115 protein-coding genes, 3 tRNA genes, 1 other RNA gene, 1 pseudogene, 1 riboswitch and 1 other annotated feature (1 of these 122 running past the window's edge) are annotated in these 115343 nt (G+C 31.7%); of the genes and pseudogenes, 16 read left to right on the top strand and 104 right to left on the bottom strand.

The features are described 5' to 3' along the window. The 19 genes and pseudogenes from ybeY to gpr all read right to left on the bottom strand — a co-directional run. A protein-coding gene (gene ybeY / locus I6U51_RS03270; protein WP_211141164.1) for an rRNA maturation RNase YbeY crosses the window boundary here: on the bottom strand, nucleotides 1–471 show its 5' portion. 30 nt of this gene lie to the left of the window's left edge; 471 of the gene's 501 nt are visible here — the first part of the coding sequence; it begins with the start codon at nucleotides 469–471; its stop codon lies beyond the left edge, outside the window. Nucleotides 472–486: 15 nt separating this feature from the next. Continuing rightward, on the bottom strand, nucleotides 487–2568 hold the full coding sequence (locus tag I6U51_RS03265) for an HD family phosphohydrolase (protein WP_211141163.1): 2082 nt from the start codon (nucleotides 2566–2568) through the stop codon (nucleotides 487–489). Between the two features lie 31 nt (nucleotides 2569–2599). Further along, nucleotides 2600–3784 (bottom strand): sporulation protein YqfD, encoded by a 1185-nt coding sequence (gene yqfD, locus I6U51_RS03260; RefSeq protein ID WP_246517052.1) that lies wholly within the window; start codon nucleotides 3782–3784, stop codon nucleotides 2600–2602. After that, nucleotides 3777–4061, bottom strand: a complete 285-nt coding sequence (gene yqfC, locus I6U51_RS03255; protein WP_211141161.1) for a sporulation protein YqfC — start codon at nucleotides 4059–4061, stop codon at nucleotides 3777–3779. Before yqfC ends, yqfD begins: the two co-directional genes overlap by 8 nt. Nucleotides 4062–4152: 91 nt before the next feature. Beyond that, nucleotides 4153–4598: pseudogene (locus tag I6U51_RS03250) on the bottom strand (GatB/YqeY domain-containing protein). 28 nt (nucleotides 4599–4626) lie between these two features. Then, on the bottom strand, nucleotides 4627–4803 hold the full coding sequence (gene rpsU, locus I6U51_RS03245) for a 30S ribosomal protein S21 (RefSeq protein WP_066618478.1): 177 nt from the start codon (nucleotides 4801–4803) through the stop codon (nucleotides 4627–4629). A gap of 393 nt (nucleotides 4804–5196) precedes the next feature. Next, nucleotides 5197–5541: a histidine triad nucleotide-binding protein gene (locus I6U51_RS03240; RefSeq protein WP_211141160.1), complete on the bottom strand. Its 345-nt coding sequence runs from the start codon at nucleotides 5539–5541 to the stop codon at nucleotides 5197–5199. A 114-nt stretch (nucleotides 5542–5655) separates the two neighbouring features. Next, nucleotides 5656–6957 (bottom strand): tRNA (N(6)-L-threonylcarbamoyladenosine(37)-C(2))-methylthiotransferase MtaB, encoded by a 1302-nt coding sequence (mtaB, locus tag I6U51_RS03235; RefSeq protein ID WP_211141159.1) that lies wholly within the window; start codon nucleotides 6955–6957, stop codon nucleotides 5656–5658. Nucleotides 6958–7034: 77 nt separating this feature from the next. Next, on the bottom strand, nucleotides 7035–7793 hold the full coding sequence (locus I6U51_RS03230; RefSeq protein ID WP_211141158.1) for a 16S rRNA (uracil(1498)-N(3))-methyltransferase: 759 nt from the start codon (nucleotides 7791–7793) through the stop codon (nucleotides 7035–7037). 21 nt (nucleotides 7794–7814) lie between these two features. Then, nucleotides 7815–8750: a 50S ribosomal protein L11 methyltransferase gene (gene prmA, locus I6U51_RS03225; protein ID WP_211141157.1), complete on the bottom strand. Its 936-nt coding sequence runs from the start codon at nucleotides 8748–8750 to the stop codon at nucleotides 7815–7817. A gap of 431 nt (nucleotides 8751–9181) precedes the next feature. Then, nucleotides 9182–10312, bottom strand: a complete 1131-nt coding sequence (gene dnaJ / locus I6U51_RS03220; RefSeq protein WP_211141156.1) for a molecular chaperone DnaJ — start codon at nucleotides 10310–10312, stop codon at nucleotides 9182–9184. A 297-nt stretch (nucleotides 10313–10609) separates the two neighbouring features. Next, nucleotides 10610–12466, bottom strand: coding sequence for a molecular chaperone DnaK (gene dnaK / locus I6U51_RS03215; RefSeq protein ID WP_211141155.1), 1857 nt, complete (start codon nucleotides 12464–12466; stop codon nucleotides 10610–10612). 123 nt (nucleotides 12467–12589) lie between these two features. Next, entirely contained in the window at nucleotides 12590–13177 is a 588-nt protein-coding gene (gene grpE, locus I6U51_RS03210; RefSeq protein WP_211141257.1) for a nucleotide exchange factor GrpE, read from the bottom strand. 48 nt (nucleotides 13178–13225) lie between these two features. Then, a complete protein-coding gene (gene hrcA / locus I6U51_RS03205) occupies nucleotides 13226–14263 on the bottom strand; it encodes a heat-inducible transcriptional repressor HrcA (RefSeq protein ID WP_211141154.1) in 1038 nt (345 codons plus the stop codon). 255 nt (nucleotides 14264–14518) lie between these two features. Further along, the gene (hemW, locus tag I6U51_RS03200) at nucleotides 14519–15649 is read right to left on the bottom strand and encodes a radical SAM family heme chaperone HemW (protein ID WP_211141153.1); all 1131 of its coding nucleotides are present in this window, start codon (nucleotides 15647–15649) and stop codon (nucleotides 14519–14521) included. A 46-nt stretch (nucleotides 15650–15695) separates the two neighbouring features. Then, complete coding sequence (gene lepA / locus I6U51_RS03195; protein ID WP_211141152.1) at nucleotides 15696–17504, bottom strand: translation elongation factor 4; 1809 nt, start codon at nucleotides 17502–17504, stop codon at nucleotides 15696–15698. A 130-nt stretch (nucleotides 17505–17634) separates the two neighbouring features. Continuing rightward, on the bottom strand, nucleotides 17635–17985 hold the full coding sequence (locus I6U51_RS03190) for a hypothetical protein (RefSeq protein ID WP_211141151.1): 351 nt from the start codon (nucleotides 17983–17985) through the stop codon (nucleotides 17635–17637). A gap of 204 nt (nucleotides 17986–18189) precedes the next feature. Beyond that, nucleotides 18190–19272: a stage II sporulation protein P gene (locus I6U51_RS03185; protein ID WP_343069471.1), complete on the bottom strand. Its 1083-nt coding sequence runs from the start codon at nucleotides 19270–19272 to the stop codon at nucleotides 18190–18192. A gap of 249 nt (nucleotides 19273–19521) precedes the next feature. Next, the gene (gene gpr, locus I6U51_RS03180; protein WP_211141150.1) at nucleotides 19522–20496 is read right to left on the bottom strand and encodes a GPR endopeptidase; all 975 of its coding nucleotides are present in this window, start codon (nucleotides 20494–20496) and stop codon (nucleotides 19522–19524) included. 370 nt (nucleotides 20497–20866) lie between these two features. Between gpr and rpsT the strand changes: the two genes are divergently transcribed. Beyond that, complete coding sequence (gene rpsT, locus I6U51_RS03175; RefSeq protein ID WP_211141149.1) at nucleotides 20867–21133, top strand: 30S ribosomal protein S20; 267 nt, start codon at nucleotides 20867–20869, stop codon at nucleotides 21131–21133. A gap of 63 nt (nucleotides 21134–21196) precedes the next feature. Here the strand turns inward: rpsT and holA are convergent, their stop codons facing one another. From holA to I6U51_RS03160, 3 genes are read right to left on the bottom strand one after another with little or no spacing between them, the layout of a single operon-like run. Continuing rightward, on the bottom strand, nucleotides 21197–22240 hold the full coding sequence (holA, locus tag I6U51_RS03170; RefSeq protein ID WP_211141148.1) for a DNA polymerase III subunit delta: 1044 nt from the start codon (nucleotides 22238–22240) through the stop codon (nucleotides 21197–21199). Between the two features lie 17 nt (nucleotides 22241–22257). Then, a complete protein-coding gene (locus tag I6U51_RS03165) occupies nucleotides 22258–24039 on the bottom strand; it encodes a ComEC/Rec2 family competence protein (RefSeq protein ID WP_211141147.1) in 1782 nt (593 codons plus the stop codon). A 43-nt stretch (nucleotides 24040–24082) separates the two neighbouring features. Beyond that, the gene (locus tag I6U51_RS03160) at nucleotides 24083–26680 is read right to left on the bottom strand and encodes a cation-translocating P-type ATPase (RefSeq protein ID WP_211141146.1); all 2598 of its coding nucleotides are present in this window, start codon (nucleotides 26678–26680) and stop codon (nucleotides 24083–24085) included. Between the two features lie 725 nt (nucleotides 26681–27405). Between I6U51_RS03160 and I6U51_RS03155 the strand changes: the two genes are divergently transcribed. The 6 genes from I6U51_RS03155 to I6U51_RS03130 all read left to right on the top strand — a co-directional run bounded on the left by I6U51_RS03155 (nucleotide 27406) and on the right by I6U51_RS03130 (nucleotide 33292). After that, the gene (locus I6U51_RS03155) at nucleotides 27406–28329 is read left to right on the top strand and encodes an ABC transporter permease (protein WP_211141145.1); all 924 of its coding nucleotides are present in this window, start codon (nucleotides 27406–27408) and stop codon (nucleotides 28327–28329) included. Between the two features lie 12 nt (nucleotides 28330–28341). Next, nucleotides 28342–29304, top strand: coding sequence for an ABC transporter permease (locus I6U51_RS03150; protein ID WP_211141144.1), 963 nt, complete (start codon nucleotides 28342–28344; stop codon nucleotides 29302–29304). A 15-nt stretch (nucleotides 29305–29319) separates the two neighbouring features. Further along, nucleotides 29320–30330 carry an ABC transporter ATP-binding protein gene (locus I6U51_RS03145; protein ID WP_211141143.1) on the top strand — a complete coding sequence of 337 codons (1011 nt, stop codon included), beginning with the start codon at nucleotides 29320–29322 and terminating at the stop codon, nucleotides 30328–30330. Further along, the gene (locus I6U51_RS03140) at nucleotides 30330–31307 is read left to right on the top strand and encodes an ABC transporter ATP-binding protein (RefSeq protein ID WP_211141142.1); all 978 of its coding nucleotides are present in this window, start codon (nucleotides 30330–30332) and stop codon (nucleotides 31305–31307) included. The genes I6U51_RS03145 and I6U51_RS03140 overlap by 1 nt, the downstream gene beginning before the upstream one ends. 95 nt (nucleotides 31308–31402) lie before the next feature. After that, complete coding sequence (locus I6U51_RS03135) at nucleotides 31403–33055, top strand: peptide ABC transporter substrate-binding protein (RefSeq protein ID WP_211141141.1); 1653 nt, start codon at nucleotides 31403–31405, stop codon at nucleotides 33053–33055. A 51-nt stretch (nucleotides 33056–33106) separates the two neighbouring features. Continuing rightward, a complete protein-coding gene (locus tag I6U51_RS03130; protein WP_211141140.1) occupies nucleotides 33107–33292 on the top strand; it encodes a hypothetical protein in 186 nt (61 codons plus the stop codon). A gap of 111 nt (nucleotides 33293–33403) precedes the next feature. Here I6U51_RS03130 and I6U51_RS03125 read toward each other — a convergent pair whose 3' ends face one another. From I6U51_RS03125 to I6U51_RS03085, 9 genes are all read right to left on the bottom strand, one after another. Next, complete coding sequence (locus I6U51_RS03125; RefSeq protein WP_211141255.1) at nucleotides 33404–34762, bottom strand: peptide MFS transporter; 1359 nt, start codon at nucleotides 34760–34762, stop codon at nucleotides 33404–33406. 603 nt (nucleotides 34763–35365) lie between these two features. Beyond that, entirely contained in the window at nucleotides 35366–36712 is a 1347-nt protein-coding gene (locus tag I6U51_RS03120; protein WP_246517050.1) for a peptide MFS transporter, read from the bottom strand. 653 nt (nucleotides 36713–37365) lie between these two features. Beyond that, a complete protein-coding gene (locus I6U51_RS03115; RefSeq protein ID WP_211141139.1) occupies nucleotides 37366–38751 on the bottom strand; it encodes a peptide MFS transporter in 1386 nt (461 codons plus the stop codon). A gap of 419 nt (nucleotides 38752–39170) precedes the next feature. After that, entirely contained in the window at nucleotides 39171–40238 is a 1068-nt protein-coding gene (locus I6U51_RS03110) for a M24 family metallopeptidase (RefSeq protein ID WP_211141138.1), read from the bottom strand. Nucleotides 40239–40837: 599 nt separating this feature from the next. Further along, nucleotides 40838–40934 (bottom strand) — tRNA-Sec (locus I6U51_RS03105). A 134-nt stretch (nucleotides 40935–41068) separates the two neighbouring features. Then, complete coding sequence (gene selB, locus I6U51_RS03100; protein ID WP_211141137.1) at nucleotides 41069–42976, bottom strand: selenocysteine-specific translation elongation factor; 1908 nt, start codon at nucleotides 42974–42976, stop codon at nucleotides 41069–41071. Between the two features lie 27 nt (nucleotides 42977–43003). Beyond that, complete coding sequence (gene selA, locus I6U51_RS03095; protein ID WP_211141136.1) at nucleotides 43004–44389, bottom strand: L-seryl-tRNA(Sec) selenium transferase; 1386 nt, start codon at nucleotides 44387–44389, stop codon at nucleotides 43004–43006. A gap of 19 nt (nucleotides 44390–44408) precedes the next feature. Then, on the bottom strand, nucleotides 44409–45443 hold the full coding sequence (gene selD, locus I6U51_RS03090) for a selenide, water dikinase SelD (RefSeq protein ID WP_211141135.1): 1035 nt from the start codon (nucleotides 45441–45443) through the stop codon (nucleotides 44409–44411). Nucleotides 45444–45778: 335 nt separating this feature from the next. Further along, complete coding sequence (locus I6U51_RS03085) at nucleotides 45779–46378, bottom strand: helix-hairpin-helix domain-containing protein (RefSeq protein ID WP_211141134.1); 600 nt, start codon at nucleotides 46376–46378, stop codon at nucleotides 45779–45781. A 125-nt stretch (nucleotides 46379–46503) separates the two neighbouring features. Here I6U51_RS03085 and I6U51_RS03080 point away from each other — a divergent pair, with 125 nt between their 5' ends. Beyond that, complete coding sequence (locus I6U51_RS03080) at nucleotides 46504–47730, top strand: D-alanyl-D-alanine carboxypeptidase family protein (RefSeq protein ID WP_211141133.1); 1227 nt, start codon at nucleotides 46504–46506, stop codon at nucleotides 47728–47730. Between the two features lie 36 nt (nucleotides 47731–47766). Here I6U51_RS03080 and I6U51_RS03075 read toward each other — a convergent pair whose 3' ends face one another. From I6U51_RS03075 to I6U51_RS02930, 30 genes are all read right to left on the bottom strand, one after another. Then, the gene (locus tag I6U51_RS03075) at nucleotides 47767–48669 is read right to left on the bottom strand and encodes an RluA family pseudouridine synthase (RefSeq protein WP_211141132.1); all 903 of its coding nucleotides are present in this window, start codon (nucleotides 48667–48669) and stop codon (nucleotides 47767–47769) included. Between the two features lie 200 nt (nucleotides 48670–48869). Further along, nucleotides 48870–49250 carry a RidA family protein gene (locus I6U51_RS03070; protein WP_178906019.1) on the bottom strand — a complete coding sequence of 127 codons (381 nt, stop codon included), beginning with the start codon at nucleotides 49248–49250 and terminating at the stop codon, nucleotides 48870–48872. A gap of 124 nt (nucleotides 49251–49374) precedes the next feature. Then, a complete protein-coding gene (gene yqeK / locus I6U51_RS03065; RefSeq protein WP_211141131.1) occupies nucleotides 49375–49941 on the bottom strand; it encodes a bis(5'-nucleosyl)-tetraphosphatase (symmetrical) YqeK in 567 nt (188 codons plus the stop codon). A 41-nt stretch (nucleotides 49942–49982) separates the two neighbouring features. Next, the gene (gene nadD / locus I6U51_RS03060) at nucleotides 49983–50594 is read right to left on the bottom strand and encodes a nicotinate-nucleotide adenylyltransferase (protein ID WP_211141130.1); all 612 of its coding nucleotides are present in this window, start codon (nucleotides 50592–50594) and stop codon (nucleotides 49983–49985) included. A 15-nt stretch (nucleotides 50595–50609) separates the two neighbouring features. Continuing rightward, nucleotides 50610–50900, bottom strand: a complete 291-nt coding sequence (yhbY, locus tag I6U51_RS03055) for a ribosome assembly RNA-binding protein YhbY (RefSeq protein ID WP_211141129.1) — start codon at nucleotides 50898–50900, stop codon at nucleotides 50610–50612. A 109-nt stretch (nucleotides 50901–51009) separates the two neighbouring features. Then, the gene (obgE, locus tag I6U51_RS03050; protein ID WP_211141128.1) at nucleotides 51010–52287 is read right to left on the bottom strand and encodes a GTPase ObgE; all 1278 of its coding nucleotides are present in this window, start codon (nucleotides 52285–52287) and stop codon (nucleotides 51010–51012) included. A 393-nt stretch (nucleotides 52288–52680) separates the two neighbouring features. After that, nucleotides 52681–52983 carry a 50S ribosomal protein L27 gene (gene rpmA / locus I6U51_RS03045; protein WP_178906014.1) on the bottom strand — a complete coding sequence of 101 codons (303 nt, stop codon included), beginning with the start codon at nucleotides 52981–52983 and terminating at the stop codon, nucleotides 52681–52683. Nucleotides 52984–52986: 3 nt separating this feature from the next. After that, entirely contained in the window at nucleotides 52987–53313 is a 327-nt protein-coding gene (locus I6U51_RS03040; protein WP_211141127.1) for a ribosomal-processing cysteine protease Prp, read from the bottom strand. Between the two features lie 2 nt (nucleotides 53314–53315). Beyond that, a complete protein-coding gene (gene rplU, locus I6U51_RS03035; RefSeq protein ID WP_211141126.1) occupies nucleotides 53316–53630 on the bottom strand; it encodes a 50S ribosomal protein L21 in 315 nt (104 codons plus the stop codon). Nucleotides 53631–53769: 139 nt separating this feature from the next. Then, the gene (locus tag I6U51_RS03030) at nucleotides 53770–55209 is read right to left on the bottom strand and encodes an Rne/Rng family ribonuclease (protein ID WP_211141253.1); all 1440 of its coding nucleotides are present in this window, start codon (nucleotides 55207–55209) and stop codon (nucleotides 53770–53772) included. A gap of 81 nt (nucleotides 55210–55290) precedes the next feature. Then, on the bottom strand, nucleotides 55291–56004 hold the full coding sequence (locus tag I6U51_RS03025) for a TIGR03936 family radical SAM-associated protein (RefSeq protein WP_211141125.1): 714 nt from the start codon (nucleotides 56002–56004) through the stop codon (nucleotides 55291–55293). Beyond that, nucleotides 55973–57829, bottom strand: coding sequence for a TIGR03960 family B12-binding radical SAM protein (locus I6U51_RS03020; RefSeq protein WP_211141124.1), 1857 nt, complete (start codon nucleotides 57827–57829; stop codon nucleotides 55973–55975). The genes I6U51_RS03025 and I6U51_RS03020 overlap by 32 nt, the downstream gene beginning before the upstream one ends. Before the next feature lie 73 nt (nucleotides 57830–57902). Then, on the bottom strand, nucleotides 57903–58757 hold the full coding sequence (locus I6U51_RS03015; RefSeq protein ID WP_211141123.1) for a site-2 protease family protein: 855 nt from the start codon (nucleotides 58755–58757) through the stop codon (nucleotides 57903–57905). A 17-nt stretch (nucleotides 58758–58774) separates the two neighbouring features. Continuing rightward, complete coding sequence (locus tag I6U51_RS03010) at nucleotides 58775–59563, bottom strand: M23 family metallopeptidase (RefSeq protein WP_211141122.1); 789 nt, start codon at nucleotides 59561–59563, stop codon at nucleotides 58775–58777. 301 nt (nucleotides 59564–59864) lie between these two features. Further along, a complete protein-coding gene (gene mgsA, locus I6U51_RS03005) occupies nucleotides 59865–60245 on the bottom strand; it encodes a methylglyoxal synthase (protein ID WP_211141121.1) in 381 nt (126 codons plus the stop codon). A gap of 13 nt (nucleotides 60246–60258) precedes the next feature. Continuing rightward, complete coding sequence (rodA, locus tag I6U51_RS03000; protein WP_211141120.1) at nucleotides 60259–61377, bottom strand: rod shape-determining protein RodA; 1119 nt, start codon at nucleotides 61375–61377, stop codon at nucleotides 60259–60261. Nucleotides 61378–61571: 194 nt separating this feature from the next. Next, entirely contained in the window at nucleotides 61572–61841 is a 270-nt protein-coding gene (gene minE / locus I6U51_RS02995) for a cell division topological specificity factor MinE (protein ID WP_211141119.1), read from the bottom strand. A 12-nt stretch (nucleotides 61842–61853) separates the two neighbouring features. Further along, nucleotides 61854–62651 (bottom strand): septum site-determining protein MinD, encoded by a 798-nt coding sequence (minD, locus tag I6U51_RS02990; protein WP_178906004.1) that lies wholly within the window; start codon nucleotides 62649–62651, stop codon nucleotides 61854–61856. A 14-nt stretch (nucleotides 62652–62665) separates the two neighbouring features. Then, entirely contained in the window at nucleotides 62666–63298 is a 633-nt protein-coding gene (minC, locus tag I6U51_RS02985; RefSeq protein WP_178906003.1) for a septum site-determining protein MinC, read from the bottom strand. 174 nt (nucleotides 63299–63472) lie between these two features. Next, on the bottom strand, nucleotides 63473–66172 hold the full coding sequence (locus I6U51_RS02980) for a penicillin-binding transpeptidase domain-containing protein (RefSeq protein WP_211141118.1): 2700 nt from the start codon (nucleotides 66170–66172) through the stop codon (nucleotides 63473–63475). 15 nt (nucleotides 66173–66187) lie between these two features. Continuing rightward, nucleotides 66188–66679, bottom strand: coding sequence for a rod shape-determining protein MreD (mreD, locus tag I6U51_RS02975; RefSeq protein ID WP_211141117.1), 492 nt, complete (start codon nucleotides 66677–66679; stop codon nucleotides 66188–66190). An 11-nt stretch (nucleotides 66680–66690) separates the two neighbouring features. Beyond that, entirely contained in the window at nucleotides 66691–67560 is an 870-nt protein-coding gene (mreC, locus tag I6U51_RS02970; RefSeq protein ID WP_211141116.1) for a rod shape-determining protein MreC, read from the bottom strand. 9 nt (nucleotides 67561–67569) lie between these two features. Next, on the bottom strand, nucleotides 67570–68580 hold the full coding sequence (locus tag I6U51_RS02965) for a rod shape-determining protein (RefSeq protein WP_211141115.1): 1011 nt from the start codon (nucleotides 68578–68580) through the stop codon (nucleotides 67570–67572). A 20-nt stretch (nucleotides 68581–68600) separates the two neighbouring features. Further along, complete coding sequence (gene radC / locus I6U51_RS02960) at nucleotides 68601–69287, bottom strand: RadC family protein (protein ID WP_211141114.1); 687 nt, start codon at nucleotides 69285–69287, stop codon at nucleotides 68601–68603. Nucleotides 69288–69301: 14 nt separating this feature from the next. After that, entirely contained in the window at nucleotides 69302–69877 is a 576-nt protein-coding gene (locus tag I6U51_RS02955) for a Maf-like protein (protein ID WP_211141113.1), read from the bottom strand. An 82-nt stretch (nucleotides 69878–69959) separates the two neighbouring features. Beyond that, nucleotides 69960–70220 carry a DUF4321 domain-containing protein gene (locus I6U51_RS02950; RefSeq protein WP_178905996.1) on the bottom strand — a complete coding sequence of 87 codons (261 nt, stop codon included), beginning with the start codon at nucleotides 70218–70220 and terminating at the stop codon, nucleotides 69960–69962. 217 nt (nucleotides 70221–70437) lie between these two features. Next, nucleotides 70438–71157 carry an SPOR domain-containing protein gene (locus I6U51_RS02945; protein ID WP_211141112.1) on the bottom strand — a complete coding sequence of 240 codons (720 nt, stop codon included), beginning with the start codon at nucleotides 71155–71157 and terminating at the stop codon, nucleotides 70438–70440. 98 nt (nucleotides 71158–71255) lie between these two features. Continuing rightward, the gene (locus I6U51_RS02940; protein WP_211141111.1) at nucleotides 71256–71762 is read right to left on the bottom strand and encodes a GNAT family N-acetyltransferase; all 507 of its coding nucleotides are present in this window, start codon (nucleotides 71760–71762) and stop codon (nucleotides 71256–71258) included. A 151-nt stretch (nucleotides 71763–71913) separates the two neighbouring features. Beyond that, nucleotides 71914–72351, bottom strand: a complete 438-nt coding sequence (locus tag I6U51_RS02935; RefSeq protein WP_211141110.1) for an ACT domain-containing protein — start codon at nucleotides 72349–72351, stop codon at nucleotides 71914–71916. 452 nt (nucleotides 72352–72803) lie between these two features. Continuing rightward, complete coding sequence (locus I6U51_RS02930; RefSeq protein ID WP_211141109.1) at nucleotides 72804–73271, bottom strand: chemotaxis protein CheX; 468 nt, start codon at nucleotides 73269–73271, stop codon at nucleotides 72804–72806. Nucleotides 73272–73675: 404 nt separating this feature from the next. On the opposite strand from I6U51_RS02930, the gene I6U51_RS02925 reads away from it, so the two are divergent. Further along, complete coding sequence (locus I6U51_RS02925) at nucleotides 73676–75040, top strand: sigma-54 interaction domain-containing protein (protein WP_425489743.1); 1365 nt, start codon at nucleotides 73676–73678, stop codon at nucleotides 75038–75040. 331 nt (nucleotides 75041–75371) lie between these two features. Here I6U51_RS02925 and I6U51_RS02920 read toward each other — a convergent pair whose 3' ends face one another. The 10 genes from I6U51_RS02920 to fdhF form a co-directional block, all read right to left on the bottom strand. Beyond that, nucleotides 75372–75896: a 4Fe-4S dicluster domain-containing protein gene (locus tag I6U51_RS02920; protein ID WP_211141107.1), complete on the bottom strand. Its 525-nt coding sequence runs from the start codon at nucleotides 75894–75896 to the stop codon at nucleotides 75372–75374. 3 nt (nucleotides 75897–75899) lie between these two features. Beyond that, complete coding sequence (locus I6U51_RS02915; RefSeq protein WP_246517048.1) at nucleotides 75900–77285, bottom strand: [FeFe] hydrogenase, group A; 1386 nt, start codon at nucleotides 77283–77285, stop codon at nucleotides 75900–75902. 35 nt (nucleotides 77286–77320) lie between these two features. Beyond that, nucleotides 77321–77875: a 4Fe-4S dicluster domain-containing protein gene (locus tag I6U51_RS02910; RefSeq protein WP_211141106.1), complete on the bottom strand. Its 555-nt coding sequence runs from the start codon at nucleotides 77873–77875 to the stop codon at nucleotides 77321–77323. A gap of 53 nt (nucleotides 77876–77928) precedes the next feature. Beyond that, entirely contained in the window at nucleotides 77929–78687 is a 759-nt protein-coding gene (locus I6U51_RS02905) for a 2Fe-2S iron-sulfur cluster-binding protein (RefSeq protein ID WP_211141105.1), read from the bottom strand. 11 nt (nucleotides 78688–78698) lie between these two features. Further along, nucleotides 78699–80504 (bottom strand): NADH-quinone oxidoreductase subunit NuoF, encoded by a 1806-nt coding sequence (locus I6U51_RS02900; protein WP_211141104.1) that lies wholly within the window; start codon nucleotides 80502–80504, stop codon nucleotides 78699–78701. Between the two features lie 2 nt (nucleotides 80505–80506). Continuing rightward, entirely contained in the window at nucleotides 80507–80995 is a 489-nt protein-coding gene (gene nuoE, locus I6U51_RS02895) for an NADH-quinone oxidoreductase subunit NuoE (RefSeq protein WP_211141103.1), read from the bottom strand. 156 nt (nucleotides 80996–81151) lie between these two features. Then, the gene (gene fdhD, locus I6U51_RS02890) at nucleotides 81152–81931 is read right to left on the bottom strand and encodes a formate dehydrogenase accessory sulfurtransferase FdhD (protein ID WP_246517047.1); all 780 of its coding nucleotides are present in this window, start codon (nucleotides 81929–81931) and stop codon (nucleotides 81152–81154) included. After that, nucleotides 81924–82463 carry a molybdopterin-guanine dinucleotide biosynthesis protein B gene (mobB, locus tag I6U51_RS02885; RefSeq protein ID WP_211141102.1) on the bottom strand — a complete coding sequence of 180 codons (540 nt, stop codon included), beginning with the start codon at nucleotides 82461–82463 and terminating at the stop codon, nucleotides 81924–81926. The genes fdhD and mobB overlap by 8 nt, the downstream gene beginning before the upstream one ends. Then, a complete protein-coding gene (locus I6U51_RS02880; protein ID WP_211141101.1) occupies nucleotides 82441–83646 on the bottom strand; it encodes a molybdopterin molybdotransferase MoeA in 1206 nt (401 codons plus the stop codon). The genes mobB and I6U51_RS02880 overlap by 23 nt, the downstream gene beginning before the upstream one ends. 74 nt (nucleotides 83647–83720) lie before the next feature. Beyond that, nucleotides 83721–85871 (bottom strand): formate dehydrogenase subunit alpha, encoded by a 2151-nt coding sequence (gene fdhF, locus I6U51_RS02875; RefSeq protein WP_211141100.1) that lies wholly within the window; start codon nucleotides 85869–85871, stop codon nucleotides 83721–83723. 808 nt (nucleotides 85872–86679) lie between these two features. Between fdhF and I6U51_RS02870 the strand changes: the two genes are divergently transcribed. Further along, nucleotides 86680–87030 carry a hypothetical protein gene (locus I6U51_RS02870; protein WP_246517046.1) on the top strand — a complete coding sequence of 117 codons (351 nt, stop codon included), beginning with the start codon at nucleotides 86680–86682 and terminating at the stop codon, nucleotides 87028–87030. Nucleotides 87031–87121: 91 nt separating this feature from the next. Here the strand turns inward: I6U51_RS02870 and ssrS are convergent. The 10 genes from ssrS to I6U51_RS02825 all read right to left on the bottom strand — a co-directional run bounded on the left by ssrS (nucleotide 87122) and on the right by I6U51_RS02825 (nucleotide 96168). Beyond that, a non-coding RNA gene (ssrS, locus tag I6U51_RS02865) (6S RNA) lies at nucleotides 87122–87316 on the bottom strand. Nucleotides 87317–87327: 11 nt separating this feature from the next. Then, nucleotides 87328–87410 (bottom strand) — tRNA-Leu (locus I6U51_RS02860). Between the two features lie 56 nt (nucleotides 87411–87466). Continuing rightward, a complete protein-coding gene (locus I6U51_RS02855; RefSeq protein WP_178905982.1) occupies nucleotides 87467–88075 on the bottom strand; it encodes a lytic transglycosylase domain-containing protein in 609 nt (202 codons plus the stop codon). 22 nt (nucleotides 88076–88097) lie between these two features. After that, nucleotides 88098–88721, bottom strand: a complete 624-nt coding sequence (gene coaE / locus I6U51_RS02850) for a dephospho-CoA kinase (RefSeq protein ID WP_211141099.1) — start codon at nucleotides 88719–88721, stop codon at nucleotides 88098–88100. Nucleotides 88722–88752: 31 nt separating this feature from the next. Continuing rightward, complete coding sequence (gene polA / locus I6U51_RS02845; protein ID WP_211141098.1) at nucleotides 88753–91419, bottom strand: DNA polymerase I; 2667 nt, start codon at nucleotides 91417–91419, stop codon at nucleotides 88753–88755. 32 nt (nucleotides 91420–91451) lie between these two features. Continuing rightward, nucleotides 91452–92597 carry a chorismate synthase gene (gene aroC, locus I6U51_RS02840; protein WP_211141097.1) on the bottom strand — a complete coding sequence of 382 codons (1146 nt, stop codon included), beginning with the start codon at nucleotides 92595–92597 and terminating at the stop codon, nucleotides 91452–91454. A 368-nt stretch (nucleotides 92598–92965) separates the two neighbouring features. Then, entirely contained in the window at nucleotides 92966–93883 is a 918-nt protein-coding gene (gene glsA, locus I6U51_RS02835; RefSeq protein ID WP_211141096.1) for a glutaminase A, read from the bottom strand. A 230-nt stretch (nucleotides 93884–94113) separates the two neighbouring features. Continuing rightward, entirely contained in the window at nucleotides 94114–94248 is a 135-nt protein-coding gene (locus tag I6U51_RS25005) for a hypothetical protein (RefSeq protein ID WP_281395922.1), read from the bottom strand. Between the two features lie 205 nt (nucleotides 94249–94453). Continuing rightward, nucleotides 94454–95455, bottom strand: a complete 1002-nt coding sequence (locus I6U51_RS02830; RefSeq protein WP_211141095.1) for a GGGtGRT protein — start codon at nucleotides 95453–95455, stop codon at nucleotides 94454–94456. A gap of 20 nt (nucleotides 95456–95475) precedes the next feature. After that, the gene (locus tag I6U51_RS02825; protein WP_211141094.1) at nucleotides 95476–96168 is read right to left on the bottom strand and encodes an iron-sulfur cluster assembly scaffold protein; all 693 of its coding nucleotides are present in this window, start codon (nucleotides 96166–96168) and stop codon (nucleotides 95476–95478) included. A 309-nt stretch (nucleotides 96169–96477) separates the two neighbouring features. Here I6U51_RS02825 and I6U51_RS02820 point away from each other — a divergent pair. Both I6U51_RS02820 and polC read left to right on the top strand, forming a co-directional pair. Next, nucleotides 96478–96564: transfer RNA gene (locus I6U51_RS02820), tRNA-Leu, on the top strand. Between the two features lie 257 nt (nucleotides 96565–96821). Further along, the gene (gene polC, locus I6U51_RS02815; protein ID WP_211141093.1) at nucleotides 96822–101204 is read left to right on the top strand and encodes a DNA polymerase III subunit alpha; all 4383 of its coding nucleotides are present in this window, start codon (nucleotides 96822–96824) and stop codon (nucleotides 101202–101204) included. Nucleotides 101205–101403: 199 nt separating this feature from the next. On the opposite strand, the gene I6U51_RS02810 is transcribed toward polC, so the two are convergent. The 8 genes from I6U51_RS02810 to I6U51_RS02775 form a co-directional block, all read right to left on the bottom strand. Next, nucleotides 101404–102198: an RnfABCDGE type electron transport complex subunit B gene (locus tag I6U51_RS02810; RefSeq protein WP_211141092.1), complete on the bottom strand. Its 795-nt coding sequence runs from the start codon at nucleotides 102196–102198 to the stop codon at nucleotides 101404–101406. Between the two features lie 18 nt (nucleotides 102199–102216). Beyond that, the gene (gene rsxA, locus I6U51_RS02805) at nucleotides 102217–102795 is read right to left on the bottom strand and encodes an electron transport complex subunit RsxA (protein ID WP_178905973.1); all 579 of its coding nucleotides are present in this window, start codon (nucleotides 102793–102795) and stop codon (nucleotides 102217–102219) included. A gap of 29 nt (nucleotides 102796–102824) precedes the next feature. After that, a complete protein-coding gene (gene rsxE, locus I6U51_RS02800; protein WP_178905972.1) occupies nucleotides 102825–103499 on the bottom strand; it encodes an electron transport complex subunit RsxE in 675 nt (224 codons plus the stop codon). After that, on the bottom strand, nucleotides 103499–104071 hold the full coding sequence (locus I6U51_RS02795) for an RnfABCDGE type electron transport complex subunit G (protein ID WP_211141091.1): 573 nt from the start codon (nucleotides 104069–104071) through the stop codon (nucleotides 103499–103501). Before I6U51_RS02795 ends, rsxE begins: the two co-directional genes overlap by 1 nt. After that, complete coding sequence (locus tag I6U51_RS02790; RefSeq protein ID WP_211141090.1) at nucleotides 104072–105004, bottom strand: RnfABCDGE type electron transport complex subunit D; 933 nt, start codon at nucleotides 105002–105004, stop codon at nucleotides 104072–104074. 19 nt (nucleotides 105005–105023) lie between these two features. Next, on the bottom strand, nucleotides 105024–106340 hold the full coding sequence (gene rsxC / locus I6U51_RS02785) for an electron transport complex subunit RsxC (RefSeq protein ID WP_211141089.1): 1317 nt from the start codon (nucleotides 106338–106340) through the stop codon (nucleotides 105024–105026). A 133-nt stretch (nucleotides 106341–106473) separates the two neighbouring features. Next, nucleotides 106474–106527 (bottom strand) — a sequence feature (sodium ion sensor (DUF1646 type); this cis-regulatory element may regulate processes involved in with the transportation of sodium ions). Between the two features lie 47 nt (nucleotides 106528–106574). Continuing rightward, nucleotides 106575–106961, bottom strand: coding sequence for a ribosomal maturation YjgA family protein (locus tag I6U51_RS02780; RefSeq protein WP_211141088.1), 387 nt, complete (start codon nucleotides 106959–106961; stop codon nucleotides 106575–106577). A 69-nt stretch (nucleotides 106962–107030) separates the two neighbouring features. Then, nucleotides 107031–107192, bottom strand: a complete 162-nt coding sequence (locus I6U51_RS02775) for an aspartyl-phosphate phosphatase Spo0E family protein (RefSeq protein ID WP_308039954.1) — start codon at nucleotides 107190–107192, stop codon at nucleotides 107031–107033. Nucleotides 107193–107541: 349 nt separating this feature from the next. Between I6U51_RS02775 and I6U51_RS02770 the strand changes: the two genes are divergently transcribed. Beyond that, nucleotides 107542–107715, top strand: coding sequence for a hypothetical protein (locus tag I6U51_RS02770; RefSeq protein WP_211141087.1), 174 nt, complete (start codon nucleotides 107542–107544; stop codon nucleotides 107713–107715). A gap of 66 nt (nucleotides 107716–107781) precedes the next feature. On the opposite strand, the gene I6U51_RS02765 is transcribed toward I6U51_RS02770, so the two are convergent. From I6U51_RS02765 to I6U51_RS02745, 5 genes are all read right to left on the bottom strand, one after another. Next, the gene (locus I6U51_RS02765; RefSeq protein WP_211141086.1) at nucleotides 107782–107979 is read right to left on the bottom strand and encodes an alpha/beta-type small acid-soluble spore protein; all 198 of its coding nucleotides are present in this window, start codon (nucleotides 107977–107979) and stop codon (nucleotides 107782–107784) included. Between the two features lie 466 nt (nucleotides 107980–108445). Next, the gene (locus I6U51_RS02760) at nucleotides 108446–108637 is read right to left on the bottom strand and encodes an asparagine synthase (RefSeq protein WP_211141085.1); all 192 of its coding nucleotides are present in this window, start codon (nucleotides 108635–108637) and stop codon (nucleotides 108446–108448) included. Nucleotides 108638–108727: 90 nt separating this feature from the next. Beyond that, nucleotides 108728–108886, bottom strand: coding sequence for a hypothetical protein (locus I6U51_RS02755; RefSeq protein WP_178905963.1), 159 nt, complete (start codon nucleotides 108884–108886; stop codon nucleotides 108728–108730). Between the two features lie 119 nt (nucleotides 108887–109005). Continuing rightward, nucleotides 109006–109155 (bottom strand): polynucleotide phosphorylase, encoded by a 150-nt coding sequence (locus tag I6U51_RS02750; RefSeq protein WP_211141084.1) that lies wholly within the window; start codon nucleotides 109153–109155, stop codon nucleotides 109006–109008. Between the two features lie 138 nt (nucleotides 109156–109293). Then, entirely contained in the window at nucleotides 109294–109494 is a 201-nt protein-coding gene (locus I6U51_RS02745; protein WP_211141083.1) for an alpha/beta-type small acid-soluble spore protein, read from the bottom strand. Between the two features lie 202 nt (nucleotides 109495–109696). On the opposite strand from I6U51_RS02745, the gene I6U51_RS02740 reads away from it, so the two are divergent. Then, nucleotides 109697–110050 carry a DUF2512 family protein gene (locus I6U51_RS02740; protein WP_211141082.1) on the top strand — a complete coding sequence of 118 codons (354 nt, stop codon included), beginning with the start codon at nucleotides 109697–109699 and terminating at the stop codon, nucleotides 110048–110050. Between the two features lie 47 nt (nucleotides 110051–110097). On the opposite strand, the gene I6U51_RS02735 is transcribed toward I6U51_RS02740, so the two are convergent. From I6U51_RS02735 to I6U51_RS02700, 10 genes are all read right to left on the bottom strand, one after another. Further along, on the bottom strand, nucleotides 110098–110304 hold the full coding sequence (locus I6U51_RS02735) for a hypothetical protein (protein WP_211141081.1): 207 nt from the start codon (nucleotides 110302–110304) through the stop codon (nucleotides 110098–110100). Between the two features lie 95 nt (nucleotides 110305–110399). Next, a complete protein-coding gene (locus tag I6U51_RS02730) occupies nucleotides 110400–110549 on the bottom strand; it encodes a hypothetical protein (RefSeq protein ID WP_178905958.1) in 150 nt (49 codons plus the stop codon). A 21-nt stretch (nucleotides 110550–110570) separates the two neighbouring features. Further along, nucleotides 110571–110705 carry a hypothetical protein gene (locus I6U51_RS25000; RefSeq protein WP_281395920.1) on the bottom strand — a complete coding sequence of 45 codons (135 nt, stop codon included), beginning with the start codon at nucleotides 110703–110705 and terminating at the stop codon, nucleotides 110571–110573. Between the two features lie 91 nt (nucleotides 110706–110796). Then, on the bottom strand, nucleotides 110797–111342 hold the full coding sequence (locus I6U51_RS02725; protein WP_211141080.1) for an MEDS domain-containing protein: 546 nt from the start codon (nucleotides 111340–111342) through the stop codon (nucleotides 110797–110799). Nucleotides 111343–111425: 83 nt separating this feature from the next. Further along, nucleotides 111426–112208, bottom strand: coding sequence for an NUDIX hydrolase (locus I6U51_RS02720; protein WP_211141079.1), 783 nt, complete (start codon nucleotides 112206–112208; stop codon nucleotides 111426–111428). A gap of 167 nt (nucleotides 112209–112375) precedes the next feature. After that, nucleotides 112376–112519, bottom strand: a complete 144-nt coding sequence (locus I6U51_RS02715; protein WP_211141078.1) for a hypothetical protein — start codon at nucleotides 112517–112519, stop codon at nucleotides 112376–112378. Between the two features lie 14 nt (nucleotides 112520–112533). Then, complete coding sequence (locus I6U51_RS02710) at nucleotides 112534–112692, bottom strand: hypothetical protein (RefSeq protein WP_211141077.1); 159 nt, start codon at nucleotides 112690–112692, stop codon at nucleotides 112534–112536. 12 nt (nucleotides 112693–112704) lie between these two features. Then, complete coding sequence (locus I6U51_RS02705) at nucleotides 112705–112905, bottom strand: H-type small acid-soluble spore protein (RefSeq protein WP_211141076.1); 201 nt, start codon at nucleotides 112903–112905, stop codon at nucleotides 112705–112707. Between the two features lie 40 nt (nucleotides 112906–112945). After that, nucleotides 112946–113080: a hypothetical protein gene (locus I6U51_RS24995; RefSeq protein WP_281395919.1), complete on the bottom strand. Its 135-nt coding sequence runs from the start codon at nucleotides 113078–113080 to the stop codon at nucleotides 112946–112948. A gap of 58 nt (nucleotides 113081–113138) precedes the next feature. Then, entirely contained in the window at nucleotides 113139–113300 is a 162-nt protein-coding gene (locus tag I6U51_RS02700; RefSeq protein WP_178905952.1) for a CPC_1213 family protein, read from the bottom strand. 221 nt (nucleotides 113301–113521) lie between these two features. On the opposite strand from I6U51_RS02700, the gene I6U51_RS02695 reads away from it, so the two are divergent. Next, nucleotides 113522–114607 (top strand): putative NPN-dependent ornithine cyclodeaminase, encoded by a 1086-nt coding sequence (locus I6U51_RS02695; protein WP_211141075.1) that lies wholly within the window; start codon nucleotides 113522–113524, stop codon nucleotides 114605–114607. A 183-nt stretch (nucleotides 114608–114790) separates the two neighbouring features. Continuing rightward, a riboswitch (ZMP/ZTP riboswitch) is annotated at nucleotides 114791–114873 on the top strand. A 74-nt stretch (nucleotides 114874–114947) separates the two neighbouring features. Then, the coding region (locus tag I6U51_RS02690) for a pyruvate formate lyase family protein (RefSeq protein WP_281395918.1) at nucleotides 114948–115343 on the top strand (396 nt) is incomplete at its 3' end.

Here is a 115343-nt window from a genome sequence, read left to right as displayed (position 1 = left end):
TTCCTCTTCTCTTTTTCTCATAACATTTTTCTCTTCTTCTTCCATATGATCATATCCAAGTAAGTGTAAAACAGAATGCACTGTAAGATATGCTGCTTCTCTTAAAAATGAATGCCCAAATTCTTTCCTTTGTTCTTCTGCCTTTTCCAGCGATAGAACTATATCTCCTAATATTAAGTTCCCATTGTCCAAATCACTTACGTGAAATTTATGATTTAAATACACATCTTTAAACACAGAGCTTTCAGGATACTCTAGCATTGGGAAAGAAAGAACATCTGTAGCTTTGTCAATATTTCTATTTTCTTTATTTATCTCTCTAATCTCTTCATTATCAACAAATACAACACTTACCTCACAAGGTATGTTAACTTCTTCCTCTTTTAATGCATACTCGATTACTGACTCTATAGTTCCTTCTAATTCTTCAGAAACACAAATTTTATCTTGCCTATTATCTATAAAAATCATTTGTTCGCTCCTCTTTTATATATTACTACTTTTAGCTTTATCCTCTGGGTATTCTATTCTCTGATGGTATATTCCTGTTAGAACTTTTAAAAAGGCATATTTAATTATGTTAATATCTTTTAAGGTTAAATCACAGTTATCCAGCTGCCCCTCATTTAACCTGTCTTTTATAATGTTATTTACCATTTCTTCAATTTTAGACTTAGTAGGCTCACTTATGGACCTTACAGCAGCTTCTACACTATCTGCAAGCATTATAATTCCTGCTTCTTTTGTTTCAGGTTTAGGTCCTGGATATCTAAATTCCTCTTCATTTACATCCTCTGGCTTTTCACTGGAGTTTTTTGCTGTAATATAAAAATACTTAACCAATGTTGTGCCATGATGCTGCTCTATTATATCTCTTATGACTTTAGGAATTTTATATTCTCGAGATAGTTCTACTCCATCTTTAACATGAGATGTTATTATAAGGGTACTTAAATTAGGAGTAATTTTGTCATGTGGATTATCATTACCCAGTTGATTTTCTTTAAAAAAATAAGGTCTCTTTATTTTACCAGCATCATGATAATAAGCAGAAACCCTGGCAAGTACTGGATTTCCACCAACTTCTTCTGCCGCAACCTCTGCAAGATTACCAACTAGAATACTATGGTGATAAGTTCCTGGTGCCTCAATTAGAAGCCTCTTTAGCAGTGGATTATTAGGATTAGATAACTCCAATAACTTTATAGTAGTTACTATATCAAAGGTGCTTTCCAAGAATGGTAGAAACCCTATAGTTAATACACCAGATAATATACTGGCTATGCATGAATACATAGCTCTTTTGGTTACATCCACAACATTATTGCTAAGTAATAATCCTAATGAAAAAGTAAAGATAACATTAATCACTGCTATATATAGACAAGAATATAATATATCATTTCTCTGCTGCATTTTCTTTAAAATTATCGCACCTATCACTGCATTTACTATAGCTAAAGCAGTAATTTCTATATTAAAATTTACCGCGCCACTTATCAGAATACAGTTCAACATGTTTATTGTTAAAGAAATTTTATGATTTACTAAAAGAGTAAAAAGCATTGGTATACAAGCAAGTGGAATCAAAAATGGTGATACCACTGAAAAGGTTCTTGCCAAAAGTATAGATATACAACTTAATACATTTATCATTATGAGTTTATTTGTATTATTATATATACTACTATGATATCTTGATAAATAAAACCATTCTAATCCTATTACTAAAAGTATTACTATACTTAAGCTAATATATATATACCATTGAAAATGAGAGTTATCATTTAAAAGTCCTAAGTCTTTAAGCAATTCTATCTGATACTTTGTTATTGGTTCTCCTTCTTTTATTATTGTTTGATCTTTCTTTATCATAACTGGTGGAACTTTTTTTCGTGCTTCTTCTTTTAGTTCCTCTGTTTTATCTTTGTCATAGAAAAAATTAGGAGATATCTGGGAATAAGCTATAGTTATCACCATATCTCTAAGTGATTTTGAAAGCTTTGAAGAATTTACTGTAAATAATATATTTTCCTTAGCCCTTTTTATATCCTCAAGGTTGTCCTTCTGACTATTATCACTTATATTATTATTTTCGTAAAGCTCAGCCATAGTTGTATTCAGGAAATTTTGCATTGTTTTTAAATCTTCCTTACTTAATTTTACTAAAGTTAAATAGTCTTCATCCGATAAACTAATCTCAGAACTACTTTTCAATGTTTGCGCTTTGTCTTTCTCTTCTCCTGCAGAATCTTTTATTTGAAGTAATTTAGTAAAGAAAGTGTTTATCCTATTTATTACTTCTGTTTTCACTTCTGTTTTTTTGCTATACTGAATTGGTACGGAATCGACAGCTTGCTTAATCCTAGCTTCGGTAGATACTTGATCCTTCACCTCTCTTGGAGCCTTAATATCCACTCTAGCAATGTCGCCTTCTTTTAAGTTGTATCGTTTAGTAACTAAAGTAGTAAACAATACTGAATATATAAAAACAAATGTTAACATAAAGGTCAAAATTCTATTAGCTTTTTCCCTACCAAAAATTCTCCTTAGTGATAGTTTTTTCATCTTAACCACCTTTTATCCTAATAAATTAGTTCTATTGCTGTTTTTGTTCCTGCTGTACATCTTGGTTCTGTTGCTCAGGAATCTTTTCTTCCAAAGCCACATTTTCTTCTGCTACAACTAAGACTCTCACAACATAGGTATCTCCAGCTTCATAGTTTACTATTTTGTCTATAATTTTAACAGACTTATCTAGATTTGCACATATCTTTGAGTAAAGTTCATTTGCAGTATTATCTACAATTTTTTTAGCATCTCCATGTACTGTAGTTTCCTTTACTTCATAATAGATTTCTTTTTTAATAAAAAGTTTGTTATCTTCTATTCTATCATATTTATTGAATTTATTTACAGACTTTTTTAGATATATATTTTTTCCTTTTATATTTAAATATATATTTTCAATTTTATTTCCTGTTCTCTCTCTCTTAACAGTGTCAATTTTTACTTGTTTGATTTCTTCATAAAAGGTTCTACATATTACATCTCCAATAGCATGAACTTGATAAGTTGCACCTTCCTTTCCCTGTTCTCCTTTAACTAATACTTGACCTTTTCTTATCATATCACCTTTTTTTACTACGGGCGTACCTGCTTTAGTGTAAACTCTTATAACTTCACCATCTTTTCTAGCTACTAAATTACAAGGACTACTTTCTGCAATAATATTAGGAGGCGATTGCCTTTCTGCTGCAGAAATTTTTAATTTAGCTCCCTCTACTCTTGCCCTAACCCACATTATATTCTCATTGTTTTTTATAAGTTTTTCTTCTATATCATAAACGTTTATATTTCTTTTATTTATTCCTGGCTTTATACCAAAAGAACTTAGTTGCTGTCTTATTTCATAAGGAGATAAGCTATGATCTACACTTATCTCAATGTTCCAAACAAAGGTAGATAAGTAATATAACATTCCCATAAATAGTATTATACCTAAAACTAGCGCTATTCTTCTTTTAATTTTAATAAGAAAGAATGCAAATCCCCTTCTTTTAATTATTTTAATTTTTGTCTTTGTCTTTTTAGCTATCTCTTCAATTTTATCATAATCTCTTAAATTAACATCCATAATCATAGTAGTAATATTTTCTTTTCTTAAATTTTTTATAGGAACACCATTCTTCCACATAAGGTTAACAAACTTTTCAGGTATTAGGGATTGAATCTCTATAGTAATTATACCATTTTTATATTTTTTAAAGCTAAATTTACTCATTTCCTTCATAAGCAATAGATTTGAATTTTCCTCCTATTGTTATGGTACTTCCGCCCATAAACAATATTTCAAATCTCTCTCCATATATTGATATTAACCCTACCCCTGAATTAATTTTAACCTGATTTTCACCAAAGAGTACAACACCCTTATGATTCTCTATAACTATTTCATTACCACCGGTAACCGTGATTTTAGGCATATTAAGTATTATATCCCTAGGCAAATCTAATTTTTCTGCAATATTTTGCTTTGTACTGTATACTTTGTCCTTCACTTTACCACCCCTAAAAATTCTTTCATACTAATTTATGAAGCATAAATTTAATAAATGACAAAATAAAAAAGGTTGAGAACATCTCAACCTTTTATTTATTCAAATATTGCTTTACAATTTGACTTACAAGTTTACCATCAGCTCTGCCTTTAATATCAGACTTAGCTGAAGCCATAACTTTACCTATGTCTTTTATGCTATTATGTCCCACTTCACTAACTGCCTGTCGAACAATTTCGCAAATTTTCTCTTCGCTTAACTGCTGAGGAAGGTAACTTAACAAGATTTCTTTTTTGGCATTTGCCTTATCAATTAAATCCTGCTTATTTCCCTTTTCAAACTCCAGTATAGCTTCGCGTCTTTGCTTAACTTCTTTTGATATTACTTCATATATCTCTTCATAGTCAAGCTTCTTATCATCAGTTTTTCAACTAATAAAATTGCAGCCTTAGCTATACTTATTGTATCAGCTTTTAATTTGTTTCTGGATTTCAAAGCTTGCTTCCAGTCTTCCTGCAGCTCTTCTTTAAGAGACATTATTTAGTACTTTTTTTCCAAAAGAATTCTATTTAAATTTTCTCTTTCTTGCAGCTTCTGATTTCTTTTTTCTCTTTACGCTTGGCTTCTCATAGTGTTCTCTTTTTCTAACTTCAGAAAGAACACCAGCTCTAGCACATTTTCTCTTGAATCTTCTTAATGCACTTTCTATTGTTTCGTTTTCTCCAACTCTTATTTCTGACATATCTTATCCCTCCCTCCGCTAGCTCAATTTAATTTTAAAAATTAAATGCAGCCTGTGGGTCACATAGCACATTGTTTATTATACAACATTAGTTTAGAAGCTGTCAACAATTTCATTGTATATTTACAATATAACTAATTTGGTATTATTAATGAAACTCCTTCTCCTACCGTCGAATGAGTAAGCGATCATCTCAAAATCAGCACTCTGTGTAAGTGACTATCACCAAATCAGCACTCTGTGTAAGCGATCATCTCAAAATCATAGATTTTGGATGCCTGCTTAAGATTTGGGATATCTACTTAAGATTTTGGATGCCTGCTTATGAAACTCCTTCTCCTATTGTCAAATGAGTAAGCGACTCACTCCAAATCAGAGATTTGGGTTCGCTGCTTAACCCGGAGGCCATTGAAGTGATCTACCACCTAAAATATGAAAATGAATATGAGGTACTGTTTGCCCTCCATCTTCTCCACAATTAGAAACAATTCTATATCCTGTTTCATCAACACCTAACTTTTTAACAATTTCTTTAGCAGTTACAAATATATGTGCTATAACTTTTGAATTTTCTTCATTAACTTCATTTAAGCTACTTATATGTTTTTTAGGTATTACAAGAACATGAACTGGAGCTCCTGGATTTATATCTTTAAAGCTTAAAACCATATCATCTTCATAAATTTTTTCACATGGTATTTCACCTTTTACTATCTTACAGAAAATACAATCTTCCATAATTTCACCTCCTTTAACTTTATAGTATTCAATATAAATACAAAATATCCTCCTAAAATTAACCAACAATTTTTAAAAAGATGCCTTGTACTGTAATTTAATCAGATATTTCCTTTAAATTAGCTCACCTATTATAAATTCTTTTTTAACTTCAGTTAACTTAGTTTTTACAATTCTACCTTCTATATCATCGCTACTTTTTGATACTACCTTAATATAATTAGGCGTATACCCTTCATAGGAGAATTCTTCCCCATTGTATCTTTGTTCATACAGAACGTCCATAGTCTTTCCGATTAACTTATTCATAAATTGTTCTTCCAGTTTTGCATCTAATTCAATAAGCTTACTGCTTCGTTCATCTTTTAAGTTCCCATTTATCTGTTCTTTCATTACAGCAGCTTTTGTGCCTTTTCTTGGGCTGTATTTAAACACATGCATTTTTGAAAGCTCTATACTCTTTAAAAATTCATATGTTGTATTAAACTCCTCTTCAGTTTCTCCAGGAAAGCCAACTATTATATCTGTAGTTATAGAAACATCTTTTATATTTTTTCTTAGACCTTCAACTATATCTTTATATTCCTTTGTTGTATAACGCCTATTCATCCTCTTAAGAGTCTCATCACAGCCACTTTGTAATGATAAGTGAAAGTGTGGACAAAGCTTCTTTAACTCACTAAGATTATCTATAGTTCCTTCTGTAAAGAACTGTGGGTCAATAGATCCTATTCTTATTCTTTCAATACCTTCAATTCTATCTAGTTCTTGAAGTATTTTCACTAAGCTCCAATCTCCTTCTAGGTCTGCACCATATGAAGCTATATGTATACCTGAAAGAATTATTTCTTTGAATCCATGTTCTACAAGTTCTTTAGCCTCACTTACAACCTTTTCTGGTTCTTTACTACATACTGCTCCCCTAGCGAATGGAATTAAGCAATAGGAGCAAAATCTATTACAACCATCTTGGATTTTTAAAAACGCTCTCGTCTTGTCTTGATATTCGCTTATATTTAAATCCTCAAAAGCATTATTTTTAAGTACATCGTTAACCTCAATTATCTTTTCTCGTTCTTCCCTTGCTCTATTTACCCAATATACTATATCGCCTTTGTTTCTGGTGCCAAGTACTACATCAACACCTTCTATTTTGGATACTTCCTCTGGGGCAATCTGTGAATAACAACCAACAACTGCTATTACTGCCTCCTCATTTTTTCTTCTTGCTCTGCTTACCATTTGTCTAGATTTTTTATCACCAATATTTGTAACAGTACAGGTGTTTATAACATATACATCAGCATACTCTTCGAAAGGTACTAGTTCGTACCCTTCCTTTTTAAATTTTTCAGCCATAGCTTCAGTCTCATACTGATTTACTCTACAACCTAAAGTGGTAAAAGCGACCTTCATTAAATTCTTCCTCCCTTTAGTCGGAACACTGAGCAATTAAGATTACTCGCTCCCGCTCACAAGTTACCCGTAAAAGTTCATTTAGAACTTTTACCTCCTAAATCTCCTAGCTCATACATTATTAAGGATGCACATACAAAACCTGCAGTTTCTGTTCTAAGTATTCTAGGTCCAAGAGTAATTATATAGGCACCTAATTCTTTTAGAACGTTTATCTCATCTTCTTCAAATCCACCTTCTGGTCCAATTATTATGCCAATTTTATTTATACTATTTTGAGCTATGTCTCTCACAACTTTTTTTATTCCATATCCTTCTTCATTTTCATAAGGAACTAAAATTAAATCCAATTCCTTAAGTTTTGTTAAAAGCTGTTGAAATTCTAAGGGACCATTTATTTTTGGTATTATACTTCTTTTGCTTTGTTTGCAAGCTTCAAGTGCAATCCTTACCCATCTGTCTAGCTTTTTAAATTCTCCTATTTCATTTTTAATTATAACTCTCTCAGTTATTATAGGAGTTATTTCTTTCACTCCAAGTTCTGTAGCCTTTTGCACAATTAAATCCATTTTACTTGATTTAGGAAGTCCTTGAAACAGGTAGATCTCCACTGGACTTTCATTATTTAAATCTAATTTTTCTGTTAGGCTTACAATAACTTCTTTTTTATCTATTTTCTCTATAATCCCCAAAAATTCTTCGCCTTCACAGTTATTTATACTAACTTTTTCACCTTCATGAAGTCGTAAAACCTTATATATATGTTTTACATCGTCACCTTCAATATATGCTCTATCGCCAGTTATGTTATTCTTTTCAACAAAGAACTTATGCATAACATTACCAACCTCTTTCCACTAGTTTTTAGCTACAATACAAACCCATTCTCCATCTACATTTACTTCTTCTATTTTAAATCCACATTCTTCAAGCTTATTTACTACGTCATCTTTTCTTTCTCTTATAATACCTGAGGATATAAATAGACCTCCATCCACTATGAATTTTTTAACTTCTTCAGTTAGGAATATTATTACATCTGCGATTATATTAGCTATAACTATATCTGCTTTTCCATCAACTACTTCCATTAAATTTCCGTGCATTATTTTTATATTGTCTATATTATTATATTTGACATTTTCCCCTGCAGATTTTACAGCTACTGGATCTAAATCAACCCCTATTGCCTCTTTTGCTTTAAGCTTTGCTGCTGTAATTGCTAGAATTCCTGATCCAGTTCCTATATCAAAAACTACGGACTCAGGTTTAACATGTTTTTCCAAAGCCTTAATACACATTCTTGTAGTTTCATGAGTTCCTGTACCAAAAGCCATTCCTGGGTCAAGCTCTACAATAATCTCATCATCTTTAACTTCATAATTTTCCCAAATAGGTTTTACTACTACTTTTTCTCCTATCTTGGTTGGCTTATAATACTTTTTCCAATTATTTTCCCAATCTTCTTCATTTACTTTACATACTGTAATTAATCCTTTGCCTTTATCTATTCCAAACTGCTCTAAGTTATTAATACTGTCCTTTATGTATCTCAAGTATTCATCCAAATGCTCATCTTGTTTATAATATCCTTTAACTATTGCACCATCTTTTACAAGTAGTAAAGTTTCATCAAAGTAATCCCAATCTCCAGGATTTTTTTTCTTAAATTCTATATCCTCTGGATCCTCTATAGATACCCCTTTAACTCCAGTATTGTAAAGTATCCCTGAAACAGCCTCTACAGCTTCGCTGCTCGTAACTATCGCAACCTCTATCCATTCCTTATCCATAAGTTACCTCCACAAAATTTAATAATCGACAATCTTTATAACTTTGATTCATAATTTAAAAATTATGCGACACAAAATTTTTATAGAGGACAATTGACAGAGGACAGTGGACAGTGAAGGTGAGTTTTCTTCCTTACGTCAGAAAACTAATTTATTTTTGAGCTCGTTTCGCTAAGGCAAAACATCAGCTTATAATATAATTAAAGATTTTTTGTAGTGTAACGAAGAAAAATCATCCTTCATTGTCCTCTGTCAATTGTCCTCTGTCCTCTAAAAAAATCACATCGTAATTTTTTTGAATTACGAATTGTAGTCTCATAATTACTAACAAATCTACTTTATAATTATAACCTGTCTCTGTCAATATATAATATTATCATAAAAAAACTTTGTTTCTTCTAAAATAGAATTAAGAAGAAACAAAGTTCATGCTATTTAAAACTATCTTTTATTTTATCTACGAAAGATTTTTTATTTCCTTCACCAGTTGGAGTTTCCCCACTAGCTTCCATGAACATTTCTAGAGCTTCTCTTTGCTTTTGATTTAGATTTTTAGGTATATCTACTATTACATTAACATACTGGTCTCCTCTGCCATGTCCGTTGACTCTTGGAACACCCTTACCTTTTAATCTAAATATAGTTCCTGGTTGAGTTCCTGCTGGCACCTCATATTTGACATCTCCATCTACTGTAGGAACTTTTATCTCAGTACCTAGTGAAGCTTTAGCAAAGCTTATGTGAGTGTCAATATAGATATCAGTACCCTTTCTTTTAAAGGTTGCATGAGGGGCAACTCTAATATTTACATATAAATCTCCTGCTGGACCGCCATTCGTACCATGTTCTCCCTGACCTCTCATAGGCATTACATTTCCTGTATCTACACCAGCTGGAACATTTATTTTTATCTTTCTTTGTTTCCTTACTTTTCCTTTGCCCTTACATTCATTACAAGGATCTGTTATTATAGTTCCTTTGCCTGCACACTTATCACAAGTACTCATACTTACGAAGCTTCCAAGTGGTGTATTTCTTTGAGTTCTTACTTGGCCAGTTCCACCACATTTATCACAAGTTTTCGGATGACTTCCTGCTTTTGCTCCAGTACCACCGCACTTATCACAACTCTCACTTCTCGTAATATTTATTTGCTTTTCTACTCCAAAAATTGCTTCTTCAAAAGTTAAATTTAGAGTATACTCAAGGTCAGATCCTCTCTCAGGACCATTTCTTCTTCTTCCTCCACCTGAGAATCCACCACCAAAGAAGGAATCAAATATATCTCCAAACCCTCCAAAATCTGAGAAGTCAAATCCACCTTCAAATCCGCCTCCATTGAAATCAGTTGTTCCAAACTGATCATACTGAGCCTTCTTCTGAGGATCTGACAGTACCTGATAAGCTTCATTTAGTTCCTTAAATTTTTCCTCTGCTTCTTTATTATCAGGATTTCTATCTGGATGGTATTTTAGTGCTAATTTTCTAAATGCCTTTTTAATTTCATCGTCACTTGCGCCCTTTTCCAGCCCAAGTATCTCATAATAATCCTTTTTTGCCATCCCTTATCTTTCACCACCTAATTAATAGATTAAATAAAATTATTACTTAAATTTCACTAAAGATTGTACCCTTATTACCACAATTGAATTGTAAACTCCCATAATACATCTGAAAGAAAATAACAACTGAAAATAGACCATCATACTGGCTAGTCATTTTTTTCAAGATGCCTAAACTACTGATGTATATCTGTAAATTGTTTATTACTTAAATTAAGGGAGGAGTATGAACTCTTCCCTTAATTATTAACAATTTATATTATACACACATATTATTAAAGAGTGAAGAGGAAATAATTATTTATCATCTTCTACTTTGAAATCAGCATCTACTACATTATCATCTTGCTTTGTTCCAGCATTAGCTCCACCCATGTTGTTTGGATCAAAGCCTGCTCCCGCTCCTGCACCTTGTGCATTAGCATCTTGATATAGTTTTGATGAAATTCCGTAGAATGTCTGAGTTAACTCTTCAGTCGCTTTCTTTATAGCTTCTAAATCATTTCCATCTTTAACTGCGTTAACAGCCTTTACTTGATCTTCTATTTTAGCCTTATCTTCTGCTGACACTTTGTCTCCAAGCTCTTTTAATGTCTTTTCAGTTTGATATACAATTTGATCAGCATTATTCTTAACTTCTATTGATTCTTTTCTCTTCTTGTCTTCTTCTGCATGCTTTTCTGCTTCTTTAACAGCTTTTTCTATTTCGTCATCGTTTAAGTTAGTTGATGCAGTAATTGTTATATTAGCTTCTTTTCCTGTTCCTTTATCTTTAGCAGATACGTTAACTATACCATTAGCATCAATATCAAATGTAACTTCTATTTGTGGAATTCCTCTTGGAGCTGGAGCTATACCTGAAAGTGTAAATCTTCCAAGAGTCTTATTATCAGCAGCCATTTGTCTTTCACCTTGAACAACATGTATTTCAACAGATGTTTGACCGTCTGCTGCAGTTGAGAAAACTTGACTCTTTCTTGTTGGTATAGTTGTATTTCTTTCTATTAATGAAGTAGAAACTCCTCCTAAAGTCTCAATTCCAAGTGTTAGAGGAGTAACATCAAGAAGTAATACATCTTTAACATCTCCAGTTAAAACTCCTGCTTGAATAGCAGCTCCTACTGCAACACATTCATCTGGATTAACTCCCTTTGAAGGATCTTTTCCTGTAAAGTCTTTAACAGCATCTTGAACTGCTGGTATTCTTGTAGAACCTCCAACAAGTATAATCTTATCTATCTGGTCTATTGTAAGTCCAGCGTCATTTAATGCCTTTCTCATTGGTTCGATAGTTCTTTGTACTAAATCATGAGTTATTTCATTAAATTTAGCCCTAGTTAAATTCATATCAATATGTTTTGGACCAGTTGCATCTGCTGTTATAAATGGAAGATTAATGTTTGTTTGCATTGAAGCAGATAGCTCTATTTTAGCTTTTTCAGCAGCTTCTTTTAATCTTTGAAGTGCCATTTTATCGTTTCTTAAATCTATTCCATTTTCAGCTTTAAAGGTGTCAGCTATATAGTCCATAACTTTTTGGTCAAAATCATCTCCACCAAGTTTTGTATCACCATTTGTAGCCTTAACTTCAAATACTCCATCACCAAGTTCTAGTATTGATACGTCGAAAGTACCACCACCAAGGTCGTATACAAATATTTTTTGGTTAGTATCCATCTTATCCATACCATAAGCAAGTGATGCTGCTGTTGGCTCATTTATTATTCTTAATACTTCAAGACCTGCAATTTTACCAGCATCTTTTGTTGCCTGTCTTTGGCTGTCATTAAAGTAAGCTGGAACTGTTATTACTGCTTGAGTAACAGTCTCACCAAGATAAGCTTCAGCATCAGCCTTTATTTTTTGAAGTACCATAGCTGATATCTCTTGTGGTGTATATTCTTTTCCATCTATATTTACTTTATGATTTGTTCCCATATGTCTTTTTATTGATATTATTGTTTTGTCTGGATTAGTAATTGATTGTCTTTTTGCAACCTGCCCTACTAATCTTTCTCCACTTGCTTGAAATGATACTACAGATGGAGTTGTTCTTGCCCCTTCAGCGTTTGGTATAACTACTGGATCTCCACCCTCCATAACAGCTACACATGAGTTAGTTGTTCCTAAATCAATACCTATTACTTTTGCCATACTAATTTACCTCCTAGTATTAAATGTACTTATGTTTCTAAATTTATATTTTTAAGAAATTTTCATTTTTGTTGAATATGTTAATATTATTTAAACACATTACTTACGAAATAAGATTTTCCCTTAGTTAGCAACCTTAACCATACTATATCTTAAAACCTTATCTCCTCTTTTATATCCTTTTTGGAAAACCTCAACTACTTGATTCTTTTCATATTGGTCATCCTCTATGTGCATAACAGCATTGTGGAAATTTGGATCAAATTCACCTTCATTTGAAATTTCTTCAACACTTAGCTTTTCTAATGCACTTCCAAACTGCTTTATTGTAATTTCTATACCTTTTTTAATATCTTCTGCGCTGCCTTCTACAGATATAGCTCTCTCTAAGTTATCAAGAACAGGCAGCATTTCCTTTAACACATCTTCACATGCATCTGTATATATTCCTTCTTTTTCCTTTGAAGTTCTCTTTCTAAAATTATCATATTCTGCATTTAATCTTGCTAATCTATCCTTAAGAGCTTCATTTTCATTTTTTATTTTATTATTTTCATCTAACAGTTTTTGATTTTCTTCTTTTACCACATTTAGCAGATCATCAAAGTTGGTTTCAACTTCTTCTGCAGTATCAACCTCTTGTAAATCTTCTTCTTTTTCTAATGAGTCAATACAGTCATTTTCTTCTATTTTTCTATCCTCTTCCTTAATCATTCATACGCCTCCTCCAATCTAGCATTTTCTTGATTGATATTATCTCTATTTATCATCATAATAAATGTTTGTTAGAATAAAATTTAATTCTCTAACAACATTAGCCAACACTGAAATCACCTTTGAATAAGGCATTCTTGTAGGACCAATTACCCCTATTTCTCCAACTGGTCTATCTTTTACATTATATACTGCAGAGACAACGCTGCACTCTTCTGCACCTTCTATAAAGCTTTCTGTTCCAATTTTAATTGAGATGTTTGAAGAACTGTTAAGTAAGCCGCTAATTTTATCTTTATTATCTAATAATGACAGAAATCCACGTGCCTTTTCTATATCTTTGTATTCAGGGTAATTAAAAATATTAGTTGTACCTTCCATGTATATTTCGCCATTATCATCACTGCTTAAACTTTCATATAAAACTGGAATTATAGCATTAAATATATCTTCATATCCTTCTAAATCTTTTTTTAAGTTATTTATAACTTCTAGATTTATTTGTTCGCAATTTAAGTTTTTTAGTCTTGCATTTAATATATTGCTTAATATTGCTAATATATCAGAACTTACATTTTTCCCTGCTCTTACAACATTATTTTTTATTATACCGCTATCCGTTATTATTACGAATAATATGTTGTTAGAGTCTATATTTAAAAGCTGAACATATTTAATATAGCTCTTGCTTACAGAGGGCGTTTTTACAATGGATGTCAAGTTAGTAAGTCCAGATAGAAGTGCTGTAGCTTGTTTAATTATAGTATTTACCTCAAATAATGCATTAGCTAGAATTTGATTTTTTATAATGTATTCTTCTTCTGGAGTTAACTTAGGAATTTTCATTAACTTATCCACATATAATCTATAGCCTTTATTTGATGGTCTTCTTCCCGCTGAACTATGAGGCTGTTCAAGATACCCCATGTCCTCAAGATCTGCCATTTCATTTCTTATGGTGGCTGAACTTATCCCTAAGTCATACTTTTTAGCTATGGTTCTGGATCCCACAGGCTCAGCAGTCATTATATAATCATTAATTATAGCCTGAAGTATTTTTATTTTTCTTTCATCCATTTCCATAATATCACCTCTTTGTTAGCACTCATTAATGTTGAGTGCTAATCGCTATGATTAAAAAATATCACTCATAATTTTATTTGTCAATGTTGCATAAATTGCATTATATAATCAAATAAAATGATTTATCGAATTTTAAATAAATAATTATATAATTTCTCCATTTTGCTCATGATTTCTAGTTATACTTATATATTTTGTTGATACACCATGATTTTGCCCTTATTTGTAAAAAATTAAAACATTATGATATTATAATTATTGAATAAAATCACACATTATGCTATTAGAAATCTCAATACCTCTTTTACTTAAAAATAATCTGTCATCTTTCTTAATGAGCATGTGATTATTTATATATTTCTTTATTATTTCTCCATATACAGAGTAAATATCTTTTTGAAATCTTTCAGAAAAGTCAATTGTAGAAATTCCATCTGTTTTTCTGAGGCCCATAAACATAAATTCCTCCATTTCGTCCTTTAAGGAGTTTTTATGCATATCAAGTTTTAAATTTTTATTCATGCGAATATCTCTAATATATTCTTCTATATTTTCAGTTTTTCTATACCTCAAACCATCTACATATGAATGAGAAGCCACACCACAGCCTACGTATTCTTCTAAATTCCAATAAACTAGATTATGAGTACATTCTCTCTTTGGCTTTGAGAAATTAGAAATTTCATACTGATGATATCCCTGTTGTCTTAAGAAGCTTACTACATGCCTATACATTTCCCTTTCCAATTCTTCATTTGGAAGATTAAGTTTATCTTCCTCGTACATTTTATAAAAAGGAGTATTTTCTTCGATAATAAGGCTGTAACAAGAAACATGCTCTGGATTTAGTTTCACGACATTTTCCAAAGTATCTTGTAAGTCATTCATATTCTGATCTGGAAGACCAAACATTAGATCCACATTTATATTATTAAATCCTACTTTCCTTGCAAGTTCATATGCTTCTATAAAATCATCAGTGCTGTGTATTCTTCCAACTTTTTTTAATATTCTATTTTGCCATGCCTGTAACCCTATACTTAATCTATTAACTCCCATTTCCCTTAAAAATTTAAGTTTCTCCTCTGTAAAAGTACCTGGATTCCCCTCCACAGTAAATTCCAAATTCTCAGCTTTATCAAGCTTATCAATAGCCTTCTTTATATTAGTCCATGCATCTAAAGACAAATAGGTGGGAGTTCCCCCACCTATAAATATTGTCTTTATAACTCTATCATTTATGCTATCTATGTCCTTCTCTAAAGCTTTAGAATATTCAATCATAGATTCTTCTTTACCGCAAAAAGAGGGAAAATCACAATATAAACATTTTTGTTTACAGAAGGGAATGTGAATATATAATGCTATTTCTTTATTCTTTAACATTATTAAGTCCCTCCAATATCTTATTGATATTCCAAATTTCGCATTCTTATTCTTCTGTCTTGAGCACCGCCATAAATGCTTCTTGTGGAACTTCTACACTTCCTACCTGTCTCATTCTTTTCTTTCCTTCTTTTTGTTTCTCAAGAAGCTTTTTCTTTCTTGATATATCTCCACCATAGCATTTTGCTAAAACGTCTTTTCTCATAGCTTTAACAGTTTCTCTTGCGATAACCTTTCCGCCAACTGCAGCTTGAATAGGTATTTCAAACATTTGTCTTGGAATAATTTCCTTTAACTTTTCCGCTATGGCTCTTCCTCTTGCATAGGCTCTTTCATCTGGAACTATCATAGATAAAGCATCTACTACATCTCCATTTAAAAGTATATCAAGCTTTACAAGTTTAGCTGGTTTATATCCTGCTAATTCATAGTCTAAAGAAGCATATCCTCTTGACCTTGACTTTAAAGCATCAAAAAAATCATATATTATTTCATTTAATGGAATTTCATAGTTTAAGCTTACTCTGGTAGTATCTATATACTGCATATCCTTGAATATTCCACGTCTATTTTGAGCTAAATCCATAACTGGTCCAACATAATCCGATGGCGTAATTATAGATGCTTTAACAATTGGCTCCTCCATGTATTTTATTTCTGTAGTATCTGGAAGATTTGTTGGATTGGTAAGTTCTATAACAGTACCATCAGTTTTTCCTATCTTGTATATAACAGATGGGGCTGTAGTTATAATATCTAAATTAAATTCTCTTTCTATTCTCTCTTGAATTACATCCATGTGTAATAGACCTAAAAATCCGCATCTAAATCCAAAACCTAATGCTATAGAAGTTTCTGGCTCGAAGGATAGAGCTGCATCATTTACTTGAAGCTTTTCAAGCGCTTCTTTTAATTCACCATATTTTGCTCCGTCTACTGGATAAATACCACTGTATACCATAGGTATTGCTGGTCTATATCCTGCTAATGCTTCCTTTGCTGGTCTTTTAGCTTCTGTTACTGTATCACCAACACGAGCATCTCTAACATTTTTTATAGAAGCAGTGAAATATCCAACATCACCTGCTTTTAACTCTGGAACAGACATATATCTTGGTACAAATATCCCTGTTTCTGTAACCTCATACACTTTACCCGATGCCATTAGTTTTATTTCTGTTCCTGGTTTTATCGTCCCCTCTTTAACTCTTACATGACATACTACACCCTTATAACTGTCATAGTATGAGTCAAAAATAAGAGCTCTTAATGGTGCTTCTTCATCACCCTCTGGTGCAGGAACTTTCAATACCACAGCCTCAAGTACATCTTCAATATTAATTCCAGTTTTAGCTGAAACTAATGGTGCATCATGTGCTTCTAAACCTATTATATCCTCTATTTCCTGTTTTACCTCTTCCGGTCTTGCACTAGGTAGATCTATTTTATTTATTACTGGCACTACTTCCAAATCATGATCCAATGCTAAATAACAGTTTGCTAAAGTTTGAGCCTGTATCCCCTGGGTAGCATCTACTACCAATATCGCACCTTCACAAGCAGCTAAGCTTCTTGAAACTTCATAGTTAAAATCTACATGTCCTGGGGTATCTATTAAGTTTAGAATATACTCTTCACCATTAGGTCTTTTATAAACAAGTCTTACTGCCTGTGATTTTATTGTTATTCCTCTTTCTTTTTCAAGATCCATATTATCAAGTACCTGCTCATCCATCTCTCTTTCGGTAAGGGTACCTGTTTTCTGTATTAATCTATCTGCAAGTGTTGACTTTCCGTGATCTATGTGAGCAACAATAGAAAAATTTCTTATACGCTTTTGTCTTTCGCTCTGCATACCGTTTTACCCTCCATTACTAGTTAACAATTTAAAAGATTTGCACTTTTATGCAAATCTTTCTCATACTTTTAGTAGTATAAATAATCATAGTAAATTATAACACAAGGTTAGTATGGAGAAAAGTATATTACCTGACTTTATTTTGTAAAGCGCCATTTATTTTTTCCTCTACACTTTTAAATACCTCAGAAGTTCTATTTATGATACCAGAGGTGCTATCATAAACCTTGTTCTCTACATTATTTAATAATTTTGTAGAGTTATTTTTTATATTATCAGCCACTTTATTATTTATGTAAAAGGAGTATTCACTAATATCCATTCTAAAATCAAAAGGAGATATATTATAACTTATTTTAAAAGCAGATCTATCTTTTATAAACTTAGGCAGACTATCACTTATTACTATGAAGCCATAAAGTACTATAATTAGACATATTGATAATACTAATATAATATTTCTAATTCTAGTTCTCATAAAAAAATACACCCCTTTATAACAATTTATACCTCGTTATCTTAAGGATGTACCATTTTAATACTTTTATTCACTTTTTAAAAATTTTGCGGCGCAAAGTTTTTCAGAGGACAATTGGCAGAGGACAATGAAGGTGAGTTTTCCTCCTTCACTGTCCTCTGTCCTTTGTCAATTGTCCTCTAAAAAAATGCTCCGCATTTTTTGCTATTTATTAAGAGCTTCAGCTATTGCTCTAGCTAAGTACTTTGTGGAAGCCTTTGCTTCATCCGTAGTATTTATATCCGCTCCTACCTCTATTAAAATAGCGTTATTACTTCTATCTTGATTAAAATATCTAGTTCCATTGTTATAATAAACTGTATCTTTGTAAAAACCAGGAAAATTTTTTTTGCAACTTTCTATTATTTTATTAGCTAGTACCATATTTTTATCAAAGTGAGGATTCTTTTTTGCCATTACAATACTTATTTTAGCCACATTTTCTCCATTCATTCTAGTGGTAACAGCCTTCTTATTATCACCTACAGAATCTCTATGTAAATCTATTATTAATTTAAAATCATTATATTGTTTTAAATACTTATCTAAAGTTACTACTGATCTTGCATAACTTTGTGTGTAAGCTTCTCTATCATGTACAGTTGTATCATTTATTGCGGATATCCCGTAATTTGACTGAAGTTCATTTACTAAAGCATCACCTACAGCGCAAACGTTCTGACTATTATCAGAACTAATAGCATCTCCCGGTTTATAACTTTCAGTGGTATGTGTATGATATATTAAAACTTCAGGTTTGCTAGTATTTAAAGTCTTCTTAAGTTTTGGATCATGTACATTCACTGATTTGTTTTCTAAATTTAAATCATTATTTGCATCTGAATTTGTTTTTTCACTATCCCTTGCAATTTGTTTATCATCTAACTTGAAGTGATTAAAATCTACATTAAGATTATCTTTTCCTTCAGAGTTATTTATATTTATAAATGACAACTCTCTACCTAATACTGTCATAGGATTATTTAAATCTAACCCAACCATTCCAAGTGCTACTTGTCCAATTGTAAAATTGCTTTCAGCCATATCTTCCTCACTAAAAGAAGTAGCCTTAACAACAGGCATAGTATAATTTAGTATTTGAACAAAAAGCATATTTCTATTAATACTGCTGCCATAAGAATTTGCTTTTACCACGCAGGGCAAAATGATAACTATAAGTGCCGTCACCATTAATACAAATGCCCTAAGTCTGAAATTCTTTTTATCCCCCATCTTTTTGTAATTCACTTCTTCACCGCTATGAAAAAACTCAAAGCAGTTCCCCCCTCTCATGTAATCTAATTTTTTCACACTTTAGTGATATTAAATTATATGAGAAGGGGCTATAATTTATAACTTAGGCATATAAAAAGAAATAAGAAACCAAATGCTAGTTTGTTCAAAATCTTTGATTTTGGTAACGAACTGTACTCTTCAGCGTAAGCTGAATGAGTTTCCTATAAAAGAATACTGGTTTATTATTTCTTTAATTATGCCTTAAGTTAAAAATCTGTTTATATCTTCTAAATCTAAAGCTGGTTGAAGAGCTATGTTTATCCCATTAGCTATTACCTTTGAAACAGAATCTATAACCAAATCAACTTCTTTTGGAGTAACCATAAGATTTCCAACATAAGGATCTAGTATCTCCTTGATCATTGCATACTTTTCTTCTTTGCCTAAAGATTTTAACATGTTATAGAATTCTCCACCCTTTTCCGCTTGCTTTACCATTTGATCCAAAACCATATCTATAGTGTCATTAGCCATAGTGGCTGCATCTACAACAGTTGGCACTCCTATAGCTATAACTGGTATACCTAAAGTCTGTTCACTTAATTCCATTCTTCTATTTCCTACTCCTGAACCAGGAGATATCCCAGTATTTCCAACCTGTATAGTTGAATTTACCCTTTCTATTTTTCTTGATGCTAAGGCATCTATGCATATTATTAAATTAGGTTTTATTTTATCTACAACCCCTTTTATAATCTCTCCTGTTTCAATGCCTGTAAGTCCTAAAACTCCTGGTGCTATGGCACACACTGGTCTTATATCTTCGTCTATTTGATCTGGTATAAGTTGTTTTAAATGCCTTGTTACCATAAGTTTTGATATAACTTTAGGGCCTAAGGCATCAGGAGTTATATTCCAATTGCCTAGTCCCACTACAAGTGCAGTCATACTATCATCAAGTTTAACCATATTGGATAGGCTCTCTCCAAGAACTTTACTTACTTCGTCCATTGTATCAGCATCATAATGAGTAAATCTAGGCATATCGATAGTTATGTATGTACCTTTAGGCTTCCTCATCATTTTTTCACCAATGTCATTTACTATCTTAACACTGGTTATTTTTATTTCTCCTTCTTTACGCTCATCTACCTCCACTCCTGATATATCTCCACTATTTTGTTTTTCATATATCTCCTTTGCTTCAACAGCTAAATCTGTCCTAATACTAAACATAATTTCACATCCTTTCAACTGAATCTTTAATTCTCCATTATTAGTTTTTCCTTATTTTTCGTTCATATTCTTATTTCTGAATTCATGCATATGAAAAGAAATAATAGACCAAATGCTAGTTTGTTCAAAATCTTTGATTTTGGTAACGAACTGTACTCTTCAGCGTAAGCTGAATGAGTTTCCTATAAAAGAATACTGGTATATTATTTCTTTGATTATTCCTCATAGTGAATGTTGTCAATTATGCTCTAAAAAATACTTGAAGTGCTGAAAAATTAATGATATAATATCATTTGTTGAATAAACGAGACTCACTAGCAAATTTCCCCAAAGCTGTTGAGGCCCTATAAAATTATAAGGGGGTGAAAATATGGCAAATATAAAATCAGCAAAAAAGAGAATAAAAGTTACAGAAACTAAAACTCTTAGAAACAAAATGATTAAATCAGCATTAAAAACTGCTATAAAGAAATACTTAGCTGCTGTGGAAAGTGGAAACGCTGAGCAAGCAAAAACTACTTTTGTAGCTGCTGTTAAATCTCTAGATATGGCTGCATCAAAAGGAATCATACATAAGAATAAGGCAGCAAGAAGTAAGTCAAGATTAGCAGCAAAATTAAATAGCTTAACTGCTTAATAAATAAACCGGTTTTTTACAACCGGTTATTTATTTTTGCTTTTTACTATTTAATTATATAAATTATCCCGCTATAGCATTTATAATTAATAATTCCAGCTCTGTTTTTTCATCAACTGTGGAAGTCTTCATCTTCTGCTCCGCATTTATACAAAGCTCAATAGCATGCTGAAGCTGTCTTAAAGTAAACTTTTTTCCTTGAGATAAAAGCATATCAAAAGCATAATCTGATCTTACATTAACCTCTTTCATAATAACTTCTTTGCTTTTTTTAGCATTAACCCCCAGTTTTACTTTAAATAACAAAGTGAATTGTCTCTCAATCATATTTAATATGTGATTTGTTTTTTCACCTCTATATATAAGCTCATTTAATACTTCAAGAGCTTCCTTCAATCTTTTATTTGAAATTGGATTAACTAAGTCAAAAATGTCATCATCACTACTTTTTAAAAATAAAGCTTTGATATCTTCCTTAGTTATATCTCTCCCATCTGTAAAGCAACAGAGTTTCTCGACTTCATTTTCAACTACACTCAAATTATTTTCGTCCATTACGCTGCAGAAAGCTTTTAATTCAATACGCCCTATTTGTTTATCTCTATTCTCAAAAAAAACTTTTATCTTATTCTCTAACTGTTGACCCTTTAGTTTATCAACTTTTACCACACAAGAGCTCTTGCTAAGTTTATTTATTCGCTTTCCCGGCTTATCTCTTTTACCCTTAAAAACATCATAAATTATAAGTATGCAATGATCTGGTATTGTACCAATATACTCGCAAAAATTGTTAAAGGCTTTATCTGCAGAAATCTTACTATTTTCTCCCTTATCATCCTCTATAAAAGAGGCTCTATATACTAAAACGACCTTTTTGTCGCTCATGAAAGGAAGTGTCTGACATGCATTTATCACAGGCTCAAAACTTTCTAAAGAATTACCATCAAACTCCATGTAGTTTAGATCAATAAAATCTTTATCTACAAACTTATTTACTAGAGACTTAACACATTCTTTTATAGTCTGTTCATCATTACCACATAATACATAACAATTATTTATAATATTTTTCTTTATATTTTGATGAAAAGTAGCTACATCTATCACTTAAATACACCTCGTTATTAATACACTCTAAATATTCTATTGAATATTATAACATATAAAGATATGTTGTCTTCACTAATGTACACTTTATTATTTTGAGAATTATTTTCTAATGACCTTTGGGGCAATTTTACGACATCATAGCTTCTAAATACACTTAAAGCTTCTTTTTTCGTATTATTGTCAATAAAGACGAACTTTTTATTTTTATTACTAATAATCGTATTAAAAATGTTACCTTCGCCATAGCACATAACCCCTATTTGAAACCTTTCACCAATGTTAATTTTAAAATTTTGCTTAGGGTTAGTAAAAATTTTATCTACATTCATTTTTTCCTTTATATTAATTACCTCTTTAACTGAGGATTGACTGTAACTACATATCATAACTTTGTTAGTTTTGTACTTTACAACTACTCCTTCCCCTTCAGAAAAGTTAATGTGGTATACTTGAGGTACAAAACTGTAACTTTGAAATAATATTAATATCAATATAAATGATGGTAAATATTTAAATTTTATATAACCATGCCTATATAAAATAAAACTCAAGTAAATTAGGATTAATGCAAAACCATCTAAATATGTTAAATAGCTTATAGGAGGACAAAACTTTAAAATTAAATAATTCGCACCTTCTATAGCAGTTAACATAAAATTTAATCCACTGGTTAAAAGTCTAAATATCACAGGAATAGAGCAAAACAATAATGCGGAGTTTCCTAATATAACTATTACTGAGTACATCGGAAGTAAAAAAATATTCCCTAATATAAATCCACTACTAAAATTTTGAACATTGAAGGCTGTATAGGGTACAGAAAATATTTGAGAACTCAATGTTATACTTAAACTCTCATTTAACTTTTGGGGTAGTTTGTATAATGTTCTCAGAATTTTTTTATAGTATAAGATAATTCCGAGAGTAGCTAAAAAAGATAGCATAAACCCAACATCTATGACATAGTAGGGTTTGCCTATAAGCAGTATAAGAGCTGCCAATGCTAAGGCTGATAAATTATCATAATTTTTGAAAAACATTTTTGAAAATTTAAATATAATTATCATTATAAAAGCTCTAACAGTTGAAGCTTGCATTCCCGTGAAAAGTATATAAATAAAGGATACTAAAATTGCAAACTTTAAACCAATAATAAGTTCCAATACCTTATATATAATGGCCATATGAAATCCAGATACACTAACAGCGTGAAACACTCCCATTTTTAGAAACTCACTTTTCTGATTTTTAGTCAAATATCCTGTATCGCCATAACAGAGAGCCATCACTAAAGCGGATCTCTCATCCCCTAATACTTCTTTATACTGCGTATAAATATTTCTTTTTATTTCATACAAATAGTATACATAATCCCTTTTACAGACATCATATTTATCTACTTTATAGTTTCCTATAACTCCTCTAGAGAAATCCTTATCATTTTTAAAAGTTCCATAAATCTTTATTCTTTCGCCTTCTTTAATTTTACTTACCTTCCCATTTAATAATATCTTTCTTCCTTTATAGTTGCTTATATAGTAATATCCTTTATTTTCAATCAACCTAACTTCTATAGTATCAGGAACCTTTATATTAAAATACATAGCAAAACTAAAAATTCCTATTGCAAAGAAAAGTATATTTATAATTAAAAATTTTTCATCTAAAGTAAAGAAAAGAATAGCAAAAAAAGATGCAGCGATTACTGCACCTATGATAGCATTTTCATACAACATCATTGAAGAAATACATCCTGTAAAAACTGAAATAGAATAATAGATAAGAGGCCTTTTCACGTATATCACCACCTATTATAATATTTACCAAATAACAGATGGCTTAATCATAATATTGTTCTTTACCTAATTTATTAAATAGCGAAATTACAATACATATAGCCAAAATAGCCAAAGTAATTTCCCAATAGTCTACACTTAAAATTACATGTAGACCTCCCATTAACACCATTATTCCAAACTGTAAAAGCAAATTTAGCCCTAAAATTAAATTTGAGAATTTATTTTGGAACAATTTCGTCTTAGAAAAGCTAAGAGTAAAAAATACAGCACTTAAATTTAATGTAGTAAAAGACGTTACTTGAGCAAATGCTGTTCCTTTGCTGTATGTTAACATAAGCACTATAAATGCTCCCATTCCCATTATTGATCCATTAAAAATTATAAAAGGTTTATTCTCTTTTATAACATCTTTATCTAATTTATAATTAGTACATTTAACATCCTCATATTTATACTGAATCGCTAAAGCCATGCTGGATATGATCATTAATATATTGTTAAACCAAAAACTCTCAATATACATTAATGGAACATTATATTTCCGCAAAGACACTAACGAGGTAAATATAAGCATAGCAGTTGCACAACTTATAATATAGACAATAATTTTTTTTAGCAAATTAATTATTCTTCTCGAATCTTCAAGCATATTTAAAATACGCATGAATCCAATATCCTTCAAAATAATATCTGATAACTTTTTAACCATTTTGCTAGTTGAAGTTGTAATTCCTATGTCAGATACTCTTAAGGCAGGTAAATCAATTAATTTAGAACCAACTATAGCAGTAGTATGTCCATAACTTTTTAATGCTTTTATTATCTTAACCTTATGTTTGGAATTTATCTTTGAAAAGATTCCTATTTTATCTCCTATTCTGTCAAATTCATCGCTTGGCATATTGTCAATCTCTACTCCCGATATTATCTCATTCACCTTTGATACTAACTTCATCTTTTTACCTATAGCAAAAGCAGTGAGCTTATTATCATCAGTAATAATAATAGGCTTAATATTTAACATCTCACTTCTGGCAATAGAGTCTATTGCCTCACTCTTCAACATGTTCTCAAATCCTATCAATCCCACAAATACCAAATTGCTTTCAATATTTTCTTTAACACTAGGCTCATAATTAAAATTCCTATAGGCAAATCCTACAACTGACAAACATTCAGCAGACATGCTAACTCCTGCACTTCTTATTGCATTTATTTCATCTTCTGTTATATCTAATTCAACACCATTCTTCATTATATGTGTACATTTATTTATTATAGAATCTACAGAACCTTTAATATTTGCTCTATAATTTTCGTCTACTGAGTTTATTGTGGTCAATATCTTTCTATCATTATCAAAAGGAATATACACAACTCTTTTATGCTGTCTATCTAGATTTCTTTTATCTAACCCATTCATCATAGCAAATTTAATAATTGCCGCTTCCATTAAATCTTCTTTAGGATTTATTAACTTTCCAGTACTTACTTGTGTGTCATTACAAAGTAATCCTATATGCAACATTCTTTGTAGATTTTCAATATCCCCTTCATTCGAACTTCCATTTACTACATCGCTGATAACATCTATAAAATTCCCATTAGTAAATATCTTTGCAACTTCCATCTTATTTTTGGAAAAAGATCCTACCTTGTCAGTACAAATAACTGATATTGAGGATAATTTCTCTATAATAGACAAATCTTTAAATTCAATAGAGCTTTTTTCCATCTTTTTTAATAGGAATAATGAGACTACACTTAAAATAATCACAATACCTTGTGGTATAGAATTCAGAACAAACTCAGCAGAAATACAAACCATTTGTTTTATATTTTCTTTACTAACTATTCTTAGAGATATATTTATCATTAAAGCTGATATTACAAATATGCAGAAATAATTAATAATTTCGTGCACCTTTTTTCCAACTTCCGTGCTTTTATCCTCTTCCGAAAAGAAAAGCTTTACCATATTAGCTATTTGAGTATTCATACCCGTGGCAATTACTATACCAGTACCACTTCCACCAACAACAAAAGAGGATTTAAAAAGTATATTTTTCATATCAGATAGTGTTATTTCTTTATCTTCTATTTTAGTTTCATATTTTTCTACTACATACTTCTCTCCAGTGACTGAGGTTTCATTTACTTTTAAATCCTCACTTTCAATTACCCGTAGGTCAGCCGGCACCCCTTCTCCTTGACCTACAATAACAATATCGCCTATGACTAACTCTTCAAGAGGTATCTTAAAAGTCCTACCGTCCCTCACTACCCTTGCATTGCCAATATTTAAACTTTCTAGTTCTTTAATACTTTTTTCATTATTATATTTATCTAAGGATATAGGTAGTATGCTCATCATTATAACTAGCAGCATTATACCTGCCAATATAAATTGAGTAAAGTATAGAAAAATAATTAAGCATACACTCAGCATAATTACCCAAGGTTCTTTTATCTGATTGATAATTATCGAGTATAAACTTTTAGTCTTTGGTATAAGAATTTTATTCGCACCATACTTCTCTCTCTTAATATTTATGTCATCTCCGTCTAATCCGGAATAAATATTGCTCTCTAGAAGCTTTACTATTTCACTCCAGGAGGATTTATACCACTGAATCATACATTTTCACCTTTCTATTCTATTAATAAATGAAACTCCTTCTCCTTTCGTCGAATGAGTAAGCGATTCACTTCAAATCAGAGATTTGAGTTCTCTGCTTAGAGGTAATAATTGTAATTTTAGATATTCTAAACTTCAGATATACCTATGAACTTATATAACTAAACAATAGTTATATTGGATCTATATCTCCTTTAATAGTCGTTCTAATATTATCATACTTTAAAACAAAATAGTATTTTTACTTATTCCTATCTTAGACTATAAACAACACAATTCGCACAATACATTAAATGTTAAATTTTTAGTATAAAAATTATAGTAATTTTTATACATTTTGTCTGTTTGTCGAAAACACTTATTAAATATTGTCACCAAATTTTCGACATTTTTATTTTAAATAAAATCTTTTTTCTAAAAAATTTATCAACAAATAATTATTTTGGCTATTTTTATCAACCATCAAATGCAGTAGTATCAATTGACACAGCTTCCACACTATGATAACATTATGTAAAACATATTGCTTTTAAAAAATTGTTCATTGATAATTGAATATTATATAATTTAGAATTTCTTTTTTCTAAATAATCCATTAAAGACGATATGTCATATTTATGCATATCTTGTTTTAAATTTCAATAAAATTCCAACAAATAATGAATAAATATTTATTTTATTATTTAAAATTTCACAACTAAATCATAAAAATTGGGGGGCAAAATATGATCAATTATATTCTAAAAAGATTATTTTACAGCGTTGTTACTATTTGGGTGGTTATCACTCTAACCTTCTTTTTAATGCACAAGATACCCGGCGGGCCTTTTGATGCAGAAAAAAAATTACCTCCTCAAGTTCAAGCAAACCTTGAAGCAAAGTTTGGGCTTAACAAACCTCTTGGGGAACAATATACAACTTATCTAAAAAATGTTGTTTTACATGGAGACTTAGGTCCTTCAATGAGATATGAAGGCAAAAGTGTAAATGATGTAATAGGCTACTCATTTCCTGCAACAGCAAAACTCGGACTGTGTTCAGTAGGCTTTGCACTTATAGTAGGACTATACATGGGAATAACTGCTGCACTTCATCAAGGAAAATGGCAGGACAACCTCTGTATGGTTATTGCTACTTTTGGTGTGACAGTTCCAAGCTTTGTTATGGCAACCTTCTTCATTTATTTTTTTGCGGTTTATTTAGGATGGTTTCCTGCAGTAGGCTTTGATGGACCAGAAAATTTAGTATTACCAGCAGTAGCTCTTGGCGGATATGCTACTGCATTTATCGCTAGACTCTCTAGATCAAGCCTTTTAGAAGTTGTAAGACAAGACTATATAAAAGTTGCTAAAGCTAAGGGATTAGCAAAGGCAAAAGTAATTTATAAACATGCCCTTAAGAATTCATTGATACCTATAATAACATACCTAGGACCTCTTCTTGCTGGTGTACTTACCGGAAGCTTTGTAATAGAAACATTGTTTGGAATACCTGGACTGGGAAGAGAATTTGTACAAAGCATAGGTAACAGAGACTATACCACTACCCTAGGAGTAACTATTTTCTACAGTACCTTATTGGTAGGATGTAATCTATTGGTAGACTTATTATATGTAACAATAGACCCAAGAATAAAACTAGAGAGTTAAGGAGGTCACAAAATGCAAGTAACTAAAAATTTAGATGAAAATTTAAACATAACAGTATCTAATTCTATACCAAAAGATATGTTTGAAAAAGTTCCTTCTGCAGATAAAAATTCTGAAGCTATAGTAAGGCCAAGTCTCACATACTGGCAAGATGTTTGGAGAAGATTAAAAGAAAACAAACTGGCTATGATAGGATTAACATTTGTTGTATTAATTACAATTATTGCAATTATAGGTCCTTTACTTTCAAAATACAACTACTACTCACAGGATCTAGATATGGCCAACCAACCTCCAAGTGCAGCCCACTGGTTTGGTACAGATAAATTCGGAAGAGACATTTTTGTTAGAATACTTTATGGAGCAAGAATATCTTTAGCAGTTGGATATGCAGCAAGTATTCTTAACATAGTTATAGGTATTTTATATGGAGGTATAGCAGGATATTTTGGTGGAAAAATAGACAACCTCATGATGAGAATAGTAGATATTCTATACTCCATCCCTATGATGATATACGTAATACTTTTAATGGTTATTTTCGGTGCTGGATTAAAAAGTATCATAATAGCCCTAGCAATAGCATATTGGTTAACTATGGCAAGAATAGTAAGAGGACAGATTATGTCTTTAAAGCAACAAGAATTTGTTCTTGCCGCTAAAACATTGGGAGCTTCTTCTATGAGAATACTTTTAAGGCATCTTATCCCTAATTGCATGGGTCCAATAATCGTAACTCTCACACTGTCAGTGCCAGAAGCTATATTTACAGAATCCTTTTTAAGCTTTATAGGCCTTGGTGTTTCCGCACCGCAAGCATCTTGGGGAACACTTGCATCAGAGGCATTAGAAGGATTTCAACTGTATCCAACACAGTTGTTTTTTCCAGCCTTAGCAATCTGTTTAACAATATTGGCATTTAACCTATTGGGTGATGGCTTGAGAGATGCTTTAGACCCTAAGATGAGAAAGTAATAGGAGGCTTTTATTATGGAGAAATTACTTGAAATTAAAAATTTACACACATCATTTTATACTCATGTCGGAGAAGTAAAAGCCGTAAGAGGAGTTTCTCTAGATTTAGATAAAGGAGAAGCTATCGGAATAGTTGGAGAGTCAGGCAGTGGTAAAAGTATTACTATGATGTCTACTATGAGACTTTTAACTGACAATGGAAAAATAACAGAAGGTCAAGTATTATTTAACGAAAAAGATTTATCTAAATTACGAGAAAAAGAAATGGAAAAAATAAGAGGAAACGAAATAGGAATGATATTTCAAGATCCTATGACTTCATTAAATCCAGTTTTCACTATAGGTGAACAATTAATGGAACCTCTTATAAAACATAAAAAGATGAGCAAAACTGATGCTTTCAACAAAGCGGTAGAAATGCTTAAATTAGTTGGAATTCCTAGTCCCGAAAAAAGAATGAAACAGTACCCACACGAATTTTCCGGCGGTATGAGACAAAGGGCTATGATTGCCATGTCTCTTGTATGTGCTCCAAAACTTTTAATAGCAGACGAGCCTACTACCGCACTAGACGTTACAATTCAAGCACAAATTCTTGAACTTATGAAAGATTTAAAATCTAAAATAGATATGTCTATAATCCTTATAACACATGACTTAGGGGTAGTAGCAGACGTATGTAATAGAATCTATGTAATGTATGGTGGAACTATTGTAGAAAGCGGAAACTCAAGAGATATATTTTATAATCCTAAACATCCTTATACCTGGGGACTTCTAAGAAGTATACCAAATCCTAAGGAGGATATAAAAGAAAGGCTAAAACCAATTGAAGGCACACCACCAGATCTTTTAAAGCCACCTGCTGGGTGTCCTTTTGCTCCAAGATGTGAATATACATTAAAAATATGTTTAACCGAAAGACCTCCGCAGTTTGAAGCCAATAAAGGTCACTGTTCTGCATGTTGGTTAAATCACCCTGATGCACCAAAGGTTGAAGCTAACATCGAAAGGGGGAATTCATAATGGAAGATAAAAAAGCACTATTAGAAGTAAAAGGATTAAAAAAGTATTTTGAAATAAGAAAAGGGCTTTTAGCTAATAAAAAAACATATGTGAAAGCTGTAGATGATGTTTCTTTTGCTATAAATAAAGGTGAAACTTTAGGCCTTGTTGGTGAATCTGGCTGCGGAAAAACAACCACAGGTAGAACTGTTATAAAACTCTATGAACCAACAGCTGGTCAAATAATTTACAATGGACAAGACATTGCTAAGTTGTCACCTAGTCAAATTCTTCCCTACAGAAGAAAAATGCAAATGATATTTCAAGACCCTTATGCTTCACTAGATGCAAGAATGACTGTAGGAGATATAATAGGCGAATCTCTTGATATACATGGATTAATGAGAGGCAAAGAAAGAGCAGAAAGAATTCACTACCTTTTGAGTAAGGTTGGATTAAATAGAGATCATGCTAGTAGATATCCTCATGAATTTTCCGGAGGACAAAGGCAAAGAATCGGAATAGCTAGAGCATTAGCTGTTGAGCCTGAATTTATAGTATGCGACGAACCAATCTCCGCTTTAGACGTATCTATACAGGCCCAAGTAGTTAATATGCTTGAGGATTTACAAGATGATTTAGGTCTTACTTATTTATTTATAGCTCACGACCTTTCAATGGTTAAACATATATCAACAAGAATAGGAGTTATGTATCTAGGAAAAATGGTAGAATTAGCTTCCAGTAATGAATTATATAAGAAACCATTACATCCATATACTCAAGCTCTTTTATCCGCTATCCCGGTTCCAGACCCTGATATGTCTGCAGCAAATAAAAGAATTATGCTTGAAGGAGAAACTCCATCCCCTATTGATCCACCACCTGGATGCAGATTTAAAGGTAGATGTAGGTATGCAAAACCAATATGTTCAGAATCAGAGCCTGAATTAAAGGATTTAGGCGGCGGTCATTGTGTAGCGTGTCACCTCTTTTAAAAATGCACATTTATTTTAACCTGTAACCAAGTGAATACAGATACTAAATTCTGTATCTATAAAATATATGAATATATTTAATAAGGAGGGCTATTATGTTAAAGAGTAAAAAATCTAAAATGCTTGCATTACTTGTTACTTTAGCAGTAGCAGGTTCAGTATTTGCAGGCTGCGGCAGTAAATCAACTTCAGGTACTGCCAGTGGAAAAAAAGTAATTAAGGTTAATATTGGGGCTGATCCAAAAACTATTGACCCAGGTTTAAACAATTCTGTGGAAGGTGCTAAAGTTATATGTAACGCCTTTGAAGGGTTAACAAACTTAGATAAAGATGATAAACCAATCCCAGGTGTAGCAGAGAAATGGGAAATCTCCAAGGATGGCTTAACCTATACATTCCATTTAAGAAAAGATGCAAAATGGTCTGATGGAAAACCTGTTACTGCAAAAGACTTTGAATATGCTTGGAAGAGAGCTGCAGATCCAAATACTGCATCTGAATATGCTTATCAAATTTATTATGTAAAGAATGCTGAAAATTATAATAAGAAGAAAGCTACTGCTGATGAGGTAGGAGTTAAGGCCACAGATGACCAAACTCTTGTAGTTACTCTTGAAGGTCCTACACTTTACTTCTTATCACTCACTGCTTTCCCTACTTATGCTCCTGTAAGAAAGGATATAGTAGAGAAAAATCCTAAGGATTGGGCTAATAAAGCTGAAACATATATATCTAACGGCCCATTTGTTATGAAAGAATATAAACCAAAAGACAGTTTGAACTTCGAAAAAAATCCTAACTACTGGAATGCTAAGGAGGTAAAGCTTGATAGAATAGAATTTAAAACTTTAGAAAATGAAAGCAGTTACTTTGCTGCATTTAAATCTGGACAATTAGATATGCTTGATAAACCACCTGCACAAGAAACTCCTAATTTATTAAAGGATGGTACTGCAGTAGCTTATCCTTATCTAGGAACATACTACTATAATCTTAATGTATCACCAAATGCAGAAAACGTTAATGCAGAAGCTGCTAAAGTATTAAAAGATGTTAGAGTAAGAAAAGCTCTTACTTACGCTATAGATAGAACTGCTTTAGTTGAAAAAGTAACAAAATCTGGTGAGAAGCCAGCTACTAGTTTTGTACCAAGTGCAGCAAGTGACTCTAACGGTGGTAAATTCAAAAATAAAGAATACTACCCAGCAACTGCCGATGTTGCCCAAGCTAAAAAACTCTTAGCTGAAGCTGGATATCCTGATGGACAGGGATTCCCTAAGTTAGAAATATTATATAACACAATGCAAGGACACCAAAATGTGGCTCAAGCTGTTCAAGATATGTGGAAGAAGAATTTAGGTATAGACGTTCAATTAAGAAACGTTGAAAGAAAAGTTCACTTAACTGAGCTAAATAAACGTAATTATCAAATTGCTAGAGATGGATGGATAGCAGATTACAACGACCCAATGACATTCATTGATCAGTTTACTACTGGCAACGAACAAAACCATCCTGGATATGCTAATGCAGAATTTGATAAATTAATTAAAGCTGCTAAAGCTGAAGCTGATGCAACAAAACGAGTAGCTTTAATGCATCAAGCAGAAGATACAATCATGAATGATATGCCATTCATACCTTTATATGAGTATACTGAAGTTGTTTGTATGAATAAAAAACTTAAAAATGTTCATGTATCACCACTTGGATTCTTCTACTTTAGAGATGCTGATTTAGAAAAATAGTAATATAAATTTTATATTTTAATACATACTATACAATGGAGGTGTTTAACTATGAAAAAAAATTCTTTAAATGATGTAACTTTATCTACACCTGCTGTAAAAGAATCTTTAGGAGAAAGTACATCAGCAGGCCTTACTAGTGATTTTGGACCTGGATATGATGGTTTAGCAGGTGATACCCCTCTCCTACCTAATTATAGTAATCCAAAAGAGCATAAAGAAATTCACTCAAGATAGAATAATCAAACATAAAAAAAGATGACTCCTGTGCAATACAGAAGTCATCTTTTTCTATTTTAGAAAATAAACCTGTTATAATCAATCTCAGATGTTTACAACTTATGTGATTTACACAGCCTCAGCTTTAGTTGGTTCTTTATCTTCAAGCAGACCTACAAGCCTCTTATCAAAGAAGAACAACAATACTGCGGATACAAACAAAATAATCGGAATAACAACATATGCCTGCATAATTGGGAATTTTGAAGCAAACTCATATAAATATCCATAGGATTTACCTGCTATGAATGAAGCTAAAATCCAAACCCCCATTAATACAGAGTAAATCTTGTTCGGTGCATATTTAGTAACAAATGAATTACCAAGTGGTGAGAATAACATTTCACCTATACTAAGTAGAATACCAAATGCCACGATCCAAATAATGTTTGCCTTAGCTGTAGCAACTCCACCTCTTGAAAGTTCTGCAAATACAAGCATCAAGAAGGATAATCCTAAAAAGCCAAGACCTAGAGCTAACTTTTTAAACAAACTTAAATCTCCTTTAGGACCCTTGGACATCTTAAACCATAATGCAGCTAAAACTGGTCCAAGAGCAATACATACTAAAGCGTTTAAAGAATCAAACCATGAAAGCGGCACTGCAAATCCACCTACATTCATATTAACAAACTGACCACCGTAATCATAAACAGCAAGATAAGTCAAATACCAGAATACCCAGAATACAACTGAGAATAAGGATACTAAAACAATAGCAAATACCTTTCTTTTTTCCACCTTTGTCAATGGTTTAACTTCTGTTTCTACTTTCTTTTCAACATGCTTACCTGCTTTGAAAGGTTTTTTACCTACTTCTCCAAGGAATTTCATACCGAACAAAAACCATAGAGCATCAATAGCACAAATAATACCACATAATTGAAATGCAGGTCTGAAACCTTGAACTCCGCCATGCGCAAAAGTAGTTGCTACAAGAATACCTACAAAGGTTGTTCCGATAAAGGAACCAATATTTACGAAAGAGTACTGAACCGAAAATGCTGAATCCAGCTGGTTCTCGTCATCAAACAAAGAACCGTTTATTGCAGAAACGTTACCTTTGAAAAGGCCTGTCCCTATAGCTACAAGGGTAACCATTAAATTCATGGTTGTCACAGTTGTTGCAGATCCACCTAGAAAATACCCTGCACCCATCAAAGCTAATCCAACTGGAATACAGTATCTAGCGCCGATGTATCTGTCGGAAATATATCCGCCAACAATAGGTGCAAGATAGGTAAAAGCAACAAGATTTGATTGAATAAGTGCAGCTTCAACTTTTGTAAGGCCCAATCCACCTGTTACCACCGTAGCAGCAACAAAAACAAAGATCAGATACTTAGCAGAATAATACGCCATTCTTTCGAGCATAAACGCGACGCAACAAACATAGAAACCAAAAGGGCGTTTGTTTTTCACTACCATTTCACTCATAATTTTTCCTCCAAACCTAATTTTTTTTAAATTTTCTTGTACACGATTTCAGACATGCCCGATCCTCATCGCTCTGGTGCTCAGCTAATTTCTCGTACACAAGTTTATGATAACTGTTTAAACACAGTTTCTCATCATTGTTAAGGGGTTTTTCTGTGGCTATGGCATCTAAATGGATCTATTGATGATTCCTAGGCTGCCAGTCTCGAAGAATTCTACAGCATAATTGCCTTATAAATCCTCCCTATTTTCAATTTACTCTATTAAGACTTACACCTTTCAGAAAACGCTTACATAAGACCTATAATTTACCATAACCCTAAATGTTGAATAATATCAAAAACACTTATATTTTAAGTATTTTTATAATTTTATGTCTTTTTTTGTTTACAACTAATTATTGCACATATATTAAAGAAAATCAAGCTACACTAAAAAATTTTTACTTATACTAAATTTATTTTTTATAATTTTATTAATATATAATAACAAAAATAAACCACTTTACCCGTATATTTAAAAGTAAGTAAAAATGCCCCACAACAGAAAGGTTTCCTATCGTGAGACATTTTCTTATTATATATATTTATTAAATTATTCAGTAAGCTCTGTAATCTTCTTATTACAAGCAAATAGTATAAGTGATCCAACAAAAAGAATACTTGGTATAGCTATAAATACTTGCATTAATCCTAATTGCCCTATAATTCCTTCTATATATCCTGATCCCTTTTGAGCTAAGAATGTAGCGAAACTCCATACCCCCATTAGTAATGCTAAATATTTAGGTGGTGCAGTTTTACTTACAACTGAATTCCCTAGTGGTGAGAAACACATTTCTCCTATAGTTTGGAATAATGTAAACATTAATATCCATAACATGCTTAAGCTAGCAGTTGTAACTCCACCTCTTACAAATTCAGCTCCTACCATTACCAAGAATCCAATACCTAGGAATATATACGCTAAAGCTATTTTTTGTGTCATAGTAAGGTCTCCATTTTTTCTTGTCTTAGAAAGCTTGAACCATATTGTAGCCATTATTGGTGATAATACTACACAAAGTAATCCATTAAAGGAAGTTGTAGTCCATGTAGCAGGCACCTTAAAGTTGCCAATATTAAATTTAGTATAACTATCAACATACAATAATAGTGATGCTTCTGATTGATTGTAGAATAACCAGAAGAATACTGAGAATAATGCTAAAATAAATATAACAAGAACCTGATTTTTTTCTCTTTTAGTTAATGGTCTATTAACATCTACTTTAACATCTGCTTTGCTGGAAGCAACAGAATATTTATTAGGTCTTTTTCCTAAATCCCCTAAATGCTTACAAGTAAATAAAAATACAATTCCTGACATTAGAGCAAATATTGCTGCTAATAAGTAACATATTCTAAATCCATGTGTAATGTACATTCCACCTAATGCAAGTGAACCAACAAATGCTCCCCCATTAACAAATGAGTAAATAATTGAATATCCCATATCCTTACGTTGATCTTCTTTTTCATATAATTCACCAACTAAGGCATTTAAGTTACCTTTAAAGAAACCTGTTCCAATAGATACTACTATAATAAGTGCGTTAATCCATGCAGCGCTGGTAGCAAAATATCCTAAAGACCAACCTGCAGCCATAAGAACTGTGCCTATCATTATACAATATCTCGGTCCTAGCCATTTATCAGCAATGATCCCTCCGAATATTGGAGCTAAGTAAGTAAATGCTCCTAGGTTTGCTGCTATAACTGTTGCCTCTGACTTGGAAATACCAAGTCCACCTTTTGCCACCGCATATGCTAGGAAAAGTACTAAAATTGGTTTACCTCCATAGTATGCAAATCTCTCAAAGGTAAAGGTTAATCCTAACCCGTAGAGAGCCTTAGGTTGCCCTTGCTTTGGCTCTAATTGCATAGCTGTTTGTCCATTCATAAAAAACCCTCCATTTCTAGATAATAAATATAGATTGAGTTAAAAACTCATATCTTCCCCCAAATACTACTATTAAACATATCCTTGTGTTAAAGTTTCTTAATTTTTATTACGACATATTGCCTCTACGCATACATTATTTTACACATTTTACTGATAAGTATATTTTTTGCTATTCTAAATCAACATTTGATATAATTTTACATTAATTTCAACTATTATTAATTATTACACAAATTTTATAGTTTTGCAAGATATTTCTTCTAAAAATTTTACCTATACTTAAATTTTTTTGTATATTTTCAGATTTATTTTATGTATACTTAAATCCATTTCTTATTTACTAATATTTTTCATATTTATTAAATCGTTTTCATATTTACTGATATTTTTATATTTATTAAATACAATTAAAAAACTTACATTTTCATGAAATCCCTTGATTATAAATATAATAGATGATTGCAGAATTGATATAATCAAAAAATGTAGCTAATCTTTGAGCTTTTAATTAAAATTCTATAAAAAAGAAAAGTCTTTTGGTGAAAGGCATGCATATTAGGTGTGTTTTTAATACCAAAAAACTGCCTCATAATAGGAATCACTCCCTATTTATGAGGCAGTTTCGTCTTATTATATATTTACTTGTTGAATTACTCAGTAAGCTCTGTAATTTTCTTATTACAAGCAAGCAGTATAACTGCACCAACAAGAAGAATACTTGGTATAAGTATAAATATTTGCATAGTTCCAAATTTTACTATAAATGTTTCTATATATCCTGATCCCTTTTGAGCTACGAATGTAGCGAAGAACCATACACCCATTAGTAATGATAAATACTTAGCAGGTGCAGTTCTACTTACTACTGATGTTCCTAGTGGTGAGAAACATAGTTCTCCTATAGTTTGCATTAATGTAAACATTAATATCCATAAGATACTTGAGTTAGCACCTTCATTTCCACCTCTTGCAAATTCAGCTCCTACCATAACTAAAAATCCTATAGCTAAGAATATATATCCTAAAGCTATCTTTTGTGTCATAGTAAAGTCTACACCTTTTCTTTTCTTAGAAATTGCTGCCCAAATTGCAGCCATTGGCGCTGCTAAGACAACACAAAGTAATCCATTAAAGGAAGTTGTAGTCCATGTAGGCGGTACTTTAAAGCCTCCTACATTAAAGTTTGTGTATTTATCTATATATAATAACAAGGAAGTTTCTGCTTGATTATAGAATAACCAGAAGAATATTGAGAATGTTGCTAAAATAAGAATGACAGCAACTTGATTTCTTTCTTTTTTAGTTAAAGGCTTGCTATGATCTACTTTTTGTACTTCTTTATTATTTGGATTAGCTAAGCAATTAGGTCTCTTTCCTGCATCACCTAAACTTCTACAAGCTATCAAAAATGCAAATAGTGAAATTAAACAGACTGCTGCTGCTAATAGATAACTTTGCCTGAATCCGTAAAGTAAAACTTCTCCAGAGGCATTTCTCTTTCCAAATAGATAAATATACGCAGTAGCCATTGTAAGAGAGCCAACGAAAGCTCCTCCATTAACAAATGAATAAGTAATTGAAAATGCCATATCCTTACGTGGATCATCCTTTTCATACAGTTCACCAACCATAGTATTTATGTTTCCTTTAAATAAACCTGTACCAATAGATACCACTATGATAAGTGCATTAATCCATGCTGCACTAGTAGCAAAATAACCCAAAGACCAACCTATACTCATAATAATTGATCCTAATATTACACAATATCTTGGTCCTAACCATTTATCTGCAATAATACCTCCAAATATTGGAGCCAGGTAAGTGAAAGCTCCTAAGTTCGCTGCTATAACTGTTGCCTCAGTTTTAGAAATACCAAGTCCTCCCACTGTTAGCGAATATGCTAGAAAATATACAATAATCGGCTTACCTCCGTAGTAAGCAAATCTTTCAAAGGTAAAGGTTAATCCTAATAAATAAAGTGCCGCAGGATGCTTTTGCTTTACCTCTACCGGAGTAGATGTTTGTCCATTCATAAAAAACCCTCCATTCTAGATAATAAATATATGACTGAGTTAATAACTCATATCATGCCCCCAAAATACTATTATTGAATACAGCTTCATATGAACTACTTTGACTTTTATTAAAACATAATTCTTCAATTATTTTTACATTTATGTATTTTTTAATATAAAATTACATTTATTACAACTAATATAAATTATTACACAAACTTCATATTTTTGCAAGATATTTTTTCAAAAATTTTATTTACACTTAAATTCTCTTGTATTAATTTTAAATTATTACACATATACTTAAATAATTTTCATACTTATGCAATTTTATGCAAGATTATCATTTTAAAATTTCATTATATTTATGAAATATAAAGCAAGGATTTCTGTTTTTCGAAAGTCCTTGCTTAATCGTTATTAATCTCTAAGTATTTTTATACACAAATTAAATCTTTGGAAGACTTAGTTAGTCTTTCATTTCCTGTCTCAGTTACAATAATTGTATCTTCTATTCTTACTCCACCCCAATTAGGAATATAAATTCCTGGCTCTACGGTAATAATACAATTCTTTTCTATTATCCTATCTCCATTTTTCCCAAGGAAAGGCTGTTCATGTAGCTCTCTTCCAACACCATGTCCAATACCAGGATAATAATATTCAACATAATCTTTTACAATTTCTCTTATTTTATCATCAGGTGCTTTTGATGTAACCCCTGCCTTTATTGTATCTAACCCAACTTGCTGTGCTTTTTTAACAATATTATATATTTCTATCTGTTTTTCATTCGCAGTACCAACCACTATAGTTCTTGTCATGTCAGATGTATATCCCTTATACAATGCTCCAAAGTCTAAAGTAACAAAATCACCTTTTTCTATAACTTTATCATTTGGCTTTCCATGAGGCAGAGATGTCTTTTTGCCGGAAATTAATATTGTTTCGAAACCAACCCCACTTGCTCCATTTGATTTTATTATGTATTCTAATTTAGCAGCTACTTCATTTTCTGTCATTCCAGGTTTTATAAAGTTTAATATATCTTCAAAGGATTTATCTGTGATTCTAGAAGCTTCCTTTAATATTTCTATTTCTTCTTCATCTTTTACATATCTTAAATCTTCTATTACATTATTAGTAGGAATAAGCTCAACATCAGGCATACTATTTTGAAGTTTATCATATAAGTCATAAGAGGTTGTAGCTCTTTCAAATCCTAGTTTCTTTATACCATTACTTTTGCATATTTCCTTAACTGCATCTACAATGCTTGTCCCAATCTTTTGCCAATTTACTATTTGAAAACCTTTACATTCCTCTTGTGCAAGTTCAAAAAATCTTCCATCAGTTATAAAAAACTGATTATCTGTACCTATTAACGCATATGCTGATTCATCAGAAAATCTACTTATGTAATTCACATTAGCTCTTTTTACTAAAAACAAAGCATCCCATTTATTATCTTTTAATATCTTTTGCGTTCTATTTAGCCTTTCCATTTTGCATTCTCCTTTTATTAAATGTTTTGTAAATATCGACCAATTTGATTATATCATAACTTCTTTCTGTTAGAAACATCAAAATGAAATTCAACCTTTATTTTTGTATTTATATTAAAAAAAATTTAGTTATGGTAAAATTATATCAATTTTATTAGTTAAATATTTTATAAATATGAATTTTAGATGGTTCAAAATTATCAATTTAGCATTAAATATATTTTTCAATAAAATAGCGTTCAACCAGATTATATGTTTTTTCCTAAGCTATAGGTGTTTACGCCTTAAGTCGCTTTTTATTACCTCTTGCGCTCTTCTTTCTAAAAAAATAAGTACCAGTATTTCTACTAGTACTTCAGAAAATATGTATTTGTAAAACAATAAGCACTAGTACTTCACTAGTGCTTATATCAAATATTTATTTCTTTAGAGAATCTTTCCTCTAAGCTTTTATTAGCTTAGGACAATTATTATTATATTTTCCAATTATTACAAAATCATGACCAAATTGTTACATTTCTGTATATCTTAAAAACAAAAAAAACCTCTAAACTTTGTAACACATTAATATTACTAGCTTAGAGGTTATCTTTTTAAATTGGCGGGAATATGTGGGAATCGAACCCACCCGTCGTGGTCTTAGCACGGCAGAACGGTTTTGAAGACCGGCAGGCACACCAGCACCTATCTACTCCCAAATCTAATTACATAAAGTATTATAATTTATAAAAATTATTATGTCAACATTTTTCAGCATTATATAACATCACATTATGTAATTAATTGTATTACTTTTAATAATACCTCAATAAGTATAGAAAAATATGATTTTAATAAAGTACTCTCTTATCTTCTAATCTCTTAGTTAACTTTATGCTGTCAAAGTGTTCTATAAGTGACATAGCATATTTTCTACTTGTATCTAGTTCGTCTCTTAGTTGTGCTAAAGTTATACTTCCGTTATCTGTTATAAATCTTATAATTAGGTCTTTTACTTTATTATAATCTTCTAAAAGGAAAAAACAATCTTCAGATACCTTAATCAAAGCACCTTCATCCATTATAGATTGAAAAACCATTTTAAAGTTTTTACTGTCATTTTGTTCAGCCTCAAGTTCATTGTACTTTGGCGGTGAAAATTTAGCGGCTTTAAATGCTTTTATAATATTTTCCCTTATCAACTTTTGATCTTTTGTATAATTTATTGTAAAATCAGGTAGTGAAATAAAGCTGCCATGCATGTTTATAGTCTGAGAATTTATAAGCATTTCGATCATCTGATCATAAATTTTCTGTTTTATTGCTTTTCCAAATATTTTATTTTTTATTTCTTCTTTCGATATTCCCCACTTAAGCGGATTTTCTTTGTGATATTTATTTAATATATTCTCTAGTTCTGCTACTTTTTCACTAATAAATTCACTGTGAAGATATATAGCTTTATCACCAGTATCAAATTTTACTATCTTTTTATCATTAATTAACTGTTCTAGATTATTCTCAATGTTTTCTTCATTTTTTCCTAAAGCTTTTAATATATCTACAGCTCTCGGATATCCTTCACTTAAATTTTTGATAGTGTTTTCTAATATGCTTTCTGTTTTTCCACTTTCTTTTATCTTTAGCTCTTCTATATATTCTTTGTTAAATCTTTTTGCTTTTTTAGCAAGAGGTTCAATAATAGATCCTCCACCTATAGTATCCATAGGAGAATAGCTTCTAATTACATACCTATCATTTCTCTGAGCAGTTAGAGGATTCTCTAATCTCAATTGTACGTATGCTTCTTCTCCAGGTTCTACTTGCTCTTTATCCAATATTACTACTCTACATATAATCTCGCTAGTTCCATGATAAAGTCTTACTCTCTGCCTATTTTCTAAAGGTCTTGGTGCACTCTTTAAATAATATAGCTTACAGTCAACCATTAGAGATGGTTCCATTAAGTTCTCTACAGATACTACATCTCCTCTTCCAACATCACTAACCTTTACGTTTGCTATATTTACAGCACATCTTTGGCCCGCTTCTGCAATTTTTGCAGGCTGATCATGTATCTGAATTCCTCTTACTTTAGATACAACCTTTGATGGATAAACTTCTATAGTTTGACCTTCCTTAATAGAACCACTTATTACAGTTCCTGTTACTACTGTACCAAAACCACTTACAGAAAAAACTCTATCTACAGGAAGTCTAAAATGTCCCTGCGTATCTTTAGCTTCAACCTCTTCTGTAAATTCATCTATATTTTTTATAAGTGCCTCTAATCCAGCGCCAGTTTTAGAAGATACAGAATGCATAGGAGCATCCTCAAGAAATGTTCCCTTGAATTCCTTTCTAATATCTTCTTTTATCATTGTAAGCCACTCTTCATCAACTAAATCTGCTTTAGTGAGAACCACTATCCCCTTCTTAACATCTAATAATTGAAGGATTTCAAAATGTTCTCTTGTTTGAGGCATTATTCCTTCATCTGCTGCTATTACTAATAAAACTATGTCAATACTGCTTATACCAGCTAGCATATTCTTTATAAACTTTTCGTGTCCAGGTACATCTATAATTCCTGCTCTTTTCCCTGATGGTAGATCAAAGAATGTAAATCCAAGATTTATAGATATTCCTCTTTCTTTTTCTTCTCTCAAAGTATCTGTTTCCCTGCCAGTTAAAGCCTTAATGAGAGTAGTCTTTCCATGATCTATATGTCCAGCTGTGCCAACTATAATATGCTTCATAATTTACCACCCGCTCTCCCTATCCTTTTAATCCAGTGCATCAAAAGCATCAACGATTGTATCAAAATCCTTATCAAAAATGGTTCTCAAGTCTAAAACCACTTCATTATTTGATACTCTAATTATTATAGGTGTCTCATTTTCCCTTAACTTTCTTTCTAATTCCTGCGGAGAAAACTTATCACTTTTAACTTTTATGACATAAGTTTCGATTCTTTCCGCTGGCATCGATCCCCCGCCTACCATGGAATAATCTTCTTCTAAAGCAAATTTAAAATTATTTACTTTATTTTGAAGTTTTCTCTTAAGCCTTTGTGCTCTCTTTTTATGTTCCTCTTTAGAACTCAGTATCATATGTAGTGTAGGTATATTTTTTACTGCTTCACTTTCATCTAAGTAGTATTTAAGAGTTCCCTCTAGTGCCGCAAGAGTCATTTTATCTATTCTTAATGCCCTCGTAAGCTGATTTTTTTTCATTTTATCTATATACTTCTTTTTACCTATAATTATACCTGCTTGCGGTCCCCCAAGCATTTTATCTCCACTAAAGGTTACTACGTCAGCTCCTTTTCTGATACTTTCTTGTACAGTTGGTTCGTAGGTAAATCCGTATTTAGAAAAGTCTACTAGCGTACCACTTCCTATGTCCTCAATTACTGGTATATCCTTTTTATTTCCAATCTCAACCAATTCCTCTACGGATACATCTTCTGTAAATCCAAGAATTTTAAAGTTAGATGTATGTACCTTTAATAAAACACCTGTATTTTCATTTATATTATTTTCATAATCATATAAATGAGTTCTATTGGTTGTTCCTACTTCTACAAGCTTTGCTCCACTAAAAGTCATAACATCAGGTACTCTAAAAGAACCTCCTATTTCAACTAACTGGCCACGAGAAACAATTGCTTCTTTATCCTTGCATAAAGTATTTAACGCCAGCATAACTGCTGCTGCATTATTGTTTACAACTACTGCAGCTTCTGCACCAGTTACTTTTTTAATAAGTTCCTCTACATGACTATATCTTGAACCTCTTTGACCTTTTTTTAAATCATATTCAAGATTATTGAAGTTGTCAGCTACATTAATAACGTTTTCTAAAGCCTTTTTAGCGAGTAGTGATCTTCCTAAATTTGTATGTATAACTACACCTGCTGCATTTATAACTTTTTTGAAATTTGAACCTTTTTTATCACTTAAAAGCTCTAAAAAACTTTTTAGAATATCTTCCTTTGAATATTCCTTTATATCATCCTTTAATATAAGATCTCTGTAACTATCTATAGTTTCTCTTAAGGACTCAACGACGATAGTCCTCATTGTAGAACTTAATTCATTAACTACAATTTCTTCTTTTAAGAGTTCATCTATCTTAGGTAGATTTCTCAATAATTGATTTTTTTCCACTTTATCCCCACCTTTTAAGCTATTCTATTATTATGTAATTTTCACCTTGCTGTGGTATTACTTCCCCTATAACTGCTGATGGTATTTCTAATTGTAAAAGTTCCTTCATCATTTTATCACTTTCTTCTTTTGAGCAGGTTATCAAAAGCCCTCCTGATGTCTGAGGATCAAATAATATATCTTTCATCCACTCTGGCGTATCATTAAATTCAAATTTACCTTCTATATATCTTCTATTGTTGTAAGAACCTGCTGGCACAAGACCCATCTCTGCATATTCTTTTGCCTCTTTAATATAAGGTATTTTATCTTTATATAATCTTAATGTAACCCCTGAGGCTGATGCCATTTCATATCCATGCCCCATTAGCCCAAAACCAGTTACATCTGTACATGCTGAAACATTATAATTTACTATTATTTCTCCTGCATACTTATTTAATGTGGACATAACTTTTACTGCCATATCATATGCTTCTTTAGATGCTATTTCTCCTTTTATAGCAGTGTTTATTATTCCAGTACCTAATGGTTTAGTTATAATAACATTCTCTCCAACTTTTGAACCAAAGTTTTTCAAAATTTTATTTGGATGAACCATCCCCATTACAGATAACCCATACTTTGGCTCGTCATCTTCTACTGTATGACCACCAATAACTACTGCACCTGCTTCAATTACCTTATCTGCTCCACCTCTTAATATTTCACCTAGAATATCTATAGATAAACAATTCGGAAAACACACTATATTTAAAGCTACTGTGGGCTTACCACCCATTGCATAAACGTCACTTATAGAATTCGCTGCAGCGATTTGACCAAAAGTATAAGGATCATCTACTACAGGCGTAAAAAAATCTAATGTTTGTATAACTGCCATTTCGTCATTTAATTTATAAACAGCTGCATCATCAGAGGTTTCTATTCCAACTATTAAGTTTTTATCTTCCATCTTAGGTAATTTACCTAGTATTTTTGATAGGGTCTCCGGCCCTATTTTAGCCGCTCATCCTGATGTCTTCGTTAACTCTGTAAGCCTTTTTTCTGTCATATTGACACCTCCCGTCAAAATTTTTCAAGTTTTACTTTATTATATAATACTTTGCTTATTTTTTAAACAATTTACCTATATTCTATAAAAATAATACGACGTATTATTTTTTAGAGGACAGAGGACAATTGACAGAGGACAGTGAAGGAGGATTTTTCTCCGCTACACTACGAAAAATCTTTAAATTTATATAAGTTAGCGATGTTTTACTTTAGCAAAACAAGCCTAAAAAAATAAATTAGTTTTCTGACGTAAGGAAGAAAACTCACCTTCACTGTCCTCTGTCCTCTGTCAATTGTCCTCTGATAAAAATTTTGCCTCGCAAAATTTTTATATTATCTAACATCCATTTTATCTTTCATCTTATCTAGAGTTTTCTCTCCTATCCTGTCAATTTTTTTTAAATCTTCGACGGTTGAAAAATTACCATTTTTCTCTCTATACTCAATAATTTTTTGAGCTGTGACATCTCCTATACCCGGAATAGTTTTCAACTCCTCTTTTGAAGCAGAATTTATATTTATCTTGCCTCCTTGTGCAGAACTAGTACCAGCTGATGATTGTGTAGAATTACTAATAGCATTAGCTTGACCTTCAACTTTTTTATCTACATATATGTAGTCTTCATCTCTTAATTTTTTTGCTAAATTTAGTTTAAACCTATCCGCACTCTCAGTAAATCCTCCTGACATCTTTACTAATTCCTCTATTCTACTATCATTTTTTATTTTGTAAACTCCAGGATTCTTTACTTCTCCATTTATGTATACTGTTATTTCTTTATTATCTTTACTTTCTATAGAAGTTGTTTCATTAAATACTTCTTTACTATTTAATTCTTTAGACGGTTTTGATATATAATATCCAACACCTAAAAATATGGCGAATATAATTAGTATGATAACTGAACCAATAATTTTTTTCTTATTTCTCATTTTCCCCTCCTAATATATGATATTTTACTTATATATTTAGATTATTGACAGGTTTATAAAAATTCTGTCGCATAAGCTGTCTTTTTTTGATATAATTATGATTAACAATGTTTTAGGAGGCTAAAATGCGAAAATTAATAACCTTTATAGTATCGTTTATGCTTATTTTTTCAAATATTAACTATATAACCTTTGCTAAAGATAATCCACCAGCTGTATCTGCAGATGGTGTTGTTTTAATGGATGCTCAAAGCGGTGAAGTACTGTATGCAAAAAATGCGTATGGAGCTTATCCTCCTGCGTCTACAACCAAACTAATGACTGCACTTTTGACTTTAGAAAAAACCAAACTAGATGATGTAGTTAAGGTTGGTAAAAATCCTCCATTGGCTGATGGAAGTAAAATATATTTATTTGAAGGTGAAGAATTAAAGGTTCAGGATTTATTATATGGTCTGCTCCTTGTTTCTGGTAATGATTGTGCAGAAGCTCTTGCTGAACATATAAGCGGGTCTACTGATAAATTCGCAGAAGAAATGAATAAAAGAGCTTTAGAACTAGGATGTAAAAATACTAACTTTGTTAACCCTAGTGGTTTATATAATGATAAACATAAAACTTCTGCTATGGATTTAGCTCTTATAATGAGAGAGCTGTCAAAGCATCCAGAGTACACCAAAATTGCTACTACAAGTTTTTATAAAATACCAACCACTAATAAGAGTTCATCGGAGCGTCCTCTATGGAATGAAAATAAGTTAATACAAAAATCTTCTAACCTTTATTATGAAGGTTGCCAAGGTGGTAAAACAGGATATACTGTTCAATCTCAACATTCTTATGTATCCTGTGCAACAAGAAATGGTCAAACCCTTATAGTAGCTTTAATTCATGATAAGGAAAAGACATTTTTCCCAGATGCCGCCGCTTTATTTAATTATGGGTTTAATAATTTTGAGCTTGTTCGTTTATTTTCTAAAGGAGACTTAGTAACAACTTATACTAAAGATGATGATAATATACCTTTGCTTGCTTCCACTGACTTTTATTATGTTAAGGAGAAGGGTAGCAATCCTAATACTAAATTTGATGTAAATAATAAAAACTTATCTGATAAAAATTTCAAACAAGGTGATATAGTTAGTGAAGCAACTATCACCTTAGATAATAAAAATATTGGTACTTTAAAACTATCAAGTGGAAATAATCATCAATTAAAACAAGTATTTCAATCTAAATTACTTGAAGGTAACTTTTTAAAACTTCAATATATAATACCTGCTATAATTGTAATCTTTGCAGTGCTTATATTAATCTTAAAAAAACTTAAATTAATTGGTAAAAATTTATAAAATAAGGAGCTGATGATTTTAGCCTTTTGCTTATCATCAGCTCTTAATTTTATCTAATAGTTCTTTCATATCTTCTGGTATATCTGTCTCTAAATTTAAGATATCTCCAGTCCTTGGATGTGGAAATTTTAATTTATAGGCATGAAGGGCCTGTCTTTCTATATAATCACTATCATCCTCAATTCCATATAAACTGTCTCCATATAACGGATGTCCAAGATGAGTTAAATGTACTCTTATTTGGTGTGTTCGGCCTGTTTCTAAAGTAAGCTCTACCAAATCACCTTTATTAAAGCTTTCTACTACTTTAAAATGCGTTACACTTTCCTGGCCTCTCTCATCTACAATTCTTTTTATAGTATCTCCGCCAGTTCTATATATAGGAAGATTAATAGTTCCCTGTTTTTCTTTCATATTACCATGCACAATTGCTAAATAACTCTTTTCAAAATTCTCATTGCTCATGTCTCGTGCCAGGGCCATATGCGAGAACTGATTCTTAGCTATCATAATTAATCCTGATGTATCCATGTCAAGCCTGCTTACTAGTCTCACAATACAGTTCTCGCCTTTTTCTTTAAAGTAGTATAATAGTCCATTAGCTAATGTTCCATTAGGATAACTCTTTGTAGGATGAACTACTATTCCTGGTCGTTTATTTACTACAATGATATCAATGTCCTCGTAAACCACTTCAATATCCATTTTTTCTGGATCTATATTTTGACCTTCTTCTTTAGCTACATTAAACCCTATTTCATCATTATGCTTAACTACATAGTTTAACTTAGTTATTTTTTCATTTACAGTTATCCTTCCTTCTATAGCTGCACCTTTTATAAGCCTGCTGGATAACTTTTGTTTAGATTTTAGATATTCTCTAAGTTTTAGTCCTTCATCTTCAGCTGCAACCCTAAATATAAGCTTATTTTCCTTCATGTTATTTCCTCACAATTAAGACACATCAAATTAAATAACGAGACAAAACATAATTTCCCACTGGCTTGCTATTTATTTGAACGTGACTAATATCAAATATAAAATTATTTTTAATATATACAGAATTTCAAAGATTTCCAGGCTTTGAGTCCTATATAAAAGAGTGAACTTTAAAAGTTCACTCTCATATGTAAGTTAGATTACTCAGCTAATGCAATTACTTCTATTTCAACTAAGGCATCCTTTGGAAGTACTACTTGCACACATGATCTTGCAGGCATATCTTTTTGGAAATACTTTGCGTAAATTTCGTTAACAGCAGCAAAATCACTCATATTCTTTACGAATACAGTTGTTTTAATAACTTTGTCTAATGATGTTCCAGCTGCTTCAAGAATAGCTTTTACGTTTTCTAATGATCTTTCAGTAGCTTTTTGTACATCTCCACCAACTAAATCACCAGTTGCTGGATCTAGTGGAATTTGTCCTGATGTAAATACTAAGTTTCCAACTTTAACAGCTTGTGAATAAGGTCCTACTGCTCCTGGAGCATTTGTTGTGCTTATTATTTTCTTTTCCATAATTATGAATCCTCCTAATATTTTAATAACATAAGTAAGTTAATACTTATTATCTCTTTATTATAAATTTCTCCAAACACTACTATTATATCAAAATCTTTGGTTTTGTATATAAATTTTTAAATTATTTTATAGAAAGTACATAATTTCTAGCTTCTATAGTATCAAAATGCAAAAGTTGCCCTCTATCAATGACAAATTTTATAGTATTATCAAAAGACTTCAGCAGTGCTTTATCTATATTTTTAAAAGCTATATTTCTCAATTCTTCAACCCCCGGAAAGTTTCTCAAGGGTTCTATATAATCAGCTATATATATTATTTTATCAAGCATACTCATATTTTTTCTTCCAGTAGTATGATAAGCAATAGCATTAAGGGTTTCTTCATCGCTGATACCCATTATTTCATTAGCGAGTATTGCTCCAACTGTCCCATGAATTAGCTGGGGACTTTCTTTACATACTTCATCTATTCTTATTTTATGATTCAATGCTATATTCAATAGCTGTTCATCATTCATATTTTTAGCACAATCATGTACCAGGCCAGCTATTTTTGCTTTTTCAATATCTACATTATAAATTTTCGCTAGTTTAACTGCTGTATCTCTTACACTTAAACTATGCTCATATCTTTTATATTTAAGATTCTGTTTTAAATAATCTTGAATTCTATCCTCGCTCCACATCCCTTAATCACTCCAAAATAATTAATTACAAATAATACAACTCACCTTATATCAAGATAAAGATTTAATTGTTTAATAGTATTATAAACGCTTTCCGGCAAAAGATAACTTACATTCTTTTCTTTCATTACAGCATTTCTTATATTAGTTGATGAAATATCTAAAAGAGGTACATCTAGGAATATTATCTCGTTAGCATATCTTTTTTCAACCTTATTTTTCTGCTCTTGTATATTTTTCATACTGTATCCCGGTCTGTTAAATACTATAAATTTACAAAGTTTAAAAATCTCCTCAGAATTTTTCCAATTATCAATATCCATTAGACAGTCCACACCGGTAAGAAAATGCCATGCTGTGTCTGGCTCAATATTGTTAAAGTATTTTAGTGTCTCATAAGTATAGCTCAGATTAGATTTTCTTATTTCATAGTCACTTATATCAAATCGTTCTTCCCCTCTTGTCGCCATTTTTACCATTTCATATCTTAAGAATCCATCAGTTATGGTTTTCCCAAGTTTATGTGGAGGATTACCAGAGGGCATAAATATTATTTTATCTAATCCAAGCTTATACAATGCTTCGTAAGCTATATAAAGGTGTCCATTATGAATAGGATCAAAGGTTCCGCCAAAAATAGCTTTCTTAATCATATATTCGCTCCTGCTTTATGGCAACTCTATTCTCGGGTTCTTTTTAGATCTTCTATAAAGCACAATTTTATTTCCTATACTTTGAACTCCTTCACACCCTAATTCACTGCAGATTTCATCTGAAGCCTCTCTAGCACCATACTCACTATTGTTTAATATAGATACTTTTATAAGTTCTCTAGCCTCTAAAGCATCATCTATTTGTTTTAAAAAATTTGCCTCTATACCATCCTTGCCAACTTGAAATATAGGATTTAGCGTATTTGCTAAAGATCTTAAATAACTTCTTTGCTTGCTTGTAATCATATTTTTCCTCCTTTTGTCGTAACACTGAGCAATTAAATCACTGGGTTGCCTAGCCAGTTTCCTAGGCTAGGCAGCCCGTTAAAGCCCATTTAGGGCTTTAACCTCCAAATTATAATAAAAATTCAAATTCAAAATCATTAAGTCTAACAAGATCTCCATCTTGAATTCCCATTTCTACAAGCTCTTGCATAACACCTTTATTTGCTAAAACTTTATGGAAATATCTTAATGCATCTGGGTCATTTACATTTACACTAGCTAATAATCTATCTACAAAGCTTCCTTCAACAACAAATATGCCTTCTTCTTCCTCTTTTATAGTGTAAGTAAATTTCTTTTCTTCAGGTACAAATTTATCTTCTTCACTTATCTCTATATCTTCTATAGGAATAGTGCTTAGTATTCTCGCAGCTTCTTTCATTAAATCCTCTACTCCATTTTTAGTTGCTGCGGATATTTTAAATATTTTGTCATATCCTAATTCTCCAACTTTTTTCTTAAAATCTTCAAATATTTCTTCATCATAAAGCATATCACTTTTATTTGCTGCTATTATTTGAGGTCTATCCCAAAGTTTTATACTATATTTTTTAAGCTCTTCATTTATCTTTAAGAAGTCTTCAAAAGGATCTCTTCCTTCTACTCCTGATATGTCAACAACATGTATTAAAAGTCTTGTTCTCTCTATGTGTCTCAAAAACTTTATTCCAAGTCCTACTCCTTCTGAAGCTCCTTCTATTATTCCTGGAATATCAGCAATTACAAAGCTTGGAACTCCTGGCATATCTACAACTCCAAGATTAGGATTTAAAGTAGTAAAATGATAATTAGCTATCTTAGGTTTAGCCTTTGTCACTACTGAAAGTAAAGTGGATTTTCCTACGTTTGGGAATCCCAGTAGACCAACATCTGCAAGAACTTTAAGTTCTAAGGATACCCATCTCTCTTCACCAGGCATACCTGGTTCTGCAAAATCTGGCGCCTGTCTAGTAGCTGTTTTAAACCTTACGTTTCCTCTTCCTCCTCTTCCTCCTTTTGCTATTACGTACTCATCTCCTGAATGAGATAAATCAACCATTATTTTATCAGTAGCAATATCTCTTACTACCGTTCCCATAGGAACCTTTATATATAAATCTTCTCCGTCCTTACCAAAACATTTAGAGCCTTCTCCATTGCCACCTCTTTCTGCTACATATTTCTTTTTATATGTAAAATCTAAAAGAGTAGTCATATTTGGATCTGCTACAAGAATAATATTTCCTCCATTTCCTCCATCTCCTCCATCAGGTCCACCTAAAGGTATATATTTTTCTCTTCTGAAAGAAATAGATCCATTTCCTCCATCTCCTGATTTTACAAATATCTTGGCTGTATCTACGAACATAAGTATTCACTCCTTTTTATAGTTAACTACTAAAATTTTTGTGCATATATGCATTTAAATATTATTATTCCCATAAACTGAATCCATAAAAATATATATGAATGCTTTACGCGATTTCTTTCAAATTTATACGTTTATATCTTAAAAGTTAATTGAATATATTGTTAGCTAAACATTACTTTTTATATAGCATTTTTAAAAATACCTATAAAGACTATGTTAATTTTATTAATAAACTCAAACTTATTCTTCTCTAATATCCTGTTTATATAATACCACAAAATTTGCTAAAATTATTGTTCTTTTGTGGAATTTTGTTCAATAAGTTGATGATTAAACCAACTCTTAAAAGCTTTAAAAAAGCACCCTGTTTAAGGGTGCTTTATGTTAAAACTATTCTGCTATTGCTTCTTCAACAACTACAGGGTATACGCTAGCTCTTTTCTTATCTTTTCCAACTCTTTCGTATTTAACTACTCCGTCGATTTTAGCGAAAAGAGTATCGTCACTACCTTTGCCTACGTTATTTCCTGGATGAATTCTTGTTCCTCTTTGTCTAACAAGTATGTTTCCAGCTAAAACGAATTGTCCATCAGCACATTTAGTACCAAGTCTTTTGGATTCACTGTCTCTACCGTTTCTTGAGCTACCTACTCCTTTTTTATGAGCAAATAACTGAAGGTTCATAAGTAACATGTACTACACCTCCTCTACTTTAACTTTTATATATTCACCGTAATTTAATTCTACACTTTTCAAACCAAGTAACATAGTTTCCATAAGCACTTGACACTCTTTTATCTCATCAATAGATAAGTCTTCTAATGAAAAGCTTAGAAAGCCATCATCTATAGAGTAATCAATCTTTAACTTTAAAACTTCAACTATTCCTATTAAAATAGTTTGAGATATGCTAGAAACAGCGCAGCATACTAAGTCGTATCCTTCATCTACTGATTCTGCATGACCTTTTAAAGCAACTGAAACCAAATTACAAGATTTTTTCTTAAACTCTACAGTAACCATAATTAAGCATTAATTGCTTCTATTTGAAGTTTTGTATATGGTTGTCTGTGTCCTTGTTTCTTTCTGTAGTCTTTCTTTCTCTTATACTTGAAAACAAGTATTTTCTTGCCTTTTCCTTGAGCTAAAACCTTAGCAGTAACTTTAGCTCCTTCAACTACAGGTTTTCCAACAACTAACTCTCCATTTTCCTTGCTTACTACAAGAACATTGTCAAGTTCAACTGTTGTATCAACTTCAGCGTTTAACTTTTCAACGTATATAACGTCTCCTTGTGCAACTCTGTATTGCTTTCCTCCAGTAACTACAACTGCGTACATCAAAACACCTCCTCTATCCAGTCTCGCCAATTAAGGTACATAAACAATCTTAAGAATGCCTGCTTATGATTTACATAACCTTCTCTGTGCGGTCTACAAATGCCATTCTAACATATATATAGTGGCTTGTAAAGTTTTTTTATCCATAAACTTTAAAAATCTGCAGGTTTTCTATTTGATTCATAAATATTAGTGGTTCAACTTTAAAATGTTCTCCTTTAACATAGTTAATATATACTTTTTTATCTAATGCACTTATATTTTTAATAAAGCTTAATATGTCTCCTTCTATATCCTTTTTGTAGTTTTCATCTAACTCAATATATAAATCTTTTATTTCTCTTTGTTCATCAATTCTAAAAACTTCATTTTTTATAAGCATGCACATATAAGATAGCTTTATTCTTTTACCTTTTCCACTGCATAAACCACAATCTTCTTCTATGTATTCATATATAGATTTTCCTGATCTTCTCCTTGCAATCTGAACTAGATTTAATTCAGTAAAAGGATATATTATGGTTTTATTCTTATCTCCAAAAAATCCTTCTTTTAATAAATTTAATATCTTTTGTTTATTATTTTCATCATCCATATCTATGAAATCTACAACTATAATTCCGCTTAGATTTCTAAGTCTTATCTGCCTTGCAACCTCTTCTGCTGCTTGGTAATTAGTAATATATGCTGTTTTTTGTATTGAGCTTCCTTTAACATTCTTACCAGAGTTAACATCTATAACATACATTGCTTCCGTTCTATCAATAATTATGTACCCTCCACATTGAAGAGGAATTTTATTGTTTCTTAAACTTAATATCTCTCTTTCAATACCATAATAAGCAAATAAGGTTCTGCTCTCTTTATGAAGTTTTATATTAATTTTTGCATCAATTATACTGCGGGAAAATTCACTTACATAATTATAATCTTCTTCATTGTCAACATATATCTTTAAATTAGTCCCACTTAGCTTATCTCTTAATACTCTTCCTAAAATACCACCATCATCGAATAATAGACCAACACCAGTAGAATATTTAGCCTTATTGCACATATTCGAATATAAATCATAAAGCTTATTTAGTTCTTCATTTATTACATCTATTGGAACCTCTACTCCATTAGTTCTTATTTTTACACCTATACCTTTAGGCTTTTTTAAATTTTGGGCAATATAATTTTTTATATTATTATCAGTTATTTTTTTTGAAAAACTTATATCTTTATTAATAGTTTCTAGCACACAATATGTTCCTGGCAAGCTTAGTACATTGCTAACTTTAGCTCCTTTGCTCCCCAAGTCTTCCTTGATTACCTGTACTAATATTTCTTCACCTTTTTTTAATTTTGTATTTTTGAACTTTTCATCTAAATACATATATACATTTTTTTTATGGCCTATATCTATAAAAGCGCATTTTATGGCAGGTACAATATTCTTAACTATACCTTTATAAATCTCCCCAGGATAGGGTTCGCCAGTTTCTTCTTCAATTAAGCACTCCTTTAGTTCATCCTTTTCTTTTATTGCAATTCTTAAAAGTTCCTTTTGTCTTTCTATAAATATTTCTTTCAACATATCCACCTTCTTTTCTGTAAAACAAGGCCTATAATTTAACGGTCGTTAAACTATAAGCCAAAATTTGGACTAGAAATCCTATAGCATCTTTGCATATTTGTATAGAGGAACTAATTTCCCTTTCATCAATGCATACATTTCTTCTCTTTTTATATCCACAAAAGCATCAACTTTTGCTTCTCTGGTGTTTTCTTGAATGAATTTTGCTAAAAGTTCCGCTGATAAATTCTCCTTACTTCCACAAGAAACAATTGTATGTATCATTAAAACATTATCAACTATTTCATATTTAAGTTCTTTTATCATGGATCTTATATTAACTTTGCTTTCTCCGCTTTTACTTTTCTTTATAGTTTCCCATTCATGAGTACTTAGTAGCTTTTCCATATCTTGATTCAAAAGTTCTACACTATTATATTTTATCTTTATAGTGTACTTTGCTGCATCAATTGCCGCCATAGACTTAAAAACTTTTTTATTTTGCTCTTCTTTTATTTTTACAGCTTCAAATACTTTTATACCCATAGGTGCACTTAAATTTAATTTTTCCGTTATTGTACTTTCCTCTAACTCTTCATCAAAGGCTACATCAAGATAGTCTCCTGAGGAATAAACTCCTACTGCCAACGGTTGTGCTAGCGACATATTTATATGAGGATTAAATCCTTTAGAATATTGAACTGGAAGTCCTGATCTTTTCATCATTCTCTGGATTGTTCTCATTAAATCTAAGTGAGCTACAAATTTTATACTGTCTTCTTTACTGAATTTTATTAAATATCGCACCGTCAAAGCACTTCCCTTCCAACTTAGTGTTTACTCCACAATTTGTACACCCCATTCTACAATCAGGTGTTAGCTCTGCTTTTTTTGCCATTTCATTTTCTCTTATTAAGAACTCTTTGGAAACCCCTATATCTAAGAAATCCCATGGAAGTATCTCATCATAACTTCTTTCTCTATATGCATAAAAATCTCCATCTACTCCACATTCTTCAAAAGCTTCCATCCATGCATCATAGTTGAAATACTCTGACCAACCATCGAATTTAGCTCCTTTTTCAAAAGCCTTTACTAAAACATCACAAACTCTTCTGTCTCCCCTTGCAAATATAGCTTCTAAATAGCTCACAGGAGTTTCATGCCAATTGTAAGAAATACTTCTGCTTTTTATAGCTCCTCTTAATGCTTTTATTTCTTCCTTCACATCTTCCATTCTTATTTGTGGCACCCACTGGAACGGAGTAAAGGCCTTAGGAACAAATATAGAAGTGCTTACAGTAACCTTTAACCCTTTCTTTCTCTTATCTTTTGGAACTTTAAAATACTGATCTGTTACTTTTTCAGCCAAATCTGCTATGCCTATTACATCTTCAATAGTTTCATATGGTAATCCTATCATAAAATATAGTTTTATTGTGGACCAACCAGATTCAAAAGCATTTTTTACTGAATCCATTAAATTCTGCTCAGTTACCCCTTTATTTATAACATCTCTCATTCTTTGTGAACCCGCTTCTGGCGCAAAGGTTAATCCTGTTTTTCTAACCTTTTGTATTTCATTTATTAAGTCCACAGAGAAAGAATCTATTCTTAATGACGGTAGAGATACCCCTACTTTTTCTTTTTCATACTTCTCTATAAATTTATGAATTAAATTTTGTAAATCTGAGTAATCACAGATGCTTAGTGATGTTAATGATACTTCTGGATATCCTGTATTCTTTAAAAGCTCTTCTACTGTTTCTAAAAGTTTATCTGTGCTCTTTTCTCTCACAGGTCTATATATCATCCCTGCTTGGCAGAATCTACATCCCCTAGTACATCCCCTAAAGGTTTCTAAAGTTATTCTATCATGTACTATCTCGGTATAAGGAACAATTAAATTCTTAGGATAGGCTACATCATTAAAGTTCTTTATTATTCTCTTTTTAACTACTGCTGGTACATCATCATATAGAGGTTTAAATTCTTTTATTGTTCCATCTTCTTTATATTCCACTGAATAAAGTGATGGAACATAAATCCCCTGTATATGTGATACCTCTCTTAAAAATTCTTTTTTACTCTTACCCTTATACTTTCTATAAAGATCCATAATCTCTTCCATTTGCTCTTCTCCTTCGCCTATAGCAAAGAAGTCGGCTATATCATAAAGCGGCTCAGGATTATAAGCACAAGGACCTCCACAAAATACAATAGGATCATCCTCTCCTCTTTCTGAAGCCCTTATAGGTACACCAGCTAAATCCAACATATTTAGTATGTTAGTATAACTCATTTCATATTGAAGGGTAAAAGCAATAAAATCAAAGTTATTTATAGGATCCTTACTTTCTAACCCATAAAGAGGAATGTTATTTTCCCTCATCTGTTTTTCCATATCAGGCCATGGAGCAAAAACTCTTTCGCAATAAGTATCCTTTCTTTCATTTAAAATATGGTAAAGAATTTTCATCCCCAAATGTGACATTCCTACCTCATAAACATCTGGAAAACAAAATGCAAAACGAATATCTACTTTATTTTTATCTTTATTATAAGAATTTAACTCTCCACCTATATAACGCGCAGGTTTTTCTACTTTAAACAATATATCATCAGTAACCTTATTCATTGAAAATCCTCCTCTTGTGTATATCACATTTTTATATTCTAACATAATAAATTATAAATTTAAAATATAATTTTCATCTTTCGTTGTTTTCTATTTTCATAAATTCTTTTATGGTAATATTCCCGTAGGTTTTTAAAGCACTAATTATCTCTTCCTCATAAATTATGTCCATAACTTTCATCTCTTCATCTAAAACTGTGAAAACATTATATTTATTTTTATCAAATAGAGCCATTACACTTAATAAATCTTTTTTATAATATATAGAAGTATTCTTATTTTCAATATAACCCCTATATATAAATTTATATTTCTTTTTTATAATATCTCCCATAATTATATATGATATCCTTTCCTTCTCTTTAAGCGATGATATTATAATAAATATACCTATTATTCCTATACTAAAAATATTATTACCCTTTAAGAATAACAATACATAAATAAGCATAATTACTGATCCAATAATTATACTCGTAGTAATCATTATTTTATTAGACTTTCTATACATAAGTTTAAAATTTAATATATCTCTTAATATTCTTCCACCATCTAATGGGAATGCAGGAATAAGGTTAAATAATCCTATAGCCAAATTTCCTTCAAATAACATATAGAATTCCTTACAGGGAAATTCCTTATGTAAAATAAAAAAAACAATACATAGAACTAGATTTGCCATAGGACCAGATATAGATATAATTAAATCTTCTTTTGGAGATGCCTCATCAAGTTCTCTAAACCTTAATGCCGCTCCAACAATCATAAGTTCTATATCAAAACCGCAAAAATTATAATATCTAGCAACCAAATAATGAACAAATTCATGAATAATAACAATTAAAAAAGAATAAATTAGTTGTCCTTTGTATCCTATAGCAATTAAAAATATTATATAAGGAATAAAATATCTACTTACCTTAACCACAGAATTACCTCTATACATTACTTTTTGGCTATCTTAAAATACTCATCTGGATTTTTATTTTCTCCCATGTATAAAAGCTCAAAATGAAGATGCGGTCCAGTAGATTTGCCTGTATTGCCACTTTTGGCTATAATCTGACTCTTTTTAACCGCATCTTCTTTTCCCACAAGTATTTCATTTAAATGTCCATATTTAGTTTCTATGCCATTGCCATGATCTATCAGAATGTACTTACCTAACTCTTTATCCTCACCACAAATTTTTATTCTTCCATCATATGAGGCTTTTACCTCTGTATTTTCCTTAACGTCAATATCTACTCCCTCGTGAAACTTTTTTTCTTTTGTTATAGGATCCTCCCTATATCCAAAGGGAGATGTTTCTATTCCTGCAATCGGAAGTACAAATTCATTTTTAATTTTGTTATCAACAGTTTCAGTTCCAGTAACTTTACTTCTTATTTCCTCAATTATATTAGTAATCTTATCCTGAAAATTTTTAATATCTATATTTTTGCACTTCTCTTTTAAATTAGTATATTCATAGTTCTGATTTAGAATTTGTTTAGAATAATTGTATACTGCCTGAGTTTTAGGCGTCACTATTAGCTTACAGCTTAAGACAATGATAAAGAGAATAAGCACCCCTACTAAGTCTCTCATTATTCTTGATAGCCAATAATTTTTTTTAGATTTCCCTATATTATTATAGTTAAAGCTTTGATTATAAGATGGAAAATACCTTGTCTTGCTGCCTTTTTTTAAAGAATTATAATAACTTTCGTACTCTGAATTATAATTTCCCATAGATAAAATTGCCCCCCAATTTTTATTAACAGGATTCTTGTTTTCAGGTGAATTTTAAATTCCATCTGAAGCTTGGAATCCATTATCCATGATCGTATCACCACTTTATTAGTGGCGGTACACATCGGATAAACTGTTCGTATAATATGACTTCACATAGTTGCTGATATATTATATATATTTTAAAATCTATGGTTTTATGACTTTAAGATACCTAAACACTCTTAGTTATCTATACAATAGGGCAATACTAATCTAAAAAATAAGCTCTAGCAAATTAATTGCTAGAGCTTGTACCAAATTACTTAGATTCTTCACGATTTTTTAATGCCTTTACAAAAACTTCTGCTGATCCTAAGTTGGTTGCAAGGGGCACACAATGAACATCACATATTCGGAGTAATGCATTAACATCTGGCTCATGAGGCTGAGATGTAAGGGGATCTCTTAAAAAAATTATAAAATCCATCTCTCCTTGTGCTACTTTTGCACCTATTTGCTGGTCTCCCCCAAGAGGACCTGAAAGGAATCTATGAACTTTTAATCCAATAATTTCAGTTATAAGACTTCCTGTTGTTCCCGTACCAAATAATTCATGCCCTTCAAAAAGGTCTCTGTATCTTTTTACAAATTCTATCATATCATCTTTCTTTTTATCATGTGCAATAAAGGCAATTCTCATAACATTCATCCCCCTAAAAATTGATTTTCTTCTTTCTCATTCCTATATTTAGAACAAGTCCTAAACTCATGAAACCCGTTAGCATAGAGCTGCCTCCGTAACTCATAAAGGATAACGTAATACCGGTTATAGGCACTAATCCTATAGTCATACCTATATTTTGTAATATAGAAAACAGCATAGTAGAAACTACACCTACACAAATCATAGATCCAAATCTATCTTTAGAATTTTGGGCTATCTTTATAAATTTATAGATAATTATTCCATAGAGCGCTAACAAAATTATTGCTCCAACCAAGCCCCATTCTTCTCCTACAACAGAAAAAATAAAATCTGTATGAGCTTCTGGAATGAATCCTCCCGCTATCTGGGTGCCTTTTAAGAATCCTTTACCAAAGATTCCACCAGATCCTATTCCTATTTGAGACTGCTTAAGCTGGTAACTAATGCCTAAGTCATATGCATCTGGATTTATAAATGAAATTAATCTGTTTTTCCAGTAATCCTGCATTAGAGATGAATTCCAGACTATAGCAATAAGTGCAATTAAACTCATAAATCCGCCGCCTATTATTTTTAAATCTAAACCAGCTGCAAAAAATATTCCTAGGACGATAAAAAAGCAAACCATAGTCATTCCCATGTCAGGTTGAATTACTATTAAAAGCATTGGAAGCGCAGCATAAGCAGCTAATTTAAAGAAATTTTTCACATTGTTAATTTTCCCATCCATACTGTCCAATTGCTTTGCAAGCATTATTATCATACCTAGCTTGGCAAACTCGGAAGGCTGCATAGAAAATCCTCCTATTTTCATCCAAGATGAAGCTCCATTGACAGTAGATTTAAATATCGTATCATTTAATATAAGTAGAAATATCCCAAACCAATATATTATATTAGCATAGCCCTGAATTATCGAATAGTCAAATACTAAAATAAAATAAGTAAGTATTAATCCTACAACTAACCAAATAAGCTGATTTCTCATAAAAGTGTTTCCATATCTCAAATGCGTAGCACTATATATATTCATGGTTCCAAATAATACTATAAGTACAACAGCTATTATGACTGTAAAATCTAATTCTCTTAGAAGTTTTCTACTAATAATTATTTTATTGAGCATACTAATTTATCCCTCCAATACAAATATGATTATACCATATAAAAAAAAAAAATCTATGAACAATTTTATCCGATATATTTAAAACTCCATCTGATACTAAGAACTCTGTTTATCCAATAATTAACGCCTCTAATACCCCATCTTACGTAAAATGGGTACTAGAGGCGTTAGTCTTTGAAAACAGTATATGTAATTTATTTATTTATTTTCATTTTCTTAATTGGTATGCTCGCAATTAAAGCTGGAGATTCTCCTTGAAGTTCCTCCATTTTAGTCATCTTTACATCGATTTCTTCATCATCAATTTCAAAATATTTAGAAATAACCCCTAATATATCCTCTCTTATAGACTCTAGTATTTCTGGAGAAACATGAGCTCTGTCATGTATTAAAATTAATTTCAATCTTTCTTTTGCCATATCCTTAGGGGAAGGTTTTTGAGAAAATATTTTAAATAAATCCATTTTACACCCTCCCTACTTAATACCAAATAATTTTTTTATTGATGAAAATATGCCCTCATTTCCCTCGCTCAGTTCAATAAAAGGAACTGTTTCACCAGTTATTCTTTTTGCTATATTTCTAAAAGCTTGTCCTGAAACCGCTTTATTATCTAAAACTACAGGCTCCCCTTTATTTGTAGAAATAGTAATACTTCTATCATCTGGAACTACTCCAATTAGCTTTATTGCTAAGCTGTCGAGAATATCATTTACATCTAACATATCCCCATTTTTAGTCATTTGATAATTTATTCTGTTTACAATTAATTGATGGTCTTCTAATCCTTTAGCATCTAATTTTCCAATAACTCTATCCGAATCTCTAACTGATGTTACTTCAGGATTAACTACAATCAATGCTCTATCTGCACCTACAACTGCATTCTCAAATCCCTGTTCAATACCTGCAGGGCAGTCTATTATAATATAATCAAATTCTTTCTTTAATTCGTTTACTAAATTAAGCATTTGCTCTGGTGTTATATCATCTTTATCTCTAGTTTGTGCTGTAGGGAGCAAGTATAGATTTGGAAATCTCTTATCCTTTATTAGCGCCTGTTTTAATCTGCATTTATTTTCCACTACATCTAAAAGTGTAAAAACGATTCTATTTTCAAGTCCCATTAAAACATCTAAATTTCTTAGTCCAGTATCACCATCTACAACAACAACACTCTTGCCAATGGCTGCCAGTGCTGTTCCTATATTAGCTGTAGTGGTAGTTTTACCTACCCCGCCTTTGCCTGATGTTACTACAATAGCTTCTCCCATTTGTATTACCTCCATTAAATAAATTTATTAGGCAAATATGGTTCTACAATTATTGTATCACCTTTAACTCTAGCAACTTCCGGATAAGGAGGCTTAACGTTATCCTCTGGTGACCTTGTCATTATATCTGCAATCTGTAATATCTCAGGTTGTAAATAAAATGCTGCTACAATAGCCTTAGGATTCCCCCCATAACCTGCATGTGCATATCCTCTTAAAGCTCCAAGAACGATTATATTGCCGCCAGCATATATTTCTGCGCCAGCATTAACATCTCCAATAATAACTACATTTCCAGGGTAATTTATAACTTGACCGCTTCTTATAGTCCTTCGCAAAAACTTTGTACGCCCTTCATAAATTCCGTTGAAAACTTTGTTATCTTTATCATCTTTATCTTCAAATATACAGTCCTTTATTAAGAATTGCTCAAACAAAATATCTTTAAGTTTGCGAAATTCTTTTTCATTTATATATTTGAGTTGAGTGGTTATTTTAAGGGTACATCCCTTATAAAACATTTTTCCTGCCGAGAGCTTTACAATTAAAGTTTCGAGCATTTCTTCAAAGTCTTTAAACTTATTCATATTTATAATTGCATTTATACCATCTCTATTGCCTTTAATAATTATATTATCGTTCAACATACTAGACCTCCAACAAGTCACCTTATGTAATATTTCAACATAACAAGTTCAAATCCTTCTAAATTCCTATTTAATTTTAAAAAAAGATATATACAAGCGTTTTTTGTATGTATATATCAAATTTAAAATTAAAAACAAAAATTGAAGGCCAAAATAGCCCTCAATTTTCAATTTCTATTGACCATTGTTATTCTGAGTAGATTGATTTTGGTCATTGTTTTGCGTATTATTTTGACTATTAACATGAAAATATGCAGAATAAATATCTCTCGCTATATAAGCAGATGTAGCTCCCTGACCACCATCAAATATTACAACATATACAGCTATTTGCGGATTATCTAGTGGTGCATAACCAACATATTCTGCAAAGTCTGTTCTTCCAATACTCTCTGGATTAGTTAAACTTGCTGTACCAGTTTTTCCTGCAGTCTTTATAGGGAAGTTACTAAATGCTCCAGCAGCAGTACCTTTTTCATTAACTGCAGCCATTCCAGCTTTAACCGCTTCTAAGTTTTCAGACTTAACGCCTGTTTTTTCTATAACTTCAGGCTTTACCTCTTCTATTACCTTACCATTAGCATCTAGGAATTTATCTACAAGATGCAATTTATACCTTGTGCCACCATTAGCAAGAGTTGCAATATAATTCACCATTTGAAGAGGAGTAAATTGATCCATACCTTGCCCTATAGCAGCATCATACATATGAAATCCTGCTCTTAACTGACTATTTGCATCAGAAACTGCTACATAATAAATTGAATTTATTATAGTGTCTATTTCCTTTTGACTTATATTGCTACCGCTATATTTAGGGTCTGCTGCAATTAAATCTTTTATTAACTTACTATAGTTATCTTTATTAAAGGCACTACTTCCTTCTTTTATGGAATCTTTTATAGAATTTTTTAAACTACTTTTTATTTCTTTAACTTTACTTGAATCTTTATCATTATCATATAAATCTATAGCTGTAAACTTATCGCCTCTGTCACTTTTTCCGTCCTTTAACATAGACATGATTTTCCACAAATACATAGAAGAATAATCATTTTTTGCAGAAACACTATTATATACTTGACCAAATGCTTCAGGAATTTCAATACCTGTAGATGGTTTTACATTCGAATTAGGAGGAACACCTAAACCAAATTTCCATGCATATTTAGCTAAAACATCATCTCCAAAAGCACCCCTAAGAAATTTTGCAACTGTCATGAAATAAGGGTTACTAGATTTTTCTATAGCCTTTGTCAAATTCACCCATCCATTAGCACCATCAAGCGCAAAAGTAGTAATATGTCCTCCTCCTTTATCAAAGGTTCCATTATCATACATGGTATAATCCGGAGTTATTACACCAGTTTCAAGACCTGCAATTGCCGTAAGAGGCTTGAAAGTAGATCCTGGCGGTATTCTTGATTGAGTAGCATAATTAAATGATGATTTTGCATATATGTCATAAGCGTCCTGTCTTATAGTTGTATTACCTTTTATGCTTTTATCTATTGGAAATAATATATTGAGAACTTCATCTTCAGTTTTCCCTGGATAATAGCTCATAAGCCCTCTTTGCTGAATGTATTCTCTCCCAAACTTCTCCAAATCAGGGGTAAAAAATTGTTTACTTAAGTCAGTAGATAATCTTCCAGGAACTGTAAATAAATTAGGGTCATATCCTGGTTTACTAACTAAAGCTAATATAGCCCCTGTGTTAACATCAACTGCTACAGCCGCTCCTCTAGTTGCATTTGCTGTATTAGAACGATACTGAGAATAAGGATTTGCTCTTAATTCAGCCATCTTATCATCTAAAGCTTTCTCCGCAGCGGCTTGAACCTCTTTATCGATTGTAAGTTGAACAGTTTGCCCTGGGTAAGGATCTCTTCTTCCAAGCTCCTCAATAATTCTTCCATTTTTATTTAACTTTACAATTCTTCCGCCCTTTGATCCTTTAAGTCTATCTTCAAATACACTTTCTATACCAGCAGTACCTACATAATCGCTACTGACGTCATATCCTTTTTCTTCATACTTATCCTGATTTGAGGTTATTTTGGATATATAGCCTAAAAAGGCAGAACCTAATTCTCCATTAGGGTAAGTTCTTATAGGCTGAGTAGTAACATCTATTCCTGGAAGCTCATTTAACATTTGCATAAACTTAAATGCAGTATCTTTCTTTATATTGCTTGCTACAACTACAGGTTTATAACCTGAAAAACTCTGCATCTTTAACGTATCTTTTACTATCATAAATCTTCTTTGCTCTTCTAAGGAATATTTCTTATCGTCTATTTTATATTGCTTTATTAACTTTTTAAAGGTTTCTTCTGGTGTTATCTTTAGTAGTTCTTCATCTACAATTTTATCTTGTTCTTCTTTGGTTAACTTATTTTTTTTATCCTTAGACAATTTTTTTAGTATTTCTTCGTCTAACCCTCTATCTTTTTTAAATCTTATTTCAAGCATTCTTTGTGTTTGAGGATCATCACTTCTAAATACAAAGCTATAAGGATCTATTTTAAGCTCAAAATCGTCTTGTTTCGTTTCGCCATTTTCATCTAGAATTTTAAACACCTTGTCCATAGTATCAAAGAATGTTTTGTCACTTTCATCTGTCTGATTATAAACCAAAACATAGCTTTGTTCACTTTTAGCGAGTACTGCTCCATTTCTATCTAGAATATTTCCTCTTGGAGCCGTATCCGGTATCTCTTTTATTGACTTATTATTTGCCTGTTCTTTATACCCTTCTCCTTTTACCACTTGAAGCACAAACAGTTGTGAGGTAATAGCAGTAAATATAAGACACATAATTACTATTAATGCCGTGTACCTAGTAAACTCTCTTTTTTTATCACCTTTCATAAAATCACCATTCCTCTAAAACTTCCATCTCTTCTGCATGTACTCTTTTTGACATAATTTGTATACTTTCTTGTATATTATTGCACTAATAACCATATTATAAAGAGCAATAAAAAATACATCTTTAAAATCAACATTTATTTTTAAGAAATACAATACTATTAGCAGTACGGTGCCTTTTAAAAAACTCAAGGAAAAGCATGATGCTACAGGAATAAGGTTTTTCTCCTTAAAAATGTTATCACCTATTACACCTGCAATTATACATATAATCATGTTTATTAGAGCATTTAATCCAAATCCACTAGTAAAATATATATCTTGAAGTAATCCACAAAAAACTCCAAGCCACAATCCTTCCCATTTCCCATTAACCATAGAATAACAAATCATAAAAACTAAAAGCAAACTTGGATATATAGTTTTTATAGCAAGAAATGGCATTAATACATTATCCAATATAAAAAATAGAATAGACAAAAGAAATAAAATTAATACTTTTCTCATTTTACATCACCTTAGTATTTTATATCTATTTTTTCCTTAGGAACAACTATAAATAGTTCTTCAAGCTTATTGAAATCAACATATGGCTTAATTATGGCATTTTTCATTACTTTTCCCTTGTCTTCTTCTATATCTATTACTGATCCAATTCTAATTCCTTTTGGATAAAGTCCTGGGTAAGGAGTTGCAATATCTGAAGTACAAACTACATCACCCTTTTTTATATCTGAATCCAAAGGCAAATAGCTTAACTTCGCAAGTAATTCATTACTACTATTTTTGTATCCCTGTACTATGCCATTGTCTTTTGTTCTTTCTATATATCCACTAACTGCAATATTTACATTAGTGTTTACATTTGCTAAGGTTTGAACCATAGACCAGTTATTACCTACTGAAGTTACCTGACCTACTACCTCCCCTTGAGAACTTATAGCTAACATATATTTTCCAATGCCATCTTTGCTTCCTTTGTTTACTATAAATTGATCTAAAAGCCCACTTGAACCTTTTCCTCTTATATCACAGCCTATATAATTATACTCAGAATTTTGACTTTTAAAATTAAGCATGTTTCTTAACCTATCATTTTCACTTTTAAGAGATTCATAATCAATTGCTTTGCTTTCAAGCTCATTATTTTTCTTTTTTAATTCTTCATTTTCTTTTTTCACATTAGAAAAATTAAAAGCAAAACCAAACCAATCTTTTACGCCGCTATTGAACCTAAATATTCCACCCTGCACAGAATTAAAAGTTACGCCTATGCCATTTTTCATAAAAGACATGTTATCTCCCTTGATACTATGTGAAATTAAAATTAAAAATGTAACTGACAGTACCACTATAGTTACCGCCAGTTTGTTTCTAAAAAATTTCATTGTTATTTACTATTTTCTACTAGCTACTATCTTATCAATAGTATCTAATGCTTTTCCAGCGCCAAGGGCAACACAATCAAGAGGAGATTCAGCTATATGAACAGGCATATGTGTTTCTTTATTTATTAATTGGTCTATTCCTCTAAGCATTGCTCCTCCACCAGCAAGCATGATTCCTTTGTCCATAATGTCTGATGCAAGTTCTGGTGGTGTCTTTTCAAGTGTTGTTTTAATAGCATCAATTATTGCTGCTACAGGTTCCTTTAGGGCGTCTCTTATTTCACTCTCTGTGATATTTATAACTTTAGGAAGACCTGATATTAAGTCTCTTCCTCTAATTTCCATAGAAGTATCTTCTCCAGTGTTAAAAGCTGATCCTAATTGTATTTTTACATTCTCTGCAGTTCTTTCTCCAATTGCAAGATTATACTCTTTCTTTATATAGCTAATAATTGCATGATCAAGTTCATCGCCAGCAACTCTTAAGGATTTGCTTGTAACAATACCACCAAGTGATATTACCGCTACTTCAGTTGTACCGCCTCCAATATCTACAATCATGCTTCCAGTTGGCTCATTTACAGGAAGTCCAGCTCCAATAGCTGCAGCCATAGGCTCTTCCATAAGTAAAACATCCCTAGCACCAGCTTGTTTTGTCGCCTCATCTATAGCTCTTTTTTCAACTTCTGTAACCCCTGATGGAAAGCACACAACTATTCTCGGACTAGTAAATGCAGATTTAGGGCTTATTTTTTCAATAAATTTCTTAAGCATTGCTTGTGTTACATCAAAGTCAGCTATTACACCATCCTTAAGAGGTCTTATAGCTACAATGTTTCCTGGTGTTCTACCTATCATCTGTTTTGCTTCATCACCAACAGCAAGTACTTTTTTAACATCACTATTTATAGCCACAACTGAAGGCTCTCTAAGTAAAATTCCTTTTCCTTTAACATATATTAATGTATTAGCTGTACCTAAATCAATTCCCATATCACGAGATATTCCAAAAAATCCCATTTTATTTTCTCCTTTCGATTTTACAATATTCCTTTTTGTTTTAAACTTATATAAGTCCCATTTCCAATTATTATATGATCAAGTAAATCTATCCCCAAAAGCTTTCCACATTCTTTTAACCTATGGGTTACATTTATGTCTTCATTGCTTGGTGCAGGATCACCAGATGGATGATTATGACATATTATTATAGATGCACTGCTTTTTCTAATAGCATCACAAAACACTTCCCTTGGATGAACTATAGAAGAATTGAGACTTCCAACGGAAACGTCTTTTATGCATATCACAATATTTTTTGTATTTAACATAATTACTCTTAAATATTCTTGTCTAAGATATCTCATCTCTTTCATTACAAGTTCTGCTGCATCATTTGGATTAACAATTTTATATTCATTACCATCCTTGTAAGATTTGATTCTTTTTGAAATTTCTGCTAAAGCTATAAGCTGAGCAGCTTTGGCTTTTCCAATTCCATGCAAATTTATAAAATCATCAGCTGTACAATTTAAAAGTCCATTTAATCCACCATTTTCTTTAATAATTCTACTGCTTAGATTTAATATATTTTCCTTCTTACTTCCTGATCTTAAAATAATTGCTAAAAGCTCAGAATTAGATAGGGTTTCTACGCCATATCTCAAAAGTCTTTCTCTAGGTCTTTCATTTGTAGGTAAATCCATAATTTTTAATGTTTCTTTCATGAATCATACTCCTTTTATGAACTTACCCCCATCTCCCTTAACATTTTCGATAATTTATTTAATGGAAGCCCTACAACATTATAATAGCATCCGTGAATTTCTTCAACAAAAACTCCACCATATCCTTGTATTCCATAGGCTCCCGCTTTATCCTTATATTCTCCTCTTTCTATGTATTTTCTTATTACATCATCAGATAGATCAGAAAACTTAACATTAGTACAAACATAGTCCCTTATTATTTTGCCTGATGCACTATTTACCACAGCTATACCTGAGTATACTTGATGAGAAGTCCCATTTAAAAACTTTAGCATATTAAATGCTTCCTCTTCATTCTCTGGCTTTCCTAATATTTTGTTTCCAAAGGACACAATAGTATCGCAACCTATTATAATTGACTCATTATGCACATTTTTACATACATTCAATGCTTTTCCTTCAGCAAGCTTCATTACATAAGAGGCACAATCGCTATCAAATTTAACTGCATTTTCGTCAAAATCGCTTACTATTATTTCAAATTTATCTGTAAGTCTTTTTAGAAGTTCATGTCTTCTAATTGAAGCTGATGCTAACACAATATTCATTAAACCACATCCTATTTAGTTATCAAAACATCTAAGGCATCTGAAAGAAAATAACAAGTCAAAGATGCGACGGATATTTTGTCTAATATCTTCTGTATAGTATTATAGCCATAATTACACCAATTATAGTCATAATATTAATATTAAAGTTTAAACCCAATGTTAAAACCATAATTTTTAAGTTTAACACAATCGGTGTTGACATACCTACAGAATAAGAATTTTTCAAAAAACTTAAAATACTTAAACTATCCCCCAGTATATCACCTATAAGGCTTCCACATACTGCTCCTAGGAATATTACAAACCATAAGAAACTTATGCTTTTTTCAGCCCCTCTCACAAACATCCCCTACCTTAATAATATATCCTATATAGTTTAACATTTAATAAAATTATACACAAGTGTATAGCAATATAGTTTTAAAAAATTTTAAATTAATTCATATGTATTTATTTTTCTCACAAGGTTAAACTTAGATTTTATGTAAATTCATTAATAATTATAAAAACAAAAACAGACAAACAGTTTTTTATTTACTGCCGTCTGCTTAATTCCATTATTTCGAAGCTATTTTTTTTAAGATATTATATAAATAGATATAGTTTTCTGCAACATTTTCCTTTGTTAACTCCTTAGGCATCTTGCTTATATGATCTTGTATATCCTTTAGAATCAATATATTTTTACTATCTTTGTCCACCTTTTTTAAAGCTACGCACCATTTCTTTAAGTCTTCAGTTTGTATCGCTTTGACATTTTTCTCAGCAAGCTTATTCAATATTTGTATATTTGCATTTATTATTTCTGCTATTTCTACATCGCATAAGTCATTATTATTTAATGTAAATGTCATTTTTGAATTTTCAACTTTTTGTTCTGTAAGAGATTTCATGATTCTCTCAGCTTGTTCTTCTGTATATATGCCTAAGAATACTCTTGTTTTGTTATCTTCAGTTACAGTAAAAGGAGTTCCATACTGTGTTAAGAGATTTCTCTCTTCATCAGCATTTTCTTTGCTTTGATATATCCCTCCCTGTACCGCCACAAACTTAGTAATTTTACTATTATTTAAGTTAACCGAAGATTTAGTATCAGTTTTTTGGTTCGACCTGTTCGAAACACTGTCGGTCTTTATATTTGAACTGATAGGACTTTTTATAAACAACTTAAAAATAACAGTTCCGAATAAAAACGCCAATACTAATATTAAAAATATAACAGCAATAAAAGCTTTATTGTCATTATCTCTTTTTAAGTCGTACCGTGTGTATTTCAATTTTTTCCCCTCACCTTCTGGGTAGTAAATTTAATTTGTAAAAGTTACGTTTTACTATATATTAATATTTACTTGAAGGCCAATTTATTACTTTTATCCTAAACTTCTACTCTCTTCATAATCAACATATCCATGTATTTTCCATTTATGCTATAAAAATCCTTGACCATTCTTACAGATTTAAAACCAATGTTTTTCCAAAACTCTAAACTTTCTCTATCATTTTTTATTATTCTCGTACAAAAAATATCTACATCATACTCACATAAGAAATAATTCAATAGTTCTTCCATGATTTTATTATTTAAATTGGCAGTTCTATACTTGTCATCAATATAAAAATACCAAATCCAAGCCTCGTTAGGATTTTTAAATTCTAATCTTCCTTTAATAATTCCCAATAGCTCTTGTTCTCTATTTATTTTTAAGAAAAATTCGCATTCACTTATATAGCTCTCTAAAAATCGCTCTTTTAATTCTTCCAAATCTGTTTCATCATGTACGAATTGTTTTTGCAACTTCATCCAAGTTTGTATTTGCGGCAAATCACTTTTTTTAATATTTGAAATATTAATATCGTTAAACCTTAGTTCAACATCTAACATAACCTCACCTCTAAAAGTACGTTAACTCTTAAATTCTACACTAAATTATAAATTCCTTTTATTTTTAATTAAATCTACAGATATTACTTTAATAATGTAGTTTCATTGAGGATTTAGGATATGCTATAGAATTATTTTTATTTCGAGAGTATTACTCCACTGCTACCAAATCAACTTTAATTACATTCTTAATAGTTCTAAATTCTTCTACTAATGTATTAATTTCCGTTTCGAGCTTAGATGCATCAAAGGTTATAGTAACACTAGCTGCATTATTTATAGGTATATCCTGATTAATCGTAAGTATGTTACCTTTTTCAAATGCTATTTTATCTAATATTTTAGAGAGAGTACCAGCCTCATGTACTAATACTAAACCTAATGTAACTTTATGTCCAACTATTCCCTCGGACAATGTAAATACAAAATCTTTATATTTATAATAAGTGCTCCTGCTTATTCCTACTAATCTTACCCCTTCTGATATGTCCTTTACTTTCCCAGTTCTGATTAATTCTTTAACTTTAACAACCTTAGTAAATACTTCTGGAAGTATTGCTGTATCAATTATTAAATATTTATTATTCATATTGTTTTCCTCCTTTTAGTCGGAACACTGGGCAATTTTGCTAGGCAAAAGTTCATTTAGAACTTTTACCTAGCAAAATTACCCGTTAATGCCCATTTAGGACTTTAACCTTCATTAGTTCTCAATCAGCAAATTTCACTTAAAATACAATTATATTTACAAATATATCAAGCTAATGTTAGCATGACTTACTATAAATTTCAAGTTTTCAATCAATACATCCAATTTTATAACATATTAATATTCAATAAATATTAGACATCTAAAAGAAAACAATAAGTTAAAGATGTAAGAGATATTTTGCATCATACCGACTAGTTGTTTTTTGAAAATACCTTATATAGTGATAAAAAATTAGTCTAAAGCAGGCTTAATCTTTTGCTACTTTAGACTAATTCTGAAAACTCTTGTTCAATCGAGGAGTTCTCACCTATATTAAATATATATTTAATTTAGCTTTCTGATAAGGAAACATTTATCTCAAAAGAAAAATTATCTTGCATAAGCAATGGCGCACAAATAGATTGTGACTTAGTAGTAGATATCTCAATGTTATCTCCTATCATTATAGTTGGTGGCGTTATGTCTAAATTAATTTTCTGTTCTGAAAATAACATAGCTGCATTTCCTGATATCATATTGGCAAGTTCACCTATAGCAGACTTTGCCATATCATCTAGGCTTGATACAGGCATTCCACACATCATCTTTGAAACTACATTACATGCTGACTTCTGAGATAAATTAAAGATAACTTGTCCTCTTATATCTCCTGCAATACCTATTATTATTATAACATTATCTCCATGAAAAGTTGAATCCTTTAGGAATAATTTTCCTAAAACTGCTTCTTCATTAACTATCTGCAATAATATATTCTGGCTTGCTTTTATAAATGGTTCTATATATTCTACCTTCATCAATGTTTCCTCCTAAAAATGTCTATAGATTATATGACTAAATTGAAAAAATAACATATTTATTATATTAAGTTTACCAAAACAACCATAAATTTTAAAGATAATTAAATATATGTAATATTAATAAAAATAACAAGGAAACCGTTTCTATGTTTAATATTCAACAAAAACTGTTTAAATCCTTTTATTTTTAAAAATATTTGTTATCATATTATAAAATATTCCATATTTAATTTTTATCATAATGAGAAGTGCAATGTTTCAAAATGATAAATTTATCCATTATTATCATTTTGAAACATTTTGTTATTTAATTTATTTTTTAAAAGTGATATACTAAATTATAGATAATAAGAGGGGGAGAAATTATGGAGTTAACAGATTATTTTGAAGACGTCAGCGATATGTGCAGAATTGATATGGACAGCATATTAGAGTACGACATATCTTCTTTTATATTACAAGCCATTTTTGAATCTATTTATGAGGGATTAATCGTTACGGATGAGAATCTTTTAATTAAAAAAGTTAATATTACTGCTGTTAAAATATTAGGTATAAAAGAGGAATTTTTATATGAAACTCACCTGAATGACATACTAAAAGAAGATATTTTACATACTATCTTATTAACTGGTGAAAAACAGTTTAGCGAGGATTGTATTTTTGATATAAATGGCAGCAGAATAAGATGTGTAACAAATATAATACCAGTAAGATTAAGGGGAAAAATTATTGGTTTAGTCTTATCCTTAAGAGATACAAAAAATCTTCATAAAATGGTAAACAATGTTGTGGGGTATAAGGCCTCTTTTACTTTTGACGATATACTCACAAAAAACGAGAAAATGAAGGGAATAGTAGAGCTTGCTAAAAAAGCAGCCAAAACTAACTGTAATATATTAATAGAAGGAAATAGTGGTACTGGAAAAGAAGTATTTGCTCAGTCCATCCATAACTTTAGTTCAAGAAAAAACGGTCCTTTTGTGGCAGTTAACTGCGCGGCAATTCCTAGAGAACTTGTTGAAAGCGAGCTTTTTGGATATGAAAAAGGAGCTTTTACAGGTGCCTCTAAAGGTGGATACCCTGGAAAATTCGAACTGGCGGAAGGTGGAACTATATTTTTGGATGAAATTGGCGAACTTCCATTAGATATACAATCCAAACTCCTTAGAGTATTGGATAATCTTAAAATTACTAGAGTTGGTGGAACATATGAAAAATCTGTAGATGTTAGAGTAATAGCTGCTACTAATAGAACTTTGACAGATGAAATAGAAAATAAAAATTTTAGAGGTGATCTATACTATAGGCTTAATGTAATGAGTCTTCAATTAATTCCTTTAGAAGAACGCAAAGAAGATATAGAACTTCTAGCTCAATATTATATAAATAAGTTAAACTCTAAAAATCCTTGCGATCCAAAATATATTGACCCATCCTATATAGAGAAACTAAAAACTTATAAATTTTGCGGAAATATAAGAGAATTAAGAAATGTGGTTGAGCGATCATATTATCTTTGTGAAGATACTATGATAACTTCCAAACACCTACATACAAAGACTCCAGTAAATAAGCCAGCTGATACTACTCCATCTAGAAAAGAAATTATTCCATTAGAAGCTGTTGAGGAACAATGCATAAAAGATGCCCTCACCTATTGTAATGGTAATGCTATAAAGGCGGCTGAGTTATTAAAAATAGGAAAAGCTACAATATATAGAAAAATAGCTAAATTCAATATAGATTTAGATAGCTTTAGCTAAAAATATAGGGGGACCTAACTCATAAGTTGAATTATGTTGTGATTTAATTTGGTAATCTTTATAGTATGAGAGAGGATAAATAATTGACAATTGACAGTGGACAGAGGACAATGAATGAGGATTTTTTTACGTTACACTACAAAAAACCTTTAAATTTATTAGCGATGTTTTGCTTTAGCAAAACAAGCTTGAAAAAAATAAATTAGTTTTCAGACGTAAGGAAGAAAACTCACCTTCACTGTCAATTGTCCTCTGTACTCTGTCCTCTGAAAATGTTACCAATAAATTTTAGTGTATAAGTTAATGTTGAATTTAGTAACCCTATACAATTTTACTCTTCTATATCTTCATAGTTAATAATTCTTAGAGCAGATGTAGGACAAACATCTATACAGGCTGGTCCTTTTTCTCTATTGCTGCAAAGATCACATTTAATTGCTATAATTTTTTCTTTGCCTGTATGAACTTCTCCTTCATCTGAATATCTGAATCTTTCTTGTAATATCTTTTCCCCATCTTTATACTGGCTAACTAAATCAATAAGACCATAAGGACATGCCACCATACATGTTTTACATCCTATACAAACTGCCTCATCCACATGCATGTATCCGTCCTTATTGCTTATGCAATTTACCGGACACACGCTAGCACATGGTGCGTCCTTGCACTGTCTGCATTGAACGGGCGCACTTACTTTAGCAGTCTTTATTACTGTTAGACGAGGTTGAAATTGAATATCTTCAGTCTTAGCAGTGAAAATATCTTGTTCTGAATGCGCTACGGCACATGCTATTTCACAAGTTCTGCAACCAATACACTTATTTGGATCAGCTGCTACAAAACGATTAGACATTGATTAATTCTCCTTTCTAGATTTATAATGTGTATGCAAGAGCTCATGTGACTTATGTCCTAGAGGCTCTCCTAAAAATTCATCATATATCTCCTTTATAGCAGGATTTTCATGTGACTTTCTAACCTCTAAATTTGCATCATGGTTATAAAGTCCAGCTTTTCTATTATTATAAGCAGTGCTCTTATCCTCATCGAAAATTAATTTTGGCTGTCCGCCTCCACTTATACATCCTTCTGGGCAGGTCATTACTTCTACAAAATGCAAATCACATTCACCAGTCTTTATTTTTTCCATTAAAGGTTCAACATGCTTTAATCCTGAAACCACTCCAACCTTTAATTTTAAGTCACCAACCTCTACTTCTGCTGTTCTAAAGCCTTCTCCGCCTCTTACAGCAGTAAGATCTACACTTGGAATTGACTGCTTAGTTATAAGTTCATATCCTGTTCTAAGAGCCGCTTCCATAACTCCTCCAGTTAAACCAAATATAGTGCCTGCACCAGAATAGTTTCCTAATGGATTATCAAATTCTTCCTCTGGTAAGCTGTGGAAGTCGATAGCTTTATCTTTTATCAATTGAGCTAGTTCCCTTGTAGTTATAGCAACATCTACGTCCCTATATCCACTATCATTCATTTCCTCTCTGTTTGCTTCAAAAGGTTTACATGTACATGGCATAACAGATACACTATACATTTCAGCTGGTTTTACATTGTTAATTCTTGCACCATAAGTTTTAAATACCGCTCCAGCCATCTGCTGTGGAGATTTACAAGTTGAAAGATGCGCAATAAGTTCTGGATATGTCTGCTCTACATATTTAACCCATGCAGGACAACAGGATGTAAACATTGGTAAAGTTCCACCTTCCGTTACCCTTTTTATAAGCTCAGTACCTTCTTCCATTATAGTTAAATCTGCAGTAAAGTTTGTATCATATACTCTGTCAAATCCCAATCTACGAAGTGCTGCTGCCAGCTTTCCTGGAGTAAGTGTTCCAAGCTCTAATCCAAAATCTTCAGCTAATCCTACTCTTACTGCTGGCGCACATTGTACAACTTTAAACACATCTTTATTTTGCAATAAATCACTAACTTCTCTTACATGTCCTTTATTGTAGGCTGCAAATATAGGTTCCTTTACACTTTTTAACATTCCTCTGTCATAAAGCTTTTTGCTTATAGGTGTCGGAATTTCTTCATACATAGGAGCGTAGCCTTTACAAATCTGTACACACTGTCCACACATAACGCATTTATCTATATTTATTTCCTGAGGCTCCCCATCCTTGCCTTCTATTGCGTCAACAGGGCAAACTTCTGAACAACGTCTGCAACCTGTACATAATTCTTTATCTATATTTATCATGGCAGTATTTGTTGACATCTCTAACATCCCTTTCTTTCATGGATTTTTATAACCTAAAGATTTTTGTTAATGTTAAGCAATTCTAAAACCGCTTTAACATTACGATCTGTCTTATCCTCTTTAGGAGTAGCTACTTTTAAAGCATCTTTTGGACATGCTTTAATGCAATTTGGTGTGCCACCAACCTCTTTACACATGTCACACTTATACGCCATTATAGTTAACTTTCTATCAATTCCACCATTTACTACTGATCCTACATATCTAGGCAATAAATCAATTGCACCCACTGGGCATACTAAGCTGCAGGTCTTACAACCTATACAAACTTTATCATCTATAGTTATAGCTCCGTTCACCTGAGTTATTGCACCAGAAGGACATGAATTTGCACAAGGAGCATCCTCACAATGCCTGCACTGAACTTCCATAGCTGCATTTTTATTTTTTATAAAAAATAATCTTGGTATTATAGGAGTATCTATAGTGCCAATTGTTGCACCTGTATTATTTTCTCTATGAGCTGCCGCACAAGCTACTTCACAGGATCTACATCCAATACACTTATTTGGGTCTCCTATTACAAAAGAGTTAAGATCTGGTCTCATTTAACTTACCACCCTTCATTAATTTCCAATTCTTAATTCTAAAAAGCTTTATGCTACAGCTCTAAACCTTCGAAAACATTTTTTATATTCTCAAGACTTGCCTTTCTCCTACATTCTTCACAAAGTACCTTCTCTAGTTTTCTGCCTGCCTTTGCAAATGCAAATTTTACATGATCTACAGTAGCAAATTCTTTACCACACTCTTCACATGCTTGTAATTTTAATTTTTTACCCCATATTTCTCTTTCACCATCTTTGTCTACCATCTTTATTGCATTAGTTGGGCACACATTTACACAAGCAGCACAACCTATACATTCTGGTGATGGATCCTCAAAAGGTGTAGAAACCTTTTTGAAAATACCCCTATCAACTGTAGCTATCGCACCTGTTCCCATTTCCTCACAAGCTCTTGCACAGAGTCCGCAAAGCACACAATTTTCACTTAGATCTAATTTAAATCTATTTACCCTATCTTCTTCAACTCCAAATTCTTCTGCCATTTTTTTAAGTTCTTCATTCTCAGGGCATCTAGCTTGAAGAAGCATAACTAAATCTTTTCTTATATCTCTTATCTTTTTAGAATTAGTTACTACTTCAACTTCCTTTGTAATAGGGAATATGCAAGAAGTTACAACCTTGGACCATCCCCTGTCTATTATCTCAACTACACATAGTCTGCAGCTTCCAAGTCCTGAAAGAGCATCACTATGACATAATGTAGGTATATATATATTATTTCTTCTTGCTACTTGTAGTATATATTCACCACGTTCTGCTTCACATACTTTCCCATCAATTATAATTTTCATAGCAACACCCCCTATTTAACTTTAACTGCATTAAACTTACAAATGTTCATACAGTTACCGCATCTTACACACTTCTCAGTATCAATTGTATGAGGTTTCTTAACTTCTCCTGCAATGACATCTACAGGACAGTTCTTTTTGCATATATCACAACCAACACATTTATCTTCATCTATAATAAATGTTGTAAGTTCCTTACATACTCCTGCACGACATCTCTTATTTTTTATATGCTCTTCAAATTCATCTCTAAAATATCTTATAGATGCTCTTACTGGATTTGGCGCACTCTTTCCAAGTCCGCATAAAGCTGCACTACCTACAGTTTTACAAATTTTTTCAAGCTCTTCTATATCTCCTTCTCTACCTCTTCCTTCACAAATATCAGTTAATATTTCTAGCATTCTCTTTACGCCTTCTCTACATGGAACGCATTTTCCGCAGGACTCTTCAGCAAGGAAGTTAAGATAGTATCTTACAACGTCTACCATACAAGTTCTGTCATCCATAACGATCATACCACCAGAGCCCATCATAGAGTCAGCTTTTACTAGAGTATCATAGTCTACTTGTAGGTCCAAGTATTCTTCAGGTAGACATCCACCAGAAGGCCCTCCTATTTGAACAGCTTTAAACTTTCTGTCATTTAATACTCCGCCTCCTATATCATATATTATCTCTCTAAGAGTAGTTCCCATAGGAACTTCTACCAATCCAGTATTTTTAACCTTACCAACTAGTGAGAAGGCTTTTGTACCTTTACTATCTTTCATAGTTCCTATTGAACTATACCAGTCTCCACCTTTAGTAATTATTATTGGAATATTAGCCCAAGTTTCTACGTTGTTTAATACGGTCGGTTGTCCCCATAAACCTTTTTCAGTAGTATGGATATACTTAGCTTTTGGTTCTCCAACTTTTCCTTCAATTGAGGATAATAGTGCAGTAGATTCTCCACATACGAAGGCTCCACCACCTCTTACTATATCAATATCAAAATCAAAACCACTATTCATTATATTTTTGCCAAGATATCCTTTTTCCCTTGCTTGTTTTATTGCTAGCTTCATATTTTCAATAGCTAGTCCATATTCATCTCTTATATATGCAAAACCTTGGTTTGCTCCAATAGCATAAGCACATATGGCCATACCTTCTATAACACTATGAGGGTCACCTTCCATTATACTTCTATCCATAAAAGCACCAGGGTCACCTTCATCACCATTACATACTACATATTTAGGAGCAGTATCTATTTTAAAAGCAGTGTTCCACTTACGTCCTGTCGGGAAGCCTGCGCCTCCTCTTCCTCTAAGTCCTGACTTAGTTACTTCTTCTATTACATCGCCCTTTTTCATATCAAATATTACTTTATGAAGAGCCTTATATCCATCCTTTTCTAGATAATCTTCAAAAACAACAGGATCTATTTCCCCCACATTTCTAAGTGCTATTTTCATCTGTCTTTTGCAGAATTCACTTTCTCTATGGTGTCTTAATCTTTGCTTTGTTGAAGTTTCAAAGTAAAGAAGCCTATCGATAACCTCGCCATTCATTATTGTCTTTTCTACAATTTCTTGTGCATCTTCAATTTTTACTTTAAAGTAAGCAATATCATCAGGTTGAATCTTTACTACTGGCCCCTTTTCACAAAGTCCATCACAACCTGTAGCTTTAAATTCATATTCTGCTTCTACAGAAGCTGCTGCTCCTAATTCAGCTACTTTCTTCCTAAGCTCCTCATATAACTCCGCACTATTTCTAGCTAAGCAACCTGTTCCACAACATACATAAATAGTTTTCTTTACACTCATCACTATTCACCTCTATATTCATCAAGAATTTCTTTTACCATTTTAGGCGTTAAGTTACCATAGTATCTTTCATTAATCATCATTACAGGTGCTATAGCGCAACATCCTATGCAGTTAACAGTATTTATTGAGAATTTAAGATCTTCTGTAGTTTGTCCTGCTTTAATGCCCAAACATTTTTCAATTTCGTCAAGCGCAACCATTGAGCCTGCAACGTGACAAGCAGTTCCATCACATACAGTTACAATATATTTTCCTTTTGGTGTTAAACTTAAAGCTTTATAGAAAGTTGCCATACCGTATAATTTACTTACAGGTATTTCTAAATATTCTGCTAGAGCTTCTAATGCTTCTCTTGGTATATACTTATACTTTCTTTGTATATCCTGAAGTATTGCCAGAGTAAATCTCTGTTCCCTAGGATATTTTTCTATTACGTCCCTCGCACACAAGCTGTCTTCGTGTAATTCTTGTTTTTGTGCCGCTTGCATAAATAAATCCCCCTCTTATTGCAAATTTATATAAACAGAATAACAATAATTATCCCGCCTATCCCTAAAACCTAAAACCTAAAACCTATTTAAAACCCAAAACCTTTAAATCCCAAACCTATATCATTAATAAAACCCTATTTTAAACTTTAATAATTATTTTATCCTATAAGGACATGTATAAATTTTCATTTTTTCTCCTCTTACAAACCCAGCTAATGTTATATTTAACTTTTGTGCAAGTTCTATTGAAAGACTAGTTGGTGCAGACTTTGAAATAACTATTGGCAATCCAAACCTAGCAACTTTTAATATCATCTCAAAAGACACTCTGCCACTTATGAAAATAATCTTACCATTTAGCGATATATTTCGCATAAGTGCCTCTCCAATTGCTTTGTCCATAGCATTATGCCGTGCTACATCTTCACAAATCACAATTATTTTTTCCCCATCTGATAAAGCTACACAATGCGCTCCTCCTGTTTGCTTGAAAGCCTCAGAGTATGACAAATTCTCATCCATTAATTCGTAAACTTTTGAAACATCAATTGAAAAACATTGATCTTCTACAACTTTACAATTTAATGATTCAATTAAATCGGAAAAAAAATCTGCTCTATCTTCTTCATTAAAACCTACCGGCAGTAGTTGCCTTGATTGTTTATCGCTATTAGCATTCAATCTTATCTTAGCTATCCCGTTTTTTTCATCTAATATAAAACTTTCTACTTCATCCGTATTAGAAATTATTCCTTGAGTTCTTAAAAATCCCCAAACCAAAGCGTCTAATTTTTCAGGCGTGCATAATAGTGTGGCTATATGTTTTTCATTTATGAATAAACTTAAGGGGTATTCATAAATCATACTTTCTGAGCTACTTTCTTTTTCATACTTGTCGTATTTAACTACAGGGTATTTTTTTATTTTAATCAACTGCAGTTCCTCCCAAAATGTTTCTTTCAATAAAATCACACACTTCTTCTGGGTTGTTTATATCTAAAACTGGAATGTTTATATTTAGTGGTTCATTGCTTGCAACAGCAATGAAACTTGAGCTATCAAATTTAGGATTTTGACACAACAAATTACTGTCAACTTCCTTTCTATGAATCTCTATTTTAGGGAATTTGTTATCTTTAAATCCTTCGATTATAATGATATCCATATCTTTAAATAGCCATAGTAATTCATCTATTGTTCTTTTAGTTTCAATTCTTTGAATCATAGCTAATTTTGAATCTGATGAAACTACAACCTTGTCTGCTCCAGCCTCTGTGAGTTTGTAGCTATCTTTTCCTGGGTAATCTATCTCAAATTTATGGACATCGTGTTTTATTGCTCCTACTTTATATTTCTTATTCTTTAGTATTTTTATAATGTTCTCAATTAAAGTTGTTTTCCCAGTATCAGACTTTGTTGATACAATTGAAATTACTGGTATTTTATTTAAATATGAATCTTCCATTGACTTCCTCTCCTGCTTTTACCATTTCTTTATCTAGTATAATAATTCCATTAGCCTTACTTATCGTTAAGAGTTGATTTGAGCTTTGAGAGCCTACTTTATAGGCATAATAGATTCCATCTTTCTCTTCAATATTCACATAAACATAATTTGTCCTGCCTTTGACAGACTTAAAGTCTTCTCCTAAAATCACCTTAAATTGCTTATTATGTATGTCACTTTTGCCCATCATCTTTTTTGCTGCAGGACTTACAAACTGTTCAAATGTATTTATTACTGCTAAAGGATTTCCCGGAAGGCCAAAGAATAACTTATCTTTATATTTTGCAAATGTGAATGGCTTCCCAGGTTTTATAGCTACTGACGAAAATTTAATATCAGCCCCTAATTCTTTTAAACAGTTCTCAACAAAATCATAATCTCCAGCAGATACCCCTCCAGAAGTTATAATAATATCACCTTCTTCAAAGGCCTCTTGCATTTTTTTGAACAACACGTCCATATCATCTCTTACAATACCATAAAACTTTACATCAGCTTGAAGATTCTTTCCAAGTGCCATAAGTGAATATCCATTACAGTCTCTTATCTTACCTGAAATTAACTCTTCACTGACATCTATAAGTTCATCTCCTGTAGTGATTACAATCATTTTAGGTACTTTAAAAACTTTAGCAGAGCTAAATCCTAGTGAAGCCATAAGTCCGATTTCTGACGGTCTTATAGTCATACCTGATAATAGCGCAATATCTCCTTTTTTAATTTCTTCACCAAGATTTAATATATTTTTATTCTTTTCTACCGGATTAAATATAGCTACCTCTTCATTGTCAGCCTCAACATTTTCAATTTGAATTACTGCATCAGCACCATTAGGTACAGGTGCTCCTGTCATTATTTTTAGTGCTTCTCCACACTTTAGCTGACCTTTATAGAAATCGCCTGCTTTAATTGTCCCTTTTATTTTAAGTTTTACAGGCTTTTCTTCTGAAGCGTTTTCTGTATCATCACTTATAATGGCATATCCATCCATCGCAGATTTATCAAAAGGAGGTAAATTATCTTTTGAATAAATATCCTCCGCTAAAACCTTGTTTAATGAATTTAATATGTTTACTGTTTCAAATCCTAATACTTTTGTTTCTTTTAATACTATTTCTAAAGCTTCTTCGATTGTTATCAATTTAATTTCCTCCTATGTTGGCTAAATAGTTTCTCAAAAGACCTATCTTTTCCAAGATAGGCCTTTATATTATTTTATACTTCCACTTTTTCGGTTTGAACATTCATTGCTTTTCTTACTCTATTGTATTCCTCCTTAACAAATTGCTCTGCTTTTTCTTGGTCTTCTATTGTTTCAATTTTTACAGCACAGTATTTATATTCAGGAGTCTTTGATATAGGATCTAAGTTATCTATAGTCAATTCGTTGCATGCACCTATCCACCATTGATATGTCATGTAAACTGCTCCTCTGTTAACTCTATCTGTAACTAGCGCCCTAGCTACTACAGAACCTCTTCGAGAACTTATTCTTACTAACTCCTGGTCGTTAACCGTTAATTTCTCTGCATCCTTCGGGTTCATTTGTATGTAGCCAGGTTCATCAGCAAGCTGCTGAAGGGCACGACAATTTCCTGTCATTGTTCTTACGGAATAATGACCTACTTCTCTAACTGTAGATAATACTAAAGGATATTCTTCATCTGGAGTTTCCATTGGCGGCCTCCATTCTGAAGCAGATAACTTTGCTTTTCCACTTGGAGTTGAAAATTTATTTCCTTCATACAGGTATGAAGTTCCTGGATGTTTCTCGTCAGGACATGGCCATTGAATGCCTCCAAGCTCCTCTAATCTTTCATAGCTAGCTCCTGTAAAGTTTGGGCATAGATGTCTCATTTCATCCCATATTTCCTTCGTATTATTATAATGCATATTATATCCCATTGCAGTAGCCACTTCCGAAAGTATTTGCCAATCTGGTTTAACATCACCACTTGGCTCTATTGCTTTTCTAAACCTTTGGAAGCCACGATCAGCACAGCTATAAACACCTTCATGTTCTCCCCAGGATGTTGCTGGTAATATTACATCAGCATGCAATGCTGTCTTGTTCATAAATATGTCCTGTACAATTACAAGTTCCATTTTCTCTAATGCTTCTCTAACCTCTGCTGAATTTGGATCACTTTGAACAGGATCCTCTCCCATAATATAATAAGCTTTAATCTTGTTTTCTTCCAATGTAATCCTTGGAACTTCAGTTAAATGATATCCAATCTTATTGGAAAGCTTTACACCCCATGCTTCTTCAAATTTTCTTCTAACATTATCATCATCCACTTTTTGGTAACCAGGATATACATTTGGTAAAGCCCCCATATCACAGGCTCCCTGAACATTGTTTTGCCCTCTTACTGGTCCAATGCCTACGCTTGGCCTTCCGAAATTGCCAGTTAATATAGCAAGAGCGGCTAGTCCTTTAACAACATCAACGGCCTGTCCAAATTGACATACTCCCATTCCATATAATATCATAGGATTCTTAGCTGATGAATACATTCTCATTGCTTTTCTTATATCTTCTCCCTGAACGTCTGTTATTTTATTCGCATATTCAGGAGTGTATTTGCTAACTAAGTCCTTATACTCTTCAAAGCCTTCTGTATGTTTTTCTACAAACTCCTTATTATAAAGGCCTTCGTTTATTAATACATTGCCTAGAGCATTAACTAACGCCATATTAGTTCCATTTTTTATTGGAAGCCATAAATCTGCTATTCTAGCGGATTCTGTTATACGAGGATCCACAACTATAACTTTAGCTCCGTTTTCTTTTGCTTTAACTATTCTTCTAGCAACTATAGGATGAGAGTCTGCTCCATTATAACCAAAAATAAATATTAAATCAGCATTGTCTAGTTCATGAATACCATTAGACATTGCTCCATTTCCCAACGTGTAAGCCAAACCGGCTACTGAAGGAGCATGTCAAACTCTTGCACAGTGATCTATGTTATTACTGCCAATAACTGCGCGGATAAATTTTTGCATTATATAATTTGCTTCATTTCCTGAACCTCTTGCACATCCTGTTCCCATAATTGACTCAGGACCATACTTTTCTTTTATTTCACCTAATTTTGAAGCAGTAAAACTGATTGCCTCATCCCATGATACTTCTTGAAGTTGTCCCTCTTTTCTAATCATTGGTCTCTTAAGTCTAGAAGTTAAAATTTGTGGATCATTTAAAAAGTCCCATCCATAATAACCTTTCAAACACAAAGTTCCTTCATTAGTTCTGCCATTTGCCGGCTCAGCTCTAACTATCTTATCATCCTCTACAATCAGATTAAGGTTACAACCAGCTCCACAATAAGGGCACACTGTCAGTACCTTATTTTCCATTGTAATTCCCCCCTCTTTGTCTATCTCTTAATTTTTCTCATTGATGCAAATTTATTTATAAACACTGTTTAATATATTAGAATACCACAATGTCTCTGACGAGTCATTGGCAGCATACCTATCAATTCTTGTGATTTAGAAATAAACATGAAATTAATTAAATTTTATAATTACATTACCAAATAATTAATTATTTTTAAAAATACAGCGGGAATTTATTCAAAGTATACTGGAGATTAACGACAAGAATGATTACTGATTAACTTAGTATAACTATTTCAATGAATGTATAATTTGGTAGATTAGCATGTTTGATCAACCTTTAATTTATTTCAATTTCATTTGTGATTAATTAGATTAGTTTCTACTTACTAATAATATATTAAAATATTAGGAAATTCATGTCAAGTTCTACTAATAAAGCAAAAATAACTATAATTTTTTTAAAATATCATTAAAATAAGTTAATTCTAAATTTTCTCACATATCATTTAATTACATTAAACTCACATAAAAAAACACAAGTTCACAGCAAATTTTTTATCATCTATTGTATATTATTGTATTACTGTTATTTTTTTATCAATAACTTATTATTTTAATTTATTTAGTTTTCATTAAGCCGTACTTCTTAAATTGAAATTACTGTAAAATATTTCAATTAGCAATGAATATACCAAATTTCATAATTCCACTACTACTGCTAATAAAATAATAGAATACTATTATCTCATATGGGAATTCTACTTAATGGGTTCACAATTACGAATCTATTTTAATAATTTGTATTTTGAAAGGAGATTTTCTCATGGATAACCAAAAATCTTTAGAAGAAGCAAAACAACTTAACCAACAATCTAGACAAAGCATGACTAATACAGGAATGGCTGGTGGTATGACTAGCAGCACAAATACTTCAGACTTACAAGAGGCTGTGCAACTTAATCAGCAATCAAGACAAGGCAGTGCTTCAGCAATGACTAGTGGATCAGATGCTTCAGACTTACAGGAGGCTAGACAGCTCAATCAGCAATCAAAACAAGGTAGCACTTCAGCAATGACTAGCAGTACTAACATGGGAATGACTAGTGGAGTTGGCTCTTCTGATTTAGAAGAAGCTAAGAAACTTAATCAACAATCAAGAGAAAGCAAAAAATAGTTATTAATCATATACGTTATACAGAATATAAACTAAAATCTGTATAAAATAAAAGAGAGGTAAATTTACCTCTCTCAATTACTTTTCAAAAGTATAATCCGAAATACCGCCGTTCTAATTTTGACACCTATCTCTCCGATAGGTGGGTGTCCTCACAGATGTTTCTATCGCCCTCAAAGCCGTCAAAAGGTCTCACAAGAAAGTACATATCTACGCCTAAATGTTGAACTCCCGTTTTAGTAATGTAGGTTCAAAATATAGAGCATCTCAAATATCCCAGAAATTATACAATTTTAATGGTGCGAAAGACGGGACTTGAACCCGTACGGTCTCCCACACGCCCCTCAAACGTGCGCGTCTGCCGATTCCGCCACTCTCGCGTCTCTACCTATATTATAGTATATTTTATTTAATTGTCAACTGCAAAATAAATCTTCTAGTTTTTAAGCCTTACATATTGTATGAACATATCTATAGCTGTACTTAATGATTTGCTTTTGTTTTTATCATATAAATACTTATAGATGTTATAGTTCACTTTGACTTTTTTTACATACTTGTCAGTCTCTTTAAAAGGTATGTAGTGAAGATTCTTTCCATCTGCTGAATGGTCTGAACTCTTTAACCATTTTTGTACATTTCCTCTACCACCATTATATGCAGCTAATGCTACATCTATATTTCCGTCAAATTCTTCTCTTAAATTATTTAAATACCAGCATCCCATCTTTATATTCAATTCAGGATCATTTAACATCGAAACATTAAAATCCTTTATATTCATTTTCTCTGCAGCCCATTCTGCAGTATCAGGGGTTATTTGCATTAGACCATAAGCATTCTTATGTGATCTTGCTTCTTCCTTAAAATTACTTTCTGTCTTTATTACTGCAGAAACCAAATAAGGATCCAATGCATATGTTTGAGAATACTTAACTATGTAGTTAGAATATTTTAACGGAAAAAATAACTTTATTATATTTACAATGTTCATTACAAAAACAATAAATACTATAAGCAATAATGCACGTTTAATAGTTTTCAATATACTTTATGTCTTAAAATATCTATAATTTAAGACACTCCACCCCCCTATACTTTTTGCCAATTTCTCTTAGTGCTCTATATAGTTCCTTTTCAGTATACTCTAAAGTTTTTGAGTTATCTATTATAAAATCGCATACCTTTTTTTTATCTTCTAAAGGCATTTGGGAACTGATTCTATCAATTACCTGTTCCTCTGTTAAGTGATCTCTATTTTTTACTCTTTCTATTTGGGTTTTTGAATCAACCCATACAAGTATATTTACATCCATATGCTTATGAAGATTATTTTCTATTAATGTAGCTGCATCAACGAAACATACTTGCTTCCCTTCTTCTTTAAACTTATCTAGATTGATAAATATATATTCTATTATAAAAGGCATTATTATATTTTCGTATTTTTTTCTTCTTTCTTCCACAGCAAATATATAATTACCAAACTCTTTTCTTTTAAGTTCTCCCTTTTCATTAAAAAACTCTTTTCCAAATTGTTCTTTTACTTTTTGAAGTATCTCAGGATAAATCTTTAATACCTCTCTTGCAACGATATCTGCGTCTATAATACTGAATCCTTTTTTTCTAAGCATATCAGATATAGTACTTTTCCCGCTTCCTATACCACCTGTAATGCCTATTTTTATCACAGAGCAACACCTCTTTAATTACAGTCTTATATTATTTAGCTTCATACCAGTTTCCACCTATATTTATATCAACTTCTAGAGGCACCCTTAAATCCAAAACCTCTTCCATCTCTTTTTTTACTATGGCTTTTACTTCTTCTAATTCTTCTTTGTGTACATTTACAATAAGTTCATCATGAACTTGTAGTATTAATTTACTATTAAGGTTTCTTTTTCTTAATTCATCATATACATTAACCATAGCCAATTTTATAATATCTGCAGCACTTCCTTGAATAGGAGTATTCATAGCAAGTCTCTCTCCAAAAGATCTTACCATCTTATTTGATGCCTTTATCTCTGGAATAAATCTTCTTCTATTCATAACAGTAGTTACATATAGTTTTTCCTTCGCTTGCTCAATTGCATCATCTAAATATTTCTTTACACCTGGATATCTCTCAAAATATGTATCTATGTAATTTTTAGCCTCTTTTCTAGATATCTTTAGATCCTTTGCTAAACTGAAGTCTCCTATACCATAAACTATTCCAAAGTTTACCGCCTTAGCATTACTTCTTTGCAACGGAGTAACTTCATCTATAGGCACTCTAAATACTTCTGATGCAGTTTTAGTATGAATGTCACTGTGGTTTACAAAAGCATCTATTAGATTTTCATCATTAGCTATATGTGCAAGCACCCTAAGCTCTATCTGTGAATAATCTGCTGAAAGTATAACACAATTATCATTCTCTGGCACAAAAACTTTTCTTATCTCTCTTCCCATTTCATATTTGATTGGTATGTTTTGAAGATTAGGTTCTGTGCTTGAAAGTCTGCCTGTAGTTGTAACAGTTTGATTAAAGCTTGAATGAATTTTTCCATCCTCATCTACTACAGCTTTTAATCCTTCAATATATGTTGAATAAAGCTTTGTAAGCTGTCTATAGTAGGTTATCTTTTCTATTATTGGATGCTTATCTGAAAGTTCATCTAAAACTTCAGCGTTAGTTGAATATCCTGTTTTAGTTTTCTTAATCACCGGCAAATCAAGTTTTTCAAATAATATTTTCCCTAATTGCTTAGGAGAATTTATATTAAATTCTTCTTCTGCAAGATCGTATATTTCTTTTTGTATAGTGCTTATTTCAACTTTGAATTTATCACCAAGCTCTGTTAACTTTTCTATATCTACCTTAAATCCCTCATATTCCATATATGCTAATACTTCAGTAAGTGGCTGTTCTACTTCATACAAGAGTTCATCCATATTGGCTTCTTTTATACTAGCTTCCAAAGACTCAAATATCTTACTTAAAAGAGCTGTATGCTTTACTTGCTTTGTAAGATCATCTCCAGTAGGCCGAATTAATAAATAATTTCCTATAATATCTTCAAGTTCATATTCTCCTTTTGAAGAATCAATTAAATATGCAGCTATTTTTGTATCAAATTTTATTCCTTCAAAGCTTATGCCCATTTTGCGCAATATAGTATGTGGCATCTTAACATCATGACTTACCTTCTGTATGTTTTTATCTTCTAATATAGATTTAAGTAAGTTTATTACTTGCTCTTCGTTAACATCCATAAGTTGTTTTATTTCTACGACATAATTATTTTCTTTTAGATTTACAAATATTTTTTCTATATAGTTTTTAGAGTACACACTAGCATCTGCTATTTTAAAAGTCATATACAAAAGTTCATTCTTATTCTTGCAAACTGCAAGTATCTGTTCTGAAACATCTTTAAATCTATCAATTTTGTCAATACTTTCAAATATAACTTCTTGCTCTTCATCACTTTCCTCTGATTCTATATCTATGTTTTCACTACCCTTTTCTATTCCTGGAATTTTATTAATTAGTGTTTTAAATTGAAGCCTCATAAATAACTTTCTTAAGCCTTCAGCATTGTAATTTTCCTTTGATTTTATAGAATCTAGATCTATATCAATAGGCACATCCTTCATAATTGTGGCTAACTTTTTACTAAATATAGCCTGCTCACTGTACTGATGCAAATTTTCTTTAATTTTCTTACCACTTATATTATCTATATTGCTAAGTACATTTTCTATACTTCCATACTCTTTTATAAGTTTAAAAGCAGTTTTTTCTCCTATTCCAGGAACTCCAGGTATGTTATCTGATGAATCTCCCATAAGTCCCTTTACATCAATAAATTGACTTGGAGTAACACCATGCTCTTCAACCATTCTTTTTCCATCATAAATTTCCTTTTCTGTAATTCCCTTTTTAGTTATTATAACCTTAATATTATCTGAAGCTAATTGTAGGGCGTCTCTATCTCCCGTAACTATGTATACTTCTATATCTTTATTCTCTGCAAAAGTAGAAAGTGTTCCAATTAAATCGTCTGCCTCGAATCCATCTATTTCAAAAATATTAATTGAAAGCAATTCCAATAACTCCTTAACTACTGGAAACTGCTCAGCTAACTCCTCAGGCATTTTTTTTCTTCCAGCTTTATACTCCTTGTATTCACTATGTCTAAAAGTAGGCGCACTTCTATCAAAAGTGGATACAATATAATTAGGACTTATTTCTTCCTTCATTTTTAAAAGCATAGTAATAAACCCATATACAGCATTAGTGTGTAAGCCTTCCGAATTTGTTAAAGGTGGAAGTGCATAAAATGCTCTATTCATTAAACTATTACCATCTAGTATCAATAATCTTTCTTTTGTCATGTAAAATTACCTCCATTATAGTTTATATATCCTTATCTCTCATATACTTCTCGTCTGTATTCTACAACATATTGTTTTAGTTCTTGAAAGCTATCACAGGGAAACTTACTCATAATCTCTTTCAATATCTCAAAGGCACAAACATTTTCCAATACTACTGAAGCTGGAATAACTCCACATACATCAGATCTTTCATATCTATTTACTACATTTGTTCTATTAACTAAATCTATAGAATCTAAACTCTTTTTCACTGTGGGGATAGGTTTCATATAGACCTTCATATCTATATTTTCTCCATTAGAGACTCCTGCTTCTATTCCTCCACAATTATTCGAAGTTCTTATTATTTTTTCATCTACATAATATATAGGATCGTTAAAGCTACTTCCTAGCTTACTTAAATCAAGCCCATTGCCAAATTCAATTGCCTTTATTCCTTGTACCGACATCAAGGCTCTACTTAAGTTTGCATCGAGTTTTCTATCCCATTGAGTATAGCTTCCTATACCAATCGGCATGCCTTTTACAGAAATAAAAATACACCCTCCTATAGTATCTCCCTGCTCTTTACACATATCTATTTTTTCTATTATCTTTTCTTCAACTATACTATTATAACATCTTATTGAACTACTCTGGATTTTTTTAAATATTTTATCGTCATATAGGTCTACTGTATCATCCAAAATATTACCAATGCTATTAACTTTGCTTCTTATCTCTATATCTAGCTCTTTTAATATATTTCTGCACAAAGCACCTACAGCGGTTCTTATGGCAGTCTCTCTAGCTGAAGTTCTTTCTATTACATCTCTAATGTCTCCTGTACTATACTTAAAGAACCCAACCATATCCCCGTGACCTGGACGCGCTATCTTAATCTTTTCCTCATCTTTTGGCTCTCTACCCATTAATTCTTTCCAATTTTCATAATCCTTATTAAATATTACCATGGTAATAGGATTTCCCGTCGTTTTTATTCCCCTAACACCGGACCAAAGCTCAACCCTATCTTGTTCAATTTTCATCCGATCTCCACGGCCATATCCTTTCTGTCTTCTTTTCAGCTCATTATTTATAAAATCCATATCTATATTAAAATTAGATGGTATACCTTCTACTATTGCAATTAATGCCTTTCCATGGGATTCGCCAGCATCTAAGAATCTAAGCATATTTTAGCTCACCTTTCATAATTTAAATTTTAAAAATACAAGTGTATGACACACTATTATTTTCTTTTACTATTATAAATTAGAAAAATCTCCTTGTAAAAATTTAAATAAACTATACCCTTTTTCATATGATATATCAATAGAAATACTAGTAAACATTATATGAATTATACGAAAGTAAAAAAGATTATATCTGATATATATTTAATAGCTATTAACAGAATACGTCTATTAAATAATTATTTCAGATATAATCTTTTGCAAATATCTTAGGCATATGAAAATAAATAAGAGACCAAAGATTCGAAGCATATTTCGTCTATTATTTATTTGATTATGTCTTATAGCCTGTCTAAAATAAACTTTAACTAAAATATGCTTAAATCTAATTCTTTTGATAACTCTTCTAGAATTTTTACTCCTGCAATACTGTTACCTTTAATATCAAGTGCTGGTCCAAATACTCCAATTCCCATTCTCATTGGAACTGCTGCAAGTATACCTCCGCCTACCCCACTTTTACATGGTATTCCTATCTTTACTGCAGTATCTCCTGATGCATCATACATTCCACATGTAACCATTATTGTTTTAACAATTCTAGCCACATAGGCTGGTACTACCCTTTCACCATTCCAAGGTAAAACTCCATTATTAGCTAAGACAGCTCCCACTCTTGCTATATCCTTACAAGTTCCTTCTATAGCACACTGCTTAAAATATACATCTAATACTTCTTCTACCTCTCCCTCTATTACTCCAGTACTCTTCATAAAATAAGCCAAGGCTCTATTTCTATGTCCTGTATTTTTCTCTGATTTATATACATCTTCATTGATATTTATATCTGGATTTCCTGTTATTTTTCTAGTGAACTTTAAAATTCTTTCAAAAATCTTGTCTCCATCCCCGCCTGCAATTAAAGAAACCGTTGCAATAGCTCCTGAATTTATCATAGGATTTAAAGGTCTCTGTGGACTCTTCGTTTCTAGATTTATTATAGAATTAAATGCATCTGCAGTTGGCTCCATTCCAACTTTTTTAAACACATTTTCTTTCCCATTATCTAAAATAGCTAACATTAGAGTTATGACTTTGGAAATACTTTGAATTGTAAACTTCTCGTCGCATTCTCCAGAACAATACTCTTCTCCATCTAAAGTAGTTATACATATTCCTAATGCTTCTGATTTAGCCTTAGCTAATTCTGGTATATAGGACGCTACTTTTCCATTTTTCGTATAAACTTTATTATTTTCAATTAAGGTATCTAATAACTTTTCCATATATTCTCCCACCTATCTAATGCTTTAGATTATATATAATTAATAAAAATTTTTCATAATTTGTTTGAAACTTAATTTATATCTTTTAAACTTTCATGAATTTTGTATTAATACCTGCATATATCATTATATATCGTTTTCACCTGTTTGTAATCACTTTTTTTGTTATCATTGTATAAAAAAAAGCAGCAAAATTTTATTAAATCTGCTGCTGGTATATTCAAAAATTATTAACCTCGTGGAAGGATTCTACCTATCATATCAAACAAAAATCTACATGATTCCTTCTTTTTAGTTTTTACCTTTTTGCTGTCATCACTTTTTTTGTCGCCTACAAAGTTCACATCCTTTGGCATTTCCTTCATACAAACCACTCCCTTTTCCTATTTTTATTTGCAGTTTGTATAGCATTAAGCTATTCAAATCTTATATTTCTACTATTATAATATGTTTATATTGAAATGTCACTATAGAAATAGAAAATTTTTAGAATTTTTTTAATTTTGAAAATTTATACCTCTATGATTGACATAGAGGCATTTTAACAAGGTTTTTACTATGAATTTTTTACTATTTTCTCATTGCTTCTTCAATAGCAACAGCTACTGCAACGGAAGCACCTACCATAGGGTTATTCCCCATTCCGATTAGTCCCATCATTTCAACGTGAGCTGGAACTGATGAAGAACCAGCGAACTGAGCATCTGAGTGCATTCTTCCCATAGTATCTGTCATACCATAAGAAGCTGGACCTGCTGCCATGTTGTCTGGGTGAAGAGTTCTTCCAGTACCGCCACCAGATGCAACGGAGAAGTATTTCTTGCCCATTTCAACACATTCTTTTTTATATGTTCCTGCAACTGGGTGTTGGAATCTTGTAGGGTTAGTTGAGTTACCAGTTATTGATACGTCAACTCCTTCATGGTGCATTATAGCAACACCCTCTCTAACATCATCCGATCCATAACACTTAACCTTAGCTCTTGGTCCATTTGAGTAAGCCTTTTCTTTAACTATTTCTAACTTACCTGTATAATAATCGAATTTAGTTTGAACATATGTAAATCCATTTATTCTTGAGATTATATAAGCAGCATCTTTTCCAAGACCATTTAATATAACTCTTAATGGCTCTTTTCTAACTCTGTTAGCTTTTTCAGCTATTTTTATAGCACCTTCAGCAGCTGCAAATGATTCGTGTCCTGCTAAGAATGCAAAGCATTTAGTTTCTTCTCTTAAAAGCATAGCCGCTAAGTTTCCGTGTCCAAAACCAACTTTTCTGTCATCAGCAACTGATCCTGGGATGCAGAAAGATTGTAACCCTTCTCCTAAAGCTTCAGCAGCTTCAGCAGCTTTTACGCATCCTTTTTTTATAGCTATTGCAGCACCTACTATATAAGCCCAGCAAGCATTTTCAAAGCATATTGGCTGAGTTGATTTAACTATGTTATAAACATCTATTCCTTTTTCATCACATACAGCTTTAGCGTCTTCTAAAGTCTTCATACCATACTTTTCGAGCACTGGTGTGATTTGATTAATTCTTCTTTCATAACTTTCAAATAATGCCATTTTCGTGTCCTCCTTATATATTATTCATGTCTTGGATCGATAACTTTTACAGCTTCATCAAATCTACCATATTGACCAGTAGCTTTTTCCATAGCAACGCTCGCATCCATTCCTTTTCCTATAAACTCCATCATTTTTCCAAGGTGAACAAATTTATATCCTATAACCTCATTATCTGCATCTAAAGCTACCTTTGTAACATATCCTTCAGCCATTTCTAAGTATCTTGTTCCTTTAGCCTTTGTTCCGTACATAGTACCAACTTGGCTTCTTAATCCTTTTCCTAAGTCTTCAAGTCCTGCTCCTATTGGTAGTCCACCTTCTGAGAAAGCAGTTTGACTTCTTCCATATACTATTTGTAAAAATAATTCTCTCATAGCTGTATTTATAGCATCACAAACTAAATCTGTGTTTAACGCTTCAAGTATAGTTTTTCCTGGAAGTATTTCTGATGCCATAGCAGCAGAGTGAGTCATTCCTGAACATCCTATTGTTTCAACTAAAGCTTCTTCAATTATACCATCTTTAACATTTAAAGTAAGTTTGCAAGCACCTTGCTGTGGAGCACACCAACCTACACCATGCGTTAAACCTGATATGTCTTTTACCTCTTTAGCTTGTACCCATTTTCCCTCTTGTGGAATTGGAGCTGCTCCATGATTTGGTCCTTTAGTTACACAACACATTCTGTCAACTTCTGTTGAATAAATCATTTTTTATTCTCCTTCCTACATATATAATTATTATTTATATAGAACATAGTTATACTTATGTTCTAATAGTGCTATTTTTAACCCACAGGGACTTTTTTGTTCCCACAAACGCATAAAAAAATACATTTTTTCAACAATTATATTTTAACAAATAAAAACTACTATCACAATAGATTTTATACAAAAATTGAAATCAAAACTATATACATAACATTTTGACAATTGAAGCAGAATCTTTAATTATTTATATATAATCTTAAACATCTATTGACTATATTTATTATATGTGATATTATTACTTTGTCACTTGCCGAAGTGGTGGAATTGGCAGACGCAACGGACTCAAAATCCGTCGGGGTAACACCCGTGCGGGTTCGACTCCCGCCTCCGGCACCAAGTTATATCAATGCTTAAAGGCTCTTTGGATGAATAATCCAAAGAGCCTTTTTCATGTCTATGTCCTCAAATAAATCTGTATTTCCTCTAACACAGATGCATTAATACTAATGAAATAAAAGAAAAAACCATGATAAGATAAAGTCACTTTTTATAAATGAGTGCTTGTATGCCTATTTTTCCTACATGACAAAGCATAAGTCTATCTTATATAATAGTAACATACTAAAAATTTTTGAGGGAAGGTTAAAGAACAGATGAAAAGAATAAATGAAATTTTTAGTGATTATGAGGCAGGAGGTAACATAACTACCGCTATTGTAGAATCTGTAGTCTTAAGTAAAAAAACTAAGACCCTGGAAATGAAAATCAGCTCAGATAAATATATTGAAATAAGAGAATTTGAAGAGCTTAATAAGTTTATAAAAGAAAGATTTGCATTAAAAGATTCTAAAATCGCTGTAAAGTATGTTGAGGGAACGGATAAAAAACCCATAGAAGAGGAACTAAAAAATATTATACTCTTCGTGGCAGATAGCTACCCTGCCTTAAAAGCAGTACTAAATAATAGTAAATATGAAGTGGTTGAAAATACCATAAATTTTAATTTTGATATGTCAGCATCAGACTTTTTAAAATCCATGGGCTATGATAAAAAAATTCATGATGCCATAAAAAACTTGTACGGCACAACATATAAAATAAATTTTGTTGATAATGTAAGCTGTGAAGAATTTATAAGAATGCAAGATGAAACATTTGCAAAGGAACTGCTGATTACTCAAAAAGAAGTTAAGGCCGCCCCAAGCAGTAATACCCCTAAACCGCCTAAGGAAGCAGCAGAAAAGAAACAAGTATGGAAATCAGAAAAGAAACAAGAAGGAAAGTCAGAAACTGCTGATAAAAAAGACGATCCATTCTTGATATTAGGCAGAAGCTCTAAGATTAGGGAGCCAATAATAAAAATTACTGACATTACACCGGATGAAGGTAGGATAGTTTTAGAGGGTGAAATATCCAATATGGAGGCAAAGGAATTAAGAAGCGGAAAAACATTAGTTTCCTTTGACTTATATGACGGATCAAGCTCCATGACCTGTAAGTCTTTCTTAAAGCCTGGTGAAGAGGGTGAGGTAACATCTAGGCTTAAAAAGGCTAAGGGTGTTAGGGTTGCTGGAAATGCAGGTTATAGCCAGTTTTCTGGTGAAGTTGAGATGATCGCTAATATTATAATAGAAACAGAAGGTATAAAGAAGACTAAGAGGCAGGATAATGCTGAAGTTAAGAGGGTAGAACTGCATATGCATACACAAATGAGTCAGATGGATGCCATGACAGGTGCCTCTGATTTGATTAAGAGAGCCATGAGCTGGGGCATGAAATCCATTGCCATAACAGATCATGGAGTGGTGCAGTCATTCCCTGATGCACATAAGCTCCTAGGAAGAGATAATCCTGACATGAAGGTTTTATATGGAGTAGAGGCCTATTTGGCACCAGATAAAAAACCTTCTGTAACAAACACTAAGGGACAGAGCATCGATACCACCTATTGCGTACTGGATTTGGAAACTACAGGTTTTTCGCCAGTAACAGAAAAAATTACTGAAATAGGAATCATGAAATTTAAGGATGGAAAGGTAATAGACCAATTTAGCTGCTTTGTAAATCCTGAAAAGCCTATTCCACCAAGAGTTGTAGAGGTTACAAATATAACCAATGATATGGTAAAGGATGCAGAAACCGTAGATAAGGTATTTCCTAAAATGCTGGAGTTTATCGAGGGAAGTGTCTTGGTTGCTCATAATGCTGGATTTGATGTAAACTTCTTAAAGCATAATGCCAAAGTTTTAGGCTATGACTTCGACTTCACATATTTGGATACCTTGACCTTAGCTCAGGAACTCTTCCCTGAATTTAAAACCTATAAATTAGGAAGAATCGCTAAAAACCTTGGAATAAAGGTGGAGGTTGCCCACAGAGCCTTAGATGACGTAGATACTACCGTTAAGGTCTTTAAGATAATGCTTGAAAAGTTAAAGGAAAGAGGCGCAAAAACTCTTGAAGATATAGACATATACGGCTCTGATGAAGTTGCAAAGAAGGAAGCCTATAAAAAGCTTAAAACTTATCATGCAATAATATTCGCAAAGAATTATGAGGGCTTAAAGAATTTATATAGACTAGTATCCTATTCTAACTTAGATTATTTTTATAAAAAACCTCGTATATTAAAGAGCATGTTAAAAAAATATTCTGAGGGCTTAATTCTTGGAAGTGCATGCAGTGAAGGTGAGCTTTATCAATCAATACTTCTTGGAAAATCCGATGAGGAAATTGAAGCTATTGCTGAGGAATATGATTACTTAGAAATCCAACCTCTTGGAAACAATGATTATTTAGTAAGGCAAGAGCAAGTGCCTAATAAAGAATATCTAAAGGAAATCAATAAAAAAATTGTAGCTCTTGGAGAAAAATTAAATAAACCTGTAGTTGCCACAGGAGACGTTCATTTCATGGATCCTGAGGATGAGATATACAGACGTATACTGGAGGCAGGACAGGGCTTTAAGGATGCAGATAATCAGGCTCCATTATATTTAAGAACTACTGAGGAGATGCTTAAGGAATTTGACTATTTAGGAGCAGAAAAGGCCTATGAGGTTGTTGTAACAAATACTAATTTGATAGCAGACATGTGTGAGCAGATCAGCCCTATTTCACCAGATAAAGCTACACCACACATAGATGGCTGTGAGCAGACTATTAAGGATATTACTTTTGGAAAGGCTCATGAGCTTTATGGAGATCCACTTCCAGAGCTTGTTCAGAAAAGACTTGAGAAAGAGCTGGATTCCATTATAAAAAATGGTTTTTCCGTTATGTATATTATAGCTCAGAAGCTGGTTTGGAAATCAAATGAGGATGGTTATCTGGTAGGTTCCAGAGGATCTGTTGGTTCCTCTGTTGTTGCATATATGACCGGTATAACGGAAGTAAACGCTCTGCCGCCACATTACAGGTGTCCAAAATGCAAGTATTCAGACTTTGAGGATTATGGAATTAAACTTGGCTTTGACTTGCCAGATAAGGTATGCCCTGTTTGTGGAGAAAACTTAGCTAAGGATGGCATAGACATTCCTTTTGAAACCTTCTTAGGCTTTAATGGAGATAAGGAGCCAGATATAGACTTAAACTTCTCAGGAGAGTATCAGGCAAAGGCTCATAAATACACAGAGGTCATCTTTGGAAAGGGCACAACCTTTAAGGCTGGAACCATAGGTACCATAGCAGAAAAAACAGCCTTTGGATATGTGAAAAAATATTTTGATGAAAAAAATATTTCAGTAAACAAGGCAGAAATCCTCAGAATATCAAAGGGATGTACAGGTATAAAAAGAACCTCAGGGCAGCACCCTGGTGGAATCATAGTTGTACCTAAGGGAAGAGAAATTTTTGAATTCTGCCCTGTACAGCATCCAGCTGATGACCCAAATTCAGATATTATAACAACACATTTTGACTATCACTCTATTGATCAGAACTTATTGAAGCTAGATATACTAGGCCACGACGATCCTACAGTAATAAGAATGCTGCAGGATTTAACGGGAGTGGATCCTCAAACCATACCAATGGATGATAAGGCTACTATGTCTATATTTTCATCAACTGAAGCTTTAGGAGTAACGCCAGAGCAGATAAATTCCAAGGTAGGGACCTTTGGTATTCCTGAGTTTGGTACTAAGTTCGTAAGAGGAATGCTTTTAGATACAATGCCAAAAACCTTCATGGATTTAATATGTATATCAGGACTTTCCCACGGTACTGACGTGTGGCTTGGAAATGCTAAGGACTTGATTGATCAAAAAATAGTTACCAGCATAAGTGAAGCGGTATGTACCAGAGATGATATCATGGTTTATCTTATCAAACAAAATCTGCCACCAAATTCAGCCTTTAAGATAATGGAGTTGGTGCGTAAGGGAAAGGCACTAAAAGACCCAAAATTTCCGGAATATGAGGCTTTAATGAGGGAGCACGAGGTGCCAGAGTGGTACATAGGTTCCTGTAAAAAGATAAAATACATGTTCCCTAAGGCCCATGCTGCTGCCTACGTAATGATGGCATTCAGAATAGCTTGGTTTAAGGTTCATATACCTAAGGCCTATTATTCAGCATACTTCTCCATCAGAGCAAAAGCCTTTGACGCAGAATTTATGATATTCGGCAAAGAAAAGGTTAAGGAAAAGATGAAGGAAATTGAAGCTATGGGTAACCAAGCGGGACCTAAGGATAAGGATATGTTCGATGATCTAGAACTGGTTTTGGAAATGTATGAAAGAGGCATTAATTTCTTGCCAATTGATTTATATAAATCTCATGCCATAAACTTCTTAATGGAGGAGGATGGCATAAGGCCACCTATAAACAGTATAGCCGGTATGGGAAATGTAGCCGCAGAAGGCATATATAACGCAGTACAAGAAGCAGAACAAGAAGGAAAGCCTATTAGCTCTATAGAAGATCTAAAGAAACGTGCTAAAATCGGGAATTCCGCTATAGAATCGCTTAAAAAGTTTGGGTGCTTAAACGGTCTTCCGGAAAGTGATCAAGTAAGCTTTTTTGATGTAATCTAACGAGTAAAAGTTCTAGTTCAGGTTGATAGTACAAAGTACATGATTAATTACTAGTTCTCGAAGTTTATTCTAAGATGATTATCTTTGTAATACTTAATAATATATCTTAGTACAGAAAACCCTATAGTTAGAAAAAGTCCTAACTATAGGGTTCTATTTAAACATTAAATATTATATGCTACTCTTCACGTAATTCCTACTATTTTCTATTCACAATAGCATGAGTTGGACATTTTTCTATGCAAATTCCACAACCTACACACTTATCATGATTTATAACTGGAAGATTATTAATCATTTCAATCGCTTCTTCAGGACAGTTTCTTGCACAAAGACCACAAGATATGCATCCAACACTGCAGTTATTCTTAACTTCTATTCCTTTTGTTTTCGAATTACATCCTATCTCAACTTTTTTTGATACCGGCAGCAGATCTATAACTTTTTTAGGGCAAGTTTTTACACAAGCGCCGCATCCTATACACTTATCTTCATCTATTACTGCAACATCATTAATAATATTCAATGCATCAAACTTACAAGCTTCAACACAGCTACCAAGACCTAGACATCCAAACTCACAGGCCTTTGAACCACCACCAGGTATGTTCACTGCATCAATACAGTTCGCTATCCCATAGTAGATTCCTTTTTCCTTAGCTTTATCACAAGTTCCTTTACATTTTACAAAAGCAACATTGGCTTCTCCCGCATTAATTGATACTCCCATTATTTCTGCAATTTTCTCAGCCACTGCAGCCCCTGCAGCAGCACAACAATTTGTTGCGGCAATTTCATCTGCAACAGCTTGGGCATAGGCATCACACCCTGCATATCCACAACCACCGCAATTAGCTCCAGGTAAACATTCTTTTATTAATGGTACTTTTTCATCTACTTCAACAGCAAATTTCTTAGAAGAATATCCTAAAATTATTCCAAATAATAAGCCAAGTCCACCTAAAGTTATAACTGCAAATAATAATTCTTTCATTCATAGATACCTCCTCTCTTAATGTATTAACCCTTGAAATCCTAAAAATGCTATAGACATTAATCCTGCAGTTATTAATGATAATGGTAATCCCTTTAAAGCTTCAGGTATTTTATCATTAGCTTCCATTCTTTCTCTAAGCCCTGCAAGAAGTACTATCGCAAGCATATATCCAAGACCAGAGGCAGCACCAAAGACTAAAGATTCTACTAAAGTATATTTTTCCTGTACATTAATTAATACCGCTCCAAGAATAGCACAGTTTGTTGTAATTAGCGGAAGAAATATCCCAAGGGCAGAATAAAGAGATGGACTCATCTTCCTTATTACCATTTCAACGAATTGTACCAAAGAAGCAATAACTAAAATATACGCCATAGTGGTTAAATAAGTTATATTTAGAGGTATTAATATAAAATTACTGATTAAATAAGTAATAAGCGATGCAATGGTCATAACAAAAGTGACCGCAAGGCCCATTCCCTTTGCTGTTTCAATTTTTTTAGAAACTCCAAGGAAGGAGCATATCCCTAAAAATCTTGACATTACAAAGTTATTAACAAATAAAGCTCCAATAACTAAATAAAATAGTTTCATTGTTGAACATCCTTTCTTTCAATACACTGCTATTTGATAGAAGAACATGCGGATTTATTAGGACAATGTGCACAGCCTTCAAATTCAGAAATTCTTTTGTTCCCTTTTCCACTCTTTTTAAGCTTTGAATAATTAAGAAGTGCCATTAAAATTCCTAACGTAAAGAATGCACCTGGTGCAAGTATCATAATCAAAGCAGGTTCATATGAAATTGGAGCAATTTGAATATCAAATATTTTACCAGTGCCTAGAAATTCTCTTATGATTCCTATAACTCCTAAAGCTAATGTAAAACCTATTCCTTGACCAAGTCCATCAAATATTGAAGAAATAGGATCATTTTTAGAAGCATAGGCTTCTGCTCTTCCAAGAATAACACAGTTAACAACAATAAGTGGTATAAATATACCAAGAGACTTATATAATGAAGGTACAAAACCTTGCATCAAAAACTGGATAAGAGTAACAAATCCGGCTATTACAACTATAAAACTAGGTATTCGTATTTTATCAGGTATAAATTTTCTAAGAAGGGATATAACAAAATTAGAACCCATTAACACCACAGTTGATGCTAATCCCATTCCTATACCATTTTTTGCACTTGTAGTAACAGCTAAAGTAGGACACATTGCTAGAACTTGTACAAATATTGCATTTTCAGTAAAAATACCATTTTTAAGCCTTTCCTTAATGCTTGCCATTATTTTTGTCCCCCTTTCAACTTGTTTTTATAAAAATCTACAGCTTCGTTAACTCCAGTAGTAACTGCTTTTGAAGTAATTGTAGCACCTGTCATGGCTTCAATTTCATTTGGTTTTGATACAGCATGTTTTACTACTTCAAGAGCATTAGCTAAAGGCTTATTCTTATATTGTCCTGAAAATTTTGGCTGCACAGCATTAGCACCAAGTCCTGGAGTTTCAGATTGAGATAATATTTTAATTCCTGTAACCTCTCCTTTAGTAGAAATACCTACCATAGTTTGTATTTCTCCACTATAACCTTTGCTGGAAACTTTTATGGTGTATCCTATAGTTTTAGAATCTGCTATTGCTTCGTTAACTTCTAAAATATTTTTTTCATTAACACCTTGAACTTTTTTAAAATCTTCTGCATCTGTAATTAACTCTTTCATAGCCTCTTTATTAGTTTTAACATTTTGATTTTCTATAGGTACCTTAGTAATTGAATAAGCACCTGCTAGTATAAATCCTGCCACTGAGGCAATAATTAAAAGAATTAATCCTAATTTAACTATTTCTTTATCCTTCAATTACTTCACCTCCCCAAAGACTCTTGGAGTTACATATTTATCTATTAGTGGAACAAACAAATTCATAATTAATATAGAATAGGACACTCCTTCAGGATAACCTCCAAAAATACGAATTACTGTAGCTAAAAAACCACATCCTATTCCAAATACAATTTGACCATTGGCTGTCATTGGAGAGGTCGTGTAATCCGTCGCCATAAAGAAAGCACCTAGCATAAGACCACCAGCAAATATTTCATAAATGCCGTTCCCAGTCATTGATCCGTTCCTGCCTATAATAGTTGTGAGTATTAAAACTGTAGCTATATAAGATACTGGTATATGCCATGTAATAATTCTTTTATAGAAAAGATAAGCAGCACCAATTAGCAGCGCTAAGGCTGAAGTCTCACCTATACATCCACCTACATGTCCTATAAAAACATTATATAAACTCGGTAAATTTCCTTGATGTGATTTTAAAATTGCAAGTGGTGTAGCTGAAGTAATTTCATCCATCTTCCATGTAGTCATAGCAACAGGATAACAAGCAAGTAAAAATGCTCTTCCTGCTAGTGCTGGATTAACTATATTTTGTCCTATGCCTCCAAAAAACTCCTTAACTATAAGTATAGTAAAGATACTACCGACAACCGCCATCCATAGAGGTAAGGTTGGTGGAACATTAAAGGCAAGTAAAAGACCCGTTACCACCGAACTATAGTTGCCAATAGTAATCGGACGTTTTGTAATCTTTTGCCATGCATACTCTGTGGCAACACAGGATATAACTGTTGTTAATATCACAAGTAAAGCTTGAGTTTTAAAAAAATATACTCCCGCTATGGTTGCTGGTATTAAGGCAATTATTACATCCCTCATAATTGATTTTGTAGAATCATTATCACGAATATGTGGGGATGACGATAATGCAAAATTTGTTTTAATCATTATAGTGCCACTCCTTAATCTATTTTTTTCTATTTGCTATAATCCTTCTTTTGGCTGTACGTATAGATTGTACTAAATGACGCTTAGCTGGGCATGAGAAGGTACAGCATCCACATTCAATACAATCCATGCCATGGAGCTTTTCAAAAGCCTCGTCTTCTTTTCTTCTTGAATAAGAATCAAGAAAACTTGGAGTTAATTTCATAGGGCAAACTTGTACACATCTACTGCATCTAATACAGCTTGATTCCTCTAGTATTGCCGCTTGTTCCTTTGTTAAGCAAAGTATCCCTGAGGTTCCCTTAACAACTGGAACTTCTAAGGAGGATATAGTCATTCCCATCATTGGTCCTCCTCCTATAATCTTTATAGGCTCTTCCTTAAAACCTTCGCAGGCTTCTATCAGTTCAGACCAAGATGTACCAAGCTTGACCTTTAAATTTTTAGGGTTTTTAACAGCTTCTCCCGTTACAGTTACAACTCTTGTCATAACCGGCCTTCCAAGCACTACTGCATTATATATTTCACGAACAGTTGTAATATTTTGCACAACACATCCTACATCTGCTGGTAACTTACCGGAAGGAACTTCTCTTTTAGTAATAGCATATATTAGTTGTTTTTCAGCACCCTGAGGATACTTTGTCTTTAAGAGAGCTACCTCCATATTAGGAATATCCTTAAGAGTTTTTTTCATTAACTGCACTGCATTCATCTTATTATTTTCAATTCCAACATATATTTTGACTTGTGGGAATAGGAATGCTAATACCTTTAACCCTTCAACTATTTCACCAGTTTCTTCAAGCATTAATCTATGGTCACAGGTTAAATAAGGTTCACACTCTGCAGCATTTATCACTATAGAATCAATAGGCTTATCTGGTGGAGGATTTAGCTTTACATGAGTTGGAAAAGTTGCTCCACCCATTCCCACTACTCCAGCTTCTCTAATAAGACCTATTATTTCTTCTTTAGATAACTTGTAATACTCTTTAGACTTTGGTATTTCTATTTCTTCATAAAGCTCATCATTTTTAACAATTATAGACATAACCTTGCTTCCATTAGATGTAGGCATTTCAATAACTTTTTCCACTGTTCCAGAAACAGAGCTGTGCACTGGAGAGGAAACAAAACCCTTTGCCTCACCAATCTTTTGTCCAACTAATACTCTGTCTCCTTTTTTTACTAAAGGAGTACAAGGAGCACCTATATGTTGTGACATCGGATATATTAATAATCCTTTTGGAAGTAATTCTTCAATAGCTTTATTTTCAGTAAGGTATTTCCCATGTGGTGGGTGGATACCTCTTTTAAAAGTGAATATATTCATAAGTAAACCTCCCTTGTATAAATAAAATGCATTTCTTTAGAGAAAAATTTAACGCATTTAGCAAAACAAATAAAAGAATAAATTTAAACACTAGGTATTTCAAAAAATAAAAAAAATGGGATACTCAAATAAGAGTTTCCCACCCTAGAAACAAATTTCTTGGAATCAAACTTTAGTTTGTCCAACCGATAAAAAAATATTACGTAAAGAATATACCATAAAATTTATATTAGTTCAATTTTTAAATAAAAAAAGTTCCATAATTACTCCTACTCCAATTCCTATAGCATAGGCTAGTAAGTCACTCCATAAAAATGCATATCCTAATACCAATCCTCCTATTGTTGTTTTTCTAATACTATCTATCCAACTTGTATGGTATAACTGGCTTAATTCAATAAAATAGCAAAATGCTATTGCTATTAATGCAACTTTCTTTGTCTCTATAGTTCTAAAAATAAAACCGAATGTAAAGAAAATCATTAACGCCCAAAGAGCATCACCTAAATATGTATTTAAAAATCCTGGTATAAGATTACTCATTCTTCTTGAGCATAATCCTAAAATAATTACAACTAGTACCATAAGCCCATACTGCAGCCTATTGCGTTTATAAGTCATACTTAAACCTCACCTTAGATTACTTTTTTAAATTAATGAACTGATGATTAATATAAAAATTTTTAAGATTTAAATGAACAATCTATTGTACTCATTTAAGCTACAATCTAGCATTTGGCTTGCTAATATCACTTCCGGATCAGTTAAACTGCCCTTTCTATTTATCAAGTCATGCATATAGTCTCTCATCTTTTCTATTTTCTTAATTTTTTCAATTAACTGCTTGTCCACTATAAGCACCTCCATTTTTAAATAACAATATCGATATAAGTTACTATAAAGTTATTATTATCTCCTAATTATAATTATACACGATTCCAAACAAATATTCAACCATTATTTACAAAATTTAAGATATTTTTGAATTAAATTTGTATAAAAAATAGAACTTTAACTCTTTAATCAACTAAATATTATTAAAATACAAATTAATTCGATAAAAAATAAGCACATGAATTTAACAAGTGCTCCACTGTAATGACATTAACTATTTGTTTTTTATAATAATTTTTTCTTATCTATTTATTTTTTGTAATATCATAATATTAATTTAATATATTTAGCATAAGGGGGTTTTAGTGTGATGAATTATCATATTTTTGCTATAGTTGGTATTCTCGGTATGATATTATTTATTTCGGTAATGGGATTGCTTATATATTCTCTTATCCTATTTATTAAATTTGCTAATTTAGGAATAGAGTCATTTACAATTTACATTAATAAAAATTCTAAAAGTAACAATTTAAACTAGTATTTTAATAATTTATAGGTAATAAAAAGTCAGAGTTAGTTTAACTCTGACTTTCATTCTAGTATATTATTGTAAGCCTTTTTCATAAGCTTCTACCATTTTTTTAACCATTTGTCCTCCAACAGAACCATTTTCTCTTGAAGTAAGATCTCCATTATATCCTTCTTTTAGATTTACACCTACTTCTCTAGCTGCTTCCATTTTAAATCTATCTAATCCTGCTTTTGCTTGTGGTACTAACACTCTATTTCCTCTACTTGCCATAATCTAGTTCCTCCTTTTAATTTATTAAATGTTTGATTGTAGTATAAGTTTATGTATTTTTCTATTTAATAACCTATTAAATTGCATGTAAAAAATCTAGTTGCTGCTAAAGGTTGTATTAAAAACTATTAATTAATGTTTGTAGCTCATTAGTATAAAACTTAAAATTTTGGCTAAAATATATAATGCCTTGATAATGTAACACTACCCATAAAATTATGATTAACATCTACTTAAAACAATTAGCCGCAGAATTAAAATAACTCTGATTAAATTCAGGGTTATTTTAATTTAAAACCATAAAATATTATATCTACTTCTCAACTTACCTTATATAATTAGTATAAAAACTTTTATTTGAGGTTAAACTTTATTTGAGATTGATAAAATAATTAATCTCGCTATAATAAATTTCCTTCATTTAAAAAAGAAGCTAGGTTTAAAGCCTGGCTTCTTTTAAGTTGTTTTATCTATGATCAATTAAATCTATTGTTCCTAGTACTATATGGGCTAATCCAAATCCTAATGCAGCGGTTTCTGCCATAGGCAACATTTCTTTTCTCTTTATTCCTCTCTTTTTCATATCCATTGCCCTTAGAGCTACTGCTCCTGTGGTTACTGCAACACCTAAAACTGTAGGTACTAAACCTTCTCTCATATAGCTACCTCCTAAAATTAAATGTATTATTATTTTTCCTAATACCACTTTACTTTATTCTAGATTTAAGTGCCTTGCCTTCCACATTGTTTATTCATTTCTAGGATTATAATAATAATTTGTTATAATTTGAGTAGATATATAAGTATCGTCTCCATATGCTTGACTATCTATATCTGAGTCATTTTGTGGATCTAGACTTTTTACTTGTTTTCTATCGGGTTCTTGTTTTGAATATGTTTTTTTCATATAAGCACTCCCTTCTAAACTTATTTTCTTACATAGAAAGTATTTTATACTTTGTAATAATATTTGGGATTAAAATAAATATTCCTGAGGTTATCAAATATAACCTCAGGAATATTACACTATCTGTTTTGTTCCATAACCATAAAATAATATGCTGTACCAAATTCTTCATTAAAGTTTTTTTCTAATTCTCTCATCTTTTTTTCTTGATGTTCCTTTAAATCTGCATATTCTAAGGTTTTTATGCTATTCATAAACTTATCTTCCATCTAAATACCTCCTAGTATCCAAATATATTTAAGATATGATTCTTTATTATTTTAATAATTACATTATATTTTTATGCAACAATTTTATAATTATAAAAGGTCAGATGGTAAATGACCCATCTGACTCTCTATATATCTTTATCTTAAGCCTCTTTCATATGACTCAACCATTCTCTTAACCATTTCTCCACCTATTGAACCATTTTCTCTAGATGTTAAATTTCCTTTATCTATATTTTCATAATTTGGTAACCCAAAATCACTTGCTACTTCTACCTTAAATTGGTTTAATGCATATTTAGCTTCTGGTACTAATACTCTATTTCCTCTGCTTGCCATAAAATATTACCTCCTCTTAAACCTTTATAAGTTTTATGTGGTTGCATATAATATTTACTTGTATTATAAGTTTGCTCCATTACAGATTTATTAATCTATTTAATTAGATGAAAAGCAGCTATTATTTTTCAAAATTGGGACAGAATATTATCATATTAATAAACAAATCTATATATTAAATAAAGAAGGGAGCCTTATATTTATGGTTGGTTTCATAACAAAAATTATAATTTTTCCCGTTATATTATCACTATCTAACTATATATTTACATATATATATTATCCATATTTTTATCAAGCTATATTTGTTGGTATTATACTTGCCGCAATAACTCATTTGATAGATTTGGCTCTATTAAGACCAGGATTTTTAATAATAAATACAATAGGTGAGTTTTTAGTAGGATTTGCAGTTGTTTATTCTACACAGTTTTTACTTCCAGGTGCTTCAGTTAATTTGATTGGAACTTCAATAGCTGCAACTATTATAACAATTGTTGAATTTTTTATTAACAGATATTTATTAACTAATACTAAATTAAAAAAACTTGAGTAATTAACTCCAGCTTTATACATTAATAAAACAAAAGAGCTTTTCAGCTCTTATTTGTCTTTTATGCCATTTAATTCATACATAAATGGCTTTATTTCTTCTTCTTTTATTGTTCCATCTTTATTATACCCTGTTTGCATTGTAGGTTTAATTTCTATTGTTTTTATCTCATCTGCAGCTCTATTAGCTTCATTGATGTCTTTTATTTCTTTAAGTCTTTCCTCACTTATTTGTTGCCCTATCATATGTCTTTTCATAACATTCACCCTCTTTACAGCTTATATGATTCCTTAGCTAGGCATTGAAAACCTCAGTTATGTATTCTGAGGTTTTCAAGTTCTCTTTAATTTATTTACATGTCTTCATTTTTTATTCTTAATATTTCTGTATGGCTTAACTGAGTTTGTTGTATAGTCTGTGAAATACTATTCCCTTTATCAAGTAATCTTTTTGCATGCCTAATAGCTTGTGCATGCGGAAGTTTTTGATTTTTTTTAACCATAGCGCATCCTCCAAACGTAAACTAATGTGGTTTTACATTATCGTTTTTCTTTTGTCTTTCTACTCTATCTTTTTCGTGTCTATTTTCACCATTATCCATTGTATCTAATCCTATGGCTGCAGCTTGCTTATTTGTCAATTTACCTTTAGCACTCATAAAAAACACCTCACTCCCAAATTTATTTTTTCCAAAGCAAAGTGTTTTATGCTTTTATAATTAAAGCAAAAATACCAGATGCATGTAACCTTTATATGCATCTGGTATTTTTCATTAATCTAAACTTATAGAATCTGTAATTATGATCATCGAAAGATTGTTCTAGTAAAGTATCATTGATAAATTTCTTTTTATTAATATAATCATCAAAATCGTAAGCACACATTATAGAGATATTCTTTCCTTCAACAGCCTCAGTTAGCACCTTTTCGAAATCTAAAAAATCTTCATTCGATACTTTTTTTAATGAATAACTTACTTGATTAACGATTCTTATACCTAAATAGCCTTTATCTTTCGCCTTTCTTTCACAATCAAGAAAATAATCAGCTAAACATTTTATTCCTTGATTATGATAAATCTGCATTAAATGTGGAATATTAAAAGTTTCTATCTGAAAACCTTCTTTACATAAGCTTTCGGAAATAACTTTATACAACTCCGGTTCTACATGTAAATATACTAATTGTTTCTCTTCACTTCCCTTATTTACATAATCGTAAATATTAACAAGCATATGTTCTATTCCACAGTAATATAAAACACAATGCACTCCGTACACCTCATAATTACCCATAATAGTTATCCTTTTCATAATATAGTTTTAACAAATATATTCTACAATTTATACATATATTCCTTCTAAAAATTAACTATAGTTCATACACTTTTATTTACTTTTTCTATAATATTTTGACAAGTTCTATCTAAATTCACTTGAGTTAATTCATCACATTTAAACCATTTTCCTTCATATTCTACATCAACATTATAATCATCAGACATCTCAATGTAAATTACATCTGTTTTATATAAAATTCCATTGTTTTCACTTAAAAAAAACCCTATATCCTTTGTTAATTTGTTGTTAAGATTATTAGTATATTTCGATATAAATTGATTTTTTTGAGAAGGTAACTTAAATTGTTGATTTTTTTCGTTATAAAACAATAAACAATACTTAGCTTTGTTTACTATTTTACATATAAAAAATTCCTTTTTTTTAATAAATTTATCCGAATTTATAATATTTCTCAATGGAACTATATCATTATAAGTTATTCTCTCTAAATCACTATCATCATAAAAATCTTTCCACTTAATATCCACTAATTCATAATATTGTTTTAATTCTGGTTCTGGTTCATATCCAACCTTAGCCTTTCCCTCAGTAGGATATGCTAAAAAAGTCACTACTCGATTATACATAGAAGTTTTTATTTGAGGCACTCCTTCCATTTTTATAGGTAAGAGTTTAACCTTTAATCCAGTTTCTTCATAGGCCTCTCTTATTGCAGCTTCTTCATCAGTTTCACCAAGCTCCCTTCCCCCTCCAGGGACTCCCCAAAAATATAGATCTCTTTTTATATCATGATGCTTTAGTAAAATATACTTTCCATTTTCTACAACAAAAATTTGAACTCTTGTATCTCTCTTAAGCATTCCATTCACCGCCTCGCAAACTTATTCTATAAATCGAAACTATTCTATTGTATTTATTATACAACATCCTTCAAGGTTTATATCATAAATTTACATAAACAGAATTCTAAGCTCTATATTAATTAAAAGGCTAATGAATTTATACTCCATCAGCCTTTGATTATAATTTAAAAGTGTTTTGTTATATCCTTCTGTACTCTTTTTATATCCTTTTCTCTTAGATGTGTTTCCTTTCTAATTTTATCTCCTGTCTCTCCATCTAAAAGCATCTCTCTAGCTCTCTCCTTTAGGTTATCTACTTTATCACTCATAGCTAGACCTCCTTTTATCTGTTACCATTCATTTTATCCTTAGCCTTTATTACATCCTGTTCATTAAGATCTGTTATTTCTTTTATTTCTCCCATACCCATTCCTTTATCAAGCAAATCTTTAGCTGTTTCCATTGCTTTTTCATGATGCCCTTTATTTCTCCATCTTCCCATAAATAAACACCTCTATCTATCTATATTAATTATTTTTCTTGTATCTACCAAATCATCTACTGGGACATAAACGTTTTCTCGCATATCCAAAATTCTAATCTTAACTCTCCCGGTTTTATCATCTACACCATCAAGCCATACTGAATGACGATTATATAGTACTTCTATATTCTCCGATGAGCTCATTATTTCTTTAACCCTTTTTATATCCATAATAAATTACCTCCACCTCTTGCAAATATATCCAACTAGTTTAATCTGCATTCCAATTTTCCTTAGTATTTTTCCCATTTTTATGCTCTGCCTTATATTTTGCACTTCTAGAATGATATTTCGCACTATTAGGGTCATCTGACCACTTTTTAGGTTGCTTGTTTCTATTTTCCATAAAAACTCTCCTTTTACTCATTATTTATATAAAAATTATATTTCTGTATAATAACTTACTACTCTTCATCTAATCCTACTAATGAGTCCAGATGTTTTTCAGATTGCGTACCAAACTTTGCTCTTGAACTTTCATCTTGTGGACTGTGATCTATATGTTTTTTTCTAAATCTTCCATCTTCTTTTTTATTATTATTTGTGTACTTCATTTTGTTTTGCATACACATCTCTCCTTTCTAGTACTAGCTTTTCCTCTATGGTTGTTTTTATGCTTAAAGAATAAACCTTCAAGTATAGTTAAAGAATATAATTATATTAGTCATATCTATTAATGTTTTATATATTTTATATTTACTACTAAACAGTACTTTGATAAAATTTATCTACTAGATACTATATTAAATAAGTTAAAAACTTAAATTTTTTATATGGAGGTGCTTTTATGAGCTTTAAATTACCTAAATATCACTCACCAAATTTTGAAAAAGAACCTTTTATATCAGCTCCTGACGTTAAAACTGAAAGAGTTACATTAAAAGGAGTAGCTCCCGATAACTATCATGCAACATCAATATATCCTGAATACTTTAAGATAGATGGAGAATGGATTCTCGCTTCTGAGAGCCGCATGGATTGTGTTGTAGTTGTCAATGAAAATAAAAAATTGGATGTCAAAGAATTTAGAAATTTAAATGTTGGAGATAATGTTGTTCTAGGTAGAAGAGAAAATGCTGAAGATGGTATATTTGTATATGTCGATGGTTTTATACAAGATACAGTTGAGGAGCAATCATTTGCATTCAGATCCGGCCGAACAAGGGAAAGTTCATATTCAAAAGACTATGATAGTTTGTATGAACTATTAAAATATGAAAAGGATAACGGATACATATTATGGGTTTTAGGGCCTGCTGTAATATTTGACCATGATTCAAAAAATGCTATGTCTCAATTAATTGAACGTGGTTATGTTGATGCCATTTTCGCAGGAAATGCATTGGCAACGCATGATTTAGAAGGTTCAGTATTAAGAACTGCTTTGGGCCAGGACATCTATACACAATATTCAGTTTTCAATGGTCATTATAATCATATCGATATTATTAATAAAGCTAGGCGTGCAGGTTCATTAGAAAAATTTGTTGAAAATGAAAATATTACAGATGGAGTAGTTTATACCTGTATAAAAAACAATATTCCTCTAGTACTAGCTGGCTCAATAAGGGATGATGGGCCTTTGCCTCCTGTCATTGCCAATGTTTATGATGCCCAAAATGCCATGAGGATTCACTGTAAAAAGGCGACTACTGTTATCTGTCTTGCAACGCAACTTCACACTATAGCCACAGGAAATATGACACCGATGTATAAAGTTGAAAATGACAAAATAAGACCAGTTTACATATATACTGTAGATATATCTGAGTTTGGAGTGAATAAACTTAGAGATAGAGGAAGCTTGGAAGTAACTTCAGTTGTTACCAATGTTCAGGATTTCCTCGTTAATATAGCTAATAATTTAGTTTAAAGAAAAATAGATTTTAGAGTAATTAAAATATTTAACTCTAAAATCTATTTTTTGTTTAAATTGAATTTTTTAGATTTAGTAATTGACATAAATTAGATTATTCGTTACTATTATAATATAATTAAAAAAAGTCAAAAAATTTTCAAATTACTTTACAACATTTAGTCTTTGTATTGACTTTACAATTAGTCACATTACTGGCGGAAGTGGAGTTTACCACAGGGAGTGTGATTTGTAAAAAAATGCCGACCGCCTGGGCAAAATGTCCAGGTGGTATTACGCTTTTTGATGCCTTCTGGACTACTAGTAAACTATTTTTTTATTTTAAGGAGGCATTTTTATGAAAAAAAAGGTATGGCAAGGATTCCAATTAGGAAAATGGACAGAAACAATAGACGTAAGAGACTTCATACAAAAGAACTATACAATGTATGATGGAGATAAAAGCTTCTTAGCAGCTCCAACAGTTAAAACTAAAAACTTATGGGACAAGGCAGAAGCTCTTATTATAGAAGAAATTAAAAAAGGCGTTATGGACGTTGAAGCTAATGAGTTCTCTGGTATAAACAACTTCAAGCCAGGATACTTAGATAAAGAAAATGAAGTAATCGTTGGATATCAAACAGATGCTCCATTAAAGAGAATAATGAACCCATTCGGTGGAATGAGAATGGTTGAGCAATCCCTTGAAGAATACGGCTTTAAAATGGATGAGGAATTAAACAAGAACTTTAAG

The organism is Clostridium aciditolerans (genome assembly GCF_016316925.1).
Classification (GTDB): domain Bacteria; phylum Bacillota; class Clostridia; order Clostridiales; family Clostridiaceae; genus Clostridium_AM; species Clostridium_AM aciditolerans.
Note: the sequence above shows the minus strand (reverse complement) of the source record. Positions and strands in the feature narration are given on the sequence as shown.

Coding starts and splice junctions, on each gene's coding strand:
- I6U51_RS03265 (WP_211141163.1), bottom strand. CDS start 2,568: ATGAAAAAACTATCACTAAGGAGAATTTTTGGTAGGGAAAAAGCTAAT.
- yqfD (WP_246517052.1), bottom strand. CDS start 3,784: ATGAGTAAATTTAGCTTTAAAAAATATAAAAATGGTATAATTACTATA.
- rpsU (WP_066618478.1), bottom strand. CDS start 4,803: ATGTCAGAAATAAGAGTTGGAGAAAACGAAACAATAGAAAGTGCATTA.
- I6U51_RS03240 (WP_211141160.1), bottom strand. CDS start 5,541: ATGGAAGATTGTATTTTCTGTAAGATAGTAAAAGGTGAAATACCATGT.
- mtaB (WP_211141159.1), bottom strand. CDS start 6,957: ATGAAGGTCGCTTTTACCACTTTAGGTTGTAGAGTAAATCAGTATGAG.
- I6U51_RS03230 (WP_211141158.1), bottom strand. CDS start 7,793: ATGCATAAGTTCTTTGTTGAAAAGAATAACATAACTGGCGATAGAGCA.
- prmA (WP_211141157.1), bottom strand. CDS start 8,750: ATGGATAAGGAATGGATAGAGGTTGCGATAGTTACGAGCAGCGAAGCT.
- dnaJ (WP_211141156.1), bottom strand. CDS start 10,312: ATGGCAAAAAAGGATTATTATGAGATACTTGGGCTGGAAAAGGGCGCA.
- dnaK (WP_211141155.1), bottom strand. CDS start 12,466: ATGGCAAAAGTAATAGGTATTGATTTAGGAACAACTAACTCATGTGTA.
- hrcA (WP_211141154.1), bottom strand. CDS start 14,263: ATGGAAATGGATGAAAGAAAAATAAAAATACTTCAGGCTATAATTAAT.
- hemW (WP_211141153.1), bottom strand. CDS start 15,649: ATGTTAAAGAATAAAGAAATAGCATTATATATTCACATTCCCTTCTGT.
- lepA (WP_211141152.1), bottom strand. CDS start 17,504: ATGCAGAGCGAAAGACAAAAGCGTATAAGAAATTTTTCTATTGTTGCT.
- I6U51_RS03190 (WP_211141151.1), bottom strand. CDS start 17,985: ATGAGAACTAGAATTAGAAATATTATATTAGTATTATCAATATGTCTA.
- gpr (WP_211141150.1), bottom strand. CDS start 20,496: ATGTTTAGTATTAGGACAGATTTAGCTGTTGAAGCAAAGGAGATATAT.
- rpsT (WP_211141149.1), top strand. CDS start 20,867: ATGGCAAATATAAAATCAGCAAAAAAGAGAATAAAAGTTACAGAAACT.
- I6U51_RS03160 (WP_211141146.1), bottom strand. CDS start 26,680: ATGATTCAGTGGTATAAATCCTCCTGGAGTGAAATAGTAAAGCTTCTA.
- I6U51_RS03155 (WP_211141145.1), top strand. CDS start 27,406: ATGATCAATTATATTCTAAAAAGATTATTTTACAGCGTTGTTACTATT.
- I6U51_RS03150 (WP_211141144.1), top strand. CDS start 28,342: ATGCAAGTAACTAAAAATTTAGATGAAAATTTAAACATAACAGTATCT.
- I6U51_RS03145 (WP_211141143.1), top strand. CDS start 29,320: ATGGAGAAATTACTTGAAATTAAAAATTTACACACATCATTTTATACT.
- I6U51_RS03140 (WP_211141142.1), top strand. CDS start 30,330: ATGGAAGATAAAAAAGCACTATTAGAAGTAAAAGGATTAAAAAAGTAT.
- I6U51_RS03135 (WP_211141141.1), top strand. CDS start 31,403: ATGTTAAAGAGTAAAAAATCTAAAATGCTTGCATTACTTGTTACTTTA.
- I6U51_RS03130 (WP_211141140.1), top strand. CDS start 33,107: ATGAAAAAAAATTCTTTAAATGATGTAACTTTATCTACACCTGCTGTA.
- I6U51_RS03125 (WP_211141255.1), bottom strand. CDS start 34,762: ATGGTAGTGAAAAACAAACGCCCTTTTGGTTTCTATGTTTGTTGCGTC.
- I6U51_RS03120 (WP_246517050.1), bottom strand. CDS start 36,712: ATGAATGGACAAACAGCTATGCAATTAGAGCCAAAGCAAGGGCAACCT.
- I6U51_RS03115 (WP_211141139.1), bottom strand. CDS start 38,751: ATGAATGGACAAACATCTACTCCGGTAGAGGTAAAGCAAAAGCATCCT.
- I6U51_RS03110 (WP_211141138.1), bottom strand. CDS start 40,238: ATGGAAAGGCTAAATAGAACGCAAAAGATATTAAAAGATAATAAATGG.
- selB (WP_211141137.1), bottom strand. CDS start 42,976: ATGAAGCATATTATAGTTGGCACAGCTGGACATATAGATCATGGAAAG.
- I6U51_RS03085 (WP_211141134.1), bottom strand. CDS start 46,378: ATGAGAAATAAGAAAAAAATTATTGGTTCAGTTATCATACTAATTATA.
- I6U51_RS03080 (WP_211141133.1), top strand. CDS start 46,504: ATGCGAAAATTAATAACCTTTATAGTATCGTTTATGCTTATTTTTTCA.
- I6U51_RS03075 (WP_211141132.1), bottom strand. CDS start 48,669: ATGAAGGAAAATAAGCTTATATTTAGGGTTGCAGCTGAAGATGAAGGA.
- I6U51_RS03070 (WP_178906019.1), bottom strand. CDS start 49,250: ATGGAAAAGAAAATAATAAGCACAACAAATGCTCCAGGAGCAGTAGGA.
- yqeK (WP_211141131.1), bottom strand. CDS start 49,941: ATGTGGAGCGAGGATAGAATTCAAGATTATTTAAAACAGAATCTTAAA.
- nadD (WP_211141130.1), bottom strand. CDS start 50,594: ATGATTAAGAAAGCTATTTTTGGCGGAACCTTTGATCCTATTCATAAT.
- yhbY (WP_211141129.1), bottom strand. CDS start 50,900: ATGATTACAAGCAAGCAAAGAAGTTATTTAAGATCTTTAGCAAATACG.
- obgE (WP_211141128.1), bottom strand. CDS start 52,287: ATGTTCGTAGATACAGCCAAGATATTTGTAAAATCAGGAGATGGAGGA.
- rpmA (WP_178906014.1), bottom strand. CDS start 52,983: ATGTTACTTATGAACCTTCAGTTATTTGCTCATAAAAAAGGAGTAGGT.
- I6U51_RS03040 (WP_211141127.1), bottom strand. CDS start 53,313: ATGGTTACTGTAGAGTTTAAGAAAAAATCTTGTAATTTGGTTTCAGTT.
- rplU (WP_211141126.1), bottom strand. CDS start 53,630: ATGTACGCAGTTGTAGTTACTGGAGGAAAGCAATACAGAGTTGCACAA.
- I6U51_RS03020 (WP_211141124.1), bottom strand. CDS start 57,829: ATGAATAAGGTTACTGATGATATATTGTTTAAAGTAGAAAAACCTGCG.
- I6U51_RS03010 (WP_211141122.1), bottom strand. CDS start 59,563: ATGGGAAATTATAATTCAGAGTACGAAAGTTATTATAATTCTTTAAAA.
- mgsA (WP_211141121.1), bottom strand. CDS start 60,245: ATGAGAATTGCCTTTATTGCACATGATAAAAAGAAAGATGATATGATA.
- rodA (WP_211141120.1), bottom strand. CDS start 61,377: ATGCTCAATAAAATAATTATTAGTAGAAAACTTCTAAGAGAATTAGAT.
- minE (WP_211141119.1), bottom strand. CDS start 61,841: ATGGATTTATTTAAAATATTTTCTCAAAAACCTTCCCCTAAGGATATG.
- minD (WP_178906004.1), bottom strand. CDS start 62,651: ATGGGAGAAGCTATTGTAGTAACATCAGGCAAAGGCGGGGTAGGTAAA.
- minC (WP_178906003.1), bottom strand. CDS start 63,298: ATGTTGAACGATAATATAATTATTAAAGGCAATAGAGATGGTATAAAT.
- I6U51_RS02980 (WP_211141118.1), bottom strand. CDS start 66,172: ATGAAAGGTGATAAAAAAAGAGAGTTTACTAGGTACACGGCATTAATA.
- mreD (WP_211141117.1), bottom strand. CDS start 66,679: ATGAGAAAAGTATTAATTTTATTTCTTTTGTCTATTCTATTTTTTATA.
- mreC (WP_211141116.1), bottom strand. CDS start 67,560: ATGAAATTTTTTAGAAACAAACTGGCGGTAACTATAGTGGTACTGTCA.
- I6U51_RS02965 (WP_211141115.1), bottom strand. CDS start 68,580: ATGGGATTTTTTGGAATATCTCGTGATATGGGAATTGATTTAGGTACA.
- radC (WP_211141114.1), bottom strand. CDS start 69,287: ATGAAAGAAACATTAAAAATTATGGATTTACCTACAAATGAAAGACCT.
- I6U51_RS02955 (WP_211141113.1), bottom strand. CDS start 69,877: ATGAATATTGTGTTAGCATCAGCTTCAATTAGAAGACATGAACTTCTA.
- I6U51_RS02940 (WP_211141111.1), bottom strand. CDS start 71,762: ATGTTAGATGTTGAACTAAGGTTTAACGATATTAATATTTCAAATATT.
- I6U51_RS02935 (WP_211141110.1), bottom strand. CDS start 72,351: ATGAATAATAAATATTTAATAATTGATACAGCAATACTTCCAGAAGTA.
- I6U51_RS02930 (WP_211141109.1), bottom strand. CDS start 73,271: ATGAAGGTAGAATATATAGAACCATTTATAAAAGCAAGCCAGAATATA.
- I6U51_RS02925 (WP_425489743.1), top strand. CDS start 73,676: ATGTGCAGAATTGATATGGACAGCATATTAGAGTACGACATATCTTCT.
- I6U51_RS02920 (WP_211141107.1), bottom strand. CDS start 75,896: ATGTCTAATCGTTTTGTAGCAGCTGATCCAAATAAGTGTATTGGTTGC.
- I6U51_RS02915 (WP_246517048.1), bottom strand. CDS start 77,285: ATGTCAACAAATACTGCCATGATAAATATAGATAAAGAATTATGTACA.
- I6U51_RS02910 (WP_211141106.1), bottom strand. CDS start 77,875: ATGAGACCAGATCTTAACTCTTTTGTAATAGGAGACCCAAATAAGTGT.
- I6U51_RS02905 (WP_211141105.1), bottom strand. CDS start 78,687: ATGAAAATTATAATTGATGGGAAAGTATGTGAAGCAGAACGTGGTGAA.
- I6U51_RS02900 (WP_211141104.1), bottom strand. CDS start 80,504: ATGAGTGTAAAGAAAACTATTTATGTATGTTGTGGAACAGGTTGCTTA.
- nuoE (WP_211141103.1), bottom strand. CDS start 80,995: ATGCAAGCGGCACAAAAACAAGAATTACACGAAGACAGCTTGTGTGCG.
- mobB (WP_211141102.1), bottom strand. CDS start 82,463: ATGGAAGATTCATATTTAAATAAAATACCAGTAATTTCAATTGTATCA.
- I6U51_RS02870 (WP_246517046.1), top strand. CDS start 86,680: ATGGATAACCAAAAATCTTTAGAAGAAGCAAAACAACTTAACCAACAA.
- polA (WP_211141098.1), bottom strand. CDS start 91,419: ATGACAAAAGAAAGATTATTGATACTAGATGGTAATAGTTTAATGAAT.
- aroC (WP_211141097.1), bottom strand. CDS start 92,597: ATGCTTAGATTCTTAGATGCTGGCGAATCCCATGGAAAGGCATTAATT.
- glsA (WP_211141096.1), bottom strand. CDS start 93,883: ATGGAAAAGTTATTAGATACCTTAATTGAAAATAATAAAGTTTATACG.
- I6U51_RS25005 (WP_281395922.1), bottom strand. CDS start 94,248: ATGAAGGAAATGCCAAAGGATGTGAACTTTGTAGGCGACAAAAAAAGT.
- I6U51_RS02830 (WP_211141095.1), bottom strand. CDS start 95,455: ATGGCATTATTTGAAAGTTATGAAAGAAGAATTAATCAAATCACACCA.
- I6U51_RS02825 (WP_211141094.1), bottom strand. CDS start 96,168: ATGATTTATTCAACAGAAGTTGACAGAATGTGTTGTGTAACTAAAGGA.
- polC (WP_211141093.1), top strand. CDS start 96,822: ATGAAAAGAATAAATGAAATTTTTAGTGATTATGAGGCAGGAGGTAAC.
- I6U51_RS02810 (WP_211141092.1), bottom strand. CDS start 102,198: ATGAAAGAATTATTATTTGCAGTTATAACTTTAGGTGGACTTGGCTTA.
- rsxA (WP_178905973.1), bottom strand. CDS start 102,795: ATGAAACTATTTTATTTAGTTATTGGAGCTTTATTTGTTAATAACTTT.
- rsxE (WP_178905972.1), bottom strand. CDS start 103,499: ATGGCAAGCATTAAGGAAAGGCTTAAAAATGGTATTTTTACTGAAAAT.
- I6U51_RS02790 (WP_211141090.1), bottom strand. CDS start 105,004: ATGATTAAAACAAATTTTGCATTATCGTCATCCCCACATATTCGTGAT.
- rsxC (WP_211141089.1), bottom strand. CDS start 106,340: ATGAATATATTCACTTTTAAAAGAGGTATCCACCCACCACATGGGAAA.
- I6U51_RS02780 (WP_211141088.1), bottom strand. CDS start 106,961: ATGACTTATAAACGCAATAGGCTGCAGTATGGGCTTATGGTACTAGTT.
- I6U51_RS02765 (WP_211141086.1), bottom strand. CDS start 107,979: ATGGCAAGTAGAGGAAATAGAGTGTTAGTACCACAAGCAAAAGCAGGA.
- I6U51_RS02760 (WP_211141085.1), bottom strand. CDS start 108,637: ATGAGAGAAGGTTTAGTACCTACAGTTTTAGGTGTTGCAGTAACCACA.
- I6U51_RS02755 (WP_178905963.1), bottom strand. CDS start 108,886: ATGAAAAAAACATATTCAAAACAAGAACCCGATAGAAAACAAGTAAAA.
- I6U51_RS02750 (WP_211141084.1), bottom strand. CDS start 109,155: ATGGAAGATAAGTTTATGAATAGCATAAAAACCTTAGAATATGCAGAT.
- I6U51_RS02745 (WP_211141083.1), bottom strand. CDS start 109,494: ATGGCAAGCAGAGGAAATAGAGTATTAGTACCAGAAGCTAAATATGCA.
- I6U51_RS02740 (WP_211141082.1), top strand. CDS start 109,697: ATGGTTGGTTTCATAACAAAAATTATAATTTTTCCCGTTATATTATCA.
- I6U51_RS02735 (WP_211141081.1), bottom strand. CDS start 110,304: ATGAAAAGACATATGATAGGGCAACAAATAAGTGAGGAAAGACTTAAA.
- I6U51_RS02730 (WP_178905958.1), bottom strand. CDS start 110,549: ATGGTTAAAAAAAATCAAAAACTTCCGCATGCACAAGCTATTAGGCAT.
- I6U51_RS25000 (WP_281395920.1), bottom strand. CDS start 110,705: ATGAGTGCTAAAGGTAAATTGACAAATAAGCAAGCTGCAGCCATAGGA.
- I6U51_RS02725 (WP_211141080.1), bottom strand. CDS start 111,342: ATGGGTAATTATGAGGTGTACGGAGTGCATTGTGTTTTATATTACTGT.
- I6U51_RS02720 (WP_211141079.1), bottom strand. CDS start 112,208: ATGCTTAAGAGAGATACAAGAGTTCAAATTTTTGTTGTAGAAAATGGA.
- I6U51_RS02715 (WP_211141078.1), bottom strand. CDS start 112,519: ATGAGTGATAAAGTAGATAACCTAAAGGAGAGAGCTAGAGAGATGCTT.
- I6U51_RS02710 (WP_211141077.1), bottom strand. CDS start 112,692: ATGGGAAGATGGAGAAATAAAGGGCATCATGAAAAAGCAATGGAAACA.
- I6U51_RS02705 (WP_211141076.1), bottom strand. CDS start 112,905: ATGGATATAAAAAGGGTTAAAGAAATAATGAGCTCATCGGAGAATATA.
- I6U51_RS24995 (WP_281395919.1), bottom strand. CDS start 113,080: ATGGAAAATAGAAACAAGCAACCTAAAAAGTGGTCAGATGACCCTAAT.
- I6U51_RS02700 (WP_178905952.1), bottom strand. CDS start 113,300: ATGCAAAACAAAATGAAGTACACAAATAATAATAAAAAAGAAGATGGA.
- I6U51_RS02695 (WP_211141075.1), top strand. CDS start 113,522: ATGAGCTTTAAATTACCTAAATATCACTCACCAAATTTTGAAAAAGAA.